We start from the raw sequence: 83,153 nt of genomic DNA on the forward strand, positions 1-83,153 counted from the left end.
GGCAGTGCCTGCCCGGCCGCCGGGGCCGCCTGCCGGGGCATCGTGCGTCCGCGGCCCAGCGGATGTCGCCCGGCCTGCACGACGGCACCACGCGGCGTTTCCGGCGGAGCGCTCAGTCGACTCCCCGGATAGCGACACCGCGCCGCCCGCCGCGCCGGCCACGATCCAGGGCGTACGGCGGCCCCGGGCGGACGTCGTACGGTCCGACAGCGCGCCGAAGAACGGGTTCGCCGCCAGCGACACCACCGCGCCCGCGGCGGTCACCCAGGCCAGCATCGTCTCCTTGGACATCCCGGAACCGGGCGCGAAGTCCTCGGCCTGGGCGGCGAGCAGGATCTGCAACGGACCGAACCAGCCCACCCAGATGGCCCCGTTGGCGAGCGAGAGCGCCGCCGTCCAGCCCCGGCCGACCCGCTCGACGGGCTCGGCCAGGGCGTCGTCGGGCGGGTCGGCCGTGGTCACCTCTGTGCCCGCAGCAGCTCCTGGAACCAGCCGTACGACGTCTTCGGGGTGCGCTCCTGGGTGTCGTAGTCGACGTGCACCAGGCCGAAGCGGCGGGCGTAGCCCTCGGCCCATTCGAAGTTGTCGAGCAGCGACCAGACGAAGTAGCCGCGCACGTCCACGCCCGCCTCGACCGCCCGGTGCAGCGCCCTGATGTGGCCGTCGAGGTAGGCGATCCGCTCCTGGTCGTCGATGCCCTCGTACGAGCAGCCGTTCTCGGTGATCACCACCGGCGGCAGCCGGTCGCCGTAGCGGTCCCGGAAGGCCGTCAGCAGCTCCGTCAGGCCCTCCGGGACCACCGGCCAGCCGAAGTCCGTCATCGGGCGGCCCTCGATCTCCCGTACCGAGAAGGGGAGTTCGGCCGGGATGGTCAGCCCGCCGAACTTGCTCTCCGTGTCCTGCGGGGCGCCCACCCGGGTCGGCGCGTAGTAGTTGACGCCGTACCAGTCGACCGGCTCGGCGATGACCTTGAGGTCCGCGTCGACGTCGCCCGGCAGCAGTTCGCCGATGCCCTGCGGGTACTGCCCGAGGAGCAGCGGGTCGGCGAACAGGCGGTTCAGCAGGACGTCGTAGAAATCGGCCGCCGCCAGGTCCTCGGGCGCGGTGGACGCGGGCCAGGTCGGGCCGTGGGAGTTGGCGATGCCGATGTCGGCGGCGCCGGCCGCGCGCAGCGCCCGTACCGCGAGGCCGTGGGCGAGGAGCTGGTGGTGGGCGACCGGCAGCGCGTCGAACAGGAGCCGCCTGCCGGGGGCGTGGGCGCCCAGCGCGTGCCCCAGCAGGGTGTGTTCGGCCGGTTCGTTGAGGGTGATCCACTGGGTGACGCGGTCGCCGAGCCGGTCGGCGACCAGCGCCGTGTACTCGGCGAAGCGCTGCGCGGTGTCCCGGTCGAGCCAGTCCAGCCGGACGGGCAGGTCCCAGTGGAAGAGGGTCGGGACGGGGCGTATCCCGGCCGCGCACAGCTCGTCCACCAGTCGGTCGTAGAAGTCCAGCCCGCCCGGGGAGTTCACCCTGGGCCAGGAGACCGAGAAGCGGTACGCGTCCACGCCGAGGCGGGCCAGCAGGGCCACGTCCTCGCGGTAGCGGTGGTAGTGGTCGCAGGCCACCGCCGCCGTGGAGCCGTCCTTCACGCGCCCCGGCTCGGCGGTGAACACGTCCCACACGGAGGGCTCACGCGCGTCCACCGCCCCCTCGATCTGGTGGGCCGAGGTCGACACCCCCCACAGGAAGCCGTCCGGGAACCGGGGAATCGGATCACCTGCATCAGTCACCATGAGCGGGATCATCCGTACCGCCGGTAACGGAAGTCAACGCCCTTGATGGGAAAAGGTGGTTGACCACTCCCCACCGCCCGGGGCCGCGCCCCCGAAGGGGCGCGGGGAACTGGGGGTCCCCCTGTTCGAGCGAAGCCGAGAACTTGGGGGAGCGCCCAGCCACGACGTAGCCGCGGACGCCCGCCCGGCAGCCGCACCCGGCATCAGCCACCCACACCGGCGCGACGCCCACCTGCCCACCCAGCGGAGCGCTCACGCTCCTTCTTTGAGCACCCGCGAGATCAACGCCCGCTGTTCCGCCGTCAGATGGGGATCCGTCGCGTACACCGTCCTTCCGTCCACCGTGATCTCGTAGTGGAAACCGTCCGGCACCCCGGCGGGCGGGGAGCCCCGGCCGGCGGACAGCGCCCGCTCGGCCAGGGACGTCCAGTCGGCGGCGTCGGGCCGCCCCGAGGTGTCCACCTCGGCGTGCCGCTCGATGCCCGCGAACCCGCCCGTGCGCCTCACCTGAATCCGCATGGTCCTTGTGTAGTACGGAACCTAGGTGGTCCGCACCCCGACCTGCTCCCACGCCTTCAGTACGGCCTGGTGCTCCTCGCTCTCGCCGTAGCGGGCGCGGGCCGCCGCGACCGTCAGCCTGGCGAAGTCGGTGAACTGGGCGTCCGCCGCCAGCTCGCCGCCGGTCAGCACGTCGTACCAGATCTGCCCGGCCCGCTCCCAGGCGTTGCCGCCCAGCGCGGTGGCGACGCGGTAGAAGGCGTGGTTGGGGATGCCGGAGTTGATGTGGACGCCGCCGTTGTCCCGGCTGGTCCTGACGTAGTCGTCCATCGTCGCGGGCTGCGGGTCCTTGCCCAGGTCCGGGTCGTCGTAGGCCGTGCCCGGTGCCTTCATCGAGCGCAGCGCCTCGCCGTGGACGTTCGGTCCGAGCAGGCCGGCGCCGATCAGCCAGTCGGCCTGTGTGGTGCCCTGGCCGAGCGCGTACTGCTTGATCAGCGCCCCGAAGACATCCGAGACGGACTCGTTGAGCGCTCCGGACTGGCCGTAGTACTCCAGGTTCGCCGTGTACTGGGTGACGCCGTGGGTCAGCTCGTGGCCGATCACGTCCACGGGGATGGTGAAGTCGAGGAACAGCTCGCCGTCGCCGTCGCCGAACACCATCTGCTCGCCGTTCCAGAAGGCGTTGTCGTACTTCTCGCCGTAGTGGACGGTCGCGAGCAGCGGCAGTCCCGCGTCGTCGATCGAGTGCCGGCCGTAGACCTTGAGGTACAGGTCGAACGTGGCGCCGAGGCCCGCGTGCGCGCGGTTGACGCTGGCGTCCTTGGCGGCCCCGTCGTGCTCGGCGTGCACCTTCCGGCCCGGCAGGGTCTCGGCGCCGTGGGCGTCGTAGACGGTGCGGTTCGGTGTGTCGGACGGTGCGCCGGTCGGTGCGACGGCGCTGCGGACCGCGGTGATCCTGCGCCGGGTGCGTTGCAGGGCGTCCTGTTCGAGGGTGCGCCGCGCGGGCCCGGCGACGGCGGAGTCCTCGTGCTGGGCGAGCTTGTCGAGTACGTGCGGCGGGACGATGGTGCAGAAGACGGGCTCGAAGCCCCCGTTCGTCGTCATGCCCGCACCCTCGCACTGTGTTATCGCGATGTCACTACCAGCAACCATGATTGGTGAAATACCGCGCCACGGCCCCGGCCCGGTCACGCGCAGTGGTATGGCGCGCATTTTGTCCGCCCTGTACGTCGGGTCCCGCATGCTGATACGGACCCGCGCATACCGCGAGCCTCGGCTAGGCTGCTGCGCATCATGCGTTTCGGGCTGCTTCTCCTTAGCTGCCGCGGCGAGGGCCTGTAGTCGAGGCCGACCCCCTCCCCGCGGAGCTTGGCGTTGTCTCGTCGGCCGTCCTGCCGGACACCGGATCCCACCGGATTTCTTCGAGGAGCCCACGCCATCATGGTCAACCGCCAGCAGCCCAGTTCCCTGCCGATCCACAAGTACGGCCGGTACGAGCAGGTGGACATCCCCGACCGCACCTGGCCGAACCAGCGGGTCACCGTAGCCCCCCGCTGGCTCTCCACCGACCTGCGTGACGGCAACCAGGCCCTGATCGACCCCATGTCGCCCGAGCGCAAGCGCCGGATGTTCGACCAGCTGGTCAAGATGGGCTACAAGGAGATCGAGGTCGGTTTCCCGGCCTCGGGCCAGACCGACTTCGACTTCGTGCGCTCGATCATCGAGGAAGAGGGCGCGATCCCGGACGACGTCACCATCTCCGTGCTGACCCAGGCCCGCGAGGACCTGATCGAGCGCACGGTGGAGTCCCTGAAGGGCGCCAGGCGGGCCACCGTCCACCTGTACAACGCCACCGCGCCGGTCTTCCGCCGGGTCGTCTTCCGCGGCTCCAGGGACGACATCAGGCAGATCGCCGTCGACGGCACCCGGCTGGTGATGGAGTACGCCGAGAAGCTGCTGGGCCCCGAGACGGAATTCGGCTACCAGTACAGCCCCGAGATCTTCACCGACACCGAGCTGGACTTCGCGCTGGAGGTCTGCGAGGCGGTGATGGACGTCTACCAGCCCGGACCGGGCCGCGAGATCATCCTCAACCTGCCCGCCACGGTGGAGCGCTCGACGCCGTCCACGCACGCGGACCGCTTCGAGTGGATGCACCGCAACCTGTCCCGCCGCGAGCACGTCGTGCTGTCGGTCCACCCGCACAACGACCGCGGCACGGCGGTCGCCGCCGCCGAGCTGGCCCTGATGGCCGGCGCCGACCGCATCGAGGGCTGCCTGTTCGGGCAGGGCGAGCGCACCGGCAACGTCGACCTGGTCACCCTCGGCATGAACCTGTTCTCGCAGGGCGTCGACCCGCAGATCGACTTCTCCGACATCGACGAGATCCGTCGTACGTGGGAGTACTGCAACCAGATGGAGGTCCACCCGCGCCACCCGTACGTGGGCGACCTGGTCTACACGTCCTTCTCCGGCTCCCACCAGGACGCCATCAAGAAGGGCTTCGACGCCATGGAGGCCGACGCGAAGGCCGCCGGCGTCACCGTCGACGACATCGAGTGGGCGGTGCCGTACCTGCCCATCGACCCCAAGGACGTCGGCCGCTCCTACGAGGCGGTCATCCGCGTCAATTCGCAGTCCGGCAAGGGCGGCATCGCCTACGTCCTGAAGAACGACCACAAGCTGGACCTGCCGCGCCGGATGCAGATCGAGTTCTCGAAGATCATCCAGGCGAAGACGGACGCCGAGGGCGGCGAGATCACCCCGGGTGACATCTGGGCCGCCTTCCGTGACGAGTACCTGCCGAACCCGGACAACCCCTGGGGCCGCATCCAGGTCAGGACCGGCCAGTCGACCACCGACACCGACGGCGTGGACGCGCTCACCGTCGAGGCCACCGTCGACGGCGAGGACACCGTGCTGACCGGCTCCGGCAACGGACCGATCTCGGCCTTCTTCGACGCCCTGCACGCCATCGGTGTCGACGTGCGACTGCTCGACTACCAGGAGCACACGATGAGCGAGGGCGCCTCCGCGCAGGCCGCCTCGTACATCGAGTGCGCGATCGGCGACAAGGTCCTGTGGGGCATCGGCATCGACGCGAACACGACGCGTGCGTCACTGAAGGCCGTCGTCTCCGCCGTCAACCGCGCGGCCCGCTGAACCCCTCTGACCAGCGGTTTCATGGGCCCGGCCGGGGTGTACGACGGTCGGGCCCACGTCGTTTACCAGCCACTTCGACGAGGAGGTAACGGAAAGGTCTCGTACGGGGTACTGACTCCGCATCGCCGATGTGGCTAACATCACGCACACGCGGCGACGTCGCCGCGTGGGCGCCGCCCACGCCCTTCGCGGCAGTGGGGGAGTTACGGAGGTGCGACGTGCTGCCAGTACGGGGACGAGACGGCCGTGCCACCAGGCTTGCCCGCATTCTGGGCACCCGCACCGCATGGACACCCGTCGCGGACGGCGAGTTCTTCTGTCCCGGCTGCGGGGGCGACCGCAACTACCAGCGGCTCACCGGCCGCCGCCGCTTCATCCTGCTCGGCGTGCCCGTGCTGCCGCGCGGCACCGCGGGGCCCGTCGTCGAGTGCGCGGCCTGCCGCCACCACTACGGCATCGACGTCCTCGACCACCCGACCACCTCCCGCTTCTCCGCGATGCTCCGCGACGCCGTGCACACCGTCGCCCTCGCGGTGCTGGCCGCGGGCGGCTCCTGCGCCCGTACCTCGCTGGCCGCCGCCGCCGGCACGGTCCGCGCCGCCGGGTTCGCCGACTGCACCGAGGACCAGCTCGGCGCGCTGGTCGAGGCGCTGGCCGCGGACACCGGCCGGGTCTTCGAGCAGCCGGGCGGCGCCGGCCTGGCGATAGAGCTGCACGAGGCCCTGGACCCGCTCGCCCCGCACCTCGCTCCCGGCGGCCGGGAGTCCATCCTGTTGCAGGCCGCCCGGATCGCCCTCGCCGACGGCCCCTACACCCCCGCCGAACGCGATGTCCTCGCCACCGTCGGAGCCGCCCTGACCATCTGCTCCGACGACGTGACCCGGCTGCTGGCAGCGGCCCGCACGCCCTCCTGACCCGGTCGGGCGTGGCGCGCGCGACGGGCCATGGGGCCAACTGGCCGCAGCGGGGCACGAGTCGGCGGTGTGCGTGCTGTGGAACATGTGATGAACGGGCGTGCTGGTGGCCTCATAATGTGAGGGGTGACTCCTCTGAGACGCGTCTTTCTCGCCGTCGCGGTGCTCGCCGCGGCGGCCGTGCCTCCCGTCCTCGCCACGACCGCCTCCGCCGGTCCCGGCTGCACCTCCTCCGTGCCGTACGTCGCGGGCCAGGACGGTTACGACACCTACCGCATCCCGGCCGTCGTCAGGACCCGCGCGGGCACGGTGCTCGCCTTCGCCGAGGGCCGGCACGACGGCGCCGGCGACAGCGGCGCCATCGACGTCGTCCTGCGCCGCTCCACCGACGGCGGCTGCTCCTGGGGGCCGCTCGCGGTGGTCGCCGCCGGGCACGGGGACACCCGGGGCAACCCGGCCCCGGTCGTCGACCCGCGCACCGGCGCGATCGTGCTGCTCACCTCGTACAACAGCGGAGCGGTCACCGAGGCGCAGATCGTCCGCGGCGAGGTGACCCCCGAGCAGAGCCGCCGGGTGTTCGTGCAGCGCAGCCTCGACGACGGCCGGCGCTTCTCGGCGCCGAAGGAGATCACGGCCGACGTGAAGCGGGCCGACTGGCGCTGGTACGCCACCGGGCCCGGCCACGCGGTGGCCCTGACCCGCGGCCCGCACGCGGGCCGGCTGGTCGTCGCCGCCGACCACTCGGCGGCCCCGCCCGCCGGCTCCGCCGACACCGGCCAGGAGCCCAAGTACTACGGCGGGCACGCCCTCTACAGTGACGACGGCGGGTGCACCTGGCGGCTGGGCTTCGTCGACGACTCCTACGACGGCCTGGTCAACGCCAACGAGTCGACGGCCGCCCAACTCCCCGACGGCCGCCTCTACTTCAGCTCCCGGGACCAGAACGGCAGCACCCCCGGCAACCGCCTCGACAGCTACTCCAGCGACGGCGGCCGGACCCTCGACCGGCCCTACGCCGTCCAGCCCACCCTGAACGACGTTCCCGTCGTCGAAGGATCGGTCCTGCAACTGAGCGGCCCGCACGCCCCGCTGCTGTTCTCGGCGCCGTCCGTGCCCAGCTCCCGTGAGGCGATGGCGGTGTGGCGCAGTACGGACGGCGGGGCGACGTTCACCAAGTCGGTGACGCTGTCGCCCGACAAGGCGGGGTACTCCGATCTCGTCCAGATCGATCAGGGGACGGTGGGTGTGCTCTATGAGACGGGGGTCTCGGGGGCGTACGAGACGATCGGGTTTCGGCTGCTGCCTGTGACGTGACCTGGCGGTCTGCTGGGGCGGTGGGGGTGGTGTTCGGCTCTTGGGGCGTTGTCCGCCGCGGGTGGGTGGGGGCTGCTCGCGCGCGCACGGCGGAGCCGTATGCCGGTGCAGCCCCGCGCCCCTTCGGAGGGGCCCTCAGAGCAGGCCCGCTGCTGCCAGGTATTTGCCGACCTGTTCTGTTTCCTGGGGGGACAGGGGGACCTGGGGGTCGGCCGTGGTGGCAGAGGGGATGATTCCGCGGAGGTGCAGGGCCGTCTTGAAGGCGCCGAGCGCCGATGAGCTGCCGCCCATGCGGGCCGGGTCACCGACGCCCACCATGCCGAACAGGGCGCACAGCCGTTCCTGCTCGGCTCGGGCGCCCGCCCAGTCGCCCGCTCGGCACAACCGGTAGAGGCGGACGTAGCCGTGCGGGTCGACGTTGGCCAGGCCGGGGACCGCGCCGTCGGCGCCCAGCGCCAGGGCCGCGTCGGCGACCAGTTCGGAGCCGGTGAGCGCGGCGAAGCCGGTGTCGCCGCTCAGGCCCCGGGCGCCCGTCACCACCTCGCGGAAACCGGCCAGGTCGCCGCTGGAGTCCTTCAGGCCGGCCAGCACACCGTCCGCGGCCAGCTCCAGCACCAGACCCGCGGGGAGCTTGGTGTGCACGGCAGCCGGGATGTCGTAGGCGATGACCGGGACGGGGCTGCGCTCGGCGACCAGCCGGAAGTGGCGGGCGGTCTCCGCCGGGTGGACGCGGGTGTAGAAGGGCGCGGTGACCACGACCGCGTCGGCGCCCGCGGACGTCACCGCCGCGACGTGGTCCAGCACCCGCGGTGTCGTCATGTCGATCGCCCCGGCCAGCACCGGCAGCCGGCCCGCCACGTGCGCCGTCACCGACTGCACCACCTGCCGCCGCTGCCGGTCGGTGAGGTAGGCGGCCTCCGAGGTCGAGCCGAGCACGAACAGGCCGTGCACCCCGGCCTCCACCAGGTGGTCGACGAGCCTAAGGAGCCCGGGGACGTCCACCTCGCGCTCCGGTGTCAGGGGAGTGCACACGGGCGGTACGACACCGGTGAGCGGGGCGGCAACGGTCATGACGACTCCCTGGGAAGACTCTGGCGCACGAGGTCGCGGGTCGACTGGTCCTCCTCCACAGGATGATGACAGCGGTAGCGATGTCCGGGGTGCGACGCGGCCGAAAAATCCGGAATATCCGATGAGCAGAGTTCGTCGGCCTTCCAGCAGCGGGTGCGGAACGGGCAGCCGCTCGGCGGGCGGGTCGCCGACGGCACCGGACCGGCCAGCGGAATCGGGTCGATCGGGTCGAGCAGACCGGGCGTCGCGGAGAACAGGGCGCGCGTGTACGGGTGCCGGGCCCGGTCCGTGACCCGGTCGGCGGGGGTCTCCTCGACGATCCGGCCGAGGTACATGGTGATCACCCGGTCGCTCATCCGCCGTACCGTCTGGATGTCGTGCGACACGAAGACCAGCGCGAGACCCAGCCGCTCCCGCAGGTCCAGCAGCAGATTGAGGATCTGCGCCCGCACCGACACGTCCAGCGCGCTGGTCGGCTCGTCGGCGACCACCAGGTCCGGGTCGAGGGCCAGCGCGCGGGCGATGGCGACCCGCTGCCGCTGGCCGCCGGAGAGCTGGCCGGGCAGGGCGTCGGCGAGCGCGCCCGGCAGACCCACCAGCGACATCAGCTCGCGCACCCGCTCCGCACGGTCGGCCCGGGAGCCCCGGCCGTGCACGTCCAGCGGGTCCCGCAGGATCCGCCGGACGGGCAGCCGGCGGTTCAGGGCGGTCGACGGGTCCTGGAAGACCAGCCCGGTGCTCGCGCCGACCAGGGTGCGGCGCTCGGCGGCCGGCATGGACCACAGGTCGCGGCCCTTGAACGACACCGTGCCCGCCGTCGGCCGCTCCACCCCCACCAGCAGCTTCGCCAGCGTCGACTTGCCGCACCCGGACTCGCCGACCACACCGACCGTCTCACCGGGCGCGACGGTGAGGTCGGCCCCGGTCAGGGCGTACACCCGGTCCCGTGCGAACAGCCCCCCGCTGCGCGCCCGGTGGACCACGTGGGCGTCGCGCAGCTCCACCAGCGCGCTCGCTCGATCACCGCTCACGTGACCGCCTCGCTCTCCGTCGTCGTCAGGTCGACCGCCGGGTGGTGGCAGGCCGCCGTGTGCGTGGCGGTGCCCGCCAGGACGGGCGCGGCCGTGCGGCACACCTCGCCCGCCAGGGGGCAGCGGTCCGCGAACCGGCAGCCCGCGGGGAAGTCGGCCGGGGCCGGGACGACCCCGCGGATCTGCGTCATCCGTTCGGCCGCCGACTCCAGCGACAGCACGCTGCCGAGCAGCCCGCGGGTGTAGTGGTGGGCCGGCGCCGCCACCAGGTCCGCGGTCACCCCGCTCTCCACGATCTGCCCGCCGTACATCACCACCACCCGGTCGGTGACGTCCGCGACCAGCGCCAGGTCGTGCGAGACCAGGATCAGCGCGAAGCCCAGCTCGGCCCGCAGCCGCAGCAGCAGTTCCATGATCTGCGCCTGCACGGTCACGTCCAGGGCGGTCGTCGGTTCGTCGGCGACGATCAGCCTCGGATCACGGGACAGCGCCATCGCGATCAGGACCCGCTGGCGCTGCCCGCCGGACAGCTCGTGCGGATAGCTGCGCAGGGTGCGCTCCGGGTCGAGGCCCACCTGGGCGAGCAGGTCGGCGGCGCTGCGCCGGCCGCCGCGCCGTACCAGCTGCTTCAGCTGGGCGCGGACGGTCATCGCCGGGTTCAGCGAGGACAGGGCGTCCTGGTGGACCATCGCCATCTCGTGGCCGAGCAGCCGTCGCCGGACGCGCATCGGCTCGGCGAGCAGGTCCCGCCCGCCGAAGCGGATCTGGCCGGTGACCCGGGCGCCCCTGGGCAGCAGGCCCATCACCGCGAGCGCGGTCAGCGACTTGCCGCAGCCCGACTCGCCGACCAGGCCCAGGACCTCGCCGGGCCGCACCTCGCAGCTGATCCCGTCGACGACGTCCACACCGCCGTGCCGCTCGGTGAACCCGATGGCCAGGTTCTCCACCGCGAGCACCGGCTGCCCGTCCGGGTCGGGCAGCGGACGGGCCCGGGACCGCAGCCGCCGGGCGGCGTCGGCGAGGCCGGGCAGCGGCAGCACCTCGCCGCCGCCGGGCTCCGGCGCCTGGAGCCGGTCCTGGTGCTCCCGCGCGTCCACCTCGCGGGCCGCCGGTGCCGCCCAGGCGTCCGAGACGCCTTCGGCGAGGACGTTCAGGGACAGGACGGTGACCAGCATCAGCAGCCCGGGGAAGACGGTCGCCCACCAGCCGCCGGTCAGCACCATGTTCTTGCCGTCCGCGATGACGCTGCCCCACGAGGGGTCCGGCGGCCGGACGCCCGCGCCGATGAACGACAGCGACGCCTCGAAGACGACGGCCTCGGCGACCTGGACCGTGCAGAACACCAGCACCGGGGCGGCGCAGTTCACGGCGACGTGCCGCAGCACGATGTGCGGGGTGCGGGCGCCGATGATCCGTTCGGCCGTCACGTAGTCCTCGCCGTACTGGTCGAGCACGTTCGCCCGGACCACCCGGGCCACCGGCGGGGTGAACAGGAACGCGATGGCGCAGATCAGCACGCCGATGCCGCCGCCGAACACGGCGACGAGCACCGCGGCCAGCGCGATGCCGGGGAAGGCCATCACCACGTCGAGGCAGCGCATCAGCGTCTCGTCGACGGCCTTGCGGGAGGTGGCCGCCACCGCCCCGAGCAGCGCGCCCACCACGAGGGCGAGCGCGGTCGCGCCCAGACCGATGGCCAGCGACCAGCGCGCCCCGTACATCAGCCGGCTCAGGATGTCCCGGCCGAGGCTGTCCTGGCCCATCCAGTGCGCGGCCGAGGGGTGCCCGGTGCCGCCGGCCGGGTCCTGCTGGTCCAGCGGGTCGTCGGGGGCGAGCAGCGGCGCCAGCAGGGCGGCGAGGACCACGACGGCCAGGACGCAGACGGCGGTCTTCGACAGCGGCGGCAGCCGGCGCCAGCCGCGCAGCCGCAGGCCGGGCCGGGCCAGCCGTTCGGTGAGGCTCTTGCGCGTGAACATCAGGCCGCATCCCTCAGTCGCGGGTTGAGAAGCAGATAGAGGACGTCGATGACCAGGTTGACCACCACGAACCCGGCGGCCGTGGTCAGCACCACGCCCTGCACCACCGCCGGGTCGCCGTTCTGCACCGCGTCGATCATCAGCTTGCCCATGCCGGGCAGCGAGAAGATCGTCTCGATGACCACCGCGCCGCCCAGCAGATAGCCGACCCGCAGCCCGAGCACGGTCAGCGGGTTGACCAGCGCGTTGCGCAGCACGTTCCGGCCGACCACCACATGCGGCGGCAGCCCGCTGCCGATCGCCGTCCGCACGTAGTCCTTGTCCAGTTCCTCCACCACGGCCGTCCGCACGATCCGGGTGAGCTGCGCGGCGACCGGCAGCGACAGCGCGAGCGCGGGCAGCGCCATCGTGCGCAGCCAGCCGGTGAACGAGTCCGCCGGATTGATGTAGCCGCCGGTCGGGAACCAGCCCAGGTCCACCGCCAGGTACTGGATCATCAGCAGCGCCAGCCAGAAGGCGGGCGCGGCCACCCCGGTCAGCGAGACGACCCGGATGACCTGGTCGGGCAGCCGGTCCCGGTAGATCGCCGCGGTGACCCCGCCGATCAGCGCCAGCACCACCGCGATGCCCAGGCCCAGGAAGGTCAGCTGGAGGGTGAGCGGCAGTGCGGTGGTGACCTGGTCGACGACCGGCGCCCGGGTCAGCGCGCTGGTGCCCAGGTCGCCGTGGAGCAGATCGCCGACGAAGTGGACGTAGCGCACCGGGAGCGGGTCGAGCAGTCCGCCCCGCTCCCGGAACTCGTGCAGCTGCTCGGGCGTCGGATTGGCGCCCTGGAAGAACGCGGACGCCGGGTCGACGTCGGAGAACCGCATCACCAGGAACACGAACAGCACGATGCCGAGCAGCAGCGGCACCAGCAGGGCGATGCGGCGAAGCAGGATCCGGACGACGGCCGTCATGCCGTCAGACCCACTTGGCCTGGAGGAGGTTGATGCCGGGGTACGGCTGTGCCCTTATGCCGGTGAGCCGCTTCGGGTTCCAGGCCGTCATCAGCTCGTTGTGGACGACCGGATACAGCACGGCCTGCTCGGCGACGACGTCGATGTAGTCCTGGACCATCGCCTTCTTCCGGTCCGGGTCCGGCTCCCGGGTCGCCCGGTCCATGTCCTTGAACAGCTGCCTGGCCACCGGGTCGGTCGCCCACCGGGTGTACCCCATCCACAGGTTGGTGGGCCCGTAGTTGTAATGCATGATCAGGTCGGCGTCGAGGCCGAACTGGTTGGGGTTCGAGGCGGCGGCGACGACCTGGTAGTCCTGCTTCTGGTCCATCTTGGTGAACACGGCCGTGGTCTCCTGCGGGGACAGCGTCGTCTCCACGCCGATCGCGTCCCAGGACGCCTTGACGGTCGGCAGGCAGTCGACGATCCAGCTGACGTTCACCGCGAGGATGTCGATCTTCAGGTTCTGCACCCCGGCGGCGGCCAGCAGCTCCTTCGCCTTGGCCGGGTCGTGGCCGTAGACCGTCTTCGCCCGCCGGTAGGAGGGGTTGCCCTCGTTGAGGAACGACGACGACGGCTTGCCGTGCCCCTTCAGCGCGACCGCGACCATCTTCTCCGTGTCGATGGCGTAGTGCAGCGCCTGGCGCACCCGGACGTCGTCGAAGGGCTTGTGCGCGGTGTTGAACATCAGGAACAGGTTGTTCATCCCGGCCCCGCCCGCCACGTCCAGCCCGCCCTGCTCCAGCCGGGAGATGTTGGCGTACGGGATGTTGTCGGCGATCTGCGCCCCGGCACTCGCCCCGGAGATCTTCGCCACGCGCGGGGCGGCGTCGACGATGGTCAGCCAGTTCATCTTCTTGAACGCGGGCCTGCGCGGGCCGTTGTAGTCGGCGAACGCCTCGAAGGTGGTGTTCGACTTCGGGTGGTGCGCGGTCTGCCGGTACGGGCCCGAGCCGATCGCCTTGCCGCGGATCGCGTCGTCCCACGCCCCGGGCTGCGCGTAGACGTGCTTCGGCATGATCTTCGCGAGCGTCAGCCGGGAGAGCCCGTCGGGGAAGGGGAACTTGAGCACCAGCTCGACGTTCTGCGCGTCGACCTTGCGGACCTCCTGGAGCCAGCTCTCGAAGAAGCCCTTGGCCAGGGTCTGCGTGTCCGGGTCGAGGATCCGGTCGAAGACGAAGACGACGTCGTCGGCCGTCACCGGCTTCCCGTCGTGGAACCGGGCGCCGGGGCGCAGCGAGAACCGCCAGGTGGTGGCGTTCGGGTCGGCCGGCACCCGGGTGGCCAGCGCCGGGTAGGGGTCCCGGGAGATCGGGTCGGTGTCCAGCAGCCCCTCGTAGATGTGGTTGTTGGCGGCCATGCAGAACGCGGACGCCGTCTGCGTCGGGTCCCAGCTGCCGTCGTTGCCGTAACCGATGACCGCGGTCAGCGTGCTGCCGCCGCCCCCGCCGCCGGTGTCGTTCGTCGACTGGGGCCCGGACGAGCAGGCCGCGAGCGACGAGGAGAGCGCGCCGGCCACGCCCAGCGCGCTGCTGTACTTCAGGAACGACCGGCGGTGCAGCGCCGGCCCGTCGTGGGTCACATCGTCGCGCACGGTTCCTCCAGGGGGTCCGAAGCGGGGTTCTCAAGGGATACGGCCGAGGAACTCAAGGGGTACGGAGGGCCAGGGAAGGACGAGGGGGCGAGGGGCGCACGGGGAGGGGAGGGGCGAGGGGAGGCGTCGGGACACGGGAACGCCGGCGGAAGCAGGCGAGGGGCTGAACGGATATCAAGCAGGATTCTGAACGGAAATCGAGCGATATGGGGGGATGAGACGGGATCCAGTCCTGGAGATACGACGTCCTACGTCCGGCCGATCAGCGCGACGATAGGAGGGCGCGTGGGACCGGTCAAGGGATCGCACACGAATGGCGTAGCCGTCAGAGGTCGCACCAATGGCACGGGGAAATGGCGGGAGTTGGCGTCGCCGCGACCGGAGATGGGACGTGGGACGTCCGGTGCGCGTACGATGCGGCGCATGCCCGAAGGGGAGCCCCGGAACAGCCGGATACAGCGCGCGGTCGTCCAGCTGATCCTCGACCGCAAGCTCCGGCCCGGCGCGCCGCTGCCCACCGAGACGGAGCTGATGGACGCCCTCCGCGTCAGCCGCAACTCGGTCCGCGAGGCCCTCAAGGCGCTCCAGGCCCTCGACATCGTGGAGATCCGGCACGGCCACGGCACCTACGTCGGCCAGGCCGGCCTCACCCCCCTGGTCGACGGCCTGACCTTCCGCACCCTCACCCGGCACGACGACCCCGGCGCCCTGGCCGAGCTGCTCCAGGTCCGCGAGGTGCTGGAGGAGGGGCTGCTCCGCCGGGTCGTGCCGGCGGTGACCGACCCGGTGCTCGACCGGCTGGAGTCGGTGGTGACCCGGATGGAGGCGGCGGGCCGGTCCGGCCGCCCGTTCCCCGAACTCGACCGCCAGTTCCACGAGTTGCTCTACGCCCCGCTGGGCAACGCCTTGGTGCCGCAGTTCCTCGGCGCGTTCTGGACGGTGTACCGGCGGGTCGCCGGCGCCCGCGGCTGGACCGACGACCCGGCCCCCGAGGTCACCGTCCGCCGCCACCGCGACATCGTCACCGCGCTGCGCGCCCGGGACGTCGCCGGAGCGCAGCACGCGATGGCCGTCCACTTCCGCGGCATCGAGTCACGCGCGGCACAGGAGTCCCGCGGGGTGGGGTGAGGCCCGGCGCCGGGCGGCGGCCGGGCGGCGGGGGCAGCGGCGGGATGAGGGCACAATGGGACCCATGAGCCTGTTCCGCGACGACGGCATCGTGCTGCGCACCCAGAAGCTGGGCGAGGCGGACCGGATCATCACGCTGCTCACGCGCGGGCACGGGCGGGTGCGGGCCGTGGCCCGGGGCGTACGGCGGACGAAGTCGAAGTTCGGGGCCCGGCTGGAGCCGTTCTCCCATGTCGACGTGCAGTTCTTCGCCCGCGGCAGCGAACTCGTCGGCCGCGGGCTGCCGCTGTGCACCCAGAGCGAGACCATCGCCCCCTACGGCGGCGGGATCGTCACCGACTACGCCCGCTACACCGCCGGAACGGCCATGCTGGAGACCGCCGAGCGGTTCACCGACCACGAGGGCGAACCGGCCGTCCAGCAGTACCTGCTGCTCGTCGGCGCGCTGCGCACGCTGGCCCGCGGCGAGCACGCGCCCCATCTGGTCCTCGACGCCTTCCTGCTGCGCTCCCTCGCCGTCAACGGCTACGCCCCCAGCTTCGGCGCCTGCGCGAAATGCGGGATGCCCGGCCCGAACCGCTTCTTCTCGGTCGCCTCCGGCGGCTGTCTCTGCGTGGACTGCCGGGTGCCGGGCAGCGTCGTACCCTCGCCGCAGGCCCTGGTCCTCCTCGGTGCGCTGCTTACGGGAGACTGGGAGGCCGCGGACGCGTGCGAGCCGCGGTACGTCCGGGAGGGGAACGGACTGGTGTCCGCCTACCTGCACTGGCACCTGGAGCGCGGACTGCGCTCACTGAGGTACGTGGAAAAGTCATAGGCACGGCGTCGGTGAGAACGGCGCGGAAGTTGTAGAGGGAGACGAGAGCACATGGCCGTACGCGGGATCCTGGGCCGCCAGCGCCGCGAGTACAAGTCACCGGAGCCGCACCCGTCCGGGGTCCGGCCGCCGAAGCTGCCCGGCGAGCTGGTCCCGCAGCACGTGGCGATCGTCATGGACGGGAACGGCCGCTGGGCCAAGGAGCGCGGCCTGCCGCGGACCGAAGGGCACAAGATCGGCGCCGAACGCGTCCTCGACGTCCTCCAGGGCTCCGTCGAGATCGGCATCCGCAACATCTCGCTGTTCGCCTTCTCCACGGAGAACTGGAAGCGCTCGCCGGACGAGGTCCGCTTCCTGATGAACTTCAACCGCGACTTCATCCGCAAGACCCGCGACGAACTCGACGCCCTCGGCATCCGGGTGCGCTGGGTGGGCCGGATGCCCAGGCTGTGGAAGTCGGTCGCCAAGGAACTCCAGGTCGCCCAGGAGCAGACCAAGGACAACGACCTGCTCACGCTGTACTTCTGCATGAACTACGGCGGCCGTGCCGAACTGGCCGACGCCGCGCAGGCGCTGGCCGAGGACGTGAAGGCCGGCCGCCTCGACCCGGCCAAGGTCACCGAGAAGACCATCCAGAAGTACCTCTACTACCCGGACATGCCCGACGTCGACCTGTTCCTGCGCCCGAGCGGCGAGCAGCGCACCTCGAACTACCTGCTGTGGCAGAGCGCCTACGCCGAGATGGTCTTCCAGGACGTCCTGTGGCCCGACTTCGACCGCCGTGACCTGTGGCGTGCCTGCATCGAGTTCGCCTCCCGCGACCGCCGCTTCGGCGGCGCGATCCCGAACGAACTACAGCCCAGGAACAACAACACTCCCACCACCCCCTGACCCCACGGGCCCCCGCCCTCACTCCCGAGGGCACACCGTCCCACCCAGGGGCGCGGGGAACTGCGCGCCCAGCCCCCACCCACCCGCACCCGACAACGCCCCGGGACGCCCACTACAACACGCGCGGCCCTCACCCCCGAGGGCACACGATCCCACCCAGGGGCGCGGGGAACTGCGCGCCCAGCCCCCACCCACCCGCACCCGCACCCGACAACGAACCCAACACTCCCCACCCCGCTCAACCCGCGGCGCACTCCGCACAGGTCCCAAAAACCTCCACCGTATGCGCCACATTCACAAACCCGTGCTCCGCCGCGATGCCCTCCGCCCACTTCTCCACCGCGGGCCCCTCCACCTCGACCGCCTTGCCGCAGGCCCGGCAGACCAGGTGGTGATGGTGCTCGCCGGTGGAGCAGCGTCGATAGACCGACTCGCCGTCGGAGGTGCGCAGAACGTCGACCTCACCGGCGTCGGCGAGGGTCTGGAGCGTGCGGTAGACCGTGGTCAGACCGACCGAGTCGCCCTTGTGCTTCAGCATGTCGTGGAGTTCCTGGGCGCTGCGGAACTCGTCGACCTCGTTCAGAGCCGCCGCCACGGCGGCCCGCTGACGGGTCGAGCGGCCCTTCACGGGCGGTCCAGCGGTCGTCACCGGTTGCCTCCTCGGATCAGCATCTGCCGGGACATTGTGCCAGCCCGGCCTACGCTCAGTCAGACACCGACCTCCTCGCCCGCCCCACGGGTGACCGGAACCGTACGCTCCGCGGGGGCGCCGGCGGCCTGCGCGGCGGCGAGTGCTCGGGCGCGGCGCCGGGCCAGCGGCGTGGCCAGCGCGGTCAGCAGGATGAACGCGGCGATGGTCAGCAGAACAATGGTCGCACCGGGCGGCACGTCCTGGTAGTACGACGTGATCGTGCCGCCGATCGTCACGCTGACGCCGATGGCGACGGCGATCGCGAAGGTCGCCGCGAAACTGCGGCTGAGCTGCTGCGCGGCGGCCACCGGGACCACCATCAGCGCGCTCACCAGCAGTAGCCCGACCACACGCATGGCGACGGTCACGGTCACCGCCGCGGTGACCGCGATGAGCAGGTTCAACGCCCGCACCGGCAGCCCCGTGACCCGCGCGAACTCCTCGTCCTGACTGATCGCGAACAACTGGCGGCGCAGCCCGAGGGTGACCAGGACCACGAACGCGGCCAGCAGGCAGATCGCCAGCACGTCGGACTGCGACACGGTCGACAGCGAGCCGAACAGGTACGAGGTCAGGTTGGCGTTGGAGCCGCCCGGCGCGAGGTTGATGAACAGGACACCGCCGGACATGCCGCCGTAGAACAGCATCGCGAGGGCGATGTCGCCGCGGGTGCGGCCGTACCAGCGGATCAGCTCCATGAGGACCGCGCCGAGCACGGAGACGGCGGTGGCCATCCACACCGGCGAGGTGGACAGCAGGAAGCCGAGGCCGACGCCGGTCATCGCGACATGGCCGATGCCGTCGCCCATCAGGGCCTGCCGGCGCTGGACGAGGTAGATGCCGATGGCGGGGGCGGTGATGCCGACCAGGACGGCGGCGAGCAGGGCCCGCTGCATGAGGGCGTAGTTCAGGAAGTCCATCAGCTCAGCAGTCCCGTCCGGATCGGTTCGGCGCCCGCGCTCTCGTGCGGGTGGACGTGGTCGTGGCCCGGCTGGGCGTGGTCGCCGACCGGTCGGGGCGGCGGCCCGTCGTGCACCACGCCGCCGTCACGCAGGACGACGGCCCGGTCGATCAACGGCTCCAGCGGACCGAGTTCGTGCAGGACCAGCAGGACGGTGGCGCCCTGCGCGACCTGGTCGCGCAGCGTCCGGGCCAGCACCTCCTGGCTGGCCAGGTCGACGCCCGCCATCGGCTCGTCCATGATCAGCAGCTCGGGTTCGGCGACCAGGGCGCGGGCGATCAGCACCCGCTGGTGCTGGCCGCCGGAGAGGGCGTCCACGGAGTCCTTCGCCCGGTCGGCCATGCCGACGAGTTCCAGCGCGCGGTGCACGGCCGCGCGGTCGGCCCGGCGGAACGGACCGAACCGGCTGCGGGAGAGCCGGCCGGAGGCAACGATCTCGGTGGCTGTCGCGGGGACCCCGCCGGCCGCGGTGGTGCGCTGCGGTACGTAGCCCACCCGCCACCAGTCCGCGAACCGTCCCCGGTCCGTACCGAACAGCTCGATCGCCCCGGCACCGACCGGCACTTGGCCGATGATGCTGCGGACCACGGTCGACTTGCCGGAGCCGTTGGCGCCGAGCAGCGCGACGACCTCACCGCGGTGCACGGTGAGGTCGATACCGCGCAGGACGGGGCGCGAGCCCAGCTCGGCGTGTACGCCACGCAGGGATATGACGGGGTCGCCCTTGTCGCCGGCTGCGCCCATGATGTCGTCCTCCGTACCGATCGGTGCGGTCACTTGCCCAGGGCGCTCTGGAGCGCCTTGAGGTTGGCTTCCTGGACCGAGAAGTAGTCCTTGCCGCGGGACTTGTCCGTGATGCCCTCGATCGGGTCGAGGACGTCCGTCTTCAGGCCCGCGTCGCCCGCGATGGTCTTGGCGGTCCTGTCGCTGACGAGCGTCTCGTAGAACACGGTGCTGACGCCGTCGGCCTTCGCCATCTTCTCAAGGTCCTTGACCCGGGCGACGCTGGGTTCCGACTCGGGGTCGAGGCCGTTGATGGCCTCCTCGGTGAGGCCGTAGCGCTCGGCGAGGTAGCCGAACGCGGCGTGCGTGGTGATGAAGACCTTGGTCTTCGTGTTCGCCAGGCCGTCCTTGAACTGCTTGTCGAGGTCGCCGAGCTTCTTGACCAGGGCCGCGGTGTTCTTCCTGTAGTCGGCCGCGTGGTCGGGGTCGGCCTTCTCGAAGGCGCTGCCGACACCCTGGGCGACCTGGGCGTAACGCACCGGGTCGAGCCAGATGTGCGGGTCCTCGCCGCCGGCCTCCCCGCCCTGCTCGGTGTCGTGTTCCGCCGCGTGCCCGCCGACCTCGTTGCCGTGCTTCTCCAGGGTGGTCAGGGAGGCGGCGTCGATCTTCGTCTTGATCTCGGACTGCGCCACCGCGTCGTCGACGGAGGGCTGGAGGTTCTTGAGGTAGAGCACCGCGTCGGACTCCTGGAGCTGCACGGTCTGCTTGGCGCTGATCTCCAGGTCGTGCGGCTCCTGGCCGGGCTGGGTGAGACTGGTGACGTGGACGTGGTCGCCGCCGATCCGCTCGGCGAGGAAGGCCATGGGATAGAACGACGCGACGACGTCGAACTTCCCGGTGTCACCCGCCGCCGCGCCGTCGCTGGAGCAGGCGGAGAGGGCGGCTATGCCGAGGGCGGTCGTGACGGCCGTCGGTACAGCGGCCGCGGGTATGAGGCGTCGTCGTGCGTTCATGAGAGTCATTTTCAACAATTATGGAAACCGTTGTCAACAAGCATCCGGAGATGCTCCGCGGGCCCACCGATTTGGCCGAGGGGGAGCCTGCGCCGGTAACCTGAAGCATTCGCTGGAAGCATCTCGCTTCGTCGCCCGTCGTCGTAATGAAGAGAGCACCGTGGCCGCCGACAAGATCGACACCATCGTCAGCCTGAGCAAGCGCCGTGGCTTCGTATTCCCGAGCAGTGAGATCTACGGCGGCCAGCGCGCCGCCTGGGACTACGGACCGCTGGGTGTCGAGCTCAAGGAGAACCTCAAGCGCCAGTGGTGGCGCTACATGGTGACGTCGCGCGAGGACGTGGTCGGTATCGACTCGTCCGTCATCCTGGCCACCGAGGTCTGGGTGGCCTCCGGTCACGTCGCCACCTTCACGGACCCGCTGACCGAGTGCACCGCCTGCCACAAGCGGTTCCGCGCGGACCACCTGGAGGAGGCGTACGAGGCCAAGCACGGCCGCCTGCCGGAGCACGGTCTCGCGGACGTCAACTGCCCCAACTGCGGCAACAAGGGCCAGTTCACCGAGCCCAAGCAGTTCTCCGGTCTGCTCTCCACCCACCTCGGCCCGACCCAGGACACCGGCTCCGTCGCCTACCTGCGCCCGGAGACCGCCCAGGGCATCTTCACCAACTTCGCCCAGGTGCAGACCACCTCGCGCCGCAAGCCGCCGTTCGGCATCGCGCAGATGGGCAAGTCGTTCCGCAACGAGATCACGCCGGGCAACTTCATCTTCCGCACCCGTGAGTTCGAGCAGATGGAGATGGAGTTCTTCGTCAAGCCGGGCGAGGACGAGAAGTGGCAGGAGTACTGGATGGAGCAGCGCTGGAACTGGTACACGGGCCTGGGCCTGCGTGAGGAGAACATGCGCTGGTACGAGCACCCGAAGGAGAAGCTCTCCCACTACTCCAAGCGCACCGCCGACATCGAGTACCGCTTCAGGTTCGGCGGCAACGAGTGGGGCGAGCTGGAGGGCGTCGCCAACCGCACCGACTACGACCTGGGCGCCCACTCCAAGGCGTCCGGCCAGGACCTCTCCTACTTCGACCAGGAGGCCGGCGAGCGCTGGACGCCGTACGTCATCGAGCCGGCGGCCGGTGTCGGCCGGGCGATGCTCGCCTTCCTGCTCGACGCCTACGTCGAGGACGAGGCGCCCAACGCCAAGGGCAAGATGGAGAAGCGCACGGTGCTCCGGCTCGACCACCGCCTCGCCCCGGTGAAGGTCGCGGTGCTCCCGCTGTCCCGCAACCCCGACCTGTCGCCGAAGGCCAAGGGCCTCGCCCAGGCGCTGCGCCAGCACTGGAACATCGAGTTCGACGACGCCGGCGCGATCGGCCGCCGCTACCGCCGCCAGGACGAGATCGGCACCCCGTACTGCGTGACGGTCGACTTCGACACCCTGGAGGACAACGCGGTCACGGTCCGCGAGCGCGACTCCATGAAGCAGGAGCGGGTGTCGCTGGACCAGATCGAGGGGTACCTGGCCGCGCGCCTGCTGGGCTGCTGACGCCGGCGCCCCGCCCCCGCACACACGAACGCCCACCCGCCACCCGGCTTCGGCCGGCCGGCGGGTGGGCGCTTTCGTTACCGCTTACGTCGCTACGTCCCTACGTCGCTACGTCCCTACGTCGCTACGTCCCTACGTCGCTACGTCCCTACGTCGCTACGTCCCTACGTCGCTACGTCCCTACGTCGCTATGTCCCTGCGTCTTCGCCCCGCCGCCGTCTTTGCGGCGCTCACCGGCCCTGAAGCGCCTTGACGTTGTCGCCGAAGGTCCAGTTCTTCGACCCGTCCCAGTTGATCGACCAGGTCATCAGGCCCTTGAGCGAGGAGCCGTAGTGCTGCCACGCCTGGGAGACCAGCGACGGTGACATGTAGCCGCCGCCCGCGCCGGACTGGGCGGGCAGGCCGGGCACCTGCTTGTCGTAGGGCACCTTGATCGTCGTGCCCTGGATCACCAGACCCTGGTTGAGGCAGTCGGTCTGCGCGGTGAAGCCCGCCACCGTGCCCGCCGAGTAGGAGTCACCGGAGCAGCCGTACATGCTGCCGTTGTAGTACTGCATGTTGAGCCACCACAGGCGCCCGTTGTCCGCGTACTTCTTGACGATCGGCAGGTAGGCGCCCCAGATCGAGCCGTAGGTGACGCTGCCGCCGGTGACGTAGGCCGTCTCCGGGGCCATGGTCAGGCCGAAGTTCGAGGGCATCTGGGCCAGGATCCCGTCGATGATCCGGATCAGGTTGGCCTGGGACGTGGAGAGTTGGCTGATGCTGCCGCTGCCGACCAGCCCGGTCTCGATGTCGATGTCGATCCCGTCGAAATTGTACGTTTTCAGGATCGGGACGATTGTCGCCACGAACCGGTCGGCCACTGCGGCCGAGCTGAGGTCGATGCCGGCCGTCGCGCCGCCGATGGACAGCAGGATCGTCTGGCCGGCCGCCTTGGCCGCGCACATCTCCGCCGGTGTGGCCACCTTCACGCCGGCGTCCATGCCGTCCTCCCACAGCGCGGTGCCGTCGGAGCGGATCACCGGGAAGGCCGCGTTGATCACGTTGTAGCCGTGGCTCTGGATGCGGGAGTCGGTGATCGGGGTCCAGCCGAAGGGCGGGTGCACCCCGTTGGCGGAACCGTCCCAGTTCTCCCAGTAGCCCTGGAGGACCTTGCCGGCCGGGCGGGACTTCACGGCACAGGTGTCGGCCGCGGACGCGGTGGGCGCGACGGCGACCGAGAGGGGGACGAGGACGGCCGCGGTCAGCGCGGCGGCGAACAGCCGGAGTCGGCGGCGGACACGGCGGGTCATGCGGGGCCTCCCGGTGGGGGTGCGGTGAGGTGTCGTAGGCATGACAGTGCTCGTGGTCCAGACCTCTCGTCAATAGGTCTGGACCAAAATCCGCGCGACGGGAAGTGACAGATGACAGCTGACAGATATTGAAATCTGTCAGCTGTCATGTCAGGGTGGACGCATGACGAAGCACATCCGCACCCTCGGAACCACCGGCCCCCAGACCTACGCCCTCGGCCTCGGCTGCATGGGCATGTCCGCGCTGTACGGCGAGGCGGACCGGGCCGAATCCATCGCCACCGTCCACGCCGCCCTGGAAGCGGGCGTCACCCTGCTGGACACCGGCGACTTCTACGCCATGGGCCACAACGAACTGCTGGTCGGCGAGGCGCTGCGCACCGCGCCCGCGGCCCGCCGCGAGCAGGCGCTGGTCAGTGTGAAGTTCGGCGCGCTGCGCGACCCGGACGGCAACTGGGGCGGCTACGACGGCCGTCCGGCCGCCGTGAAGAACTTCGCCGCCTACTCGCTCAACCGCCTCGGCGTCGACCACATCGACATCTACCGCATCGCCCGGCTCGACCCGGACGTGCCGATCGAGGAGACGGTCGGCGCGATCGCCGAGCTGGTCGAGAAGGGGCACGTCCGCCACATCGGCCTGAGCGAGGTCGACGCCGGGACCATCCGCCGGGCCGCCGCCACGGCGCCGATCTCCGACCTCCAGTTCGAGTACTCGCTGATCTCCCGCGGTATCGAGGAGGAGATCCTGCCGACCACACGGGAACTGGGCATCTCCGTCACCGCGTACGGGGTGCTCTCCCGCGGGCTGATCTCCGGCCACTTCAGCCGGGACCGGCAGCTCGCCGCGAACGACTTCCGGGCCTTCGCGCCCCGCTTCCAGGGCGACAACCTCCAGCACAACCTGAACCTGGTCGAGGCGCTGCGCGAGGTCGCCGAGCAGAAGGGCGTGACGGTCGCCCAGATCGCCGTCGCCTGGGTGCTCTCGCGCGGCGCGGACATCGTGCCGCTGATCGGCGCCCGCACCCGGGAGCGGCTCGCGGAGTCGCTGGGCGCGCTGGACGTCACGCTCACCGAGGCGGACCTGGCCGCGATCGAGGAGGCCGTCCCCGCGGACGCGGCCCGGGGCGAGCGCTACCCGTCCGCGCAGATGTCCCACCTCGGCTCGAAGTAGTGGCCGCGGTGCCGGGTACGGTCTAGGTCATGTCACCGACCACCGAGACCCTGACCGCCGAGCGGATCCTTGCGGCGACCGAGGAGGTGCTGCGCCGCCACGGTCCGGCCAAGGCCACCGTGGTGGACGTGGCCCGCGCGCTCGGCGTCAGCCACGGCAGCGTGTACCGGCACTTCCGGACCAAGGCCGCGCTGCGGGAGGCGGTGACGAAACGGTGGCTGGACCGCACCTCGGAGGCGCTGTCCGGCATCGTCGGCGCGGACCGCGACCCGGAGTCCCGGCTGCGCGACTGGCTGGCCGGACTGTTCGCGGCGAAGCGGCGCAAGGCCCTCGCCGATCCGGAACTGTTCGGCACCTACACGGTGCTGACCAAGGAGAACGTCACGGCGGTGGGCGAGCACCTGGACGAACTCACCGCCCAGCTGACCCGCATCGTCCAGGACGGCGTCGACGCCGGCGTCTTCACCGTCCCGGACGCGGCCGTGGCGGCGCGCGTCGTCTTCCAGGCCACCAGCCGCTTCCACGACCCGGCCCACGCACGGGACTGGGAGCAGCCGGGCATCGACAACGAGTTCACCGCGATGATCGACCTCCTCCTACGCGGCCTCACCTCACCCACCCCCTGACACCCCCGCCCCTGAAGGGATGCGGGGAACGGCGCGACGAGCCACGTCCGGCCCGCGCTCGTCCCTGTTCCCGGGCTTCTACGGCGTGTGGCCCCGCATCTCCGGGTTTGTGTTGCGCTCCGGAGGGGGGCCGGTCGCCCCTGAAGGGGCGCGGGGAACGGCGCGACCAGCCACATCCCACCCGCACTCACCCCCGCTCCCCGGCCCCTACCCCTACCGCGCAGCCCCAGGACTGGACCCGGGCGCGGACTCCTCCGGATCCACCGTCGCCCCATGCACCTCCGCGAGATGCTCCTCCGCCTTCAGCCACGGCAGGAACTGCGCCCGCTGCTGCCACCCACAGGTGTCACACCTGATCACCCGCTGCGCCCCCGTCCCCCGCACCCTGACCACGTGTTCCCCGCCGTGCTGGTCCCGACGGCTCACCTTGCTCGTGTTGCTCTGCGACATGGCGTCTCCAACGTCCGTCCAGACGGAGTGCTGTCCGGATATCGCAGCGGATATCGCAGCGGATATCGCGGCGGTTTGTGCGGCGGTTTGTGCAGCGGCTGGCGATGGTGCAGCGGCTGGCGATGGTGCAGCAAGGAGTGTGCAGGAAGACCAACATCAACAGGAAACCTTTCACGGCGAGTTGGCCAAGCCGTGTCCTGCCGCTCCGTCCCGCGGGGCCCCGTTCAGCTCAGCGCCCGGGTGCGCCCACCGCCTCCAGCACCTCGGTCGTCTCCAGCCGCTCGGCCGTCCGCCGGGCGGTCCCGCGGGCCCAGCGGCCACTGGTCAGCGCGCCCAGGACGAGCACCAGGGCACCGCACAGCGTGAGGATCCACCAGCCAGGCCGCGCGGCCGCGTCGAAGGCCGTCCCGAACCCCGAGGTGCCGATACCGGCCGCCAGCACGGCCCCGATCACCGCGACCCCCAGCGTCTGCCCGAGCTGCCGGCTGGTGGAGGCGACGGCCGCCGCGACGCCCGCCTGGGCCCGTGGCATGCCGGACACCGCGGTGTTGGTGATCGGCGCGTTCACGAAGCCGAACCCGATGCCGAACAGTACGAAGCCCGCGAACCTGGTGATGTCCGAGGTCTCCGCGTGGAACGCGGCGAACAGCACACCGGCCGTGGTCATCGCGACGCCCGCGATCAGCAGGGGCAGGCGCGGCCCCCGGGTGCCGACCAGCCGCCCGGAGAGCGGTGCGCACAGGAACGTCGGCGCCGCCATGGGCAGCATCCACAGCCCGGCGTGCAGCGCGTCGAGGCCGCGCACGCTCTGTAGGTACAGGGTCGACAGGAACAGGAAGCCGCCCAGCGCGGCAAAGGCGCTGATCGCGATGACGGTGGCCCCGCTGAACGGCGCCGACTTGAAGAAGCGCAGGTCGATGAGGGGTTCCGGGCGGCGGGGCTCGTACCGCAGCAGCGCCGCCAGAGCGATCACGGCGACCGCGGCGAAGGGCAGCACGGTGGCGGCGCCCGAGTTCGGTGCCTCGATGATGGCGTACGTCAGCGCGCCGAACAGCGCGATCACCAGCAGCTGGCCGACCGGGTCGGGGCGGCGGGGCTTGGGGGCGCGGGACTCGGGCACGTAGCGCAGGGTGAGCAGCAGGGCGGCGACGCCGACCGGGATGTTGACCCAGAAGATCGAGCGCCAGCCGACGGAGTCCACCAGCAGGCCGCCGACCAGGGGGCCGGCGGCCATGGATATGCCGACCACGGCTCCCCAGGCGCCGATGGCCCGGGCGCGCTCGCGCGGGTCGGTGAAGGTGTTGGTGATGATCGACATGGCGACCGGGTTGAGCATCGAACCGCCGACCGCCTGGATCATGCGGAAGGCGATCAGCGACTCCAGGTTCGGCGCGAGGGAGCAGAGCAGCGAGCCCGCGGTGAACAGCACCAGGCCCGCCATGAAGACCCGTTTGCGGCCGATCCGGTCGGCGGTGGAGCCCGCGAGCATCAGCAGCGAGGCCAGTACCAGCGTGTACGCGTCGATGGTCCATTGCAGCCCCGAGGTGGTGGCGTGCAGTTCACGCTGCATGGACGGCAGGGCGACGTTCAGGATCGTGTTGTCCAGACTCACGATCAGCAGGCTCATGCAGCAGATCGCGAGGATCAGCGAACGTCGGCGCGGGCTCGGCTGGGGCATGGGCTCCATCGTACGTCGAAACTGATAGTGCGGCTAACTAATGAGTGATGCATGATCCTGCGGACGCCTCCCGTCCGCCGGTTGTCCACAGGCCGCGGGGAGCATCCGGCGGAGTACGGGACAATGGGGCAATGCCCACGCCGTCGACCCTCTCCGAGTCCCCGCTCCGCATCGGCCCGCACGCCGTGCGCCCGCCCGTCGTGCTCGCCCCCATGGCCGGGATCACCAACGCGCCGTTCCGCACCCTGTGCCGCGAGTTCAGCGGCGGCAAGGGGCTGTTCGTGAGCGAGATGATCACGAGCCGGGCGCTGGTCGAGCGCAACGAGAAGACCATGCAGCTGATCCGCTTCGACGCGGCCGAGCAGCCGCGCTCCATCCAGTTGTACGGCGTGGACCCGGCCACCGTCGGCAAGGCCGTCCGCATGATCGCGGAGGAGGACCTGGCCGACCACATCGACCTGAACTTCGGCTGCCCGGTGCCCAAGGTGACCCGCAAGGGCGGCGGCTCGGCCCTCCCGTACAAGCGCAACCTGCTGCGGGCGATCCTGCGCGAGGCCGTCGCCGGCGCGGGCGCGCTGCCGGTGACGATGAAGATGCGCAAGGGCATCGACGACGACCACATCACCTACCTCGACGCCGGGCGGATCGCGGTCGAGGAGGGCGTGACGTCCATCGCGCTGCACGGCCGCACCGCCGCCCAGCACTACGGCGGCACGGCGGACTGGACGGCCATCGCCCGGCTCAAGGAGCACGTGCCGGAGATCCCGGTGTTCGGCAACGGCGACATCTGGTCGGCCGACGACGCGCTGCGGATGGTGCGCGAGACCGGTTGTGACGGAGTGGTCGTGGGGCGCGGCTGCCTCGGCCGGCCGTGGCTGTTCGCGGACCTGGTCGCCGCCTTCGAGGGCCGCACGCAGGACAGGGTGCGGCCGTCCCTGCGCGAGGTCGCCGACGTCATGGTCCGGCACGCGGGCCTGCTCGGCGAGTGGCTGGGCGACGAGGCGCGGGGCGTGATCGACTTCCGCAAGCACGTCGCCTGGTACCTGAAGGGCTTCGCGGTCGGCTCGGAGATGCGGGGGCGCCTGGCGATCACCTCGTCCCTCGCGCAGCTCCGCTCCGGCCTGGACGAACTGGACCTCGACCAGCCCTGGCCGGCCGGCGCCGACGGACCCCGTGGCCGCACGTCCGGCAACAACCGGGTGGTCCTCCCGGACGGCTGGCTGACCGACCCGTACGACTGCGCGGGCGTCACCGAGGACGCGGAAGTGGACACCTCGGGCGGCTGACGCCCCCTCGGCAGCCCCCGGCGCCGGTCCGGCACCGAGCGGCGTGGCCGTCGTACGCCTGCCTCTTGCGAGGCGCCGGCCAGGGGGACGGCGCGATATGGGTGGCGGCATTCACCGGCGGTACGGCCGTGCTCACGAGCCGGGTGACCGACCGCGGCACCGTCCGGGCGGCCAGGGCACAGGCGGAGGCGTCGGCCGCGGCCGAGCCCCGTGCCGGGGACGGCGGGCACGCGCGGCGGTCGGGCCGGAAGTCTCCCGGCCCGACCGCGACACCTGACCGCCGTCATCCCGTACGGCCCGCCGCCCGCGCCCGTTCACCGCGCTCGGCAAACACCGCGCGAACGCCCCGCCGGACCTCCCGCTACACCCCGCCCACCGCGGTGAGCAGTGCCAACGGCGCCGCCGCCGACCGCGATTCCCGTACGCACGCGTGCGGATAAGGGACCGGCTCCGGGTGGCTGTCGCGGCCGTAGCCCGCGAGTACCTCCGGCAGCCGGTGCCCGGTCGCCGAGGCCGCGTCGAGCAGGCCGTGGGCGACCGCGCGGGCCTCGTCGTGCAGGCCGTAGCGGGCCAGGCCCAGGGCGATCAGGGCGTTGTCGTGCGGCCAGACCGAACCGCGGTGGTAGGAGAGCGGATGGAAGGCGGGCTGGCCGGCGGCCAGGGTGCGGACGCCCCAGCCGGAGAAGAAGTCCGGTTCAAGGAGCCGGCGGCCCACCAGTTCGCCGTACTCCTTGTCCAGCAGCCCGGACCACAGCAGGTGCCCGGCGTCCGAGGCCAGCGCGTCCAGTTGCCGGCCCTCGCCGTCCAGCGCGAGGGCCGGGAAGGAGCGATCCGGCATCCAGAAGTCCCGCTGGAAGCGGTCGCGCAGATCGGCCGCCGCCTCGCGGAGCAGGGCCGCGTACGTCTCGTCCCGCCACACCGTGCGGGCGATCCACGCCGTGCGGCGCAGCGCGTCGTACGCGTACCCCTGGGCGCCCGCCGCCATCACCGGCCCGCTCGGGCGGGTGCCGTCGGCCGAGCAGATGGCGCCGGGGGAGTCCTTCCAGTTCTGGTTGGCGAGCCCGCCCCGGTCGGCGCGGTAGACCAGGTAGCCGCGCGAGGTCAGCCCGCCGTGGTCCAGCATCCAGCCGATCGCCGCCCGCGCGTACGGTTCGAGCCGCGCGGCCATGGCCGTGTCACCGGTCTGCTCGACGTACGCGCCGAGCAGGACGAGGAACAGCGGCGTCGCGTCCACCGCGCCGTAGTAGCGGGCGAACGGCACCTGCCCGAAGTGGGCCAGCTCGCCGTGCCGCACCTCGTGCACGATCTTGCCGGGCTGGGCCACCGGGCCCGCGCCGTTCTCCGTCGCCTGGGTGGCGGCGAGCGCGGGGAGCGTGGCGGCGGCCAGCCGGGGCCGGTAGGGGAGGGCGAACAGGGCGGTCAGCAGGGCGTCCCGGCCGAGCAGCGTCAGGAACCAGGGGGCGCCCCCCGCCGGTACCCGTAACTCCTCGCCGTCCGGTCCCCGGGCCGGCACCTGGAGCGCGGCGAGGTCGGCGAGCCCCCGGGCGCACGCCGCCGCCAGCTCCGGCCAGCCCGTCGGGAAGGCCACGCCTGCCGTGAACTCCCCCTCCAGCGCGAGGAGTTGCTCGTTCACGGCGGCCGGGGAGCGCGGGACGCGCAGCGCGCGCTTCTCGCCGTGCGGGCGGGCCATCACCCGCAGCACCAGGTCCGTCGTGCCGTGCGGTTCGAGGTCCAGGGTCCACACCAGGCGGCGGGCGCCGGTGCCGGTCTCCTCGACGCCGTCCGGGGCCGGCTCCGCCGTGATGGTCGTACAGGACCGCCACTCGCCGCGCCGGTAGGCGAACTCCACACCGTCGTCGAGGACCTGCCGGGAGCGCACCGCGCCGCCCTTGTGGTACGTGCGGTGGTCGGCGCGCAGCTCGAACTGGTCGGTGAAGTCGGCGTCGGCGGTGATCGCCAGACGCACCGTGGTGGGCACCGGGCGGTTGCTGGTGACCTGGAGCGATTCCACGAACGAGCTGTCGCCGACGGCCTGTTCCCGGAAGAGGGTGTGCGCGGGCGGCTCCTGCCGGCCGCCGCGCGGGACGAGCACGCAGCGCGCCCCGTCCCCGTCCGCGACCGGGGCCAGCGCCTCCGGCACCGCCCCGTCGAGAGTGAGCTGCCAGCGGCTGAGGTGCCGCGCGTCCCGGACGAACAACCCGTCCGGGGAGGCGCCGCCCCGTACTCCGCTGATGTCGCCGCCGTCACCGACGGCGGCGAACGTCGTACCGTGCACGAGCAGGTGCTGCCGGTCCGTCATCACCGGTCCCCTCCCTTGTCACTCCTGTCGAACGTGCCGGTGCGTGCGGGGGACACACCCTGTCCGGGACGGGACTCCGCCATGACCGGCCGCAACCGGGACGCCGGGGGTGTGTGGAGCAGGTCGAGCGTGAGCGCGGCCGTCCAGCTGAAGCCCGGCGCGCCGCAGGCCGCGCCGGTGTACGGGTCGACGTACTCGGCGAACCCGGTCCCATCGGCCGTGTCCACCAGCGCCTCGCGCAGCGCGTCGGCCCGTGCCGGCTCACCGTGCGCCCGCAGTCCGCGCTCCACCAGCCAGCCGGTGTTGAACCAGGCCGGGCCGCGCCAGTAGCGGTGCGGGTCGAACGCCTCGCCGAGCAGGTCGTAGCTCGGTACCAGCCGGGTGGCCGTGCCGAGGCCGAAGTGCGGGCCGGTGAGGGTGCGCACGAGGGCCGCCGCGATGTCCGGCGGCAGGCCGGGCAGCAGGAGCGGGACCAGCCCGGAGACGCTGCGCTCCGGGATCAGCCCCGCCCCGCGCAGGTCCCGGCAGAAGAACATGCCCTGCGCCGGGTCCCACAGCCGTTCGACCAGTGCCGCGGTCAGCCGCTCCGCGCGCGCGTGGCGCGCCGTGCCGGCCGCGCCCAGCTCGCACGCGATCCGCGCCAGCGCGTGCTCGGAGGCGATGAGCAGCGCGTTGAACGCCGGGTCCTCGACCGCGAACCGCCCCGGTCCGTCGGCGTAGCAGCCGTCGCGGTAGTCGGTCGCAAGCCGCACGTAGCGCCCGTAGTCCAGATCCGTCGGCCGGTCCTCGGCCGCGCCGTGGTCGAGGTCGGCGCGGCGGAAGGAGCGGGCCGGGGCGGGCCTGACCCGGGAGAGCGGGGCATCCCAGCAGGGGCTGTTGTCCATGCCCTGTTCCCAGGGGTGCACGACGGACGCGAGGCCGCCGCCGCCCAGGTCCCGCCGGTGCAGCAGATAGCGGTGCCAGGCGGCGAGGCGCGGGTAGACCCGGGCCAGGAAGCCGCGCGCCCGCGAGAGGCCCGGGTCGGCGCGGTGCACCAGCCAGGCCGCCAGCGCGTGCACCGGTGGCTGCACGATGCCGGAGGTCTGTACGGTGCGCGGGGCGCCCGCAGCGCGCCCCGCGGTCGAGGAGCGCCAGAAGTCGGGGCTCGGGAAGTAGGCGTCGAGCGGTACGGAGGGGTTGAAGACGATGTGCGGAACGCGTCCGTCCGCCCACTGGGCGGTCAGCAGTGTCTCCAGCTCCGTCTGGGCCCGTAACGGCGAGACGTGCCGCAGGCCGATCGCGATGAACGCCGAGTCCCAGGACCACTGGTGCGGATACAGGGCGGGCGAGGGCACCGTGGACGTGCCGGTCCAGTTGTCCTCCAGCACACGTGCCGCCCTGACCTGCAAAGACCCGGCAGGGGGCGGGGGAGCGTCCACCGCGGGCGGCGGATCGTATACGGCCTGGTACGGGGCCGTGTGCTGCGCCTGGTACGCCGCGCGATGGGCAGTGAGCTGGGCAGTGCGATCCACTCGGGGCTCCCCGAAGACGTCCGGCCGACCTGGTTCGGCTGTAGGTACCTTAGGGTTACGTCTACTTAACACGCAAAACCCAATATGTAATGCAAGCTGGAGAAACACAAGGGGGTGCGTATGACGGGACGCGGACAGGCCAGCGCGGGGGATCTGCTCGAACTCGTGCGCAGCGGGCGGGCGACCACGCGCGGTGCCCTCCAGCAGGCCACCGGCCTGTCCCGGGCCACCGTCGGGCACCGCCTCGACCGGCTGTTCCGCGCGGGCTGGCTGCGCGAGGGGGCCGGCGGCCCGGTCGGCTCGCCGCTCGGCGGGCGCCCCTCGATCACCCTGGAGTTCGACGACTCGCACGCGGTGGTGCTCGTCGCGGACCTGGACACCCGGCACGCCCGCGCGGCCGTCGTCACGCTCACCGGCGACCTCCTCGCCGAGCGCTCGGGCGCGCTGGTCGTCGAGGACGGCCCCGAGGCGGTCCTCGGCCGACTCGGCCGCTGGTTCGCCGAGCTGCTGCCCGCGGCCGGGCACCGGGCGACGGAGGTGTGCGGCATAGGGATCGCCGTGCCGGGGCCGGTGGACCGGGTGACCGGCCGGGTGGTGCAGCCGCCGATCATGCCGGGCTGGGACGGCTACGACATCAGGGGCCGGCTCTCCCGCGCGTTCACCGAGCACACCGGGGCGCCCGCGGTGCCGGTGCTCGTGGACAACGACGCGAACCTCATGGCGTACGGCGAACAGCGCACCGGACACCCGGACTGCTCGGCCTTCGTCCTGGTCAAGGTGTCGACCGGGATCGGCGCCGGGGTCGTGGTGGGCGGTTCGATCTACCGCGGCATCGACGGCGGCGCCGGGGACATCGGGCACATCCGGGTGGGCGCGGACGCGCTGTGCCGCTGCGGCTCGTACGGCTGTCTGGCGGCCGTCGCCAGCGGTGGCGCCGTGGCCCGGCGGCTGACCGAGGCCGGGGTGCGCGCGGCCTCCGGCTCGGACGTGCGCGAACTGCTGGCCGCCGGGCATCCGGAGGCGACCGCGCTGGCCCGGGAGGCGGGCCGCCGGGTCGGGGACGTGCTCGCGACCGTCGTCACGCTGCTCAACCCCGGGGTCCTGATGATCGCCGGGGACCTGGCCGGCACGCCCTTCCTGACCGGCGTACGGGAGCTGCTCTACCAGCGGGCGCTGCCCCGCTCCACCGCCCACCTGGACGTCGTCACCTCGCGGCTGGGCGAGCGGGCCGCTCTGGTCGGCGCCGGTGCGCTGGTCGTGGAGTACCTGTACGCGCCGCAGCGGGTGGAGGAGCGACTGCTGGCGATGGGCGTGTGAGGCGGGGTGGGGCGCGGGCTGCGGCGCGGGGTGTGATGCGGGGCGTGATGTGGGGTGTGACGCGGGTGTTTCCGCCTCGGGTCGGGTCCCGGAGAGCTGTCCGCATGGTGGAATCCGGCTGGCTGTGGCAGCGTGATTCTCGCCACCCTTGATAGGGGTTGCGCTCAGATGAGCGGATCATGGACGACTGCACTTCTCCAAGGGGTGGCACTCAGTGCCACCCCTTGATTGTTCATCGAGAAAAATCAAGCGTGCCGGAAGTCGCTCATCTGAGCAGTTCGCGTGGGTCAGTGGACCCTGGTTCGTTCAAGAAGTGAAAACGTCGGCTGCCCGGTGCTTACCCATCCTTGACTTTCGATCCAGCGGCGGACGGCTGGTTACGGGCGCATGACCCACGAGTGGACGTACCCAGATGCCTTCGATCTGGGTATGTTCCTCGCCATCAGGGCAGCCATCACGGCCTCAAGGAGTCGAGACCCGTGTCGGAAAACAAAGATCCTCACGTACGCGCGTCGGGCAAGAGTGTTGAGGGCGTGAAGTTCGTCTATGACTTCACCGAAGGCAACAAGGACCTCAGGGATCTTCTCGGAGGTAAGGGTGCGAACCTCGCGGAGATGACCAATCTGGGCCTGCCGGTGCCCCCGGGCTTCACCATCACCACCGAGGCGTGCAAGGTCTACCTCGGCAGTGGCGAGGAGCCGGTGGCACTGCGTGACGAGGTGAGTGCGCACCTCGAAGCCCTCGAAGCGACCATGGGCAAGAAGCTCGGACAGGCCGACGATCCCCTCCTCGTGTCGGTCCGCTCCGGGGCGAAGTTCTCGATGCCCGGCATGATGGACACCGTCCTGAACATCGGCCTCTCCGACAGGTCCGTGCAGGGCCTGGCGGAACAGGCCGGCGACGAACGGTTCGCCTGGGACTCCTACCGCCGGCTCATCCAGATGTTCGGCAAGACCGTCCTCGGCATCGACGGCGACCACTTCGAGGAGGCCCTCGACAAGGCCAAGGAGGCCAAGAAGGTCGCGGTCGACACCGAACTGGACGCCGCCGACCTGAAGAAACTGGTCACCCGGTTCAAGAAGATCGTCAAGGCCGAGGCGGGCCGGGACTTCCCGCAGGACCCGCGCGAACAGATGGACCTCGCCGTCAAGGCGGTCTTCGAGTCCTGGAACGGCGACCGGGCCAGGCTCTACCGCCGCCAGGAACGCATCCCGCACGACCTCGGCACCGCCGTCAACATCTGCTCGATGGTCTTCGGCAACCTCGGCCCGGACTCCGGCACCGGCGTCGCCTTCACCCGCGACCCGGCCGGCGGCCACCAGGGCGTCTACGGCGACTACCTCCAGAACGCGCAGGGCGAGGACGTGGTCGCGGGCATCCGCAACACGGTCCCGCTCGCCGAACTGGAGTCGATCGACAAGAAGTCGTACGGCCGGCTCATGCAGATCATGGAGACCCTGGAGAACCACTACAGGGACCTCTGCGACATCGAGTTCACCATCGAGCGCGGCCAGCTGTGGATGCTCCAGACCCGGGTCGGCAAGCGCACCGCGGGCGCCGCCTTCCGGATCGCCACCCAGCTGGTGGACCAGGGCCTGATCGACGAGACCGAGGCACTGCAACGGGTCACCGGGGCCCAGCTCGCGCAGCTGATGTTCCCGCGGTTCGACGAGCACGCCAAGGCCGATCAGATCGGCCGGGGCATCGCCGCTTCGCCGGGCGCCGCGGTCGGCAAGGCGGTCTTCGACTCGTACACCGCCGTCAAGTGGTCACGCTCGGGCGAGAAGGTCATCCTGGTGCGCCGCGAGACCAACCCCGACGACCTGGACGGCATGATCGCGGCCGAGGGCATCCTGACCTCCCGCGGCGGCAAGACCTCGCACGCGGCCGTGGTCGCCCGCGGCATGGGCAAGACCTGCGTCTGCGGCGCGGAGGAACTGGAGGTCGACACCAAGCGGCGCCGGATGACGGTGCCGGGCGGGCACGTCGTCGAGGAGGGCGACCTGCTCTCCATCGACGGCTCGACGGGCAAGGTGTACCTCGGCGAGGTCCCGGTGGTGCCGTCCCCGGTGGTGGAGTACTTCGAGGGCCGGATGCACGCGGGCGCCGACGACGCCGACGAACTGGTCGAGGCGGTGCACCGGATCATGGCGTTCGCCGACCGCAAGCGCCGGCTGCGGGTGCGCGCCAACGCCGACAACACCGAGGACGCGCTGCGGGCCCGGCGCTTCGGCGCCCAGGGCATCGGCCTGTGTCGCACCGAGCACATGTTCCTCGGCGACCGGCGCGAACTGGTGGAGCGGCTGATCCTGGCCGACACGGAGGCCGAGCGCGAGGAGTCGCTGAAGCAGCTCCTGCCGCTCCAGAAGCAGGACTTCGTCGAGCTGTTCGAGGCGATGGACGGGCTGCCGGTGACCGTCCGGCTGCTCGACCCGCCGCTGCACGAGTTCCTGCCCGACATCACCGAGCTGTCGGTGCGCGTGGCGCTGGCGGAGTCCCGGCAGGAGCCGCACGAGAACGAACTGCGGCTGCTCCAGGCGGTGCACCGGCTGCACGAGCAGAACCCGATGCTCGGCCTGCGCGGCGTCCGCCTCGGGCTGGTCATCCCCGGCCTGTTCGCCATGCAGGTCAGGGCGATCGCCGAGGCGGCGGCCGAGCGCCGGAACGCCAAGGGCGACCCGCGCGCCGAGATCATGATTCCGCTCGTCGGCACCGTCCAGGAGCTGGAGATCGTCCGCGAGGAGGCGGACCGGGTCATCGCCGAGGTCCAGGAGGCGACCGGCACCGAGCTGAAGCTGGCGATCGGCACCATGATCGAACTGCCGCGCGCCGCGCTGACCGCGGACCAGATCGCCGAGGCGGCCGAGTTCTTCTCCTTCGGCACCAACGACCTCACCCAGACGGTGTGGGGCTTCAGCCGCGACGACGTCGAGGCGTCCTTCTTCACGGCCTACCTGGAGAAGGGCATCTTCGGGGTCAGCCCGTTCGAGACCATCGACCGGGAGGGCGTCGGCAGGCTGGTGGCGGACGCGGCGCGGGCCGGCCGCGCCACCCGCCCCGGCCTGAAGCTCGGCGTCTGCGGCGAGCACGGCGGCGACCCGGACTCGGTGCACTTCTTCCACGAGGTGGGCCTGGACTACGTCTCCTGCTCCCCGTTCCGCATCCCGGTGGCCCGCCTGGAGGCGGGCCGCGCGGCCACCGAGTCACCGGGCAGCGACCACCGCTGACCGGCTCCGGCCGCGTCACGGATCTCCGGAGCAGCCCCGGGTCACCCCGACCCTCACCGACCCGGGCACCGGCTCCGGTGCGCAAAAGAAGGGGCGGCACCCTGTGCGGGGGTGCCGCCCCTTGGCGCGGGAACAGGCGCGTTCCGCCGAGCCGGCGGTGGTTGCCGGCTCAGCCGCGTACGGGGCGGCGGACGGCTCAGGCGCAGGCGTGGACGATGCGGGCGCCGATGTGCCCGGCCTGCCGGACGTCCACCACATTGGCGTCGGCCGAGGTGAAGCCGGCCCGGTTCTCGGGTCGGGTGGGTTATCGGTCCGCCCTCGCCGCGTTGCGGTGCAGGCGGATCGCCGAGATCAGGAAGAAGACGCCGCCGAGCGTGGCGTACCCGCTGAGGCCGGCCAGCGACGCCTTCGCACCCGAAGCCATCACGACGAAGCCGGAGCCGGCGAGGACGGAGATTCCGCCGCTGAGGATCATCGCCCACTGGCCGCCGAGCCGGTACCGCTGGATCGCGACGATCAACTGGACGATGCCTGCGGTGATCGCCCAGCCTCCCCACACCCGCAGGGCGTCCGGGATCCCGGAGCCGACGGCGACGGCCAGCCCGATCGCGGTGAGCAGGCTCAGCGCCATGTTGACGTAGAGCGGCACGTTCGGCCGCGTGCCACCCGACGACCGCAAGTCGTACACGGCGGCGGCGAGGTCGAACAGCGGATAGACCACCACCAGGGTGACGCTGAGCGGGTTCAGCGTCGAGGCGCCGGTGGCGAGCAGGCCCGCCCAGATGACGGCGAAGCCGAATCGGACGACGTACAGGTTGCGCAGCGCCGCTGTGCCGCCGTCGGTCGTCGGCTGGGCGATGAGCTTGCCGGCTTCGGTGGAATGGGACATCGGACTCCTCTTTCTCGCTCACGTGGAGCAGGTGGCAGGTCTCTCGCTCACGTGGAGCGGGTGACAGGTGGACAGACCGATCGGTCTCGCAGACTCTGCTGGAGGTGGTGGGAAATGTCAAGACCGACCGTTCTATCTGCTACGCTCGTGGCGACAGGCGACGAATTTGCGGAGGATCGGATGTCCGAGGCGCGGGCGCGACTGCTCAGTACGGCGAGCCGGCTGTTCTACGCCGAAGGTCTTCATTCCGTCGGGATCGACCGCATCATCGCTACGGCCGGGGTCACTCGGGCGACGCTGTACCGGCACTTCCCCAGCAAGGACGACCTCGTCGTCGCCTACCTGACACAAGGCGACGAGGCGATTCGCTCACGCGTGAGGGCCGCGCGGACCGAGGGCGCGTCCACCGACGACGTGATCAGGGCTGTTGCCGCGGCGATTGCCGACGACATCCAGAGCCCCGGCTTCCGCGGCTGCGCCTTCCTCAACGCCGCCGCCGAGTACCCCGACCCGGCCCATCCGGTGCACCGGGCCGTTGTCAGGCACCGCGAGTGGTTCCTGGCCGCGATCGTCGAACTCTTCTCCGAAACGGGGAAGCCCGACCCGGAACCCGCCGCCAGGCACTTCGTCATGCTGCGCGACGGCGCCATGTCCGCCGGCTGCCTGGCCGACCCCGCGCTCGTCCGCGAGACGTTCCTGCGGGGGATCGAAGGACTCCTCACCTACCGCAGTCGCGATCGCGGGATGCCTGAGCCGGCGAACGGGCGCGACGTGGACCGGCCGTCCGGGGTCCGCTGATCCGCGCGGCGACGTACTCCGACGACCGGAGGCTTCGGCAACGATCAGGGGAGTCGGCCGGGATGGTCGCCGCCCGCGCGCGGAAAAGGGCCGGGTGTATCCGGTGACGTGTACTGACGTGTACCCGTGATGCCACGTGGCCGCGAGGACCGGTCACCAGCCGCTCGAAGACGGCCGGGTCCGGGGCCGGTGCGACCCCGGACGCGCCGCTCACAAAAAGCACAGAAAGCCGCTCACAGCGACCCCCCGCTGTCCACCACCAGGTCCGAGCCGACCATCGATGCCGCCTCGGGTGAGGCCAGGTGGAGCACGGCGGTGGCGATCTCCTCGGTGGCGGAGATGCGGCCGAGTGGCAGTGTGGCCTTCGCCCGCCCGGTGCGGGCGGCCTCCGTCTCGCCGGGCCGGAGGGACATCGGGGTGTCGCTGGCGCCGGGGCTGACCACGTTGATCCGTACACCGTCGCGGATGTGGTCGAGGGCGGCGCCACGGCTGAGCGCGGTCACCGCGGCCTTGGTGGCGGCGTAGGCGGCGGCGCCGGGGGAGGTGGCGTGCACGCCGAGGTTGGAGGAGACGTTGACGATCGCGCCGCCCGACGGCTGGTCGCGCATCCGCCGTATCTGGGCCCGCATCGCCAGGTAGACACCGGTGACGTTGATCTCCAGCTGGGTGTGCCAGTCGGCCTCCGGGAGGTCGGCGAGCGGCCGGCCGCCCCGGAAGACGCCCGCGTTGTTGACCGCCACGTCCAGTGAGCCGTAGCGCTCCGCCGCCGCGGCGGCCAGTGCCTCGGCGTCCGCGGCGAGCGTGACGTCACCGGTCGCGGCGAACGCCTCGCCGCCCCGCTCGACGATCAACCGGACGGTCTCGTCCAGGGGTTCCCGGCGGCGTCCGGCGACGACGACCCGGGCGCCCTCCGCGGCGAACGCGAGGGCCGTCGCGCGTCCGATGCCGGAGCCGGCTCCGGTGACGAGGGCCGTGCGGCCGGCGAAACGGGTCCGGGCGGCGGCAGTGGTCATGATCTCCCCTTTATTTGACCGATTGGTTCAGTATGGTGGCAGGGAAAGGGAGCCCGGGGTCCGGGCTTTGGTCTCGGTCGGGCGGTTCAGCCCAGCAGTGTCAGCGCCTGCTCGGCCGCGTCCCGGACGCGGGTCGGGTCGGGTGACGCCTTCCCGGTGACCCGCAGGCCCTGCATCAGCACCAGCAGCATGCGGGCCAGCGCCCGCGGATCGCGCTCCGCGGGCAGCTCGCCCTGCGCCCGCGCCCGGGTCAGCGCCGAGTGCAGCAAGGTCTCCAGGTAGTCCCACCGCTGTTCGACGCGGCGGGCCGCGACCGGGTCGTGCGGGGCCAGTTCGGCGGCCGTGTTGGTGACGAGGCAGCCGCACAGCCGCCGTTCCTCGGCCGACTCGGCGGCGAACCGCCGTACGACGGCGCGGACGGCGGGCAGTGCCGGGCCGGGCTGGGACAACTCCCGCAGCAGCAGGGCGTCGCGGTTCTCGCAGTACCGGTCGAACGCCTTCAGGTACAGCTCGTGCTTGCTGCCGAAGGTCGCGTAGATGCTGGCCCGTCCGATGCCCAGGTGTGTCACCAGATCCGCCATGGACGTCGCCTCGTAGCCACGCTGCCAGAAGAGTTCCATGGCTGCCTGGAGAGCGGTGTCCGGATCGAATTCCTTGGTCCTCGCCACGTACGCGAGCCTAGGGTTTTCCAGAACGATCGGTCAAGTAGGTCGGGTGGAGAGGGCGGCACCCCGGGGAGGGTGCCGCCCGCGTGGCGTCGCGGTGCCGCCCGCCGGCGAGCGTCAGCGGGGCACCGCGATCACGTTGTACGTCGTGTCGGCGGTCGGGGGCGTGGTGAGGCGGGCGTTGGCCAGGTAGAGGAGGTCTCCGTAGGAGGCCGCGGTGGTGGGCACGTCGAGGCGCGCGTCCGTGATCGTGCGGGTCAGGGTGGCGGTGCCGGCCTTGTCGTCCAGGTCGAGCACGCTGACCTGGTTGGCGCGGTTCTGTACGACGTAGAGGGTGTGCCCGATCCGGAGCAGGCCGTCGCCGTAGGTGAGGGCGTCGGTGCCGCTGAGCGTGATCTGCGCGGCCTCGCCGGTGTCCACCGGCACGCGGTAGAGCCTGCCGCCGTTGACGACGATCAGCGCGGACTCGTCGGGCGTGCCGACGATGCCGTTGGCGTTGATGGTGCCCGCTGCCGTGTTCTGCACCCAGTCGCCGGTCAGCGGCAGCGCGCGGACCTCGCCCCGCTTGCGGCCGCGCGGCACGCCGTAGAGGACGGGGCCGTAGGAGTCGGTGTACCAGGCGCGGTCGCCGACCAGCGCCACGTCGTTGATGAAGTGGCCGGTCGGGTCGGTGAGCTGGTAGGTGGCGAGGAGTCTGCCGTCGGCCGAGTCGATGACCTTGGCGGTGCCGCCGGCCGTGCCGGAGGTCAGGTACACCAGGCCGTCGGTGTCGACCTTCAGGCCGTTGGCGCTGGCGCCGGTCTGCCCCGGGTGGACGGTGGTGCCCTGGCCGGTGCTCAGGTCAACCCGGTGAACGGCGCCGTCGACGCGGGAGGCGAGGTAGGCGTACGGCTGCTGTCCGATGGATATGCCCTCGGGGGCGAAGCCGTTCGGCAGCGGGATCTCGGTCGGCCGGGCGGCCTTGTGCCGGGCAGCGGCGCTCGCCGGTCCGGCGCCGGCCGCCACCGCGAGCGAGCCGAAGGCGGCGGCGCCCAGAACGGCGCGGCGGGATGGTCCGGAACGTTCGGAAAGCATGCGTTCGGGCCCCTAACGTGGCGGGGGAACATGGCGTGACGGAGGATTCCACTTCTTCCTGTGCCAACCTGTGAACCCGGACGCCGACCGTCCGCTCCGGTGCGGTGCGGTGCGGTGCGGTGCGGGCCGGGCGGACGTTGCCTGCCGGGGCACTACGAGCGGAACGGTCCCGTCACCTCGTAGGTCCCGGCGGCCGAGAACTTCAGCGCGCTCGCGCCGCCGTGCGCCGTAAGCGTTCTGTCCGTCTGGCGGTCCCGCGCCCTGGCGGCGGGTGGTGGTGGTCCCTACCGGATCCGGACCTCGTACGTCGCCACCCGCACCGACGCATCGTCCAGGCACTGCCCCGACTCCAGGCAGAAACGCTGCTTCAGCAGCGGGGAGGCGACGAACGGACGGCCCTGGTGGGTGCCGGTCAGACCGCGGGAGAGGACCGCGGCGCCGGTGAACGGATCGCGGTTGTCGACGGCGTGCAGCCGGCCCGAGCGGTCGAGGAAGACGGCCGCCTGCCGGCCGTCGGGCAGCAGCGCCGCCACGCCGCGGCCGGGGACCAGCCGCGCCAGGTCGCAGACGGTCAGCCAGTCCCCGTCGCACCGCAACTCGACGGTCGGGTCCGTCGTCCGGACGGTCACGTCCGTCGTCTCGGGTGCCAGGGTCATCGGGCGCTTCCTTCCAGGGGGCGGGTGCCGAGCGTCAGCAGCGGCAGGTCGGGCTTGATCTGGTCGCGCTCGGGGACGAAGCCCACCAGTGGGTCGGGGGCTTCGGGCGCGTTCACGAACGACACGAACCGGGCCAGCTTCTCCGGGTCGTCGAGGGTCTCGGCCCACTCGTCGCGGTAGTGCGCGACATGGGCCGCCATCAGCTCCTCCAACTCCGCGCAGATGCCCAGCGAGTCGTGCACCACCACGTCCCGTACGTGGTCCAGGCCGCCCGGGATCCGCTCCAGCCAGGCGCTCGTGCGCTCCAGGCGGTCCGCGGTGCGGATGTAGAACATCAGGAACCGGTCGATCAGCCGGACCAGTTCGGCGTCGCCCAGGTCCTGCGCGAGCAGGTCCGCGTGGCGCGGGGTGGCGCCGCCGTTGCCGCCGACGTACAGGTTCCAGCCGTTCGCCGTCGCGATGATCCCGAAGTCCTTCGACCGGGCCTCCGCGCACTCGCGGGCGCAGCCGGAGACCGCCGACTTCAGTTTGTGCGGGGACCTGAGCCCCCGGTAGCGCAGCTCCAGGTCGATCGCCATGCGCACCGAGTCCTGGACGCCGTACCGGCACCAGGTCTGCCCCACACAGGACTTCACCGTGCGCAGCGCCTTGCCGTAGGCGTGCCCGGACTCGAAGCCCGCGTCCACCAGCCGGGCCCAGATCAGCGGGAGCTGTTCCACCCGGGCGCCGAACATGTCGATCCGCTGCCCGCCGGTGATCTTGGTGTAGAGGCCGAAGTCGCGGGCTATCTCGCCGAGCACGATCAGCTTCTCCGGGGCGATCTCACCGCCGGGGACGCGCGGTACGACGGAGTACGAACCGTTCCTCTGGAGGTTCGCCAGGAAGTGGTCGTTGGTGTCCTGGAGCGCGGCCTGCTCGCCGTCCAGGACGTGGCCGTCCGCCCCGATGGACGGCGCGAGGGAGGCGATCACCGAGGCCACCGCCGGTTTGCAGATCTCGCAGCCGTCGCCGCCCCGGGCCGCCTGCCTGCCGTACCGGTCGAGCAGGTCCCGGTACGACGTGACGCGCAGGGCACGGACGATCTCGTACAGCTCCTCGCGGGTCTGGCCGAAGCAGCCGCACAGGCCCTTGTCGACCTCGACGCCGGACGCCTCCAGTTCCGCGGCGACCAACTGGCCCAGCACCTTGACGCAACTGCCGCAGCCCGTGCCCGCCCTGGTGCACTTCTTCACCTCGGGCACGGTGGTGCAGGAGTGCTCGCTCACCGCGCCGCGGATCGCGCCCTTGATGACGTTGTGGCAGGAGCAGATCACCGCCTCGTCGGGCAGCGCGGACGGCCCGAGCGCCGCCGGGGCGCCCGCCTCCGCCGGCAGGACCAGCCGCTCCGGCGGTACGGGCGGGACCGATCCGGTCAGCGCGCGCAGCGTGCCGTACGCCTCCGCGTCGCCCACCAGGATCCCGCCGAGCAGCGTGCCGTCGCGGCCGACGACCAGCTTCTTGTACAGCCCGGCCCGGGAGTCGGAGTAGACGACTTCCAGGCAGTCCGCGGCCGTGCCGTGCGCGTCGCCGAAGGACGCCACGTCCACCCCGAGCAGCTTCAGCTTGGTCGACAGGTCGGCGCCGGTGAACCCGGGCCGGTCCGCGTCGGCCTCGGCGAGGGCCGCCGCGGCGGTCTCCGCCTGCTCGTAGCCGGGCGCGACCAGGCCGTACACCCGGCCGTCGACCGCCTGCGCGCACTCGCCGATCGCGAACACCCGCGGGTCGGTGACCGTACGGCACCGCTCGTCGACGCTGATGCCGCCGCGCTCGCCGACCGCGAGGCCGCAGGCGCGGGCGAGCTGGTCGCGGGGGCGGACACCGGCGCTGAACACCACCATGTCCGTGGCGAGTTCGGAGCCGTCGGACAGCTTCATGCCGCGGACCGCGCCGTCCGCGCCGACGACCACCTCCTGCGTGCCCACCCCGGTGTGCACGGCGAGCCCCATCTCCTCGATGGTGCGCAGCAGCGCGGCGCCGCCGCCGTCGTCGACCTGTACGGGCATCAGCCGCGGCGCGAACTCCACGATGTGGGCGGCCAGGCCCAGGCCCTTCAGCGCGCCCGCGGCCTCCAGGCCGAGCAGCCCGCCGCCGACCACCGCGCCCGTCGTCGCCCGGGACTGCGCGTACTCCTCGATCGCGAGCAGGTCCTCGATGGTGCGGTAGACGAAGCAGCCCTCGGCGTCCTTGCCCGGGACGGGCGGCACGAAGGGGTAGGAGCCGGTGGCCAGGACGAGCACGTCGTAGCCGACGGTCAGCCCGGAACGGGCCGTGACCTCGCGGGCCTCGCGGTCGACGGCCTGAGCCGGGTCGCCCACGTGCAGCTCGATGCCGTGGTCCGCGATGAACCCCGGGTCGGTCATGGACAGGTCCTCGGGGGTCCGGCCCGAGAAGTACGAGGTGAGCTGGACCCGGTCGTAGGCCGGACGCGGCTCCTCGCACAGCACGACCACCCGGTGCGTGGCGGTCAGGCCGCGCTCGGCGAGCGCTTCGAGGAAGCGCTGGCCGACCATGCCGTGGCCGACGAGCACGATCGTGCGGCGGGAGTTGTCCCCACCGGGTCGGGAGCTGTCCCCACCGGGTCGGGGTCGGTCTCCACCGGGTCGGGGTCGGTCCCCACCGGGTCGGGGTACGTCTCCACCGGGTCGGGTTGGGTCTCCGGCAGCCCGGGTTGGGTCTCCGGCGGTCCGGGGTCGGTCCCCCAGGGGTCCGGGCCGGTCCCCGACGGGTGCGGTCGTGGACATCAGGAGCCTCCGTCGTTGGTGAGCAGGTGCAGCAGCGGGCCGTCGTCCGGGAGCGGTTCCGTTCCCTCCCAGGCGCGGGCGAGCGCGCCGACGGTGCCGAGTTCGCCGACCAGGACCCCGCCGACCAGCCGGTCGTCGCGGACGACGACCTTGCGGTAGGTGCCGCGGGTGGCGTCGGTGAGCCGGACGACGTCGTCGCCGGGGCGCGGTTCGGCCTCGCCGAAGGCGGCGAGGTCGAAGGGGGAGCCGGGGCCGGTCAGGGTGAGCCGGGTCAGCGCACGGGTGCCGGTGTAGCGGGCGCCGGCCCGCCCCGCCAGCAGCTCGGCCAGCACGTCGGCCTGTTCGAGGGCCGGGGCCGCCAGGCCGTACACCGTGCCGGCGTGCTCGGCGCAGTCGCCGACGGCGTGGATGTGCGGGTCGGAGGTGCGCAGCTCGTCGTCGACGAGGACGCCCGCGCCGACGGCGAGACCCGCGTCCGCGGCGAGCCCCACGCGCGGTCGGACCCCGCAGGCGACGACGACGAGATCGGTGTCCAGGGCGTATCCGTCGGCCGGCTCGACCGAGCGGACCGCGCCGTCCGCGCAGCGCACGTCCCGTACCCGGCACTCGGTGTGCACCTCGACGCCCAGGTCCGTCAGATGCCGCAGCACCAGCCGCGAGGCGTCCGGGTCGAGCTGGCGCTCCATGAGCCGTTCGCCCTGCTGGGCGAGGACCACCTGGGCGCCGCGCGCGGCCAGCGCCCGCGCCGCCGACACGCCGAGCAGCCCGCCGCCGACGACGACCGCCCGCACGCCCGGCCGTACCGCCCCGGCCAGGCCCAGGCAGTCGTCCATGGTGCGGAACGCGTGCACGCCCTCGGGCAGTCCCGCTCCGTCCGTCCCGAACAGGCCGCGCAACGGCGGCAGGACCGGGTTGGAGCCGGTGGCCAGGACGAGGGTGCCGTAGGCGATCTCCGAGCCGTCCGCGCAGCGCACCCGGCGCGCGGGACGGTCGATGCCGGTGACCCGGGCGCGCACCAGGTGCGCGGGCGCCGGGAGGGCGATCACCTCCGGGGCGTAGCGGCCGGCCAGTACCTCGGCCAGCAGCACCCGGTTGTAGGGGTGGTGCTCCTCCTCGCCGACGAGCAGCGCGGACGTGCCCAGCTCGGCGAGGCGCCGGGCGAGCCGTTCGCCCGCGAGGCCGGCGCCGATCACCACCACACGCGTGTCCGAGGTCATGCTCCGCAGCGTGCGGCGCCGACGTTACCCGGCCGCATCACGACTGTTTCCCGGGCGGAACGCTGCCCTCAGCGGGCAGCGGCGGCAGCTGTGAGGGACGGGACCGGCCGTACGGAGCCGTACGAGACGGGGCGGGGCAGGGCAGGGTGGGGCAGGGCGGGACGGGCCGTGGCCTCGGACGGGACACGCGGGGGCCGTGGGGCCGGGCCGCGGTGAAGCTCAGAAGTACCTCAGGAAGGGTGGCCCGTGCAGTGATCGCTCCGTAGGGTCGCGATCATGCCCGACATAACGCTGCCCGTCGTCGCCCTGCTCTGCCTCGCCGCGCTCGCGGCCGGCTGGATCGACGCCGTGGTGGGCGGCGGCGGGCTGCTGCTCCTGCCGGCGCTGCTGCTCGGCCTGCCCGCGCACACCCCGGCCGCGTACGCGCTCGGCACCAACAAGGCGGTCGCCATCGTCGGCACGACGGGCGCGGCGGTGACGTACGCCCGCCGGGCACCCGTCGACGTGCGCAACGCCGTCCGCATCGGCCTCGCCGCGCTCGCGGGCTCCTCGGCCGGGGCGTTCTTCGCGGCCGGGATGAGCACCGACGTGCTCAAGCCGGTGATCATGGTGGTGCTGCTCGCCGTCGCCGCCTTCGTGATCCTGCGTCCCTCCTTCGGCGCGGCAGCGGCGGCCGGTCCGGCCGGCCGCCGCCGGATCCTCGCGGCCATCGGCCTCGCGGGCCTGGGCATCGGCTTCTACGACGGCCTCGTCGGACCCGGCACCGGTACCTTCCTCGTCCTCGCCCTCACCGCCGTCCTCCACCTCGACCTGGTCACCGCCTCCGGCACCGCCAAGATCGTCAACTGCTGCACCAACGCGGGGGCGCTCGCCACGTTCGCCTGGCAGGGCACGGTCCTGTGGCGGCTCGCCGCCCTGATGGCCGTGTTCAACCTCGTCGGCGGTACCCTGGGCGCGCGCACCGCGCTGAAGAAGGGCAGCGGGTTCGTCCGGATCGTGCTGCTGACGGTGGTGTTCGCGCTGGTGGCGGATCTGGCCTACGAGCAGTGGATCGCCTAGCGGCCGTCGCCCGGCCGTGCGCTACCGGCTGCCGGTCAGGTGCGCGAAGACGACCACGTTCCCCCGGTAGCCGGTGGCCTTGGAGTAGCCCCCGCCGCAGGTGATCACCCGCAGCTCGGGGCGTCGTGCGGCGCCGTACACCTTCTCGTCGGGGAAGTCCCGCGCCTGGTAGACCTCGACCGCGTCCACGGTGAACACCGCCACGCTGCCGTCCCGCCGGTCCAGTTCGACGGTGGCGCCCCGCTTCAGCGCGCCGAGGTCGTAGAAGACGGCCGGACCCTCGGAGTTGTCGACGTGCCCGGCGACGATCGCGGTGCCCGTCTCACCGGGCGCGGTGCCGGACTCGTACCAGCCGGCCAGGTTCTTGTTCGTGGCCGGCGGCACGTCGAGACCGCCGGACGGGGTCAGACCGAGGCCGGTCAGGGGGGCGTCGACCCGGATCGACGGGATCCGGATCCGGGTGGGCGGGGAGGGCGGCAGCGCGGGCGCCGTCAGGCGCTCCTCGCCCGGGTCCGGGACGCCCTCGGCGGCGGCGGGCTGCGGCGGCGCGGACAGGTGGGCGGTGCCGAGCAGCCACACGCCGGAGCCCAGGGCGACCAAGGTGACCGCGGCTATCGCGGTGTCCCCGATCCTGCGCATACGAACCTCCCGAACCTCCTGAACCCCCCGGACCTACCGGAACTGACGGACTGCCCGGACCCTCCCGGAGTTCCTGAACCTCCTGAACCTCCCGGACCCTCCCGGAGTTCCTGAACCTCCCGGATCTCCCGGACCATCCGGACCTCCGGGATCGGAACCCCGTACCCCCTCCGGGCCGCGAGGGGCGTCGGACCCGGAGGGGGCGGGGAATGGCGGTACCGGCAGACGGACAGCGGAGGGTGTCCGTCAGATCCCGTCGCCTCTCGCCCGGCGATGCAGGAGCCAGGTACCGCCCGCGGCGGCGACGGCCAGTGCCGCCACACCCGCCGCGGTCTGCACGGGGTCGGAGCCGAGCGCGCCGCCGACCCCCGTCTTCACGCTGCCGTGCGGTTGCGCCTGCGAGTGCGCCGCGGCCAGCGTCACCATCAGATCGCCGGTGACCTGCCGGTTGCCCTCGGCACATCGGGCGACGATCTCGTACGTCCCCGGCTGCGCGCTCGGCGGCACCCGGAACTGGCCGATCGCGTCGCCCTCGTGCGTGCTCGGCGCCAGGGTGAAGGTGCCGGCGCCGACCGCGGAGGCGTCGCCTGCCGCCGTGCCCTTCTCCCCGCACGCCGTGGTGTTCACCGTGATCTGCCCGCCCGGGATCGCGATGGACGGGTACACCTCCAGAGCGGCGGTCGTCGTCGCGGCGCCCGGTGCGCTGCGCGGGTGCGCCGCCACGGCGCGGTCACCGCCGTGCGCGGGCGCGGTGGCGAGACCCGCTGCCGCGACGGCGAGCGCGGTACCGGTCAGCATGCGGGCGGTGCTTCGCATCGTGCTCCCTCGCGTGCCAGGGACCGCGACCCGCGGCACCCCCTGTGCTGCGGTGGAGGTCGCGCCCCTGCCCTACCGAGATAAAGCCCACGCGGCCGACCCCGCTTCCTGACACTCCGTCAGAACTGCGGTGAACGGGTGTCGCGCGGGCACCGCGAGCCCGCGCCGGGATCGGCGTTCCGGCAGGTCATGGGCGTGCGGAGGTCCATGGCGGAAGAACACACGAACGGCCCGCCCACGGCGTGTGAACGGGTGACGCTCCCTCAGAGGTCGCCGCACCGCCCCTGGGGAGCGCCCACCGGGGTCGAGGGAAGGGCAGGAAGGAGAGGAAGGAGCCCGCCGGGGGGCTAGGCCCTCAGGCCCCGCCGGGGGGCTAGGCCCTCAGGCCCCGCCGGGGGGTGGAGCCTCAGGCCCCGCCGGTGGCGTGGTCCGCCAGGGCCTCCGTCGTCGTGCGGTGGGCCACCGCTGCCAGGACCGGGTTCGTCCGTCGGTAGTAGTGCTCCGCCATCAGGCCGAAGCACAGCGCCCAGCCGCGCCCGCGCGCCCAGGTCGTGGCGTCGGTGCCGGACGCTTCGCGGAACAGGCCGCGGGTGCCGGCGGTGAGGACCGCCCAGGCGGCCAGGGTGTCGGCCGCCGGATCCCCGACGCCGAGCCCGCCGAAGTCGATCACCGCGGTCAGCCGGCCCGCCTCGGTCAGCAGGTTCCCCGGCAGCAGGTCGCCGTGCAGCCACACGGGCTCGCCGTCCCACTGGGGGAGCCGTACGACCTCCTCCCACAGCGCCGTCGCGGCGGCCGGGTCCACCGTGCACGCCGCGCCCAGGTCGCGGATGGCCGCGCGGACATACCGGTCGTTCGCCGCGACCGGGCCGCCCCGCCAGGACACCGGACCGCCGGTGGCGTCGGCCTTCCGGAGCGCGGCCACGAAACGGCCCAGCTCCACCGCGGCGGAGCCGAGTTCGGCGATCGGGGCGGTGTGGGCGTCGCGGCCCGCCAGCCAGCGCAGCACCGACCACGGATGGCCGTACCCCGGGGCCGGTGCGCCCAGCCCGAGCGGTACCGGGACCGCCAGCGGGAGGGCCGGCGCGAGCCGGGGCAGCCAGTGCTGCTCCTTGGCCACCTGCCCGGCCGTACCGGGCCGGCGCGGCAGCCGTACGACCAGGTTGTCGCCCAGCCGGAACATGGCGTGGTCCGTCCCGGCGGACGCGATCCCGGTGACGGCCAGCCCCGCCCACTCGGGGAACTGCCCGGCGATCAGGCGGCGCACGAGCGGGCCGTCGACGTCGAGTTCGTCGTCGTGCATCTTCGCGCCGGGCATGGGTCTCCGTGTCGGGTGGGCGGTGGCGGCTGCCGGGGTCCGGAGCGTAGCCGCGCCGGGCCCCGGCGTGCCACGGAATTCCCCTCAGTTCACGTTGACCGCGCTCCAGGCCGCCGCCACCGCGTTGTACTCCGTGCTCCCGGCGCCGTACAGGCCCGCCGCCGCGTTCAGCGTCGCCGCCCGCGCGCCCGCGTAGTTGGTCGTGGACGTCATGTAGACCGTCAGCGCCCGGTACCAGATCTTGCCGAGCTTGTCCCGGCCGATGCCGGTGACCGTGGTGCCGTTGTAGGTGGGGGAGTTGTAGCTGACCCCGTTGACGGTCTTGGCGCCGCTGCCCTCCGCGAGCAGGTACGCGAAGTGGTTGGCGACGCCCGACGAGTAGTGGACGTCCAGGTTGCCGACCGAACTGCTCCAGTAGTCGGCCGAACTGCCGTCCTTGGAGGGCTGGTCCATGAAGCGGAGCGCGGCCTTGCCGAAGCCGGGGCGGACGATCTCCTCGCCGATCAGGTAGTCGCCCAGGTCCTCGGCGTTGCCCGCGTACCACTCCACCAGCGAGCCGAGGATGTCCGAGGTGGCCTCGTTGAGGCCGCCCGACTCGCCCGTGTAGTTCAGCGCCGCCGTCGAGCCCGTCACCCCGTGGGTCATCTCGTGGCCCGCGACGTCCAGCGCCACCAGCGGCCCGAAGGTGGTGCCGTCACCGTCGCCGTACGTCATGCAGAAGCAACTGCCGTCCCAGAAGGCGTTGTTGTAGTTGGTTCCGTAGTGCACGCGGTTGTAGGAGCCCCGGCCGTCGCCGGCGATGCCGTTGCGGCCGTGGACGTTCTTGTAGTAGTCCCACGTCTCGTCGGTGCCGTACTGCGCGTCCACCGCGGCCGAGGCGCGGTCGGCGGTCGTCCCGGTGCCCCAGTGGTTGTCCGCGTCCGTGAAGAGGGTGGCGGGTGCGCGGCTGACGCAGATGCCGAAGACGCACACGTCGGTCTTGTTCTCGGCGTCGCCCGTGTACGTGTTGCCCCGGGTGGGGTCCTTGAGCTGGTACGTCGAGCCGGAGGCGGTCGTCTCCAGCGGCACCGTCCCGCTGTAGAGGGACCGGCCGTCGCCGGTGGCCGTCTCGATGCTGTCCCAGGCGTCGATCCGGGCGCCGGTCCCGGCGTCGGTCAGCACCGTGCGGGCGACCGGGTTGCCGAGAGAGTCCAGGGCCGCGGCGTCGGTGCGCCAGGCGAGGGTGGGGGCGCCGTGCAGCGCGTCGATGACGAGTTCCGGTTTGGCGGTCGCCTCTTTCAGCCGTTCGCCGAGGTTGGCGGCGCGCAGGGCGTTCATCGCGAGGTCGGCGGCCCTGGGCGCGGACAGCTTCGGGGTGACGGTGGGGACGGATATCGCGCGGCGGGTCGCGCGGTCGGCGCCGCGGTAGTCGCCGTCGGGGGTCAGGTGGACCACGAAGTCGCCGCCCAGCACCGGGAGTTCGCGGTAGGTGCGGTCGTAGCGGACGTGCTGGCTGCCGTCCTCGTCGACGATGACGTCCCGGACCCGGGTGTTCTGGGCCGCGGTGAGGCCCAGGCCCGTGGCGTGCCGGACGAGGGCCGTCGCGGCGTTCTCGACGGCGGTGGCGCGGCTCGGTCTGTCGACGGCGTGCGCGGTGGGGGAGAGCGTGGCGGCCAGCAGGGTGGCGGTGGTGGCGGCCAGACCTGCCGTCGCGAGACGGGATCCTCGGATGTGCCGTGTCCGACTCATCGGTCTCCTTGGGGAGGCGCCCTGTGCGGCGTGGGGATGACACTGACGTCCCCTGAGATTTAAGAGGGCATGACAAGTGGTTGTCCAGGGTGCGTCCGTACGGCGGAGCCACGTCCCGCGCCGCCCGAGGGGAGCTGTGGGCGGGGCCGCGGAGGGGGAGAATCGGTCCCGTGACCTCTGTCGCGCTCCCGTTCTTCGTCTACGGCACCCTCCGCCCCGGCGAGCCCCACCACGCCCGGTACCTGCGCGGCCGTACCCACGCGACGGAACCCGCCCGGCTCACCGGCGCGGTCCTGTACGACGGCCCCGGCTATCCGTACGCCGTCGCGGAGCCGACCGGAGTCGTGCACGGCGACCTGATCACCGCGCTGCCCACGGCCTACGGCCAACTCCTCGCCGAACTCGACGAGTTGGAGGATTACGTGCCGGGCGACCCGCGCAGCCGCTACGAACGCGTCGCCCGGGACGTCCGCCGCGCCGACGGCACCGCCGTCCGCGCCTGGGTCTACCTGGCCGCGCCCCCGGTCGCCGCCCGGCTGCGGACCGCGGGAGTCCGCATCGCGGCCGGTGACTGGCTCACCCGGGGGTGACGTCCGGTGCGGCACGCTCCAGGCGTACCGCGCAGACCTTGAACTCCGGCATGCGCGAGGTCGGGTCGAGCGCCGGGTTGGTCACCGTGTTCGCGCGGCCCGCGCCGGGCCAGTGGAACGGCATGAACACCGTGTCCGGGCGGATGCCGGTGGTGATCCGCGCGGGGGCCACCGCGCGTCCGCGCCGGGACACCACCGCGACCGGATCGCCCTCGGCCGCCCCGAGCCGCGCCGCGAGCCGCGGGTGCAGTTCGACGAACGGGCCCGGCGCGGCGGCGTTCAGCTCGGCCACCCGCCGGGTCTGGGCGCCCGACTGGTACTGGGCCACGACCCGCCCGGTGGTCAGCAGCACGGGATACTCGGCGTCCGGTTCCTCCGCGGCCGGCCGGTGCGCCACGGGCACGAACCGGGCTCGCCCGTCCTCGGTGGCGAAGCGGTCGAGAAAGAGCCGGGGGGTACCCGGGTGCGTCGCCTCCGGCGGGACGGGTACGGGGGTGGCCGGGTCGGTGTGGGGCGGTGCGGGGGTGGCCGGGGCGGGGCGGTGCGGGGTGTCCGGGCACGGCCAGAACACCCCGTTCTCCTCGGACAGGCGCCGGTAGGTGATGCCCGAGTAGTCCGCCGGGCCGCCCGCGCTCGCCCGGCGGAGTTCGTCGAAGACCTCCTCGGGGTCCGTCGGGAAGCCCTTCTCCACGCCGAGCCGGGCGGCGAGCCCGTGCAGCACCGCCAGGTCGCTGCGTACTCCGGGGGGCGGGTCGAGCGCGCGCCGCCGCAGCAGGACACGCCCCTCCAGACTGGTCGTCGTACCCGTCTCCTCGGCCCACTGCGTCACCGGCAGGACGACGTCCGCGAGCGCCGCCGTCTCGGAGAGCACCACGTCCGCCACCGCCAGGAAGTCCAGTGACCGCAGCCGGTCCTCGACGTGGGCCGCGCGCGGTGCCGACACCACCGGGTTGGACCCCATCAGCAGCAGCGCGCGCACGTCCGTGCCCAGGGCGTCGAGGAGTTCGTACGCGCTGCGGCCCGGTCCCGGCAGCGTGTCCGGGTCCACGCCCCACACCTCGGCCACGTGCCGCCGCGCGGCCGGATCCGTCAGCTTGCGGTAGCCGGGCAACTGGTCCGCCTTCTGGCCGTGTTCGCGCCCGCCCTGCCCGTTGCCCTGCCCGGTCAGGCAGCCGTACCCGGACAGTGGCCGGCCCGCCCGGCCGGTCGCCAGGCACAGGTTGATCCAGGCGCCCACCGTGTCGGTGCCCTTGGACTGCTGTTCCGGGCCCCGGGCCGTGAGCACCATCGCGGCCTCGGGTGCGCAGAACAGCCGTACCGCCTCGCGGAGTCGCGGGACCGGCACCCCGGTGATCCGCTCCACGTGCTCCGGCCAGTGCGCCATCGCCGCCGCCCGCGCCTCGCCCCAGCCGGACGTGCGCTCCCGGATGTACGCGTCGTCCGTCCGGCCCTCCGCCACCACCAGGTGCAGCAGGCCGAGCGCCAGCGCGAGATCGGTGCCCGGCCGGGGCGCCAGGTGCAGGTCGGCCTGTTCGGCGGTCCGGGTGCGGCGCGGGTCCACGACGATCAGCGTGCCGCCGTTCGCGCGCAGTTCGGTGAGGTACCGCAGCGCGGGCGGCATCGTCTCGGCGAGGTTGGAGCCGACCAGGACCAGGCAGCCGGTCCGCGGGAGGTCCGCCAGCGGGAAGGGCAGCCCGCGGTCCAGACCGAAGGCGCGGGTGCCGGCCGCCGCCGCGGACGACATGCAGAAACGGCCGTTGTAGTCGATCTGCGAGGTGCCGAGGACCACGCGTGCGAACTTGCCGAGCGCGTACGCCTTCTCATTGGTCAGCCCGCCCCCGCCGAACACTCCGCACGCGTCGGGGCCGTGGCCGGTCCGGGCCGCGGTCAGGCCCGCCGCGATCCGGTCCAGGGCCTCGTCCCAGCCGGCCGGCACGAGGGTGCCGCCGGAGCGCACCAGCGGGGAGGTCAGCCGTACCGCGGAGGAGAGCAGCGCCGGGGCGGTGCGCCCCTTGCCGCACAGCGCGCCCCGGTTCACCGGGAAGTCCGCGCGCTCGGTCACCTCGACGCCGCCGGGTCCGGGCGTCAGGTGCATGCCGCACTGGAGGGCGCAGTACGGGCAGTGGGTGGGCGTCGGGGCGGTCTCCATGCCGTTCAGCGTGGTCCGGGCGTGTTACGTCCCGTGCGGGCACCCGGTTACGCCCCCGGGACGACACCCTCCCCGCCCGCTCAGCCGCGCCGTGAGGCCGTCCGCCGCCCCGCCGCCGGACCCCGGCGGACGGCACGGCGCCCGGCTCGGGGCTATTGCCGCTGCGTGCACGTCGGTGCCGCTGCGTGTGCGTCAGTCGAGCGCGGCGACCGCGGCCCGCAGGTCGTCGAACGCCCGGCGGGTGACGTCGGTGAGCGGCTGCCGGTCGGCCGGGTCGGCCCACCGGCCGAAGCCCTGGTCGAAGGCGCGGACGCCGAGTTCGGCGGCGAGGCTCGCGGTCGGTTCCGGCACACCGCGCGCGTGGAGCGCGTCGGTCATGGCCGTGGCCAGCCGGATGCCCTTGAACGCGGCGCGCTCCTGGAGCTCGCTGTTGGCGGCGATGACCGCCCGGAGCCGGATGCCGATCTCGCGCCGGTCCTCCGTGAAGGTGGCGGAGAGGGCGTCGAGGGCCGCGGTCACGGCCTGGAGGGGGGTGGCCGCGTCGGGGGCCGCGGCGATCGCGTCGGCCAGCACCCGGGTGTGGATCTCCTGGCCGGCGAACAGCACCTCCCGCTTGTCGGGGAAGTGCCGGAAGAAGGTGGTCTTGGTCAGCCCGGCCCGCTCGGCGATCTCGTTGACGGTGGTGGCCTCGTAGCCCTGCTCGACGAAGAGTTCGAGTGCGGCGCGCAGCAGTCGTTCGCGTGCGTTCGGTTCCCATCGGCCCATGGGCACAGCATAGGTGATGTGACTCGGTAACATCACCTGGTACGGTGACGTTACCAAGTCACATCACCTCGTCCGGTTCCGGCGGGGTGCCTCACCCTGGGAGGGGTCCTCATGCGTGTCTTCGTCACCGGCGCCAGCGGCCACATCGGCTCGGCCGTGGTGCCCGAACTGATCCAGGCCGGACACGAGGTCGTCGGGCTCGCCCGGTCCGACTCCTCGGCCGACGCCGTCAAGGCCATGGGCGCCGAGGTGCGCCGCGGCGACCTCCACGATCCGGCCGGACTGCGCGGGGCCGTGGCCGACGTGGACGCGGTCGTCCACCTCGCGTTCGACCACGCCGCCGCGTTCACCGGGGACTTCCCCGGCGCGGTGGCCACCGACCTGGCCGTGATACGGGCCTTCGGCGAAGCGCTGGCCGGTACGGGCAAGACCCTCATCGGCATCGGCGCCGCGCCCACCGGCGACGCCGCGATCGACGCCAACCCCCGCTCCGCCGCCGGGCGCGAGGTCGCCGGGTTGGCCGAGCGGGGTGTACGGGCCATGCTCGTCGCGGTCCCGTCGGTCACCCACAGCTCGCGGGACCGGGGCGGTTTCGTCCCCACGCTGATCAAGATCGCCCGCGACACGGGTGTCTCCGGCTACGTCGGTGACGGCGCCAACCGCTGGCCCGCCGGACACACCCTGGACGTCGCCCGCCTCTTCCGGCTGGCGCTGGAGAAGGCGCCGGCCGGGGCCCAGCTGTACGCCGCCGCCGAAGAGGGCATCACGGTGCGCGAGATCGCCGAGGCCGTCGGCCGCCGACTGGGCGTCCCGGCGGTGAGCATCCCGGCCGAGCAGGCGGCGGACCACTTCAAGGGCTTCCCGTTCATCACGATGGACCTCACGCTGCCCAACGCCGAGACGCGCAAGCTGCTGGACTGGGAGCCGGCCCACCCCGGCCTGATCGAAGACCTGGAGGGCGACCACTACTTCACCGAGAGCTGATCGCCGTACCGGGAACACCGGGAGACGGCGGGGTGGGCAGGCCCTGCCACCACGGTGTGGAGAACGTCTTCGGGAGGCAGTTCCGTCGACGCCCTGGGAGAGGCTGAGGGCGGGTCGGGGCGGCCGGTCGGGGCACCGCAAGGAGCATCGGACCGGTGGCCTGGTGCACTCCTGTGCGAGAGCGGACCGGTGGCGTCTGCATCGACCGGGTCCTGTGTCCTCGCAGGGCACGGTCTACGATCAACGCCGCCGAGTGCAAACCGCATACCGCTGGGGGACTTGGGGCTGTGGACGACCGGGATCTGATACTCGCTGACCGCTACCGCCTGGTGCGCCCGCTGGGGCGCGGCGGGATGGGGGAGGTGTGGGAGGCGCGGGACGCCAGGCTGCGGCGGCCGGTCGCGGTCAAGGTGATCTCGGTCCTCGCGGGTGGCGGCAGCCGGGCCGACGAGGCGCGCGCCCGGTTTCTGCGGGAGGCGCGGATCACCGCCGCGCTTCAGCATCCCCATATCGTGACCGTCCACGATCTCGGTGAGGCCACCACCGGCCAGGGCACGACGCCGTTCCTCGTGATGGAACTGCTCCGGGGCGAGGGCCTGGACGCCGTTGTCCGGCGCGGACCTGCCGGCGAGGAGGAGGTGGCGCGGTGGGGAACGCAGGTGTGCGACGCGCTGGGTGAGGCGCATGCCGCCGGCATCCTCCACCGCGACATCAAGCCCGCGAACCTGTTCGTCACGGCCGCGGGCAGCCTGAAGGTGCTCGACTTCGGGATCGCCCGCGCCGCCGACGCCTCGGCCACCGGTGACCGGCTGACCCAGACCGGGTTCATGGTGGGCACGGCCGCTTACATGGCGCCGGAGCAGGCGCGCGGGCGCCCGGAGCAGCGCAGCGACCTGTACTCCCTCGGGTGCGTGCTGTTCGAACTGCTCACCGGGCGGCTGCCGTTCGACGCCCCGGACACCCTCGGATATGTCACGGCGCACCTTCATGATCCGCCCCCCGCGCCGAGCAGCCTCGTGCCCGCCGTCTCCGCTCCGTGGGACCGTCTGATCGGCCGGCTGCTGGCCAAGGACCCGCGCGAGCGATACGAATCGGCCACCGTGCTCGCCGACGAGTTGCGGCGCTTCGACGGTGCGCGGCAGGCCGCCGTACCCGCGGTTCGCTACTCGCCCACCGTTGCCGACCGCCCGGAGCACGGGGCCGGTACGCCGTCTCCGGCTGCCACCGTGCATGACGATCCCGCGGCGGTACCCACGGTTCAGGCGTCTCCCGGGCCGCTCGGTGGAACAGGCATGAGCCGGCGCACCCTGCTCCAAAGGGGCGCGGGCGTCGCCGCGGTCGCGGTCGCCGGAGGGGCGGCGGCGATGTACCTGACCGGCGACCCCAAGCGGGATCCGGTCGCCTGGTCGCAGAAGATCGCAGACGTCGACGTGATCAACTCCGACGGTCCGGACGTCGTCCTGGCCGACGGCCGGTGCCATATGGCCGCCGGTCACTACTACAAGGAGACCGCCGCGCTCCACACCTTCGACCTCGCCACCGGTAAGCCGCTGTGGAAGGTGCCCCTCAACGCGGCCTGGGCCCGTCAGGCACGCTTCACGGTCGTCGGCGGCACGCTGCTCGCCCTGACCCAGGACTCCGACAACAGAGGCGGACAGGTGCACGCCTTCGACGCCGCCACCGGCGAGCGCCGGTGGCAGCGCTCGGTCTCCAACAGCACCATGGGGCTGGACGTGCACCGGCCCAGCGGCCTGCTGATCACCGGAGAGGACGGTCTGGTGACCGGAGTCGATCCGCGCACCGGCGACACGCGATGGGTGACCGACGCGTCCTCCCCCTACCAAGCCACCTGGACCCTGGCCGGCGACCTGATCCTCTGCACCGGCGGAGTCGCTGTGCTCGGCAAGACGGGCAAGACACTGTGGACACGCCCCGACTTCCTGCCGCACGGCGACCTGGCGCAGCCGGTGGGTGAGGGCCTGCTCTGCTACGAGGGCGGCAGGACAGTCCCCGTCGACCTCGTCTGCCGCAAGGCGGACACAGGTGAGGTGATGTGGCGGAGCCCGTTCCAGAAGACCGAACCGGACAACACCACAGATGCCTTCCAGCCGCTCGACGAGCTGGTGTCGGACACCACGGTTTTCCTTCCGCTGGCCGCGGGATCCCGCAACAGACCCACCGCACTGGACGGACTCACCGGCAAGCAGATCTGGACCCACGGCAGTACGTACCAAGAAATCGACCTGAAGGAACACGCGACGACCAGCGTGGCGGGCGGATTCGTGCTGCCCACGGGATCGGGACCGGTGTGCCTGGCCGCCGACGACGGCACACAACGGTGGCGGGCCGACACGCCGCGAGTGCAGACCACCGGCACCTACGCCCTGCTCTCCGGGACGGAGCAGGCGCGAGTGTTCCAGCGCTGGACCAGCGTGCGGATCGTCGAGGCGGAGCACGGCCGCACGCTCTGGACAGGCCGGTTCGACAGCACGGCCATGAGCGAACCTGCCGCGAGCGGCAACTCGGTCGTGGTCCTCGACGGCAGCGGCACACTGTGGGCGATGCGCGTGTGACCTTCGGCGCGGATCAATGCGCCGCAGCCCCACCGACGCCCTGATCCGGGGCGCGACGGGGCTTTCGCCGCAGCGTCCGCAGCGCACCCGGTCGGCCCTGTTCGGCGTGCGCCATCGAGCGGCGGGGACCATCACGTGTCCGGTGATCCGCGCGATGTGCCGACGGGACGGTGAGCGGATCGCCCCGACGCAGGAGCGAACCCCTGACTGAGACCCGGCACCCCGGTACCTGGTGTTCCGGTGACTGTCAGCGTTCGCTCGCCAGCGCCTCCCGCACCCCCGGTTCCCGGGGGCCGAGGAACCGGGGATCCGGTTCGACCACCGCGTCCAGCGCCGCCTTGCCCGCCGCGAAGATCTCGCGGACGCCGCCGTAGTACCAGGTGACGTCGCGCTCCTCGGCCACGCCGACGCCGTACGAGTCGATGCCCGCCGCCTCGCACAACGCCACCGCGCGCCGGATGTGGAAGTCCTGGCTGACCAGCACCGCCCGGTCCACGCCGAAGATCTTCTTCGCGCGGACGCAGGAGTCCCAGGTGTCGAAGCCCGCGTAGTCGCTGACGACGCGCCGGTCGGGCACGCCGTGCCGGGTCAGGTAGGCGCGCATCGCGTCCGGCTCGTCGTAGTCCGCACGGCTGTTGTCGCCGGTCACCAGGACCACGTCGATCCGGCCCGCCCGGTACAGCTCCGCCGCGGCGTCCAGCCGGTGCGCCAGGTACGGCGACGGCTCGCCGTGCCACAGGCCCGCGCCGAAGACGACCGCGACGTCGGCGCGCGGCACGTCGGCGAGGGGGCGCAGCCGGTCGGCCGTGGACAGGTGCAGCCAGGCGGCCGGGGCCAGCGCGAGCACACACCCGGCCACCACGCCCTGTAGCAGTCGCCGCTGTCCGGCTCGGGTGCGCGGCAGGCGCGGCCGGCGGATCCTCATGCGATGCCCCTCCCTCCCCAGGGTGGCGTTACCCTGGCGTTTCCCGACCTGGAGGACGCGGCGCACGGTCGTCCGGTTCGCCTCACGCCGCGCCGTCCGGAGGTGTGAACCGCCGGAAAACACCCGTGACCACCGTGCAACGGGCGTGCAACCTCCGGCAGCGAGGATCGCTCCATGACGGCGTCGAAACCCCCGCGCGACGAGTCCCCCATCCGCCCCGACCGCACCGCGCTCCGTACCTCATGAACCCGACCAGCAGGCTCCCGACCGGCAGCCACCCGACCGGTCCGCCCGACCTCCGTCCGCACGACGGCAGCCTCCGTCCGCACGACGGCAGCCTCCGTCCGCCCGGCGGCAGCCTCCGTCCGCCCGGCGGCAGCCTTCGTCCGCCCGGCGGCAGCCTTCGTCCGCCCGGCGGCAGCCTTCGTCCGCCCGGCGGCAGCCTTCGTCCGCCCGGCGGCAGCCTTCGTCCGCTCGACGGCAGCCGCCGCCCGGGACCGCCCGCCCTCGTCCTGGTGGCGCACGGCAGCCGCGACCCGCGCGCGCTGGACACCGTGCGCGCGATCATGGAACGGGTACGGCGGCTGCGTCCCGCCGTGCCGGTCCGGCTCGGGCACGTCGAACTGAACGAGCCGCTGCTCCCCGACACCCTCGCCGCCCTCGGGACCGCCCCGGCCGTGCTCGTGCCGCTGCTGCTCACCCGGGGCCACCACGTCAAACACGACCTGCCGGAGGCGATCGCCGCCACCGCGGCGCACGCGCGCGTGGCCGCGCCGCTCGGCCCGCACCCGCTGCTCGTGCAGACCCTGTACGACCGGCTCATGGAGGCCGGCTGGCCCGCCGGAGCGACCGAGGCCACCCGCCGTACCGACGCGGTCGTCCTCGCCGCCGCCGGCTCCCGGGACGCCGACTCCGCAGTCGACACCCGGCGCACCGCCCGCCTGCTCGCCGACCGCCTGGGCGTGCCCGTCGTCCCCGCCTACGCCTCGGCCGCGCGACCGACCGTGCCCACGGCGCTGCGGGCGCTGGCGGCCCGCGGCCGGGACCGGATCGCCGTGGCCTCCTGCTTCACCGCCCCCGGCCGTTTCGCCACCCAGTGCGCGCAGGCGGCCCCCTGGCTGGCGTCCGCCCCGCTGGGCGACCACCCGGCGCTCGCCCGTCTGGTCCTGCTCCGCTACGACCAGGCGCTGGCGGACCCGGCGACCGCGGCGGCCCTGGTGGCGCCGTCGGCCACGGAACCGGCGCCGGCGTCGGCGTGACACCGGCGACGGGGACGGTTCCCGGGGCGGCGCCCTGACGTGCCCCCAGGGGTGAGATCCCGTGGGGCGAGACCCCGTGGGGTGAGACCCCGACGTGCCCTGGGACGCAAAACCCTCACTCGCGGGCCGGCGCCACCGCACCTGACCGTGCGACCACACGCCCCGTGCGACCGCACCTGACCGTGCGACCACACGCCCCGTGCGACCGCACCTGACCGTGTACTCCACCCAACCCGTGCGACCGCGCACGACCGCGCGACCCGCGCTCCCGGCAACGCGCGGGCGCCCGGCAGCCATCCGAATGTCATGGTCGGCGCCTACTGTCGAAACATGGCTCCCGCACCCTCCGCCGCCTACGACTCCGCCCCTCAGGGCCCCGCCGACTCCGGCCCGGACACCGCCGCCTACGCGGCCTACGATCCGGCGTCGGCCGAGCGCTGGGCCCCCGAACCCGACAAGCGTCCGGGCCGCACCGCCTTCCAGCGGGACCGCGCGCGCGTACTGCACTCCGCGGCGCTGCGCCGTCTGGCCGGCAAGACCCAGGTGGTGACGCCCGGCAGCATGGGACCGGCCTGGGACGCCAGCCCGCGCACCCGGCTCACCCACTCCCTGGAGTGCGCCCAGGTCGGCCGGGAACTGGGCGCCACCCTGGGCTGCGACCCCGACCTGGTCGAGGCCGCCTGCCTCTCCCACGACCTGGGCCACCCGCCCTTCGGCCACAACGGCGAACAGGCCCTCAACGAGTTCGCGCGGGACTGCGGCGGCTTCGAGGGCAACGCCCAGTCCCTCAGACTGCTCACCCGTATCGAACCCAAGCGGTTCACCGCTGAGGGCTCCGTCGGCCTCAACCTCACCCGCGCCGCCCTCGACGCCGCGACCAAGTACCCCTGGCCGCGCGGCGCCCACCCCACCGACCCCGCCTCCCGCAAGTTCGGCGTGTACGAGGACGACCGGCCCGTCTTCGACTGGGTCCGCAAGGCCGCCCCGGGCACCCGTACCTGCTTCGAGGCCCAGGTCATGGACTGGTCCGACGACGTCGCGTACTCGGTGCACGACGTGGAGGACGGCCTGCACGCCGGCCACGTCGACCCCCGCGCGCTGCGCGCCGGGCCGGAGCGCCGCTCCGTGTGCGAGGTCGCCGTCGGCCGGTACGTGCCCGCGGACACCGACCCCGCCGAACTCGCCGCAGCGCTCGACCGGCTCCAGGACCAGGAGTGGTGGCCGCACGGCTACGACGGCACCGCGGTCGCCCAGGCCCGCCTCAAGGACGCCACCAGCCAGCTCATCGGCCGTTTCTGCCTGGCCGCCGAGGGCGCCACCCGGGCGGCCCACGGCAGCGGGCGGCTCACCCGCTACGGCGCCGAACTCGTCGTACCCCGGCAGACCCGGATGGAGTGCGCGGTCCTCAAGGCGGTCGCCGACCGGTTCGTGATGCAGCGCGCCGAGCAGGAACGGCTCCGCGCGGACCAGCGCGTCGTCGTCGCCGAACTGGCCGAGGCGCTCACCGCGCGGGCCCCCGAAGGGCTGGACCCGCAGTTCCGTGCCCTGTTCGAGGCGGCGCCCGGCGACAGCGCCCGCAAGCGGGTCGTCGTCGACCAGATCGCCTCCCTCACCGACGCCTCCGCGCGCTCGCTGCACGCGCGCCTGACCCGCCGGACGTGACCGACGGGTGAGACTGATGAGGTGCATTTCCACCCGGACGTGACCCTCCGTGGCCTGATCGGGTCACTACCCCTTCCCGGTTCACGCTCCGTGCGGGACGCTCGCATGTGGCGGCACGCTTACGAGGAGGCATCAAGTGGTCGACGCGGACCAGACGTTCGTCATCGTCGGAGGGGGCCTGGCCGGCGCCAAGGCGGCCGAGACACTCCGGTCGGAGGGCTTCAGCGGGCGGGTGATACTGATCTGCGACGAACGCGACCACCCCTATGAACGGCCCCCGCTGTCCAAGGGTTATCTGCTCGGCAAGGAGGAGCGCAGCAGCGTCTTCGTGCACGAGCCCACCTGGTACGCGCAGAACGACGTGGAACTGCACCTCGGACAGACGGTCGACGCGATCGACCGCGCCGCGAAGACCGTGCGCTTCGGCGACGACGGCACCATCGTCCGCTACGACAAGCTGCTCCTGGCCACCGGCGCGGAGCCGCGCCGCCTCGACATCCCCGGCACCGACCTCGTCGGCGTCCACCACCTGCGCCGCCTCCACCACGCCGAACGGCTCAAGGGCGTCCTCGGCCACCTGGGCCGGGACAACGGCCACCTGGTGATCGCGGGCGCCGGCTGGATCGGCCTGGAGGTCGCCGCCGCCGCGCGGGAGTACGGCGCCGAGGTCACCGTCGTGGAGCACGGGCCGACGCCGCTGCACCGGGTCCTCGGACCGGAACTCGGCATGATCTTCGCCGACCTGCACCGCGAACACGGGGTCCGCTTCCACTTCGGGGCCCGGCTGACCGAGATCACCGGCCAGGACGGCATGGTCCTCGCCGCCCGCACCGACGACGGCGAGGAACACCCCGCGCACGACGTCCTCGCCGCGATCGGCGCGGCCCCCCGCACCGGTCTGGCCGAGGCGGCGGGCCTGGAGATCGCCGACCGGGAGCACGGCGGCGGCATCGTCGTGGACGAGCGGCTGCGCACCTCCGACCCCGACATCTTCGCGGTCGGCGACGTGGCGGCCTTCCCGCTCGGACTCTTCGACACCCGGCTGCGGGTGGAGCACTGGGCGAACGCCCTCAACGGCGGCCCCAGCGCGGCCCGCGCCATGCTCGGCCAGGACGTCGTCTACGACCGCATGCCCTACTTCTTCACCGACCAGTACGACCTGGGCATGGAGTACAGCGGCTGGGCCCCGCCGGGCACCTACGACCAGGTGGTGATCCGCGGGGACGCGGGCAAGCGCGAGTTCATCGCGTTCTGGGTGAAGGAGGGGCGAGTGCTGGCCGGGATGAACGTGAATGTGTGGGACGTCACAGACCCCATCCAGCGGCTGATCCGCACCAAGGCCCGGGTGGACACCGAGGCGTTGGCCGACCCGCACGTCCCGCTGGACGGCCTCGTCCCCTAGGGCCCGGTCCGCCACCGTAGAATCACCGCGTGGCAGGACGGATCAACGACGAGGACGTGAAGGCGGTACGGGACGCGGTCCCGATCGACGCCGTGGTGTCCGAGTACCTCCAGCTGCGCAACGCCGGTGGCGGCAACCTGAAGGGCCTGTGCCCCTTCCACGACGAGAAGTCGCCGTCCTTCCAGGTCAGTCCGAGCAAGGGTCTCTTCCACTGCTTCGGCTGCCAGGAGGGCGGCGACACCATCACGTTCGTGATGAAGGTCGACCACCTCTCCTTCTCGGAGGCGGTGGAGCGCCTCGCCGCCCAGGCCGGCATCACCCTGCGCTACGAGGAGGGCGGGTACAACCCCGCGCACCAGCGCGGCGAGCGGATCCGCCTGGTCGAGGCGCACAAGGTCGCCGCTCAGTGGTACGCGGAACAGCTCGCCACCAGCCCCGAGGCTGACACCGGCCGGGTCTTCCTCGCCGAGCGCGGCTTCGACCAGGCGGCGGCCGTGCACTTCGGTGTCGGCTACAGCCCGCAGGGCTGGGACCACCTCACCCGCTATCTGCGCGGCCGGGGCTTCACCGACAAGGAACTGCTCCTGTCCGGCCTCTCCCAGGAGGGCCGCCGCGGCCCCATCGACCGGTTCCGCGGCCGGCTGATGTGGCCGATCCGGGACATCGGCGGCGAGGTCGTCGGCTTCGGCGCACGCAAGCTGTACGAGGCGGACACCGGCCCCAAGTACCTCAACACCCCCGAGACGGCGATCTACAAGAAAAGCCAGGTCCTGTACGGCATCGACCTGGCCAAGAAGGAGATCGCCAAGTCCAGCCGCGCGGTGGTCGTCGAGGGCTACACCGACGTCATGGCCTGCCACCTCGCCGGGGTCACCACGGCCATCGCCACCTGCGGCACGGCCTTCGGCGGCGACCACATCAAGATCCTGCGGCGCCTGCTGATGGACAACGGCTCGGCGCGGGTCATCTTCACCTTCGACGGCGACGCGGCGGGCCAGAAGGCCGCGCTGCGCGCCTTCGAGGACGACCAGAAGTTCGCCGCCGAGACGTACATCGCCGTCGCACCGGACGGCATGGACCCGTGCGAGCTGCGCCTGGCGAAGGGCGACGAGGCGGTCGCCGACCTGGCCGAACCCCGCACCCCGCTGTTCGAGTTCGCCCTCCGCCACATCGTCGCCCGCTACGACCTGGACACCCCGGCGGGCCGCGCGGCCGCCCTGGACGAGGCCGCGCCCGTCGTCGCCCGCATCAAGAACAGCGGCGCCCAGCACGAGGTCGCGGTCGAACTCGCGGGCATGCTCGGCATCCTGGACACCCAGTTCGTGGTCAAGCGGGTCGCCCAGCTGGCGCGCTGGGCGCGCGAGCGCGGCGGGAGCGGCCGGGCACCGGCGCCGGCCCGCGGCCCGCAGCAGCAGTACGAGGCGGCGGCCCCGCGCCGCACCGGCTCCGGCCCCGCCCTCACCCTGCGCAACCCGGTCTACGCCACCGAACGTGAACTGCTGAAACTCGCCCTGCAACGCCCTGAGCTGGTCTCCCCGGCGTTCGACGCGTACGGCGTCGACGAGTTCACCGCCGCCCCGTACGCGGCCGTCCGCGAGGCTGTCCTGGAGGCGGGCGGCGCCGAGCACGGCGTACAGGACCCGCAGGAGTACCTGCTCCGGGTGCGCGAGGCGGCCCAGGACGACACCGTGCGCGCGATGGTCACGGAACTGGCGGTCGAGACCATCCTGCGCCGCACGGTCGACGAGCTGTACGCGGGCGAACAACTGGTGACCGTCCGCCGCCGGGCGGTGGAGCGGCGGATCCAGGAGATCCAGATCACCGTGCGCCGCCTGGAAGCGGGCGGCGACCCCGCCCAGCTGGCCGCCGCCCGCAACGAGCTGTGGGTGCTCCAGCAGTACGACCAGGCCCTGAAGGTGCAGGGCGCGGCGGCGCTGTGAGGGTCAGTCCTGCGGGGGCTCGGGCGGCGTGATGCCGAGGTGGTCGAGGATCGCGGCCTGTCCGGCTGCGAGGGTCCGCAACATTTCGCTGTGATCGGCGAGAGCCTTGCCCTGTTCGACCTGCCCGGTCACGAGCGCTGCGAGCAGTTCGCTGTGCTCCTTCAGGGTCTTGCCGTGCTCCAACTGCGTGTCCCGCAAGGCCCGGATCACCTGCATGTCGGCCCGCCGCTGCACGTGTAGCGCGGCCACGTCACTGTCGGAGCCCACGGCGAGGTTACGCGTCGTGGGCTCCGCCACCACCTGGCTCACCTGAGCCTCCAGAGCCTCAAGACGCCGCCGCGGTTCCTCGATCTCGCCCATGCCGTCCATCCAGCCTCAGTTCCACGGGCCGCAGTCACTCCCGGCCCTCGATCCGATGACCGAACGAGCTGAGTAATCGCCCGGTCACGGACCGGACGCAAAAAGTCACCGCACGCCCCTCGTGGCAGAGATGTGTCGTACCCCACACTGGGGTGCGGTGCCTGAGTCCTCGGAGCGCGGCAGATCCGTCCCGCACGGGTCCTACATCCCCGCGGTTCCGCTCATCACGTACGGGACGGACAGCGGCGAGGCCGTCGACTCCGCCCCCGAAGTACCGCTGCCGTACGCCCGGCCAGCGATCATCCTGGAGGTCGCCCCCGTGCAGACCCAGACCCTCGCCCAGACCGAGCCGAGCACGACCGCGGTGCCGGAGGCGGTGCCGGACGCGGAGCCCGGTGTCATCGCGGCCGTGCCCGCGCAGAGCCGGGCCGCGCTGCACCCCGAGACGGAGCCGACGGCCCCGGCAGAACTCGGCGGGACACTCGCCGGGACAATCGCCGGGACAATCGCCGGGACGCCCGCGGCCGAGGCGCCGGAGTCCGGCGAACCACCCGCTGCCCGCGCCGAGTCCGGCGGCCCCACCTCGGACCTGTTCCGCCAGTACCTGCGTGAGATCGGCCGCATATCGCTGCTCACCGCGGCCGAGGAGGTCGAACTCGCCCGCCGGGTCGAGGCCGGACTCTTCGCCGAGGAGAGGCTCGGCAACACCCCCGGCGTGGACGAGGAGTTGGCCCTCGACCTGGACCGTCTGGTGGTCATGGGCCGGATGGCCAAGCGCCGGCTCATCGAGGCCAACCTGCGGCTCGTGGTCTCCGTCGCCAAGCGGTACATCGGCCGCGGACTGACCATGCTCGACCTCGTCCAGGAGGGGAACCTCGGCCTGATCCGCGCCGTGGAGAAGTTCGACTACGCCCGCGGCTACAAGTTCTCCACGTACGCCACCTGGTGGATCCGGCAGGCCATGTCCCGTGCGCTCGCCGACCAGGCCCGCACCATACGGGTGCCCGTGCACGTCGTCGAACTCATCAACCGGGTCGTCCGGGTGCAGCGCCGGATGCTCCAGGAACGCGGCCACGAACCCACCCCGGAAGAGGTGGCCGCCCACCTCGACCTGTCGCCGGAGCGGGTCGGCGAGGTGCTGCGGCTGGCCCAGGAACCGGTGTCGCTGCACGCGCCCGTCGGCGAGGAGGACGACGTCGCCCTCGGTGACCTCATCGAGGACGGCGACGCCGCGAGCCCCGTGGAATCGGCCGCCTTCCTGCTGCTCAGGGAGCATCTGGAGGCGGTGCTGTCGACGCTCGGGGAACGGGAGCGCAAGGTCGTCCAGCTCCGCTACGGGCTGGCCGACGGCCGCCCGCGCACCCTGGAGGAGATAGGGCGCATCTTCGGCGTCACCCGGGAACGGATCCGGCAGATCGAGTCCAAGACCCTGGGCAAGCTCCGCGACCACGCCTTCGCGGACCAACTGCGGGGCTACCTCGACTGAAAGGGGCCGCTCACCTGACGGTGAGCGGCCCCCGCGACGGTGTCGGGCCGGTCAGTCGACCTCGGCGACCGCCTGCGCGAACTGCGCCTTGTACAGCCGCGCGTACGCCCCGTCCGCCGCCAGCAGCTCGGTGTGCGCGCCCTGTTCGACGATCGAACCGTTCTCCATGACGAGGATGGTGTCCGCGTCCCGGATGGTGGAGAGCCGGTGGGCGATGACGAACGAGGTCCGGCCGTGCTGGAGCTTCGCCATCGCCTTCTGGATCAGCACCTCGGTACGGGTGTCGACGGAGCTGGTCGCCTCGTCGAGCACCAGGATCACCGGGTCGGACAGGAACGCCCGCGCGATGGTGATGAGCTGCTTCTCCCCCGCGCTGACGCCCGTGCCCTCGTCGTCGATCACGGTGTCGTAGCCGTCCGGCAGGGTGCGTACGAACCGGTCGGCGTGGGCCGCCCGCGCCGCCTCCTCGATCTCGCCCCGGGTGACCTCGCGGGCCGCGCCGTACGCGATGTTGTCCGCGATCGTGCCGCCGAACAGCCAGGTGTCCTGGAGCACCATGCCGATGCCGGACCGCAGTTCGTCCCGGGACATCCTCGCGATGTCGACGCCGTCGAGGGTGATGCGCCCGCCGGACACGTCGTAGAACCGCATGAGCAGGTTGACCAGCGTGGTCTTGCCCGCGCCGGTCGGGCCGACGATGGCGACCGTGTGGCCGGGCTCCACCGTCAGCGACAGGTCCTCGATCAGCGGCTTGTCCGGGTCGTAGCGGAAGGACACGTCCTCCAGCGCCACCCGGCCGCGCAGCTCGGCCGGCCGCTCGCCGGGCACCGGATCCGCCTCCTGTTCCTCCGCGTCCAGGAGTTCGAAGATCCGCTCGGCGGAGGCGACACCGGACTGCACCAGGTTCGCCATCGAGGCGACCTGGGTCAGCGGCATCGAGAACTGCCGCGAGTACTGGATGAAAGCCTGCACGTCACCGATCGACAGCGAGCCGGAGGCGACCCTGAGCCCGCCGACCACGGCGACCAGCACGTAGTTCAGGTTCGACACGAACATCATCAGCGGCTGCATCACCCCGCTGTTGAACTGCGCCTTGAACCCGGCCTCGTACAGCGCCTCGTTCTGCTCGGCGAACTGCTTCGCCGACTCCTCCTGCCGCCCGAACACCTTCACCAGGGTGTGCCCGGTGTACATCTCCTCGACGTGCGCGTTCAGCTTGCCGGTGGAGCGCCACTGCTGCACGAAGTGCGGCTGCGAGCGCTTGCCGACCCTGGTGGCGACGACGAACGACAGCGGCACGGTGACCAGCGCGACCAGCGCCAGCAGCCACGACACCCAGAACATCACCACCAGCACGCCGACGATGGTGAGCACCGAGTTGATCAGCTGCCCCATCGACTGCTGGAGCGTCTGCCCGATGTTGTCGATGTCGTTGGTGGCACGGGAGAGCACCTCGCCGCGCTGGCGCTTGTCGAAGTACGACAGCGGCAGCCGCGACAGCTTCGTCTGCACGTCCTCGCGCATCCGGTACATCGTCCGGTTGACGGCCCGGTTCACCAGCCGCGTCACCACGGCCATCAGCAGACCGGCCACCAGGAAGGTGACCAGCGCGAACAGCAGGACCTTGCCGACGGCGTCGAAGTCGATGCCCTTGCCGGGCGTGAAGTCGGTGCTTTTCAGCATGTCCGCGACGGTGCCCTCGCCCCGCTCGCGCATCGACTGGAGCACCTGCTCCTTGGTGGTCCCGGCCGGCATCTGGCGGCCGATGATGCCCGCGAAGACCAGGTCGGTGGCCTTGCCGAGGATCTTCGGACCGATCACGCTGAGCGTCACGCTCACGACCGTGCACAGCAGCATGACGTAGAGCATGAGGCGCTCGGGCCGGAACCGGGCGATGAGCCGTCTGCTCGACGCCTTGAAGTCCATCGACCGCTGGTCCGGAGCACCGGCCGTCATGCGTCCCATGGGCCCGGCCATCAGGCAGCCTCCGCTTCCGTGAGCTGGGAGAGCACGATCTCCCGGTACGTCTCGTTGTCCGCCATCAGCTCGTGGTGGCGGCCGGTGCCGACGACCCGGCCCTCGTCCAGGACCACGATCCGGTCGGCGTCCCGGATGGTCGCCACCCGCTGGGCGACGATCACCACGGTGGCCGCCGAGGTCTCCCGGCCGAGCGCGGCGCGCAGGGCCGCGTCGGTGGCGTAGTCGAGGGCGGAGAAGGAGTCGTCGAAGAGGTAGATCTCCGGGCGCTGCACGAGGGTGCGGGCGATGGCCAGCCGCTGGCGCTGACCGCCGGAGACATTGGTGCCGCCCTGCGCGATCGGCGCGTCGAGGCCGCCCTCCAGCTTCTGCACGAAGTCCTTGGCCTGCGCCACCTCCAGCGCCTGCCACAGCTCCTCGTCGGTGGCGTCCGGATTGCCGTAGCGCAGGTTGGTGGCGACGGTGCCGGCGAACAGGTACGGCTTCTGCGGCACCAGCCCGACCGTCTTCGCGAGCAGTGCCGGATCGACGCTCGCCACGTCCACGCCGTCCACCAGCACCTCGCCGTCGGTGGCGTCGAACAGCCGCGGGACCAGCCCGAGCAGCGTCGACTTGCCGCTGCCCGTGGAGCCGATCACGGCGGTCGTCTCGCCCGGCCGGGCCACCAGGTCGATGGATCTCAGCACCGGCTCCTCGGCACCCGGATAGCGGAACCCGGCCCCGCGGATCTCCAGATGCCCGTGCCGGCGCAACTCCGTGACCGGCGCCGTCGGCGGCACCACGCTGGACTCGGTCCCCAGGACCTCCTCGATGCGCTCGGCGCAGACCTCCGCGCGCGGGACCATCATGAACATGAAGGTGGCCATCATCACGGACATGACGATCTGCATCAGATAGGCGAGGAACGCGGTCAGGTCGCCGATCTGCATCCCGCCGCTGTCGATGCGGTGCGCGCCGAACCACACCACGGCGATCGAGGACACGTTCACCACGGTCATGACGATCGGGAACATCAGCGCCAGCATCCGCCCGGTGGCCAACTGCATCTCGGTCAGGTCGCCGTTGGCCTTGCCGAACCGGCCCTGCTCGTACTCGTCCCGGACGAAGGCGCGGATGACCCGGTTGCCGGTGATCTGCTCGCGCAGCACCTGGTTCACCGTGTCCAACCGCGTCTGCATGGACCGGAACAGCGGACGCAGCCGGCGCACGATCAGCGTCACACAGATGCCCAGCACCGGTACGACCGCGACCAGGACCCCCGACAGGGGAACGTCCAGGCCGAGCGCCAGGATGATGCCGCCCACGCACATGATGGGCGCGGACACCATCAGCGTGAACGTCAGCAGTACCAGCATCTGGACCTGCTGCACGTCGTTCGTCGTACGGGTGATGAGCGACGGCGCGCCGAAGTGGCCGACCTCACGCGCGGAGAAGGACTGCACCTTGTCGAAGATGCCGGCCCGCACGTCCCGGCCGAGCGCGGACGCGGTCCGCGCGCCGTAGTAGACGGCGCCCATGTTGCACACGACCTGGGCGAGTGAAATGCCGATCATCAGCGCGCCGAAGGACAGGATGTAACCCGTGTCACCCTTCACGACGCCGTTGTCGATGATGTGCGCGTTGAGCGTGGGCAGGTAGAGGGTGGCGCAGGTCTGCAGGAGTTGCAGCAGCACCAGGAGGACTATCGGTTTTTTGTAGGGCCTCAGATAGGTTCGCAGAAGTCGTATGAGCACGCTGGGTCTCTCGGAGTCGGCGGTGGACGGGTCGGTGCGCCCTTCGCCCCTATCGTCGGACACTCCACCCGCGTTACCTCAACCGATTAATCCAGTTGCGGCACCGACTCAGGTCGAGAATGGGCAAAGTCCACCCCCTACGCCGGAAATGCCCCGGGGTGGAGCTGCTCCCGTACCGATACGAACTGCTGCCGCACCGCCTGCCCCACGGCCAGGTCGTCACCCGGCTCCAAGGTCTGTGCCTCCGCGTCCTGCCAGACCGGCGGGGTACGCGGATCGAGCGTGCCCTGGGACACGCCCAGCGCCCAGGCGGCCTGCCGGGCGGCGCCGATCGCGGCGTAGTCGGCCGGGCGCACCACCACGACCTGCGTGCCGAACAGCGAGGGCGCCGCGGCCTGCACCGCGGGCAGTTCCGCCGCCGCCCCGAGCAGGAAGACCCGCCGCACCTCCACGCCCCGCCCGCGCAGCACGTCCAGCGCGTCCGCGAGACCGCACAGCATGCCCTCGAAGGCGGCCCGCGCCAGGTGCTCCGGCTTCATCGACTCCCGCCGCAGACCCGCCAGGGTCCCGGCGGTGTGCGGCAGCTGCGGGGTCCGCTCGCCCTCCAGGTAGGGCAGCAGCACCAGCCCGTGCGCCCCCGGCGTCGACTTCGTCGCCAGCTCCGACAGGGCGTCCAGGCCGTCCAGGCCGAGCAGTTCGGCGGTGCCGCGCAGGGCCCGTACGGCGTTCAGGGTGGTGACGACCGGCAGGTGCAGGCCGGTGGCGTCGGCGAGCGAGGTGATCATCCCGGACTGGTCGGCGAGCGCCTCGGGATGGACGGCCATCACCGAGCCGGAGGCGCCCAGCGACACCACCGCGTCACCCAGTCCGATGCCCAGCCCGAAGGCGGCGGCCATCGTCTCGCCGGTACCGGCGGAGATCAGCAGCCCCTCGGGTGTCCGGCCGGCCGCGTCCGCCGGACCGATCACTTCGGGGAGCGCGGCCTGATGACCCAGCGCCAGCTCGACCAGGTCGGGCCGGTAGGCACCGGTGGCCGCGGACCAGTAGCCGGTCCCGGAGGCCCCGCCCCGGTCGGTGGTCCGCTGGGCCGGCCGGCCCAGCAACTGCCACACCAGCCAGTCGTGGGCCTGGAGCAGCAGCGCGGTGCGCCGGGCGTTGTCGGCTTCGCTCCTGGCGAGCCAGCGCAGTTTGGTCACGGGCTGCGCGGCCTGCGGCACACTGCCCACCGCCTGCGCCCACGCCTCCCGGCCGCCGAGCGCGTCGACCAGGTCCGCCGCCGCGACCTGCGCCCGCTTGTCGCCGCCCACCAGCGCGGGTCGCACCGTGTTGCCCTGTGCGTCGAGCGGGATCAGCGCGTTCTGCTGCGCGGACACGCCGATCGCCTGAACGCCCTCCAGCAGCCCGCCGCCGGCCGCCTCCCCGAGGGAGAGCAGCCACGCCTGCGGGTCGATGTCGGAGGGGCGCCCACCGTCGGCGTTCTCCACGGGGTGCGGCGCATAGCCCTGCCGGAGCACGGCTCCCGTGTCCGTGTCGCAGACGACGATGCGCGTGAAATCGGGCGAGCTGTCCAGGCCGGCGACTATCCCCATGGACCGAATTCTGCCGTATCGCTGCGCTTGCTTCGGCCGGGGGCGGTGGGGTGGGGGTGTCGTGGGGGCGAGGGAGTGGTGTGGGGATACGGCTGTCGTGCCGGGTGCGGGTGGGTTGTGGCTGGTTGCGCGGTTCCCCGCGCCCCTGGAGGTGTGGGGTGCGGCTTTTGTGTCGGGTGTGGGTGGGTCGTGGCCGCGCGGTTCCCCGCGCCCCTGGGGTGGGTCGCGGGGGTTGTGCCCGGTGCGGGTGGGGAGTGGTCGGGTGCGCAGTACCCCCGCGGCCCCGGTGGGGTGCGCACTACCCCCGCGGCCCCGGTGGCTAGGTGTTGCTGGTGCCCCAGTCGTCCTCGCCGGAGGTGGCGGTGGTGCGGTCGCGGAGGGTGCGGACCCGGTGGGCCACCGAGTCGGGCATGCGGTCGCCGACCTTGTCGCTCACCGTGTGCAGCGCCCGGCCCGCGATCTGCCGCCCCTGCTGGGCCGCGGTCTCCGCGGTGTTGCGGACGGCGGGGTTCTGCGCGAACTGCCGAGCGGACTTCTTCAGCTGCTCGTAGCGCTCGCGGCCGGCCCTGGTGCCCAGTACGTAACCCAGGGCGAGTCCTGCGACGAATGTGAGCCGGTAGCGCATGGCGGCCACCCTTCCCTTGCATAGGTCTGCTGGTGCGGCATTCGGCGCAGGAGACTACCGATTGGCGGAGCACCCCCCTGCTTGCGCTAATCTATGTGTCGCAGCGAGCGCGCGCCCCCTGGCGGATACCCGGGTGGGTACGTTCGATGCAACGAGGCATTCCTCCGTAGCTCAATTGGCAGAGCAGCCGGCTGTTAACCGGCAGGTTACTGGTTCGAGTCCAGTCGGGGGAGCTCGGTCCTCCGTAGCTCAATTGGCAGAGCAGCCGGCTGTTAACCGGCAGGTTACTGGTTCGAGTCCAGTCGGGGGAGCATGCTGAACGAGGACCCCATAGGGGTCCTTTTTCATGTCTGTTCCGCGTCCCGGGAACCGTCCGGTCCGAAGGGGAGTCCTCAAGGTCATGTAGAGCCGACCAGCCGAGGCAGGAGATCGTATGAGCGGCTATGCTGCGGCAGACGGCGCGCACACTTGTACGCGACACGCCGCTATGGGGCGGTAGCTCAGCCGGTTAGAGCAGCGGACTCATAATCCGTCGGCCGTGGGTTCGAGTCCCACCCGCCCCACCACCGCACGTGCAGCAGGACCGTTTCTAGCTGCGGAAACGTAGGAGTGGGGGCTGCCACGCCAGCGCCGCGGTTCCCGTTCATTCGTTCAGTCCAAGATCCTGGGCACCGGCAGGGGGCCCGCGGGGGACGTGCGGCCGGACCGGTGCGCGGAGGCCGCCGCGCGGCCGGGTCCGGCGGGGCCGTCCGGTCGGCGTGATCCTGCCGAGGGGCCGGAGCCGGGCCCGGGTCCGCACCCCGACGGACCAGAAGCCACCCGCCGACCGCCTGGCGTCCTGAACGGCGAGGACGGCCGCCCCGATCCGTGGCCGCGTCCCCGTCCGGGGCCGTTGCTGCAGTCGGCCGTTCTCCCTTCGGGTGAACCCGTACGAACCGCGGGCGAAGTCCGTCATCTCCCGCAGTGGTTGAACGGGGCGTCGACCAGGACCGGGTCCGGGGAGCGCAGGGCCGAGTGGAGCAGGTCGGTGAGCGCGGTGGCGTCGGTGGCACGCTCGGCGCGGACGCCGTAACCGGCTGCGAGGGCGATGTGGTCGATGCCGGGCAGGTCGAGGCCGGGGGAGTCGGGGGTGTTCAGGAGGCGGCCGAAGTCCTTGAGGACGGCGTACGCGCCGTTGTTGACGATCAGCCAGGTCACGGGGAGGTTCAGCTGGGCCGCGGTCCACAGGGCGGGGAGGGTGTACTGGGCGGAACCGTCGCCCACGACGGCCAGGACCGGAGCGCCGGGGCGGGCGAGCTGGACGCCGACGGCGGCGGACATGCCGAAACCGAGTCCTCCGCCGCCGGGACCGAACCACTGAGCGGGCCGGGTGACGGGCATGCGCTGCCACAGCGCCGCCTCGATGACGGGGCATTCCCAGACGACCGTGGTGTCGTCCGGCATGACCCGCGCGACGATGTCCGCGATCACCTCCGGGCCCAGACCCGGTCCCCGGGCCGGCTCGGGCGCCGCGAGCGGCTCCGGCGCGGGGCGGTCGGCCTGCGGGAGCGTGTCGAGGAGCCGGCGCAGGACCAGCGCCGGGTCGCCGAGGACCGCGTCGCCGACCGGGGCGCGGGCGATCGCGTCGGTGTCCGCGGTGACCAGCACCAGCTGTGCGCCGTCGGGGACGACGGGGCCGGGCAGGTACGGGTGGTAGCGGAACACCGGCGCGCCGACGACCAGCACGAGGTCGTGGCCGTCCAACTGCCGCGCGAGGGGTGCCAGGCCCGGGGTGAGCAGGCCGCGGAAGGCCGGGTGCCGGGTCGGGAAGGCGCACCGGTAGGGCGAGGGGGCGTGCCAGACGGGCAGGGCACGGCGCTCGGCGAGCCGGACCGCGAGGTCGAAGCCGCCGCAGGCGTCGGTGTCCTCCCCCACGACCAGCACGGGGTTGCGGGCCTGCGTCAACCGCTCGGCGAGCCGGGCCAGGGCCTCGGGGTCGGCCGCCGAGCGGGTGGCGATCGTCCGGCGGCCCAGCAGCCGGACCGCTCCGGCGTCGTCGGCCGGGGCCGCCCAGTCGTCGAGGGGTACGGAGACGAAGGTCGGCCCGGACCGGGGCAGCACCGCGAGCCGGGCAGCCCGCGCCAGCGCGGCGGGCACGTCCTGCGGCCGGGCGGGTTCCCAGCTGCCCTTGACCAGCGGGCGGGGCTGGACGGTGGCGTCGACGATCGTCAGCAGCGGTTCCACCGGCAGCGCCGCGCGTACCTGCTGCCCGGAGGTCAGCACCAGCGGCGAGCCAGCCGTACGAGCGTTCACCAGCATCCCCTGGGCATTGCCCAGCCCGGCCGACGCGTGCAGATTCACCAGGGTGGCACGGCCCGTCACCTGCGCGTATCCGTCGGCCATGCCCAGTACGGCGGCCTCTTGCAGGCCCTCGACATAGCGGAATCCCGCGGGCAGCCCGTCCAGGAACGGCAGCTCGTTCGACCCGGGATTGCCGAACACCGTCGTCATGCCCAGCGAGCGCAACAGCTCGAAGCTGCACTCCCGTACCGTCGCCATCACGTCTCCCGCACAGCCAGGCCGTCCGGGGCCGCCCGCCCGAAGAATCCGTGGAACCGTGGCTCCGGCGGAGGGCCGTCGAAGGAGCTTGTCGACCACCTCCTCGACATGACTCAGAGTAACCGGCGAGGAGACGCGTTGCATCTTCTGAGCAGCGGCCGGCAACGGCTGGCGGCGGCTGGCGGCGGCTTCGCGTCGGTCGGCTCGGCTTGGCGCTGGGGGACCCGTGGGGCGGGGTTGGATCACCACTGTCTGTGCGTGGTGCCTTCGCGCGTGGTGCCTTCGTGCGTGGTGACGGGGGCGGTCAGCCGGCTGCGGGCGTGGGGTCGGGGTTCGTGGTTCGCCCACCTCGCTCGCCTCCGGGGCCGGAGACCGGCCGGGACCCAACTCCCCCCGGAACCCGCGCCGCTGCTCCTGGGCCGGGCCTTGCACGACGGTTCGTCGGGTCAAGTGGCCGGTCACGGCGGCTTGTCGGGCGGTTTCGGAAGGCGCGGGTGCGGTCGTCCGGTCGGGGTGGCCGGGGTGGCCGGTCGGGGTGGCCCGTCGTGCTGCTGTGGCCCCAGTGACCGAACTTCCGTTTTCGTGCGGGCTCGTGGGCTTCGGCACGGCCCGAGCAGGGCAGGACGATCAGGACGAGACACCGCGCAGCATGAGGAGGGCGCCATGGACCGCCGGATCCGGGTTCGTGTCAGCCGTCGGCCCGCCGCCCCCCGCGGGCAGGAGATCGACCGCAGGACCCCTTCGGGGCGCATCCTGCCGTACTGACGGGTGTTCTGAGAGAAGGTCCCGCGAGGGGGCCGTCGATCGTTCGGCCGTCGTCCGTGGTGCGGCCGTCGTCCGTGGTGCCGCGGGCGGTCGTGGTGCGGTGGGCGGCCCTGATGCGGCGGCCGGTTCAGGCGGCCAGGGGGTCCAGGATCAGTGGTTCGATCTTGCCCTCCAGCATGGCGCCGATGCCCTGGACGGCACACACGTCGGGCCGTTCGGCGATGTTCACCGGCATCCCGGTCGCGTCCCGCAGCATCTTGTCGAGACCGGGGAGCAGCGCCGAACCGCCGACCATCACGATCCCCACGTCGACCAGGTCGGCGACCAGGTCGGGCGGGCAGCCCCGGAGCACCTTGCCGATGCCGTCGAGCACGGCGGTCAGCGGGGTCTGGATGGCATCGCGCACGGCGGCGGTGTCGACCCGCACGCTGCGCGCGAGGCCGGTGGCCACGTCCCGGCCGTGGATCTCGGTCGACTCCGGGCCGTGCGGGGTGAGGCCGTTGCCGGACAGGGCCAGTTGCAGGGGCCGTACCGACTGGCTGGGCAGCATCAACTCGTGCTGGAGCCGCAGGTGTTGCACGATCGCGTTGTCGACCGCCTCGCCGCCGACCGGGATCCGCTCGGCGGTGACGATCGAGCCGAGCGAGAGGACGGCGACCTGGGTGGCGGCGGCTCCGCACACGACGATCATCGTGCCCTGCGGGCGCTCGACGGGCAGCCCGCAGCCCACGGCCGCCGCGATCAGCGTGTCCACCAGTTCGACCCGCCGGGCGCCGAGGCCGACGAGCGTCTCGACCGTCGCCCGCTGGGCCAGTGGATCGGCGTCGTGCGGGGTGCAGGCGGCGGCGCGCAGTCGGGTCTTGCGGCGCAGGGCCCGGCGGATCTTGTCGCCGAGCAGGTGGCGCAGCATTCGCTGGGCCATCTCGATGTCGACGACGGTGCCGCCGGAGACCGGCCGTACGACGCGGATGTAGCTGGGGGTGCGGCCCGTCATCTTCTCCGCCAGTTCGCCCACGGCGATGAGCGCGCCGTTGCGGGTGTTCACGGCGGCCGCGGACGGCTGGTCGACCACGAGGCCGGCGCCCTTGACGTAGACGCGGGTACGGGCCGCGCCCAGGTCGACGGCGAAGTGGCAGCGGCGCAACTGCTCCAGGCTGACGGTCACGGCAGATCCTCCCGGGTGCGCAGGCCGTGGCGGTTGCCGCCGGACGGCGGGCCTCTTACGTATCCTCTGCGGCCGATCGGACCGATGCCTTCTGGAGGGGGCCGGGCGGGGTGCCGCTGAATGGGGGGTTCGGCGGATCTGACGGGCGCGTCGCGTCGCGCCGGGCGGACATTCCGTGGTCGGTAGGCGTTCGGTGGGGTGCGCGGTTGTCGTGGCTGTCGAGGGGGTTTTGCGGGGCTCGTGGGGCTCGTGGGGCTCGCGGGGCTCTGGGGCTCTGGGGCTCGTGGGTTTGGCCCGTTCAGCGGGGCCTGTTCGGGTCGGTTCAGATCGGTTCGGGCCGGTCCGGCTGAGTCGTGGGTCCGGCCGGGCGCTCGTGGTGCGTTGTGCCGGGCGCCGGTCACGGTTCCGCCCGGCCGGGCTCCGGCTCCGGCGTCGGCTCCGGCACCGGTGCGGTGGGCGGCGTCCGGTCGGCCGACCAGTTCAGGCGGACGACCAGTTGCCCCTCCGCCGTCCCCTTGGCGATGATCGCCCCGGTCTCCGCGGTGAGCTTCACCCCGAACTCCAGCTCCACCGAGTCGGGCCGCAGCGCGCCGTCCCGGAAGACCCGCAGCGCGGACTGGGCCGCGGCGCGCACGCCGGTCAGGGCCTGCTCGAAGCTGCGGGCGGTGGTGGCCGCGGGGCCGTCGCCGCGGGCCACGAGCCGGGTCCCGGGTGGAGCGGCGTCGTTGGTCTCCACGACGACCACCGCACCGTCCTCGGTCTCGAACTCCACCAGCCTGGCCATACCGACCACCGCCCCCCGGATTCTCGTCCCGTGCCGGACTCCGCGTTCCGGACTCCGCGTTCCGGACTCCCCGTACCGGACTCCCCACGCCGGATCCTCCGCACTGGCGTGTCCGTGCCGGGTCCTCCGTACCGGGTTCCCCTACGGGCTTCATTGTCGTGGACGGCGCCCGGGGCGTCGCCGGTTCGGCCCGTCCGGTGCCGCCAGTGGCGGGAACCTGCCAAGGCAGATTTCCGTCGGCCCCCGTCAATACCCCGGTGACACAAGCCCCGTGAGACTCTTCACAGCACTCGGCACGCACGTACGACACCCGTAGCACACGGACGACTCGACGCACGCGAACGAGAAGAGACGTGGATGACCAGAGGACCAGTCAGACGCGGTGCCACCCTGCTGTCCGCCGGGCTCGTGCTCGCCCTGTCGGCGACGGCCCCGGCGGGCGCGCGGCAGGCCGCCGACGCGGACCGGCCCGCCCCGGACGCCGCCCCGGCCACGCACGCCGCCACCGCCGTGAACACCGTCACCCTCGTCACCGGCGACCGGGTCACCGTCACCGACCTCGGCCAGGGGAAGAAGACGGTGACCGTGGAGCGGCCGGCGGGGGCCACCGGGGCGGTGCGGACCCAGTCGAGCGACGGCGACATCAGCGTGGTACCGGACGAGGCCGTGCCCTATCTGCGGACGCGCGCCCTGGACCGGCGGCTGTTCGACGTCAGCGGGCTGATCCGGCAGGGGCTCACCGACTCCGGTACCGACGCGCTGCCGCTGATCATCACCTACGACGAGGGCGCGCGGATCGCCACGCCCCACGGCGCCGAGCGGACCCGGAACCTGGCGAGCCTGCGCGGCGCCGCCGTCCGGGCCGACAAGGGACGTGCCTTCTGGCGGGCGTTCACCGCGCAGGACGGGATCGACAAGGTCTGGCTGGACGGGCGCGTCACGGCCGACCTGGCCGAGAGCAACGCCCAGATCGGTACGTCGGCGGCCTGGGACAGCGGGCTGACCGGCAAGGGCGTCACCGTCGCCGTCCTCGACTCCGGGGTCGACCCGGACCACCCCGACCTGAAGGACCGGGTCACCACCAGCAAGAGCTTCGTCGAGGGGGAGGACGTCGCCGACCGCAACGGCCACGGCACCCACGTCACCTCCACCGTCGGCGGCACCGGGGCCGCCTCGGACGGCCGGGAGAAGGGCGTCGCCCCGGGCGCCGCCCTCGCCGTCGGCAAGGTGCTCGACGACCAGGGCTCGGGCAGCGAGTCCCAGATCATCGCCGGTATGGAGTGGGCGGCCCGGGACGTGCGCGCCAGGATCGTCTCGATGAGCCTCGGCTCCACCGAGCCCAGCGACGGCACCGACCCGATGGCCCAGGCCCTCGACGCCCTGTCGAAGGAGACGGGCACGCTGTTCGTCGTCGCGGCCGGGAACACCGGGACGCCCTCGTCCATCGGCTCGCCCGGCGCCGCCGACGCGGCCCTGACCGTCGGCGCGGTCGACTCCGCCGACCAGGCCGCCTACTTCACCAGCGCCGGCCCCCGCTACGGCGACAACGCCCTCAAGCCTGACATCTCGGCGCCCGGCGTCGACATCCTCGCCGCCCGCTCCGGGCTCGCCGACGGCAGCGGTTACTACACCTCCATGAGCGGTACGTCGATGGCGGTCCCGCACGTCACCGGGGTGGCCGCGCTGCTCGCCCAGGAGCACGCCGACTGGAGCGGCGCGCGGTTGAAGGACGCGCTGATGTCGACGTCCCGGCAACTCGACGCGTCCGCCTACGTACTGGGCGCGGGCCGGCTGAGCGTGCCCGACGCGGTGGCGGCCGGGGTGACCGCCACCGGCAGCGCCGACCTCGGCTTCTACAGCTGGCCCTACCCGGCGAACAAGCCCGTCACCAGGACCGTCACCTACGCCAACTCATCCGACCGCGAAGCAGAGTTGAAGCTTTCGGTGCGGGGTGCGCCGGACGGTGTCGTCTCCCTCGCCGACAGCACACTCACCGTCCCCGCGCACGGCACCGCGTCCACCACCGTGACCGGCGACGGCGCGGGCGCGCCGGTCGGCACCACCAGCGGGCAGATCACGGCCGTCGACGCCACCGGCGACACGGTCGCGCACACCGTGTTCGGGCTGGTCAAGGAGGACGAGCGGTACACGCTCACCGTGCACGTCAAGGACCGGGACGGCGCGCCCGCCGCCGCCGACCTCACCGTGCGGCGGCTCGCCGAGGGAACCGACGCGGTACCGGCCCGGGTCGGGACCTCGGGCACCCTGGAGCTGCGGCTCCAGCCCGGCACGTACGCCCTGACCTCCTTCCTGGACGTGCGCGGCAGCCACGGCGCCGACTCGCTCGGCCTCGGCTTCCTCGCCGCACCCGAGATCACCCTGGACCGGGACCAGGACGTCACCCTGGACGGGCGGACGCTGCGCGAGCTGCGGACCGAGGTCCCCGACCGCACCGAGACCCGCCAGCTGACCATGGAGTACGACCGGCAGGCGGACGGCGCCGACCTGTTCGGCGCGGTCCAGGTGCCGCTGACGTACGACAGCGTCTTCGCCGCACCCACCGCACCGGTCACCCGGGGCAGCTTCGAGTACCGGACGGTGTGGCGGCTCGCCCGGCCGCTGCTCGACGTCAAGGGGCTCGGGGAGGCCACCGTCCAGTCGGGCGGCACCCTCATCGAGGGCCGCAGCAGGCTGCCGCTGGTGGACGTCGGCGACGGTCCGCTCACCGGGGAGCGCGGGGTGGCGGGCAAGGCCGTGCTCGCCCGGCTCGCCGACGGCGCCGACCCGGCCGCGCTCGCCCGCGCCGCGCAGGACGCGGGCGCCAAGGCGCTGTTCGTCACCGACGACGCGCCCGGCCGGCTGATGGCCTGGTGGGGCACGGACGACAACGCCGACCGGCCGTTGCAGATCGCCACGGTGAACGCCGCGGACGCCGCGAAGCTGCGCGCGGCCGGCCGCGTCGACATGACGGGCACCCGCGACTCGCCCTACGTGTACGACCTTTCGGAGGGCCACCGGGGCGCCGTTCCGGACCGGGACCTGACCTACGCACCGTCCGGACGCGGGCTAGTGCCCCGACAGGCAACGTTCGCCCCGTCGCGACGCCCGGCACGCTCCCCCAAGCTCTTCGAGCAGGGGGGACCCCCACTCGCCGCACCGGCCGAAAGCCCAAGTACATCCAGTACGAGGACTTCCGGCCGGCACACCGAGAGCACGCACCGAACGCCGCTCCTTGACGGGCAAACGTTGCCTGCCGAGGCACTAGCCACGCTGGACGTGAAGTTCCACGCCGTACAGCCGGGCGACGGCGGCGAGTTCCGGTACTCGATCACCGACGCCTTCCCCATCGGCCTCGGCTTCCAGGAGCGCGTCGACCTGCCCGCCGAACGGACCGACCACGTCTCCACCGGCCCCGGGCAGCAGTGGCACGAGTCGGTGACCGCCGCCGGCGGCGCGCTGGAGGAACGCGGCGGACTGGTCAGCTACCCGGGCGGGTCCCGGACCGCGCTGAACTGGTTCCGCCCGGTGTGGCACCCGTGGCTGGGCACCGGGCTCGGCTTCGGGCAGCAGCGGTCCGGCGGCCGGCTCCAGTTCAACACCCCCGGGTGGGGCGACTCCGGACCCGACCACACCGGTTTCGGCGACGTGTGGAGCGACGGCTCCGGAATGACCCAGGACACCGCGGTGTACCTGGACGGCGCCGAGGTGGACCGGCGGCAGGGCTCCGCCGCCTACGTGGAAGACGCGCCCGCCGACGAGCACACGTACAAGGTGGTCACCGACACCGCCCTGGACGCCGGGCGCTGGGGGCGGGCCACCCGGGGCCACGCCGAGTGGACCTTCAGGTCGGCGGCCACCCCCGAGGACCGCTGGACCGGCCTCCCGCTGATCAACCTCTCCTTCGACGTCGGCACCGATCTCGCGGGCCGGGTGGCCGACGGCCGGGTGCCGGTGCGGCTGGGCGCCGCGTACGTGGCGGGCGCGGCCGGCACCGGCAGGCTCGGCGGCGGCACGCTCGACGTGTCGTACGACGACGGCACGACCTGGCGGCCGGTCGCGCTCACCGTCGACCCCGGGGCCGCCTGGCACGGGACGCTGACCGTGCCCCGTGACGCCGCCCACGTCTCCCTGCGCGCCACGGCCCGCGACGACAAGGGCGGATCGGTGACCCAGGAGATCGTCCGGGCGGTGGCCGTCAAGTAGCTCCGGGCCCGGGGTGGTCCGCGGCGGTGAATACGCCCCGGACCACCCCCCGCTCCAACAGATACAGCGGCCCGCTGCG

General features: G+C 72.4%; 63 protein-coding genes and 3 tRNA genes. 26 read left to right on the forward strand and 40 right to left on the reverse strand.

Annotated elements, in window-relative coordinates; translation table 11 throughout:
• From ACFC09_RS23295 to ACFC09_RS23310, 4 genes are all read right to left on the reverse strand, one after another.
• The coding region (locus ACFC09_RS23295) for an MFS transporter (protein ID WP_376531469.1) at positions 1-462 on the reverse strand (462 nt) is incomplete at its 3' end.
• A complete protein-coding gene (locus tag ACFC09_RS23300; protein ID WP_376531471.1) occupies positions 459-1,772 on the reverse strand; it encodes a GH1 family beta-glucosidase in 1,314 nt (437 codons plus the stop codon). The genes ACFC09_RS23300 and ACFC09_RS23295, both read right to left, overlap by 4 nt.
• 252 nt (positions 1,773-2,024) lie before the next feature.
• Complete coding sequence (locus ACFC09_RS23305) at positions 2,025-2,291, reverse strand: protealysin inhibitor emfourin (RefSeq protein WP_376531473.1); 267 nt, start codon at positions 2,289-2,291, stop codon at positions 2,025-2,027.
• A 21-nt stretch (positions 2,292-2,312) separates the two neighbouring features.
• On the reverse strand, positions 2,313-3,374 hold the full coding sequence (locus ACFC09_RS23310; protein ID WP_376531476.1) for a M4 family metallopeptidase: 1,062 nt from the start codon (positions 3,372-3,374) through the stop codon (positions 2,313-2,315).
• A gap of 336 nt (positions 3,375-3,710) precedes the next feature.
• Between ACFC09_RS23310 and leuA the strand changes: the two genes are divergently transcribed.
• The 3 genes from leuA to ACFC09_RS23325 all read left to right on the forward strand — a co-directional run bounded on the left by leuA (position 3,711) and on the right by ACFC09_RS23325 (position 7,660).
• Positions 3,711-5,432 (forward strand): 2-isopropylmalate synthase, encoded by a 1,722-nt coding sequence (gene leuA / locus ACFC09_RS23315; protein WP_376531478.1) that lies wholly within the window; start codon positions 3,711-3,713, stop codon positions 5,430-5,432.
• A gap of 218 nt (positions 5,433-5,650) precedes the next feature.
• Entirely contained in the window at positions 5,651-6,346 is a 696-nt protein-coding gene (locus ACFC09_RS23320) for a TerB family tellurite resistance protein (RefSeq protein WP_376531480.1), read from the forward strand.
• Between the two features lie 126 nt (positions 6,347-6,472).
• Positions 6,473-7,660, forward strand: coding sequence for an exo-alpha-sialidase (locus ACFC09_RS23325; RefSeq protein WP_376531482.1), 1,188 nt, complete (start codon positions 6,473-6,475; stop codon positions 7,658-7,660).
• A gap of 135 nt (positions 7,661-7,795) precedes the next feature.
• Here ACFC09_RS23325 and ACFC09_RS23330 read toward each other — a convergent pair whose 3' ends face one another.
• The 5 genes from ACFC09_RS23330 to ACFC09_RS23350 are packed head-to-tail and all read right to left on the reverse strand — an operon-like array spanning position 7,796 to position 14,330.
• Entirely contained in the window at positions 7,796-8,731 is a 936-nt protein-coding gene (locus ACFC09_RS23330; protein WP_376531484.1) for a dihydrodipicolinate synthase family protein, read from the reverse strand.
• Positions 8,728-9,762 (reverse strand): oligopeptide/dipeptide ABC transporter ATP-binding protein, encoded by a 1,035-nt coding sequence (locus ACFC09_RS23335; protein ID WP_376531486.1) that lies wholly within the window; start codon positions 9,760-9,762, stop codon positions 8,728-8,730. The genes ACFC09_RS23330 and ACFC09_RS23335 overlap by 4 nt, the downstream gene beginning before the upstream one ends.
• Positions 9,759-11,738 (reverse strand): dipeptide/oligopeptide/nickel ABC transporter permease/ATP-binding protein, encoded by a 1,980-nt coding sequence (locus ACFC09_RS23340; protein WP_376531488.1) that lies wholly within the window; start codon positions 11,736-11,738, stop codon positions 9,759-9,761. Before ACFC09_RS23340 ends, ACFC09_RS23335 begins: the two co-directional genes overlap by 4 nt.
• Entirely contained in the window at positions 11,738-12,697 is a 960-nt protein-coding gene (locus ACFC09_RS23345; protein WP_376531490.1) for an ABC transporter permease, read from the reverse strand. Before ACFC09_RS23345 ends, ACFC09_RS23340 begins: the two co-directional genes overlap by 1 nt.
• A gap of 4 nt (positions 12,698-12,701) precedes the next feature.
• Positions 12,702-14,330 (reverse strand): ABC transporter substrate-binding protein, encoded by a 1,629-nt coding sequence (locus ACFC09_RS23350; RefSeq protein WP_376531492.1) that lies wholly within the window; start codon positions 14,328-14,330, stop codon positions 12,702-12,704.
• 414 nt (positions 14,331-14,744) lie between these two features.
• Between ACFC09_RS23350 and ACFC09_RS23355 the strand changes: the two genes are divergently transcribed.
• From ACFC09_RS23355 to ACFC09_RS23365, 3 genes are all read left to right on the forward strand, one after another.
• Positions 14,745-15,458 carry a FadR/GntR family transcriptional regulator gene (locus tag ACFC09_RS23355; protein ID WP_376531494.1) on the forward strand — a complete coding sequence of 238 codons (714 nt, stop codon included), beginning with the start codon at positions 14,745-14,747 and terminating at the stop codon, positions 15,456-15,458.
• A gap of 64 nt (positions 15,459-15,522) precedes the next feature.
• On the forward strand, positions 15,523-16,272 hold the full coding sequence (gene recO / locus ACFC09_RS23360; RefSeq protein WP_376531496.1) for a DNA repair protein RecO: 750 nt from the start codon (positions 15,523-15,525) through the stop codon (positions 16,270-16,272).
• A gap of 51 nt (positions 16,273-16,323) precedes the next feature.
• On the forward strand, positions 16,324-17,163 hold the full coding sequence (locus tag ACFC09_RS23365) for an isoprenyl transferase (RefSeq protein WP_376531498.1): 840 nt from the start codon (positions 16,324-16,326) through the stop codon (positions 17,161-17,163).
• Between the two features lie 238 nt (positions 17,164-17,401).
• Here ACFC09_RS23365 and ACFC09_RS23370 read toward each other — a convergent pair whose 3' ends face one another.
• From ACFC09_RS23370 to ACFC09_RS23385, 4 genes are read right to left on the reverse strand one after another with little or no spacing between them, the layout of a single operon-like run.
• On the reverse strand, positions 17,402-17,812 hold the full coding sequence (locus ACFC09_RS23370; protein ID WP_376531500.1) for a Fur family transcriptional regulator: 411 nt from the start codon (positions 17,810-17,812) through the stop codon (positions 17,402-17,404).
• A 59-nt stretch (positions 17,813-17,871) separates the two neighbouring features.
• The gene (locus ACFC09_RS23375; protein ID WP_376531502.1) at positions 17,872-18,774 is read right to left on the reverse strand and encodes a metal ABC transporter permease; all 903 of its coding nucleotides are present in this window, start codon (positions 18,772-18,774) and stop codon (positions 17,872-17,874) included.
• Complete coding sequence (locus tag ACFC09_RS23380) at positions 18,774-19,559, reverse strand: metal ABC transporter ATP-binding protein (RefSeq protein WP_376531674.1); 786 nt, start codon at positions 19,557-19,559, stop codon at positions 18,774-18,776. The genes ACFC09_RS23375 and ACFC09_RS23380 overlap by 1 nt, the downstream gene beginning before the upstream one ends.
• Before the next feature lie 29 nt (positions 19,560-19,588).
• Complete coding sequence (locus tag ACFC09_RS23385) at positions 19,589-20,551, reverse strand: metal ABC transporter substrate-binding protein (RefSeq protein WP_376531504.1); 963 nt, start codon at positions 20,549-20,551, stop codon at positions 19,589-19,591.
• Between the two features lie 160 nt (positions 20,552-20,711).
• On the opposite strand from ACFC09_RS23385, the gene ACFC09_RS23390 reads away from it, so the two are divergent.
• On the forward strand, positions 20,712-22,094 hold the full coding sequence (locus ACFC09_RS23390) for a glycine--tRNA ligase (RefSeq protein WP_376531506.1): 1,383 nt from the start codon (positions 20,712-20,714) through the stop codon (positions 22,092-22,094).
• Positions 22,095-22,324: 230 nt separating this feature from the next.
• On the opposite strand, the gene ACFC09_RS23395 is transcribed toward ACFC09_RS23390, so the two are convergent.
• Positions 22,325-23,386, reverse strand: coding sequence for a chitinase (locus tag ACFC09_RS23395; RefSeq protein ID WP_376531508.1), 1,062 nt, complete (start codon positions 23,384-23,386; stop codon positions 22,325-22,327).
• A gap of 163 nt (positions 23,387-23,549) precedes the next feature.
• Here ACFC09_RS23395 and ACFC09_RS23400 point away from each other — a divergent pair, with 163 nt between their 5' ends.
• Both ACFC09_RS23400 and ACFC09_RS23405 read left to right on the forward strand, forming a co-directional pair.
• Positions 23,550-24,557, forward strand: coding sequence for an aldo/keto reductase (locus ACFC09_RS23400; RefSeq protein WP_376531510.1), 1,008 nt, complete (start codon positions 23,550-23,552; stop codon positions 24,555-24,557).
• A gap of 29 nt (positions 24,558-24,586) precedes the next feature.
• Positions 24,587-25,183, forward strand: coding sequence for a TetR family transcriptional regulator (locus tag ACFC09_RS23405; RefSeq protein ID WP_376531512.1), 597 nt, complete (start codon positions 24,587-24,589; stop codon positions 25,181-25,183).
• A 213-nt stretch (positions 25,184-25,396) separates the two neighbouring features.
• On the opposite strand, the gene ACFC09_RS23410 is transcribed toward ACFC09_RS23405, so the two are convergent.
• The gene (locus ACFC09_RS23410; RefSeq protein WP_376531515.1) at positions 25,397-25,633 is read right to left on the reverse strand and encodes a hypothetical protein; all 237 of its coding nucleotides are present in this window, start codon (positions 25,631-25,633) and stop codon (positions 25,397-25,399) included.
• Positions 25,634-25,862: 229 nt separating this feature from the next.
• Entirely contained in the window at positions 25,863-27,311 is a 1,449-nt protein-coding gene (locus ACFC09_RS23415) for an MFS transporter (RefSeq protein WP_376531517.1), read from the reverse strand.
• Between the two features lie 131 nt (positions 27,312-27,442).
• On the opposite strand from ACFC09_RS23415, the gene dusB reads away from it, so the two are divergent.
• The gene (dusB, locus tag ACFC09_RS23420) at positions 27,443-28,597 is read left to right on the forward strand and encodes a tRNA dihydrouridine synthase DusB (protein WP_376531519.1); all 1,155 of its coding nucleotides are present in this window, start codon (positions 27,443-27,445) and stop codon (positions 28,595-28,597) included.
• A 361-nt stretch (positions 28,598-28,958) separates the two neighbouring features.
• Here the strand turns inward: dusB and ACFC09_RS23425 are convergent, their stop codons facing one another.
• Together ACFC09_RS23425 and ACFC09_RS23430 are read right to left on the reverse strand one after the other, a co-directional pair.
• Positions 28,959-30,896 carry a glycogen debranching N-terminal domain-containing protein gene (locus ACFC09_RS23425; RefSeq protein ID WP_376531521.1) on the reverse strand — a complete coding sequence of 646 codons (1,938 nt, stop codon included), beginning with the start codon at positions 30,894-30,896 and terminating at the stop codon, positions 28,959-28,961.
• The gene (locus tag ACFC09_RS23430) at positions 30,896-32,407 is read right to left on the reverse strand and encodes a hypothetical protein (RefSeq protein WP_376531523.1); all 1,512 of its coding nucleotides are present in this window, start codon (positions 32,405-32,407) and stop codon (positions 30,896-30,898) included. Before ACFC09_RS23430 ends, ACFC09_RS23425 begins: the two co-directional genes overlap by 1 nt.
• A 120-nt stretch (positions 32,408-32,527) precedes the next feature.
• Between ACFC09_RS23430 and ACFC09_RS23435 the strand changes: the two genes are divergently transcribed.
• The gene (locus ACFC09_RS23435; protein ID WP_376531525.1) at positions 32,528-33,724 is read left to right on the forward strand and encodes an ROK family protein; all 1,197 of its coding nucleotides are present in this window, start codon (positions 32,528-32,530) and stop codon (positions 33,722-33,724) included.
• Positions 33,725-34,203: 479 nt separating this feature from the next.
• Positions 34,204-36,951, forward strand: coding sequence for a pyruvate, phosphate dikinase (gene ppdK / locus ACFC09_RS23440; protein ID WP_376531527.1), 2,748 nt, complete (start codon positions 34,204-34,206; stop codon positions 36,949-36,951).
• Between the two features lie 304 nt (positions 36,952-37,255).
• Here the strand turns inward: ppdK and ACFC09_RS23445 are convergent, their stop codons facing one another.
• Positions 37,256-37,840 carry a hypothetical protein gene (locus ACFC09_RS23445; RefSeq protein ID WP_376531529.1) on the reverse strand — a complete coding sequence of 195 codons (585 nt, stop codon included), beginning with the start codon at positions 37,838-37,840 and terminating at the stop codon, positions 37,256-37,258.
• Positions 37,841-38,020: 180 nt separating this feature from the next.
• Between ACFC09_RS23445 and ACFC09_RS23450 the strand changes: the two genes are divergently transcribed.
• Positions 38,021-38,638: a TetR/AcrR family transcriptional regulator gene (locus tag ACFC09_RS23450; RefSeq protein ID WP_376531531.1), complete on the forward strand. Its 618-nt coding sequence runs from the start codon at positions 38,021-38,023 to the stop codon at positions 38,636-38,638.
• 233 nt (positions 38,639-38,871) lie between these two features.
• On the opposite strand, the gene ACFC09_RS23455 is transcribed toward ACFC09_RS23450, so the two are convergent.
• The 6 genes from ACFC09_RS23455 to ACFC09_RS23480 form a co-directional block, all read right to left on the reverse strand.
• The gene (locus ACFC09_RS23455) at positions 38,872-39,651 is read right to left on the reverse strand and encodes an SDR family NAD(P)-dependent oxidoreductase (protein ID WP_376531533.1); all 780 of its coding nucleotides are present in this window, start codon (positions 39,649-39,651) and stop codon (positions 38,872-38,874) included.
• A gap of 86 nt (positions 39,652-39,737) precedes the next feature.
• The gene (locus ACFC09_RS23460; RefSeq protein WP_376531535.1) at positions 39,738-40,319 is read right to left on the reverse strand and encodes a TetR/AcrR family transcriptional regulator; all 582 of its coding nucleotides are present in this window, start codon (positions 40,317-40,319) and stop codon (positions 39,738-39,740) included.
• Positions 40,320-40,433: 114 nt separating this feature from the next.
• Complete coding sequence (locus tag ACFC09_RS23465; protein ID WP_376531537.1) at positions 40,434-41,390, reverse strand: superoxide dismutase; 957 nt, start codon at positions 41,388-41,390, stop codon at positions 40,434-40,436.
• 284 nt (positions 41,391-41,674) lie between these two features.
• On the reverse strand, positions 41,675-42,046 hold the full coding sequence (gene nirD / locus ACFC09_RS23470; protein ID WP_376531539.1) for a nitrite reductase small subunit NirD: 372 nt from the start codon (positions 42,044-42,046) through the stop codon (positions 41,675-41,677).
• Positions 42,043-44,595, reverse strand: a complete 2,553-nt coding sequence (gene nirB / locus ACFC09_RS23475) for a nitrite reductase large subunit NirB (RefSeq protein ID WP_376531676.1) — start codon at positions 44,593-44,595, stop codon at positions 42,043-42,045. The genes nirD and nirB overlap by 4 nt, the downstream gene beginning before the upstream one ends.
• A gap of 230 nt (positions 44,596-44,825) precedes the next feature.
• Positions 44,826-46,043, reverse strand: a complete 1,218-nt coding sequence (locus ACFC09_RS23480; protein ID WP_376531541.1) for an NAD(P)/FAD-dependent oxidoreductase — start codon at positions 46,041-46,043, stop codon at positions 44,826-44,828.
• 276 nt (positions 46,044-46,319) lie between these two features.
• Here ACFC09_RS23480 and ACFC09_RS23485 point away from each other — a divergent pair, with 276 nt between their 5' ends.
• Positions 46,320-47,102, forward strand: a complete 783-nt coding sequence (locus tag ACFC09_RS23485) for a sulfite exporter TauE/SafE family protein (protein WP_376531543.1) — start codon at positions 46,320-46,322, stop codon at positions 47,100-47,102.
• Between the two features lie 21 nt (positions 47,103-47,123).
• Here the strand turns inward: ACFC09_RS23485 and ACFC09_RS23490 are convergent, their stop codons facing one another.
• From ACFC09_RS23490 to ACFC09_RS23505, 4 genes are all read right to left on the reverse strand, one after another.
• Positions 47,124-47,741 (reverse strand): class F sortase, encoded by a 618-nt coding sequence (locus ACFC09_RS23490; protein ID WP_376531545.1) that lies wholly within the window; start codon positions 47,739-47,741, stop codon positions 47,124-47,126.
• A gap of 246 nt (positions 47,742-47,987) precedes the next feature.
• A complete protein-coding gene (locus ACFC09_RS23495; RefSeq protein WP_376531547.1) occupies positions 47,988-48,557 on the reverse strand; it encodes a hypothetical protein in 570 nt (189 codons plus the stop codon).
• A gap of 406 nt (positions 48,558-48,963) precedes the next feature.
• Entirely contained in the window at positions 48,964-49,872 is a 909-nt protein-coding gene (locus ACFC09_RS23500) for an aminoglycoside phosphotransferase family protein (RefSeq protein WP_376531549.1), read from the reverse strand.
• A gap of 84 nt (positions 49,873-49,956) precedes the next feature.
• Positions 49,957-51,600 carry a M4 family metallopeptidase gene (locus tag ACFC09_RS23505; protein WP_376531551.1) on the reverse strand — a complete coding sequence of 548 codons (1,644 nt, stop codon included), beginning with the start codon at positions 51,598-51,600 and terminating at the stop codon, positions 49,957-49,959.
• A gap of 170 nt (positions 51,601-51,770) precedes the next feature.
• Here ACFC09_RS23505 and ACFC09_RS23510 point away from each other — a divergent pair, with 170 nt between their 5' ends.
• Entirely contained in the window at positions 51,771-52,190 is a 420-nt protein-coding gene (locus tag ACFC09_RS23510) for a gamma-glutamylcyclotransferase family protein (RefSeq protein ID WP_376531553.1), read from the forward strand.
• On the opposite strand, the gene ACFC09_RS23515 is transcribed toward ACFC09_RS23510, so the two are convergent.
• Positions 52,177-54,339 (reverse strand): molybdopterin oxidoreductase family protein, encoded by a 2,163-nt coding sequence (locus tag ACFC09_RS23515; protein WP_376531555.1) that lies wholly within the window; start codon positions 54,337-54,339, stop codon positions 52,177-52,179. The two genes, ACFC09_RS23510 and ACFC09_RS23515, sit on opposite strands and share 14 nt — an antisense overlap.
• Before the next feature lie 192 nt (positions 54,340-54,531).
• Positions 54,532-55,104: a TetR/AcrR family transcriptional regulator gene (locus ACFC09_RS23520; RefSeq protein WP_376531557.1), complete on the reverse strand. Its 573-nt coding sequence runs from the start codon at positions 55,102-55,104 to the stop codon at positions 54,532-54,534.
• Positions 55,105-55,215: 111 nt separating this feature from the next.
• On the opposite strand from ACFC09_RS23520, the gene ACFC09_RS23525 reads away from it, so the two are divergent.
• Both ACFC09_RS23525 and ACFC09_RS23530 read left to right on the forward strand, forming a co-directional pair.
• Complete coding sequence (locus ACFC09_RS23525) at positions 55,216-56,088, forward strand: SDR family oxidoreductase (protein ID WP_376531559.1); 873 nt, start codon at positions 55,216-55,218, stop codon at positions 56,086-56,088.
• Positions 56,089-56,375: 287 nt separating this feature from the next.
• On the forward strand, positions 56,376-58,661 hold the full coding sequence (locus ACFC09_RS23530; RefSeq protein WP_376531561.1) for a PQQ-binding-like beta-propeller repeat protein: 2,286 nt from the start codon (positions 56,376-56,378) through the stop codon (positions 58,659-58,661).
• Positions 58,662-58,908: 247 nt separating this feature from the next.
• Here ACFC09_RS23530 and ACFC09_RS23535 read toward each other — a convergent pair whose 3' ends face one another.
• Entirely contained in the window at positions 58,909-59,586 is a 678-nt protein-coding gene (locus tag ACFC09_RS23535) for a vancomycin high temperature exclusion protein (RefSeq protein ID WP_376531563.1), read from the reverse strand.
• A gap of 242 nt (positions 59,587-59,828) precedes the next feature.
• Between ACFC09_RS23535 and ACFC09_RS23540 the strand changes: the two genes are divergently transcribed.
• The 4 genes from ACFC09_RS23540 to dnaG all read left to right on the forward strand — a co-directional run bounded on the left by ACFC09_RS23540 (position 59,829) and on the right by dnaG (position 65,849).
• Positions 59,829-60,845 (forward strand): sirohydrochlorin chelatase, encoded by a 1,017-nt coding sequence (locus tag ACFC09_RS23540; protein WP_376531565.1) that lies wholly within the window; start codon positions 59,829-59,831, stop codon positions 60,843-60,845.
• 330 nt (positions 60,846-61,175) lie between these two features.
• Positions 61,176-62,507 carry a deoxyguanosinetriphosphate triphosphohydrolase gene (locus tag ACFC09_RS23545; protein ID WP_376531567.1) on the forward strand — a complete coding sequence of 444 codons (1,332 nt, stop codon included), beginning with the start codon at positions 61,176-61,178 and terminating at the stop codon, positions 62,505-62,507.
• Between the two features lie 136 nt (positions 62,508-62,643).
• The gene (locus tag ACFC09_RS23550; protein ID WP_376531569.1) at positions 62,644-63,909 is read left to right on the forward strand and encodes an NAD(P)/FAD-dependent oxidoreductase; all 1,266 of its coding nucleotides are present in this window, start codon (positions 62,644-62,646) and stop codon (positions 63,907-63,909) included.
• Between the two features lie 29 nt (positions 63,910-63,938).
• Positions 63,939-65,849 (forward strand): DNA primase, encoded by a 1,911-nt coding sequence (dnaG, locus tag ACFC09_RS23555; protein ID WP_376531571.1) that lies wholly within the window; start codon positions 63,939-63,941, stop codon positions 65,847-65,849.
• A 3-nt stretch (positions 65,850-65,852) separates the two neighbouring features.
• Here the strand turns inward: dnaG and ACFC09_RS23560 are convergent, their stop codons facing one another.
• Entirely contained in the window at positions 65,853-66,209 is a 357-nt protein-coding gene (locus tag ACFC09_RS23560; protein ID WP_376531573.1) for a hypothetical protein, read from the reverse strand.
• 157 nt (positions 66,210-66,366) lie between these two features.
• Here ACFC09_RS23560 and ACFC09_RS23565 point away from each other — a divergent pair, with 157 nt between their 5' ends.
• Positions 66,367-67,695 (forward strand): sigma-70 family RNA polymerase sigma factor, encoded by a 1,329-nt coding sequence (locus tag ACFC09_RS23565; RefSeq protein ID WP_376531575.1) that lies wholly within the window; start codon positions 66,367-66,369, stop codon positions 67,693-67,695.
• Positions 67,696-67,746: 51 nt separating this feature from the next.
• Here the strand turns inward: ACFC09_RS23565 and ACFC09_RS23570 are convergent, their stop codons facing one another.
• The 4 genes from ACFC09_RS23570 to ACFC09_RS23585 form a co-directional block, all read right to left on the reverse strand.
• Positions 67,747-69,672 (reverse strand): ABC transporter ATP-binding protein, encoded by a 1,926-nt coding sequence (locus ACFC09_RS23570; protein ID WP_376531577.1) that lies wholly within the window; start codon positions 69,670-69,672, stop codon positions 67,747-67,749.
• Entirely contained in the window at positions 69,672-71,405 is a 1,734-nt protein-coding gene (locus tag ACFC09_RS23575; protein WP_376531579.1) for an ABC transporter ATP-binding protein, read from the reverse strand. Before ACFC09_RS23575 ends, ACFC09_RS23570 begins: the two co-directional genes overlap by 1 nt.
• A 137-nt stretch (positions 71,406-71,542) precedes the next feature.
• On the reverse strand, positions 71,543-72,994 hold the full coding sequence (locus ACFC09_RS23580) for an FGGY family carbohydrate kinase (RefSeq protein ID WP_376531581.1): 1,452 nt from the start codon (positions 72,992-72,994) through the stop codon (positions 71,543-71,545).
• Positions 72,995-73,313: 319 nt separating this feature from the next.
• Positions 73,314-73,619: a YtxH domain-containing protein gene (locus ACFC09_RS23585; protein WP_376531583.1), complete on the reverse strand. Its 306-nt coding sequence runs from the start codon at positions 73,617-73,619 to the stop codon at positions 73,314-73,316.
• A 160-nt stretch (positions 73,620-73,779) separates the two neighbouring features.
• Between ACFC09_RS23585 and ACFC09_RS23590 the strand changes: the two genes are divergently transcribed.
• From ACFC09_RS23590 to ACFC09_RS23600, 3 genes are all read left to right on the forward strand, one after another.
• A tRNA-Asn gene (locus ACFC09_RS23590) sits at positions 73,780-73,852 on the forward strand.
• 5 nt (positions 73,853-73,857) lie between these two features.
• Positions 73,858-73,930 (forward strand) — tRNA-Asn (locus tag ACFC09_RS23595).
• A gap of 178 nt (positions 73,931-74,108) precedes the next feature.
• Positions 74,109-74,185: transfer RNA gene (locus tag ACFC09_RS23600), tRNA-Ile, on the forward strand.
• A 385-nt stretch (positions 74,186-74,570) separates the two neighbouring features.
• Here the strand turns inward: ACFC09_RS23600 and mdlC are convergent.
• The 3 genes from mdlC to ACFC09_RS23615 all read right to left on the reverse strand — a co-directional run bounded on the left by mdlC (position 74,571) and on the right by ACFC09_RS23615 (position 78,871).
• Positions 74,571-76,157: a benzoylformate decarboxylase gene (gene mdlC, locus ACFC09_RS23605; RefSeq protein ID WP_376531586.1), complete on the reverse strand. Its 1,587-nt coding sequence runs from the start codon at positions 76,155-76,157 to the stop codon at positions 74,571-74,573.
• Positions 76,158-77,049: 892 nt separating this feature from the next.
• Complete coding sequence (locus tag ACFC09_RS23610; RefSeq protein WP_376531589.1) at positions 77,050-78,087, reverse strand: rod shape-determining protein; 1,038 nt, start codon at positions 78,085-78,087, stop codon at positions 77,050-77,052.
• A gap of 397 nt (positions 78,088-78,484) precedes the next feature.
• Entirely contained in the window at positions 78,485-78,871 is a 387-nt protein-coding gene (locus ACFC09_RS23615; RefSeq protein WP_376531591.1) for a CU044_2847 family protein, read from the reverse strand.
• A gap of 357 nt (positions 78,872-79,228) precedes the next feature.
• Between ACFC09_RS23615 and ACFC09_RS23620 the strand changes: the two genes are divergently transcribed.
• Entirely contained in the window at positions 79,229-83,074 is a 3,846-nt protein-coding gene (locus ACFC09_RS23620; RefSeq protein WP_376531593.1) for a S8 family serine peptidase, read from the forward strand.
• Positions 83,075-83,153 lie beyond the last annotated feature (79 nt).

The sequence above is a fragment of the Streptomyces sp. NPDC056161 genome (assembly GCF_042268025.1).
In the GTDB taxonomy this organism is placed as follows: domain Bacteria; phylum Actinomycetota; class Actinomycetes; order Streptomycetales; family Streptomycetaceae; genus Streptomyces.

Coding starts and splice junctions, on each gene's coding strand:
- ACFC09_RS23300 (WP_376531471.1), bottom strand. CDS start 1,772: ATGGTGACTGATGCAGGTGATCCGATTCCCCGGTTCCCGGACGGCTTC.
- ACFC09_RS23305 (WP_376531473.1), bottom strand. CDS start 2,291: ATGCGGATTCAGGTGAGGCGCACGGGCGGGTTCGCGGGCATCGAGCGG.
- ACFC09_RS23310 (WP_376531476.1), bottom strand. CDS start 3,374: ATGACGACGAACGGGGGCTTCGAGCCCGTCTTCTGCACCATCGTCCCG.
- leuA (WP_376531478.1), top strand. CDS start 3,711: ATGGTCAACCGCCAGCAGCCCAGTTCCCTGCCGATCCACAAGTACGGC.
- ACFC09_RS23330 (WP_376531484.1), bottom strand. CDS start 8,731: ATGACCGTTGCCGCCCCGCTCACCGGTGTCGTACCGCCCGTGTGCACT.
- ACFC09_RS23340 (WP_376531488.1), bottom strand. CDS start 11,738: ATGTTCACGCGCAAGAGCCTCACCGAACGGCTGGCCCGGCCCGGCCTG.
- ACFC09_RS23345 (WP_376531490.1), bottom strand. CDS start 12,697: ATGACGGCCGTCGTCCGGATCCTGCTTCGCCGCATCGCCCTGCTGGTG.
- ACFC09_RS23355 (WP_376531494.1), top strand. CDS start 14,745: ATGCGGCGCATGCCCGAAGGGGAGCCCCGGAACAGCCGGATACAGCGC.
- recO (WP_376531496.1), top strand. CDS start 15,523: ATGAGCCTGTTCCGCGACGACGGCATCGTGCTGCGCACCCAGAAGCTG.
- ACFC09_RS23365 (WP_376531498.1), top strand. CDS start 16,324: ATGGCCGTACGCGGGATCCTGGGCCGCCAGCGCCGCGAGTACAAGTCA.
- ACFC09_RS23375 (WP_376531502.1), bottom strand. CDS start 18,774: ATGGACTTCCTGAACTACGCCCTCATGCAGCGGGCCCTGCTCGCCGCC.
- ACFC09_RS23380 (WP_376531674.1), bottom strand. CDS start 19,559: ATGGGCGCAGCCGGCGACAAGGGCGACCCCGTCATATCCCTGCGTGGC.
- ACFC09_RS23385 (WP_376531504.1), bottom strand. CDS start 20,551: ATGAACGCACGACGACGCCTCATACCCGCGGCCGCTGTACCGACGGCC.
- ACFC09_RS23395 (WP_376531508.1), bottom strand. CDS start 23,386: ATGACCCGCCGTGTCCGCCGCCGACTCCGGCTGTTCGCCGCCGCGCTG.
- ACFC09_RS23400 (WP_376531510.1), top strand. CDS start 23,550: ATGACGAAGCACATCCGCACCCTCGGAACCACCGGCCCCCAGACCTAC.
- ACFC09_RS23405 (WP_376531512.1), top strand. CDS start 24,587: ATGTCACCGACCACCGAGACCCTGACCGCCGAGCGGATCCTTGCGGCG.
- ACFC09_RS23410 (WP_376531515.1), bottom strand. CDS start 25,633: ATGTCGCAGAGCAACACGAGCAAGGTGAGCCGTCGGGACCAGCACGGC.
- ACFC09_RS23415 (WP_376531517.1), bottom strand. CDS start 27,311: ATGCCCCAGCCGAGCCCGCGCCGACGTTCGCTGATCCTCGCGATCTGC.
- dusB (WP_376531519.1), top strand. CDS start 27,443: ATGCCCACGCCGTCGACCCTCTCCGAGTCCCCGCTCCGCATCGGCCCG.
- ACFC09_RS23425 (WP_376531521.1), bottom strand. CDS start 30,896: ATGACGGACCGGCAGCACCTGCTCGTGCACGGTACGACGTTCGCCGCC.
- ACFC09_RS23435 (WP_376531525.1), top strand. CDS start 32,528: ATGACGGGACGCGGACAGGCCAGCGCGGGGGATCTGCTCGAACTCGTG.
- ACFC09_RS23445 (WP_376531529.1), bottom strand. CDS start 37,840: ATGTCCCATTCCACCGAAGCCGGCAAGCTCATCGCCCAGCCGACGACC.
- ACFC09_RS23450 (WP_376531531.1), top strand. CDS start 38,021: ATGTCCGAGGCGCGGGCGCGACTGCTCAGTACGGCGAGCCGGCTGTTC.
- ACFC09_RS23455 (WP_376531533.1), bottom strand. CDS start 39,651: ATGACCACTGCCGCCGCCCGGACCCGTTTCGCCGGCCGCACGGCCCTC.
- ACFC09_RS23465 (WP_376531537.1), bottom strand. CDS start 41,390: ATGCTTTCCGAACGTTCCGGACCATCCCGCCGCGCCGTTCTGGGCGCC.
- nirD (WP_376531539.1), bottom strand. CDS start 42,046: ATGACCCTGGCACCCGAGACGACGGACGTGACCGTCCGGACGACGGAC.
- nirB (WP_376531676.1), bottom strand. CDS start 44,595: ATGGTCGGCCAGCGCTTCCTCGAAGCGCTCGCCGAGCGCGGCCTGACC.
- ACFC09_RS23480 (WP_376531541.1), bottom strand. CDS start 46,043: ATGACCTCGGACACGCGTGTGGTGGTGATCGGCGCCGGCCTCGCGGGC.
- ACFC09_RS23485 (WP_376531543.1), top strand. CDS start 46,320: ATGCCCGACATAACGCTGCCCGTCGTCGCCCTGCTCTGCCTCGCCGCG.
- ACFC09_RS23490 (WP_376531545.1), bottom strand. CDS start 47,741: ATGCGCAGGATCGGGGACACCGCGATAGCCGCGGTCACCTTGGTCGCC.
- ACFC09_RS23495 (WP_376531547.1), bottom strand. CDS start 48,557: ATGCGAAGCACCGCCCGCATGCTGACCGGTACCGCGCTCGCCGTCGCG.
- ACFC09_RS23500 (WP_376531549.1), bottom strand. CDS start 49,872: ATGCCCGGCGCGAAGATGCACGACGACGAACTCGACGTCGACGGCCCG.
- ACFC09_RS23505 (WP_376531551.1), bottom strand. CDS start 51,600: ATGAGTCGGACACGGCACATCCGAGGATCCCGTCTCGCGACGGCAGGT.
- ACFC09_RS23515 (WP_376531555.1), bottom strand. CDS start 54,339: ATGGAGACCGCCCCGACGCCCACCCACTGCCCGTACTGCGCCCTCCAG.
- ACFC09_RS23520 (WP_376531557.1), bottom strand. CDS start 55,104: ATGGGCCGATGGGAACCGAACGCACGCGAACGACTGCTGCGCGCCGCA.
- ACFC09_RS23525 (WP_376531559.1), top strand. CDS start 55,216: ATGCGTGTCTTCGTCACCGGCGCCAGCGGCCACATCGGCTCGGCCGTG.
- ACFC09_RS23535 (WP_376531563.1), bottom strand. CDS start 59,586: ATGAGGATCCGCCGGCCGCGCCTGCCGCGCACCCGAGCCGGACAGCGG.
- ACFC09_RS23540 (WP_376531565.1), top strand. CDS start 59,829: ATGAACCCGACCAGCAGGCTCCCGACCGGCAGCCACCCGACCGGTCCG.
- ACFC09_RS23545 (WP_376531567.1), top strand. CDS start 61,176: ATGGCTCCCGCACCCTCCGCCGCCTACGACTCCGCCCCTCAGGGCCCC.
- ACFC09_RS23560 (WP_376531573.1), bottom strand. CDS start 66,209: ATGGGCGAGATCGAGGAACCGCGGCGGCGTCTTGAGGCTCTGGAGGCT.
- ACFC09_RS23570 (WP_376531577.1), bottom strand. CDS start 69,672: ATGGCCGGGCCCATGGGACGCATGACGGCCGGTGCTCCGGACCAGCGG.
- ACFC09_RS23580 (WP_376531581.1), bottom strand. CDS start 72,994: ATGGGGATAGTCGCCGGCCTGGACAGCTCGCCCGATTTCACGCGCATC.
- ACFC09_RS23585 (WP_376531583.1), bottom strand. CDS start 73,619: ATGCGCTACCGGCTCACATTCGTCGCAGGACTCGCCCTGGGTTACGTA.
- mdlC (WP_376531586.1), bottom strand. CDS start 76,157: ATGGCGACGGTACGGGAGTGCAGCTTCGAGCTGTTGCGCTCGCTGGGC.
- ACFC09_RS23615 (WP_376531591.1), bottom strand. CDS start 78,871: ATGGCCAGGCTGGTGGAGTTCGAGACCGAGGACGGTGCGGTGGTCGTC.
- ACFC09_RS23620 (WP_376531593.1), top strand. CDS start 79,229: ATGACCAGAGGACCAGTCAGACGCGGTGCCACCCTGCTGTCCGCCGGG.